Source organism: Dyadobacter sp. CY356 (genome assembly GCF_021440195.1).
Taxonomy (GTDB): Bacteria; Bacteroidota; Bacteroidia; order Cytophagales; family Spirosomataceae; genus Dyadobacter.
Map to the genome: position 1 here is coordinate 461,372 of NZ_JAJTSZ010000004.1, position 94,691 is coordinate 556,062.

Below are 94,691 nucleotides of genomic sequence, written 5' to 3' on the forward strand. Positions count from 1 at the left end.
TACAAAATCGAATATGGAAGCGGATAAAAACGAACGGAAAAATCGTGAAGACACGCCTTTTACAAGCATGGGAAATTCCGGAAAAACGCCTTCAAATTTCATTCGTTATTCGGGCATGGCCATGCAAACGCTTGGAACTATACTTGTTTTCACTTACGCCGGTTACAAGCTCGACGCGTGGCAAATGAATAAAATGCCAGTCTGGACTTTGGTTTTATCACTCACTTCCATTGCCGCATCTTTATACTTGTTGATACGCAGCATGCCAAAGTTGAAATGATTTTCGTAGCCGGTTACTGACCATTTACTTACAATTTAATTACCAGAATCCGTTCACATGTTACGAAGCATTATTGCCTCCGTTATTTTAGCAATTGCATTATTTCTAGTACAGCGTTTTGTCAATGCTGCCTGGATACATCCTTATATATGGTATATCCTTGCCTTCTTTGTGATGCTGTCATTTCTCAATCACCGGCTGATGGAATACGGTCTGAAAAACAATCGTGAAAAATTTGTGACGTTTTACCTTTCTACCATCGTTGGACGCCTTATCCTGAGCATAATCTTTATCGGCCTATTTTTATATTCAGGGTTAACTGATTCATTTACATTTGTTCTCAACTTTTTTGCACTGTATTTATTTTACACATGCTTTGAAATATATGGTTTGTATTGTAACTTGCGCCGCGATTGACAAAGCATAGTATTTCAAGCATTTATGTATACGCCTTTACGACTGTTTATAACCACTGCCCTTATTGCGGCAACCTGCTTTTTTAACCTTCCGGCGCAAGCTCAGGAATCAGGTCATGATGACAAGAATCCGATAGCTGACACGGTCAACAAAGAAGAGCACGAAATAGAACATAATCTGGAAGAGTCCGAACAGAAGTTTAACATCGGCCAGATGATCATGCACCACATTGCCGATTCTCATGAGTGGGAATTTTCACATGGCGTTGCTATTCCTCTTCCTGTAATTCTTTATTCTGCCGACCGTGGAATTGAAGTTTTTTCTTCTTCGAATTTCCATAATGAACACCACGAGTATAATGGCTATCATTTGGTTCACGGAGATTCTGAAACGATTGAACCGGTTGACCACGAGCGTAAGATCTACGATTTTTCAATTACGAAAAACGTGGCTTCCATGATGCTTAGCGCAATCATTTTAGTTCTTATCTTCACAAGCATTGGTAAAGCTTACCAACGTAATGTAGGCAAAGCACCAAAAGGGTTCCAGTCCGCGATGGAAATCGTTATTCTTTTTATTCGTGACGATGTTGTTAAACCAAACGTTGGGAAAAACTACGAAAAGTACCTTCCATATCTATTGACATTGTTTTTCTTTATCCTTGTCAATAACATTTTAGGTCTTCTTCCAGGTGCAGCGAACGTAACTGGTAACATCGCGATCACGATGACACTTGCTGTGATCACTTTTATCATTGTTCACATCAATGCCAATAAACACTATTATCTTCACCTTGTGAAGCCGACCGGTGTTCCTGCTCCATTGTTGCTTATTATGATCCCTGTTGAGATTGTTGGTGTGTTCATGAAGCCTTTCTCGTTAATGGTTCGTCTTTTTGCGAACATGACTGCTGGTCACATTATTCTTTTAAGTCTTTTTGGATTGATCTTTATTTTCCAGAGCATGTTCATTGCTCCGGTGATTTCATTATTTGCCTTGTTCCTTAACTTCATCGAAATCATGGTGGCGTTTATCCAGGCATTTATTTTTACCCTGTTATCGTCTATGTATATTGGCAGCGCGATTGAAGACAATCACAGTGCTGATCACGGACATTGATTTGAATCTCTTTTTTTATTAATTATATTTTAAAACAAACACAATTATGTTGCTTCAAATTTTGCTTCAGGCTACAGAACAAGGTGGTGCAGGTCTAGCTGTTTTCGGTGCTGCTATCGGTGCTGGTCTTGCTGCTATTGGTGCTGGTCTTGGTATCGGTAAAATTGGTGGTTCTGCAATGGAAGGTATCGCTCGTCAGCCAGAAGCTGCCGGTGCTATCCAAACTGCAATGCTTATCATTGCTGCTCTTATCGAAGCGGTAGCGTTGTTCGCGGCGGTTATCTGTCTGCTTATCTCGTTCAAGCTTTAGTAACGAATTTGAGACTTAGGTCTTAGCTGTATCTTCTTTCGCATTAGGCCTGGAAGTTGGCAAAAAAATTACCGTGGAAGCAATAGGCTTCCACGGATTTTATCAAAAAAGAGAGTGCTTTGAAGGAATTGTTACTATAACCTGAACTTCGCATTTAAAGATTTTACAACTCACAAAACTCAGATATTATGTCATTGCTTACTCCAAACCCAGGTCTTATTTTCTGGATGCTGGTGGTATTTTTACTGGTAGTTTTCATTCTTGCCAAATTTGCGTGGAAACCAATCATTAAAGGCTTAAAAGATCGTGAAAACGAAATTCAGGGTGCTTTGGATCTTGCAGAAAGAACCAAATCTGAAATGGTTAAACTGAAAGCTGATAATGAGAAACTGATCATTGAAGCCAATGCAGTTCGTGACCGTATACTTCGTGATGCAAAAGAAGCTTCTGACCGTATGATTGCTGAGTCGAAAGACAGAGCAGTTGTTGAAGGACAGAAAATGATTGAAAGCGCACGTGATACAATCCGTAACGAACAACATGCTGCAATCGCTAAAATGCGTAAGGAAGTAGCTGTTCTTTCTCTTGAAATCGCAGAGCAGGTTTTACACCGCGAACTGAAAGACAAAGAATCTCAGGAAAAACTGATTTCAGATCTTGCGTCATCAGCTCGCATGAACTAATTCGTTACCGAAGCTGTAACGTCCATTTCATTCAAAATTAATTGATTCCCAATGTCAGTAGGTATAGTTGCCGCCAGATACGCTAAATCACTTATCGAACTGGCAAAAGAACAAAATGTTGTTGAAGCCGTATATGAGGATATGAAATTATTCCTGGATACTGCTCTTAAAAACCGTGGTTTGATGCTGGCACTTAAAAGTCCGGTAGTACGCCACGAAAAGAAACTGGCTATTTTAAAAGCACTTTTCTCTGATAAAGTGAATCCGGTTTCTTACTCAATCTTTGAAATTATAACAAGAAAAAACCGGGAATCAATTCTTGATTCGATCGCCGAAGAATTCATAACAGCTTATGACGGATACCGCGGTATTCAAAAAGCGACTGTGATCACAACGACTCCTTTGACGGAGGATTTGCGTAAACAGTTTAATAAAATTGTAGCTGACGCTACCGGTAAGACAGTTGAACTTGAAGAAAAAGTAGATCCTACTCTTATTGGTGGTTACTTACTTCGCGTAAACGACCGTCAGATTGATGCATCTCTTAAAAGCCGCCTGAATGAATTAAAATTACAACTGGCGAATTAAAAAATTTTTATCTGTATAATTAGAAAGACCCGGTTGCTATGCGGCCGGGTCTTCTTTTGTTACTTTATTTAATTTTAAAAAACTAAACCTTCATTTTGGCAAGATTGCCATAACTGATAGCAATTGCTTCCAAAGGTGGTCTCTTGCAAACATCCTGCTCTACAAAGAAATGAGTCATTCCCGCAGTTTTTCTTGCTGCAAAAATTTTCGCAAAATCAATCGATCCTGTTCCCACTTCTGCAAAAGCCTTATCCGGCCCCTTTTCCATGTCCTTTACATGCCATAACGGGAAGCGGCCAGGATGCTGTTTGAACAACTCCACAGGATCTAATCCGGCTCTTACTGCCCAATACAAATCAAGTTCCAGTTTCACCAAAGAAGCGTCTGTATCTTTGGTGATAATGTCGTAAGGCAGTTGACCGTCCAATTTTTGAAATTCAAAATCATGGTTATGATAACCAAACTGAATTCCGGCAGCCTTGCAGGTTTCACCACACTTATTGAAAAGCACCGCATACTTTTTGTAATCCTCAATTGATTTACGCTCATCCGGAGTCAGATAAGCACACATCATGTATTTTTGACCCAGTTCAGCTGAATCATCAACAGCACGTTTCCAGTCGTTGGATAAGGTACCTTTTTTGTCAGGAGCTGCAATACCTGCACCGTAGTGGCCACTTACGGCACTCAGTCCAAGACCACTCAACAAAGATTTAAATTCTTTCGGTGTTTTGCCAAAGAATTTTCCATCCGAGTAGCCAAAGGTCTCAACTTCTTTATAGCCTATCTCAGAAACTTTTTTTAATGTTCCTTCCAGATCTTTGCTCAGTGCATCTCTTAATGTATAAAGCTGTAAGCCAATTTTAGACGATGCCTTTGCCATCGAAGGCAGCTGCGAAATCAACGGAAGTGAAAGTGCCAGTGCACCAGTCCGCAGAAATGATTTCCGGGAAATTTTTTGGTTAAAATCCATGGTAGTGGAATACAAAAGATAAATTAAAACTAAGTACTATTTTGAAACTGTTATAACGCCGGATTTAGTTAAAGGTGTAAGAACAGCATCCGGCAATTTCCATTCTTGTGTGAAATATCCCTCCGTTATTATATTTTTTGATGAATCCTTAAAGAATAGTATATCCTTAAATTCCGATAAATTTCTATGCGTAGCCGGAACAAAAGGAAACCCCTGATCCACTACACCGGTCCACCAGGGTAACCCGGAACTTATGGCAACATAATGTTTGTCAACAGGAAATACGTATAACAATCCATAATCTTTGGTAGCCGCATTTAGATGTACAGGCAATTTATCAGCATATTTATTTATGACCACATTTGTTTCCTTTGTGCCAAAGAGGATAAGATTGCAGGTTTCAAAATCACTTGCCCTTACCTCTTTATCTGAAAGTACCCTTGGAAAAAACATCATTCTTCCCAAAAAAGGGCCACGGTAAACTGACCAGTTTGCAGCTTCATTAGCTACATCCATACGTTTTTTCAGTTCCTCCTCCGATGGATTGTCAGCAGTACCATAAACATAAACGTGTCGGCTTGAAAAAGCATCAAAAACAGGTCCTTCACTGCCTTTTTTCTTTTCAACAACGTTCGTTATCATCTCTTTATTAATAGCCCAGGCTGCCCCATTTTTCACAAATGAAATGGTACTGTCAACCTTTGCGGAAAGCGCTGTACCGTCAATCGAAAATGTCACAGGCTGATTACTGATAAATTTTGCATGACCAAGCAGATTTAAGGTAAAGCCATCAAGTTCCTTTGTTTTAATTTCCAATGTATTCGAGCGCTTGAAATTTGCTGTGATATCGGACAAAACACCACTTCTCATTTTATCAAACTGAACCCAGTAAGCTTTATTGTATTTATAAAATTTACTTGAAAACTTTACTTCATTCGGAAACGGGTTTCTTACCTGATTGAACCAGCTGAAGATAAATTCATCATCATAAGCATTCACCCAGCTATCGTGTTTAACATCAACAAATTCTTTGTAAGTAACTTCAACACCCAAATCCTGCATTTTTGACACCCAGTTCCTGGTACTTTCCACTGGAACAACAGGATCTTTGTCTCCATGGAAAAAATGGACGGGAAAGTTACTGGCATTTCTTGCCAGATCAATGGTACCTGCCGGTGGTGCTGCACAAACCGGTGCGATGGCTGCCCAAATGTCCGGTCTTGTTAAACCAATCCATAAGGTTCCGCCTCCACCCATGGACAGTCCTGTAAGATAAGTACGGTTCTCATCAATGTTAAAACGTTTTTTGACATCGGCCAAAACATCATAAACATCGAGCTCCGGGATACCCTGATATCCTGCCGTTCCTCTTGCCAGCGGCGATGCTACAATAAAATCTACATCTTCCCATTCCGGAAAATACCGGCTGGCTTCTACATCCGTTTCATCGGCTGCATTACTCTTTCCAAAGACCCGCCTTAATTCTAATCTGTGGTTTGAACCCGCCCCATGTAACATCATGACAAGGGGATATTTTTTTGCAGGATCATAATTTTTTGGAATGTACAAGCCGTACGGCTGTTCTGTATCGTCTGCTGATGAAAAGAATGTAAGTACCTGAGGTCCCGAAGCCAGTTTTTGAGCGGCAGAAATATGCCAGCTCATTAATATAAGTATAACTAAACTATATATAGAAAGTCTGCTGTTAATTTTCATGAACTAAAATTTAATCTTACAAAGCTTAAATATAAACTAAATCATAATCTTCCTTTCTTCTTTTTAAGATTGATTTTGATAATCAATTAAAATCTCAAAAAAGGGCATAAAGAAAGGGTCAAATTAAAAATTAATCTGACCCTTTCTTTAAAATGGTTTTTATTATTTTCTTGTCAAATTTATTGCAATTCTTCGATTTTGGGCTCTTCCCTCTTCTGTATTATTATCGGCAACCGGATGTTCAATGCCATAACCTTCCGAGGAAATACGGGTGGCTTTAATCCCTTTATTTACAATCCCGCGTTTAACCGCATCCGCTCTGCTCTGCGACAAGCTCAGATTGGTCGCTGCGTCTCCGGTATTGTCAGTATATCCTCCAATCTTCACATTGACATTCGGGAAGGCTCTCATGATCTTCGCAATATTATCAATTTGTTCTAATGATTGATTGCTGAGACTTGCAGCGTTTGGCTCAAAGGTGATTCTGTCAAAATCAAACCAGATATTTTTATCAACTACTTGTGAACTGTCTGCTATGAAATTAATTATTTTAGATTCAACCCCATTTTCAGGAACGTTAAGTGTTATGTCTTTCGGAAGCTCTTTTGGAACAAATTTGCCCAGACCACTTTTCTGAGTACCTTTTGAATGATTAACACTGTCAACACCCATCGGTACATCTTCTACCACAACCGTCTCCTCTTCTTTTGTTAATTTTTTATAACCCCAATAAGCACCACCCAGAATTGACAGCGCCAGTATCCATAAAAAAATCTTTACTCCTGTTGAAGTAGGTTTACCTTCCAGCTCTTTTTCGCTCAAAGGATTTCGAATCAGGCTTTTATTAAGATCTTCAAGTTCTTTAAAATTCCAGAGTGTATTCAGGTCCTTTGGTAAGTATTTTACCATAAATTCTTTTTGATCAACCAAAAGGCTTGTAAGTCTCACCGGTTCAACCGATTTCGTACCACTAACTTTTGCATATTTTGCAACTACGCTCAATACGATCGGCGCGCAAATACTTAATATTGTGGAGACAGAATAACTTTTTATTCCGCTTGAAGAAGAAATAGAATCGGTAACTGTTTTAAGATCTAAATCCAGCAGGATTGGGAGAAGTGAAAGACCATTGGAAATAAATTCCTTTGACCTGGATTCATCCCCAAGGATTGTTCCAAGTCCGTTTAAAACGTAGTCTTCATTATTGAGATTGATAAGTCCTATTAAATCCTGAACGCCGCCGAGTGTTGAAGCTTTATTCATAATTCCTCCGATAAGTCCTGGCAGGGCGCCTAACATTGCGACTTGAACATCACTTGTACTTTCTTGGGTCAAATCGGCAATTTTAAGACCAACTTCTTTTGTAATATATGCCTTGGTTAACTCCAGTAAATTGACAGCCATAATGTATTATTATTCTTTGTCTTGTTTAGTTTTAGTATAATATTCATAATTTATCTGGAGGATATGCAAAGTAAAGATTTTCTAATCATTTACAACTAATTCGAGTACCCCAAAATTAAGAATAAACAATATAAACAATGAATAGAAATTGTAAATTAAACAGGAGCGATATGCAATTTCGTCCTGCTTCATTTAACACCAACGTCGTAACAAATTAGTACACAACGCCGTAACAAAAAAGAGAGGCAAATCTGAAAGACCTGCCTCTCTTTATATGTTTAATTAATTATCTAAAATTCCAGTTAATTAATTAGCAACTTCTTCTTCTTTTTTTCTAACCGATATGGTAAGCTCTTCACTGTTTTCAACATGATTCGCTACCAATACATCACCTTCTCTCAAATCACCTTTAAGAATTTCTTCTGCAACCGGATCTTCAAGATATTTCTGGATCGCTCTGTTCAATGGACGGGCACCGTATTGAGGATCATAACCTTTTTCAGACAAGAAGTCTTTCGCAGGGACAGTCAACTCAATTTCGTAACCCAGGCCTTTCACACGGCTGAACAATTTACCAAGCGAAATGTCAATGATACGGTGCAGATCTTCACGTTGAAGTGAATTAAACACGATCACATCATCCAGACGGTTAAGGAATTCCGGAGAGAATGCTTTACGAAGAGCACTTTGAATTGTGCCTTTCATAATTTCATCCTGGTTGTCGTTTTTGGCTTTGGTTGAAAAACCGATTCCAGAACCGAAATCTTTCAGGTCACGCGCTCCAATGTTCGAAGTCATGATGATGATCGTATTCCGGAAATCAACACGACGGCCAAGACCATCTGTTAATATACCATCGTCAAGCACCTGTAACAGAATATTGAAAACATCCGGGTGTGCTTTTTCGATCTCATCAAGCAAAACAACGCTGTATGGCTTACGACGAATTTTTTCAGTTAACTGACCACCTTCTTCGTAACCAACATAACCCGGAGGCGCTCCTACCAAACGAGATACACTGAATTTCTCCATGTATTCACTCATGTCGATACGCACAAGGGCATCGTCTTTATCAAATAAATAAGTGGCAAGAACTTTTGCTAATTCTGTTTTACCCACACCCGTTGGTCCAAGGAATATAAAAGAACCAATTGGTTTCTTAGGATCTTTCAAACCTACACGCGTACGTTGAATTGCCTTAACCAATTTCTCAATTGGCGGGTTCTGGCCAATTACTTTTGCTTTAAGCTCGTCGGCCATGTTAAGCAATTTCTTTCCTTCATCCATCGAGACATTCGTCACAGGGATTCCGGTCATCATTGCAACTACTTCGGCAACATTATGCTCAGTAACTGTATATCTTTTTTGCTTGGTTTCTTCTTCCCAGGCAAGTTTCGCGCGGTCAAGCTGATCGATCAATTTCTTTTCACGATCACGTAACTGAGCTGCTTCTTCGTATTTCTGACTTTTAACAACCCTGTTTTTTTCCTGTTTAATATTCTCAATCTGTTCTTCAAGGTGGAGAATATCCTCAGGTACAGTAATGTTGCTGATATGAACACGTGCACCAACTTCATCCAAAACATCGATCGCTTTGTCTGGAAGGAAACGGTCTGTAATGTAACGCTCAGACAGTTTAACCGCAGTGCTGATCGACTCAGGCGTGTAACTTACATGGTGGTGATCTTCATATTTATCCTTAATATTTTCAAGGATTTGAATAGTTTCTTCAATTGAAGTCGCATCCACCATTACCATTTGGAAACGGCGGGCAAGTGCCCCATCTTTCTCTATGTACTGACGATACTCATCCAGCGTGGTTGCACCGATACACTGAATTTCACCGCGAGAAAGAGCCGGTTTGAACATATTCGAAGCATCCAGAGAACCGGAAGCGCCACCAGCACCAACGATCGTATGAAGCTCATCAATGAAAAGGATCACATCCGGAGATTTTTCCAGTTCATTCATTACCGCTTTCATCCTTTCTTCAAACTGGCCACGGTATTTAGTGCCTGCCACAAGAGATGCAAGATCAAGAGTAACTACTCTTTTACCAAACAGAACACGGGATACTTTTTTCTGAACAATTCTTAAAGCAAGACCTTCCGCAATGGCTGTTTTACCAACCCCAGGCTCACCAATAAGAATTGGGTTATTCTTTTTACGACGGCTAAGAATCTGGGCAACACGCTCAATTTCTTTTTCCCGTCCAACGATTGGATCAAGTTTTCCAACCTCAGCCATTTTCGTCAAATCACGTCCAAAATTGTCAAGTACCGGAGTACGAGATTTTTCAGCACCTTTTGACTCTTTTCCGGAAGCTGCGCCTCCTCCTCCACCGCCAAACATGCCGCCTCTTGCCTCATCGTCTCCGTCTTCGGTTTCCGGGCCCATGTGGGGTTTTGTTCCTGATGATTGATATTCTAACATTTCTTTAATGACTTCGTAGTTAACATTAAATTTATGCAGGATCTGGGTGCCAACATTGTCTACGTCACGTAAAATTGACAGAAGCAAATGTTCAGTTCCGATCAAGGGGCTTTTGAAAATTTTAGCCTCAAGATATGTTATTTTCAACACCTTTTCAGATTGTCTTGTAAGAGGGATATTCTGCAGATTTTTAACATTATTAGTTGCCGCACCCTTCGTTGCCTGCTCGATCGTCTGTCGAACATCATCAAGGGACACGCCTAGCTTTTTCAGTAAACCAATAGCAACTCCATCGCCCTCACGAATCATTCCAAGTAACAGATGTTCGGCACCGATATAATCGTGACCAAGTCGCAAAGCTTCTTCCCGACTCAGAGAGATTACTTCTTTTACTCTATTTGAAAATTTTGCTTCCATGTGTAGCAATAAAAATGTGTCTTATTAATCTAAACGCTACTTTTTAAATCTTTGTTCAAAGTAGCAGATTTATTGTTGCTTACAAGATCTCAGCAAAATACTCCTCGCCTCGGGCCCCATATTAAATAATAAATCGATGATACTTAAATTACTTACAAAATCATTCCCAAATGTCTGGTAGTATGAAATTGGCTGATAATATTTAAAATTATTTTTATTTTTTTTATCATTAATAAACGATAAGTCGTCAATCAGGCTTGAATCGGCATTTATTGGTACTGACAAATTGTACCTAACTTCCTTTCTAATCCCCAACAATCTAAGACAAATTGTCAATAATTCATAATTTAGGTCAACAAGAAATTCAGGTTTCTTAATAAAAACGTTATGAAGCTCGTCTGAGTAAAATTCAAAATAAGGTGATTTTCCGTATGCTGATCTCAAACAGCCCCAATGCCTCCTTATCCAATCCTGGCTATAATCGATTCTTATGTCTTTTGTCGGAGCATATTGCTCATATCCCTTCACAGGGACGGTCAAAGTATCTGTTTTATTGGTTGTTAAAACGCTGCAACGGTTCCTGAAAGTCTGTTTAATATATCTTTCATTGATGTCGATCCAGGTAACGTCATTACTCAAAATACAAGTAAAATATTCGAGACAAGGAAGATATTGCAATTCAATCCTTACTATTTTTTCAGGTTGATTTCCGGTAACAATTTCAGGCACTATCAAATATGGTAAAGGGGAATGATATTATCAAAAAAATGATAACAATTATTTAACGGGATTTATTTAGTTCTATAATAACTTAATAAATTATAATTTAATTACAAAAACAGGCTTGTATCTCCTAATCCTTCCCGGATTACTTCAAAATCATCATTGGTTGCGAGTACAATTGTTGAAGCCACATTACCACCATATCCGCCATCAATTACAATATCAACCTGATGTTGAAATTTCTCGTAAATCAATTCAGGATCAGTTGAATACTCGATAATTTCGTCATCATCTTTGATGGAAGTGGTTACGATTGGATTGCCAAGTTGTTGAACAATCAGACGGGGAATCAAATTGTCGGGCACACGGATACCTACCGTTTTTTTATTTGTATTTAACAATTTAGGAACCTGATTGTTTGCGTCAAGAATGAACGTGTAAGGTCCCGGAAGAACTTTCTTCATCATTTTAAAGGCTGAGTTTCCAACTCTGGCATAATCTGCAATATGGCTCAGGTCATAACAGATGAATGAGAAGTCATTTTTCTGCGCTTTGATCCCTTTGATACGTGCTATTTTCTCTACGGCTCTTGAATTGAAAATATCGCAGCCAAGACCGTAAATGGTATCCGTAGGATAGATAACCAGACCGCCATCGCGAAGGCAATCTACTACCTGACGTATTTTTCTTTCGTCAGGATTTTCAGGGTATATACGAATTAATTCAGCTGGCATAGTATGTACTATTTTCTGAATTAACAATTCAAAACGCCAAAACCTCTCTGCTGTGGGCTTTTTTTTGCAAATTATTTAAGTAAAACCTGTACAATCCATTTACCGGAAGATGCAAACGGCACAGCATCACAATCATTTCTGTCAGGATGCCAGGGTTTTCAATGTAGTTTAAAAGTGTTCGGAAACGAAGCGCCAGTTCAAACTCCTGTGCATAAAAACACTTTCGGATAAAGGTCCTTATTCTGGCTGCCAACAGATCAAACTCTTCCTGATCACGATTTAATTCATAAGCTTTGTTGCAAACGATGTAACAGGTCCGGAGCAGACTGTTTCCTTTATTATAGATTTGCGTACTTAATGAACCTGGCACATTCCTCTTTCTGGTAAGCACCTCATCCTGATAGAAATATTTGTAGCGAACAGCCGATCTTACCCAAAAATCAAAATCTTCAAAATCAAGCGATTCATCATAACCACCCATTTCAATCAGCATTTTGGTGCGCATCATCATGGTTGGGGTACAAATAAAATATTTCTCCAAAATACTTTTATAAACATCGCCGCTAGGGATCGGTTTATCGGCTTTCAGATTAGTATCAACAGGATAATGAAAATTCAGGACATCTCCACCGGCATCTATGTATTGTGCATTGGAAAAAACAACGCCGTAATCTTCTCCCAAATCTTCCATTGCCTTTACCTGATTTGAAATCCGGCCCGGCATCATAATGTCATCAGCTGCGAGATCAATAATATATTTACCTTTTGCTAAAGCCAGTCCCTGATTGAACGCGCGGCATAGACCGCGATTCTCTACATTTTTGATCACAGTAAATTCAGGAAAGTCGGAAACAATATTCTCGATCAAGGATATGGACCCATCGGTACTGGCATTGTCAATAATGACAATTTGAAGTTTTGGGTAAGTCTGGGCGAAAATTGAACCCAACGTTTCCGCAATATATTTTCCCTGGTTAAAGGCAGTCAAAACGACTGTTACCAAAGGCTTATCCATTTCGCTCATCTATCACTTTTTTGAATCACTTGTCCGGACCGCTATTAATCTAATACGAACAAAGGCTCTAAAAGTCACAAACTTATGAGAGATAAAAAAAGAGAAAGTTAAGTACTTATTTAACGGTCAGTCAGGATTTTTTATCCTGCACATTACTTCTGGCAGAAGCGATGCCGGCATTGATCTCAAAACCAAAAATGAGAAGAAGGGCTAAAAGATAAAACCAGATCATCAGAGCAATCATTGTTCCAATGGAGCCATACAGTTTATTATAAGAACTAAATCTTGACAAATAGAACGAAAAACCGTAAGTAGCAACCAAAATCAGAACAGATGCGAAAATGGATCCGAGATTGATAAATGCATATCTTCTGCCTTGTGACGGGGCAAAACGGTAGATTATGGAAATTGCCAGCATTAGCGCCGCAAAACTGACCAAATATCTTGTTAAATTAACGGATGAGACAATCCAGGTATCCTGCACAATGTGCCAGTCGCTGACAATAACTTTTACGGCGTCGCCAAGAATTAAGAGGACGATCAGCATGAACACAACTGCTATAAGTATTATGGTCAATAGAAGTGCAACGCCTCGCTGGGCAAGAAATCCTCTTGTGTCCAAATCTTCATAGACCATATCAAAAGAACGCATCAATGACATCATACCATTGGTAGAAGCAGCCACGGCAAAAATAAATCCGAGCGACATAACACTGTTTCTGGGCCGGCTGATAATATCGGTAATGGTCTGGTGCGCATCCTGATAAATACCTCTGGGCAAGACTTCTTTTAAAATCCCCAGAATCTGATCGTCCAGATTTTCTATTGGTATGTAGGGAACGAGGGTAAACAGAAAAATAATTCCTGGAAAACAGGCGAGTGTTAAACTATACGCAACCGCAGATGCGCGCTGATCAATATCATAACGGTGATTGTTTTTTCTTATGTTGGCAAGAATGTCATACAGCGAAACGGTTCCACGAAAAAGCATCGTCGTTCGCAGCCAAACGATAAGCCGCTTGACTTGCCGGTTTTTCAACAGTCTTTCAAGCATAAAAGGCAATTTGATTTACAAAGTCTGAAAATAAGGATTCAGTTTTTCCAGGAGTTTTGCCGGAGCAATACAAAGTTTTGCATTCTCCATTTTTTGAAAAACGAGCGTAGTTTCCCCCACATTCAATAAAACATCATCCTGGTTTCTGATTTCATACTCAAACACAACTCTTGTGCCAGGCAATTTCTGCATCAGAACTTTGATCGTAAGCTCGTCGTCATAACGGGCCGGCTTAATAAATCTGGATTTATTTTCATAAACAGGCATCATGACACCCGTTTCTTCCATTTCTTTATAACTAAATCCAACGCTTCGCAAAGCTTCAACGCGTCCGATTTCATAATATCTTGCATAATTTCCGTAATACACATAACCCATCTGATCTGTGTCGGCATAACGTACTCTTATCCCTTTAACCTCGTAAGCAAACATTCTGTGTTATTTATGAGACGATTGATTTCAATCAAAACCAATCGTCCGAAACTTATTTCATAATTTTAAGCCTGTTCAATTCCGCCTGATACATGCGGGCATTGTTCAGATGATCTTCATAAGTTTTTGCAAAAGCGTGGTAACCCGAAAGATCCGCCTTTGCGCACATATAAAGAAAATCGTGTTTGCTGTAATTCAAAACCGCATCCAGTGAATTAAAATCTGCTACACGGATCGGGCCAGGTGGCAAGCCAATATTCACATAAGTATTGTATGGCGATTTCACACGCAACTGCTCATTCAAAATACGTTTGATAGCGAAGTCCTGTAATGCGTATTTAATGGTCGGATCGGCTTGCAATGGCATGGCGGCATTTAGACGATTAATATACAAACCTGCAACCATCGGCCTTTCATCCACTTTTCTTGCCTGTTCTTCTTCAACAATTGAAGCCAGAATAGAAACCTGAACCGGCGTCAGACCTATCGTTTTTGCTTTGGCGACACGTTCTGCATTCCAGTATTTTTTATATTCACTATGCATTCTGTCGAGGAATTTTTCCGTTCCTGTTGTCCAGAAAATATCATAGGTATTTGGTAAAAACATGGAAACAATTGTGGCCGTATCTAATCCGTATTTTTTACAAACTTCCTCACTGTTCATCGCCTGACGGAATTTATCTTCGCCAAATTCAAAACGGTTACCAATTCTTTTGATCAGATCTTCTTTTAATCTGATGTTATTAAAGGTAAGTTTTACAGGATCCTGAACGCCGGAAAGAAGTTTTTTAACGGCTTTATAATTGCTGGTTTCAGGTTTGATCACATAACGTCCAGGCTTTACATTTTCGGTATACTTCAAAAGTTTTGCCAAAAAACGGAAAGATATATTGTCATTGATCACCTTATGTTTGTCCAGGGAATCAAGTACAGTCTGATACGTAGCACCTTCGGGAATCAATAATGCAAAGCTTTCTTTTTTCTCAACCTGTAAATTCGGTGTTTTGAAAATCTGCCAGAAATAAAAAGTGAAAGTTGTTGTAAGAATTGCAATGACTAAGAACAATCCTACCTTAAAATTACGAGACATATAGAGAAAACGAAGTTTTAAAAAACAACCTACCAAAATGGCAGTTGAAACAAGTAACCGTATTTTATTTAATCAATTCTGTTTTCAAAGGCGATATTAAACCGTTTTGCCAGTTCTGCAAGCGATTCTACAACGGGCTGCAAGAGAGAAATTCCTTCAACACTTCTGATGGCTTCCATTTCACGTTCAGGATCTCCCGGAATGATAACCGATTTCCCTTCAACCGCTCTGGCACCTCTGAAAGCACGGATCCATTTATCCATATCCACTTTAAATTCATCAGCCGGACGAAATCCATCAACACGCATAGCGCCTAAAAAGTGTCCGGTACCAAGGCCAACTCCCTCATTTGCAGACATAAAACCCGCGGTTGCAAAAGGCGGAACCCAAGGGCCGAAATTGGCTCCGGAAAGTACACCTGAAAAAATATCAACAATGGCACCCAGTCCATATCCCTTATGGCTTCCATGTTCACGGTCAGAACCGAGGGGCAACAATCCTCCCCCACTTCTCACAGCATTTGAATCCGTTGTCGGATTCCCCTCAGAATCCTGCGCCCAGCCTAACGGAGCCGGCAAACCTTTCCTTTGCAAAATTTCAAATTTGCCATAAGCAACAGCTGTTGATGCAAAATCAGCAACAAAAGCTGGTTCCTCAAAAGCCGGAACTGCAACAGCCAACGGATTTGTACCTAACAATTTTTCCAGAGAAAAAGTAGGCGTTACCAACGGAGCCGCGTTGGTCATTGTCCAGCCAATCATATCCTTTTGCAGAGCCAGCATGGCATGGTAGCCCGCAATACCAAAATGATTTGAATTCCTGACAGAAACCCAGCCAGAGCCAACTTTCTCCGCTTTTTCCATCGCAATTTCCATTGCTTTTGGTGCCACTACCAACCCTAAACCTCTGTCACCATCCACAACGGCAGTACTCGGTGTTTCATAAACCACCTTTACATCGGGTTTTGGGTTCAATCTTCCATTGTCATACAAACGGACATAACCGGCAAGTCGCGCGATTCCATGCGAATCAACACCTCTTAAATCGGCACTAATCAACACGGTTGAGGCCAGAGCAGCTTCCTCGGCCGAACATCCTATGGCCAGAAAAACTTCCTCAGTGAAATGTTTTAAGTATTCAGCCTGATACATATTCGTTTACTAAATGGATTGTCAATTTCTTCTAAAACTCCTGCAAAATTTGAAACTTTGCGGCTTAGCGGATGCAAATATCTGCATTCATCGTCCAGCTTACAATACTTATGTATAGTGATAAGGGTTTTACTTTTCGGAACAGAATAAAAAAGCCCTTCCGGCTTATCTTAATTTGAACTTAAAACCTTCAAAAACCGTAGTTTAAACAGGTATTAGCGGAGATTTCTACATCTGCAAAAAATAATACGGAATGCTAGAATAAATTTTAATGGAAATTAAAAATACTTTCCTCAAACGCATACTGAGCTACTTTGTACGTGGCCTGGTACTTGTGGCGCCGCTTTATGTTACCATTATCATTATCGGAAGCGCGGTTGAATTTCTTGATAATATCATCCCGATCAATATCCCCATTTCAGGAAATCAGACGGTTTATCTTCCGGGCCTGGGCGTACTGATTATTGTAACCAGTATTGTCCTGCTAGGCTTTGTTTTTTCAACGATCATTCCCCAGTCGTTTTTTAACTTCACAGAAAGCATCATGCGACGGATTCCGCTGGTGAGCCTGATCTATTATTCCATTAAAGATCTGGTCATTGCTTTTGTTGGGGATAAAAAAAAATTCAATCAGCCGGTTTTGGTTACGATGTATAAAGATACAGGCATCAAAAAAATCGGTTTTATTACTCAGACCGACCTGAGTCACCTCCATATTCATGATCACGTGGCGGTTTATATGCCCATGTCATATGCGCTTTCGGGAGAACTATTTATCGTACCCACTGAGAATGTTTCTATTCTGGATGCAAAGTCAACGGATGTGATGAAGATGCTGGTATCCGGCGGGGTTTCACTGAAGGTACCTCCCCATGAAGAAGTGTCCGACGAAGCGTGATCCGGCGCCGGAACAACCAACAACAATGTAATCAGATTACCCGTTTAAAGAATGATTCCTTATCTTTGAGCCTTTCTATTTTCTTTATGAGATCAGTTCTGACATTATTAATTTTATTTATTCTGGGCAGTATCAATGTTTTCGCGCAGGATAATTACGACCCTAAAAAAGCTCTTTCAAGTGAAGAACTGTTTCTTAGACAAAGTGGCGATAACCGCGTAATTGGTGCTCCCGGGCAGAAATACCTGGTTTTGGATGCATCCCCGGTTCTTGGAGGATTTCATCGTTACCGTTTTTTTCCAGGCGATAATATTAAATTTCGTATGAAAAATGAAACGATCAAGTTCAACGAAACCATCGCCAATGTTACCGATTCGGCTTTTAGTATTGCTGTAATCAACGAAGCATTAGGACAAATGACATATCAGTCTATTCCTTTGAAGGAAGTCAAACTTGTAAAAACACACCGTCGTATTCCTTTCATTTCTCAGGCGGCAACATTGCTTCCTTTGGCCGGATTAATATATATCGGTGCAGACTTTTTCAATAAGGGCATTGATAACAAGCGATATACAACGGATGCTTCAACGCTTGTGGTTGGAGGAGCTATTATGGCTACCGGATTTATATGCTATAAAATGACTTTTTCAACCTTGAAGATTAATGGCCGGAATAAGTTGAAAATATTAGAAACTTATTAAATTTTGAAGTGAAAAACCTTCGGCCCATCACGCCTCACCCAATAATTTTGAATCTGAAATAATACTATTGTGAAATCCATTCTTGTACATCCACCGCAAAATCCAATTCGTGCCGAAATCAAACTGGCAGCATCAAAAAGTGAATGCAACCGTGCTTTGATCATTAATGCACTGACTGATTTTAAAAGCGACCTTTCCAATATCTCGGAAGCCCGTGATTCGCAGACTATGCTGAGATTGCTAAAATCTGATGATGCTGTGGCGGATGTGATTGATGCGGGTACAACCATGCGTTTTCTGACAGCATATTTTACAGTAACAAATCAGAAGAAACGGATGACAGGAACCCCGCGTATGTGTGAGCGTCCGATTGGAATTCTGGTTGATGCGTTAAAAATATTGGGAGCTGATATTTCATATGAAAATGTGCCGGGTTATCCGCCTATGCAGATTATGGGATTTAATTATTCAGGTCAGAATGAATTGAAAATCCGTGGTGATGTGAGCAGCCAGTATATCTCTGCTTTGCTTTTGATCGCTCCTTCTTTGCCGGATGGTTTGACAATAATCCTTGAAGGAGAAATTGGATCACGTCCTTATATTGAAATGACATTGAAACAAATGGAATATTTCGGTATCATTTATGAAGCTGACTGGGAAGCGAATACTATCAAAGTTAAACCGTCACAATATCAGCCAAAAGCATACGCTATCGAATCAGACTGGTCGGGTGCAAGTTACTGGTATAGCATTGTGGCATTGGCTGAAGATGCGGAAGTTGAGCTTCTTGGACTAAAAGAAAATTCGCTGCAAGGTGATAGTGATATTGTAAACATCATGGCACAGCTTGGGGTTAAAAGTACTTTCACGGAACGTGGTGTTATTTTGACAAAAATCCCTGCTTCTGATTCTATTGCTTGGGATTTCACAAACTGCCCTGACCTTGCGCAAACGGTAGCGGTTTGCTGTGCGATGAAAAATATTCATCTGACACTTACAGGTATTGAAAGTCTAAAAATAAAAGAAACGGATCGTGTTTTCGCTCTTCAGGAAGAACTCAAAAAGCTGGGTGCTGAACTGAATGAAATTGAAACGAATCTGAAATATGAAGTTGTAAAAAAATCTGACTGGACTGCTACTTCGGTTCCTTCAATATTTACATATGATGATCACCGTATGGCACTTGCATTTGCTCCTGTCGGGATGATTCATGACATTATTATTGAAGAGCCCGGGGTAGTAGTGAAATCATATCCGGGATATTGGAATGATCTGGCAAAAGTGACAACCTGGGAAGAATTGCAGTTGTCTTAAAATAAGTGAGGCCGTTATGTTTTTTTGAAAATTGTAATTAGCTTAACGGCCTCGCACACCATATTTATAAGTTTATGACTGCTTTTTTTGAGTTTTTTAACACAGTGCCACTCTGGGCATACATTCTTCTTATCCTGGTAATTTTTGCTCTTCGGGATATTCTTCAAAAAAAACATACGATTCAGCATAACTTCCCGATTCTGGGCCATTTCCGGTATATGATTGAACAGATCGGTCCGGAGTTGCGCCAGTATATTGTTGCCAATAACAGGGAAGAATTGCCATTTAACCGGCGGCAGCGGTCCTGGATTTATGCATCCTCCAAAAAGGAAAATAATTACCAAGGTTTCGGTTCGGATCAGGATATGAATGAGGCCGGTTTTGTGTTTATCAAACCAGCGATGCTGCCTTATAAATTGCCTTTGAATCATCCGCATCATGCTGCCAATGGAAAAGATCCGAATCATTATACGATTCCTTCGGCAAAAATAATCGGTGCATATCATAAACGCAGACGCCCTTACCGGCCGCATTCGGTTGTTAACGTCAGTGCGATGAGTTATGGCTCTTTGTCGGCCAGAGCGATTGAATCATTGAATAAAGGTTCGTTGCAATTCGGGAATTATCATAATACAGGCGAAGGCGGACTTTCTCCTTATCACCGTTTTGGTGCGGATGTTGTCTTCAATATGGGTACGTCTTATTTTGGCGTCCGGGATCATGAAGGGAATTTCATGATGGAAAAGCTGGTCAAAATGACACAGAATAATCCATTTGTCAGGATGATCGAATTAAAACTTTCACAAGGTGCAAAACCTGGAAAAGGTGGCGTATTACCTGGAAGTAAAATTACGGCTGAAATTGCAGAGATCCGTCAGGTTCCGATGGGAAAAGATGTTGTTTCGCCACCTTACCACAGCACGTTTTCAGATGTGCAAGGTATGATTGATTTTATTGAACAAATGGCTGAGGAAACCGGCCTGCCTGTTGGAATAAAAGCTGCCATTGGAAAAATTGACATGTGGGAACAACTGGCCGATCTGATGGTAGAAACCGGTAAAGGCCCTGATTTTATTACTATTGATGGCGGTGAAGGCGGAACCGGTGCGGCTCCTCCTTCTTTTGCAGATCATGTGGCGTTACCGTTTGTTTATGGTTTCAGTACAGTTTACAAAATTTTTCAGGCCAGAAATCTTACAGATAAAATTACGTTTATAGCTTCCGGAAAGCTGGGTTTGCCGGCACAGGCGATTATGGCATTTTGCATGGGTGCTGATATTGTGAACGTTGCGAGAGAAGCCATGATGTCAATTGGCTGTATTCAGGCACAAGCCTGTCACACCAACAATTGTCCGACAGGCATCACCACCAATAATAAATGGCTGGAAGCAGGTCTTGATCCGACGCTGAAAAGTGAACGCTTTCATAATTATATGAAAACTCTGGCAAAGGAAATTATTGAAATTACCAATGCCGCCGGTTACGAACATCCTTGTCAGCTGGGTATGGACGATATTGATATTTCGATGGGCGATAATAATGTCATCCGTTCTTTGGCGCAAAATTATGGCTATTTAAAAACCCCTGTGCCTTATAAAAACATTCAGGAATTACTTGATTGCTCAAATTTAGGAGGAAAAAATGCACCGGTTGAAAGTATTGCTTAAATTGGGCAACACTTCCGGGTATTCAGGCGTAAGATTTGATTAAAAGAAGTGGTTATCAACAAACGTTATAAACATGAAAATCAAACTTTTACTCCTTACTTCTTTCATCGTATTTTTTCTATCAGATTTTACGCTGGCGCAAACCAATCCGAGATATCTGATTTTATTTAAGGATAAAGCCAATTCGCCATATTCAATTAGCCGGCCAACCGAGTTTTTATCGGCAAGAGCTGTTGCGCGGAGAACCAACCAAAACATCGCCATTACTGAGCATGATTTCCCTGTCAATCCTGCTTATGTAACAGCCATTAAGCAGACTGGCGCAATGGTCATTTATTCTTCCCGCTGGTTCAATGCATCGCTCGTTGAGGCTTCTGCATCACAATTGGCAGCTATAAAAAATCTTGCTTTTTACAAAGGAATTGAACAAAATCACCCGCTTGCAAATCTTACTTCGCCTTCCGCCGGATTGTCCAGAACCGCAAAATTTTCAGAAGTTAAAACGACAACGGAAGATCTTAATTATGGCCTTATGCAGCAGCAGCTGGCATTAATTGGTGTTGACAAATTACATCAGGAAGGGTTTCACGGAGAGAATATGCTGATTGCGGTTTTAGATGCAGGTTTCAATCGCGCTGATGAACTGAATTATATGAAACCAGTTTTTGATGAAAACCGAATCATAGATACACACGATTTTGTGAGCAGGGAAAGTAATGTGTATGATGATGATTCGCACGGTATAAATGCATTGTCGACCATTGCTGCATATCAGCCGGGCTCTATGATCGGTGCCGCGTTTAAAGCATCATTTGCGTTATACCGTACTGAAAATGTCTTTATTGAATCGCCTTATGAAGAAGTTACCTGGCTTTTGGGAGCAGAACGCGCAGACAGCGTGGGTGTGGATGTGCTTAGTTCATCTTTGGGATATACTACGTTTGATGATGAATTTAACTCCCCGGAATACAATTATACCTACGAGGATATGGATGGTAAAACAACCATAATCTCCCGTGCTGCGAGGTATGCTACACGTAAGGGAATTCTGGTTGTAAACTCCGCTGGAAATGAAGGAAATAAAGCCTGGCACTATATAGGCGCACCTGCCGATGTGGATTCCGTCGTCAGCGTTGGTGCCACTACATTGGACAGAAGTTATGCTGCATTCAGTTCGGTGGGGCCAAATGCTATCGGGCAATTAAAACCGGATGTTTCTGCTGTCGGTTCCGGCGCAGTGGTTGGTAACAGCACAGGAACGGGTTCTGCCACAACAAGCAGCGGGACCTCATTCTCAGCGCCTCAGATAGCTGGGCTTGCTACTATACTCTGGCAGGCTTTTCCCAAACTGACTGCTCAACAAATTATTGCAGCTTTGAAAAAATCGGGACATCAGACAGCAAATCCTGATAATCTGCTGGGATATGGTGTTCCAAATGGTGCTTTGGCGGAAGCCATTATCAAAAATGATTTTGTCCTTCTGGGTACTGAACCGGATATATTGAATGAGATTATTCTGTCACCAAATCCAGTTCAGCAAGATTTGACTTTAACTTTTCCCGTTTCACTGATTGGTAAAAAATCTACACTAAGTCTGATTTCCCAAAGCGGACAAACGATTTGGTATAATCAACAGGTTTTGAATTCTACAATATCTCTTCCGACAAATTCTCTTAGCGCCGGTTTGTATTTAATAAAAGTCGATGTATCAAACCGAAGTCGTACTTTGAAATTTGTGAAGCAGTAGATACTGTTAATCCTTTTCTTTTTCAGGAAAACACACACTATGAAAAATGCCTTTGTTGTAATTCTGCTTTTTATCACCGTCAAATCTCAGGGCCAAATCTACAAACCTGAAAATTTCCGGCCTGAAATTTATCTGGATTCTATTAAATACGGATCAATTCCATATATCGAGCCTAGCAAGATAGATTCTATTCATGTTGTTAAAGAAACTAATAAAGTAGCGGGGGGGCAAATATTTATTAAATCCAAGAATCCCAAAAGTCTGCACATTTTATCAGTTTACGATATTAGCGCCAGGTATACTAAAAATGCTCTCGCTCCGACAATTTACATGTTGGATAATCAGATTTTGAAAGAAGTTTCAACTTTCAGAATTGATTCTGCCTTAATACTGAAAGTTGAAATATTGAAAGGTTCAGAAACCGACTATCTGAACGTTCAATTTCCTGATTTAACTATTTTGAAAATAATTACCCGGACAAAAGAAAATATTGCCAAACAAAATGAGATAAAAATTCGGGGAGTGGAAACGAGACCAGTATCGCAACCTAACACGGATGCAAAAGGGAATACAATATTAAGGATTCGTGGCGTTTCCACTACTTCTATGTAAACGGCACTTTTAAATCAACGCCGTTTTCCTGACCATCCTCATCAAAGATTCTGAATTGTTATACAAATGAATGTTTTCAACAGCTATCCATTGAACATCTTTTGATTCAATATTGACTACAAGTTCATTTTCCGGATTAGCTTCAAATACAAAACGAATGTCGTAATGATAATGGGCCGGATCTTTGCTATTGGCTGGGATCAAATGTACGTCCACATCAAATATGCCTTCTTTTGCCAATCTAAGATTTGACGCACCGGTTTCCTCCTCAACTTCTTTTTCTGCCACATGACGCACATCCGGATCTCCGTCAGCATGGCCGCCGGGTTGAAACCAGCGATCCAGTTTCCGATGATGCATCAATAAAACTTTATCCCGTTCTGGCGAAACGACCCAGCCGGAAGCTGTTATATGCCCAATTAGCAACGTCCTTTCAAAACACTCAGGATTGTCATTTACAAATTGTTTTGTTTCGAGGTACATTTCAGTTTCAAGGCCCTCGGCGGGAATGTAGGAATCAAGTAAAGAAAGTAAGCTGCTTCTATTCATTTAATAGGCTATGTAATTATTTCATTCTAATTTCGCTGCAAGTTTAACAGATCAAAAAACAAACATCATTACCCAAATGAAAAAGTATTTATTATCCCTCACTTTTGCTATTGCTGTTGCATCAGCCTCAATTGCTCAGCGCACACCTCAGGCAAGTCCGGGAGCTACAATAATCCAGACCGTAGGAATTACTGATTTCACCGTAAAATATTCTCGTCCCGGCATTAAAGGTCGCGCGGTTTTTGGCGATAAATCTCCGATTGCTCCGTTAGGACAACTTTGGCGTACGGGTGCAAACCAGCCAACTATTTTTGAGTCGACAACTGATTTTACTTTTGGTGATAAAAAGGTACCTGCCGGAAAATATGCATTATTCTCAATTCCTGAAAAAGCCAAATGGACGGTTATTCTGAATAAAAACTTAAATGCAAGTACTGATGTTTATAAAGATACAGAGGATGCTGCCAGAATCGAGGTTACACCTGTTTCAGGAGAATCCACAGAATCTTTTCAAATCAGTTTTTCTGATGTTACAGATTCAACCGCATCTATGAACATTGCGTGGGGAAGTGTAAAAGTGCCTGTTAAACTTTCATTGGCAACTCAGGAATTGACCATTGCTTCACTGGACAGAGCCGTTCAGGACAAACCGGAAGATGTTGCAACTTTACAAAGCGCTGCCGGATATTACCTGGCTAAAAATATCGATTTAAGAAAAGCATTATCGCTTGCGGACAAAGCAATCGGTTTGAAAGAAGGCTGGTCGAATCTTTGGATTAAAGCACAAATTCTTGACAAACTTGGTAAGACATCTGAAGCTTTACCAATTGCTCAAAAAGCTTTGGCTCTTGGTGCAGCAGCTCCTGATGGTGCTTATAATTTTTACAAAACACAAATAGAAAAAGCGATTTCTGATATGCAGGCGAAAGTTCCGGCTAAGGAAGCTTCTTCAAAAGGTAAAAAGAAAAAGAAGTAATAATTCTTTTTTAAAACATTACAAAAAACGACCGGCTCAAACACTGAACCGGTCGTTTTTTTATTTTTACCGATAGCCTATTATCTGAAAAATCTCGGGACACTCCATTCATAGCGGACCGCCAGAATCCTGATAGCGATAATTACCAATGAAGCAGTTATAAAAGCAACATGGCGCTCTGCTCCTGCCCTTTCTAAAACCAGATAACATACAGCCCCTGCTAAACAGGCGGTTGCATAAACTTCCTTCCTGTATATAATTGGAATTTCATTATTCATCATATCACGGACCACACCGCCCATAATCGCTGTAAATACACCCATAATAGCCGCAATTTCAGGCCTGACACCTAAATGAAGTGCCTTTTCCGTTCCAACAATGGTGAAAAGCGCGATACCAAATGTGTCAAACAAAAACAATGTTGTTCTTAAACCAATCAGATATTTGTAAAAAATAAAGGTTGTAATAATGCCGGCTAAAATGGCGTAGAGAATTGTGATATCACTAATCCAGACCAAAGGATAACTTCCTAACAATACGTCACGCATCGTTCCGCCTCCAATAGAACAAAGAAAAGCAGTAAAACTTGCACCGAACCAATCCTGATGTTTTTGATCTTTTACGGAAAGAGCGCCGGAAATCGCAAAAGCAAAAGTCCCGATGATCTCTAAAATATATTGAATGCTCATTTTGATTCTTAAATTCGAAGCGCCACTTCCAAAACAAAATTTATGACAAAAAAATTGGATAAAAGACTATATGTTAATCACTTAACAACATCAGTCTTTTATCCGTTCTATATTATTACCAAGAAAATTATACGGCCACCGGTGCCTTAATCCCTGGCCATGGATTATAATTTTCCAGAGTAAAATCTTCAAATTCGAAATCAAAAACACTTTTCACTTCGGGATTTAATATCATCTGCGGCAATGGACGAAATTCACGGCTCAACTGCAATTCCACTTGTTCAAGATGATTACTATAAATATGAGTATCGCCACCCGTCCATACAAAATCTCCAAGATCAAGGTCACATTCCTGCGCGATCATCATCGTCAGCAAAGCATAACTGGCAATGTTAAACGGCACGCCCAGAAAAACATCGGCACTTCTCTGATATAGCTGACAGGACAATTTTCCTCTCGTTTCACCTTTATCCGTATCCGGCGGTGCTACATAAAATTGAAATAAAGCATGACAGGGTTGCAGCTTCATTTGTGAAAGTTCCGAAGGATTCCAGGCAGATACCAAAATCCTTCTTGAATCCGGACTGTTTTTTAACAAATTCAGGATTTCCTGCAACTGATCAAACGACTTTCCATTAGCACCTTCCCAGCTTCTCCACTGTTTACCATAAACCGGACCAAGATCGCCCCGTTCATCCGCCCATTCATCCCAGATGGAAACACCATTATCTTTCAGGTATTTGATGTTGGTATCACCTTTCAAAAACCACAGAAGTTCGTAAATAATGGATTTGGTATGAACCTTCTTAGTCGTAACCAACGGAAATCCTTCTTTTAAATTAAAGCGCATCTGGTAACCAAAAACACTAATGGTTCCCGTCCCAGTGCGATCAGTTTTACGAACTCCGTTATCCAGGATATGGCGAAGTAAATCGTGGTATTGCTGCATTATGATTTATTTTGTCGAGGAGTAATTCTCCCCGATAATTAACTTTTTAATACTTCGGACTCAATTTCAACGCTATGCGTAATGGTTGCAAGCGCTTCCAGCTGTGCAGTTGCAGAGCAATATTTTTCCATCGAAAGTGCAATCGCACGATCAATCTTCTTTTCGTCCAGATCGTTTCCTTTGAATTTATAAGTCAGATGGATATTACGAAAAGGGCTACGTTTTGTACCTTCCTCTTCTACGCGGTCTCCGTCTGCTGATACCCGGAAATCTGTAATATCCTGTTTTTGTTTTTTCAAAATAAGTACAACGTCAATGGCACTGCAACTTGCCAGACCCATTAATAACAACTCCATTGGTCTGACACCAGCACCAACGCCACCGATTTCAGGAGATCCGTCTGTATGTACTTTTACTTCTGATGATCCTGTACCTTCAAAATGAAACGCGTCATTAACGCGCACTAGCTCTACTTTCATATTATTACCTGATTTCTCCGGCATGCCGGAATTTGACAATCTGACGGATCAAACCTCATTAAAATGCAAATATACTCCTTCCTTAGGGAATCGCTATTTACTGTAAAAATTTAAAATGAGCTTTTATCCTAGTATATTCGGTCAAATAATGTTTTTTATTCGTCCTGATAGTAGAACATATTTCAATATACAATTCGTTTACAATTAAGGATTAAAATGAAAAGTTCCGGGTTGTGTTTTATTCTGAAACTTTCAAAATACTGATTAATAACATATTAATTATCTCTAAGACGCTTTTTCATCAGTTAAAACAAATATCCAGGCATGTGGAAAGAAGAAGATGACAAACTGAAACGGACATTCATTTTCAAAGACTTCAAAAGTGCTTTTGCATTTATGACAAAAGTAGCAGCACTTGCAGACGAAATGGATCATCATCCATGGTGGTCAAACGCATACAATAAAGTTAATATTGAATTAAACACCCATGACGCCGGAGATAAAGTAACCGAAAAAGACCAAATTCTGGCGGAAAGAATTGATATGATTTTTGGATCGTAGGGGCAATCCCTTGTGGTTGCCCGGAAATCACGACCAAAACCTAGAAAATGCGAATTAAATTAACCAAATGAAGCTTTACATAGTACCAACGCCGATCGGCAACCTTGAAGATATTACCTTGCGTGCCATCAACGTATTAAAAAGTGTGGACGTCGTTTTGGCAGAAGATACAAGAACTTCCGGTCAGTTGCTGAAACATCTGGGTATCAGTAAACCCATGCACAGCTACCACATCCATAATGAACATCAAAGCATCACCCGAATTATAGAGCGCATTTTAAAAGGCGAAACCATGGCACTGGTTTCAGACGCCGGCACACCTGCCGTTTCAGATCCGGGATTTCTACTTGTAAGAGAATGCATAAAATACGGCATAACGATCGAATGTCTTCCCGGCCCGACAGCCTTTGTACCAGCCCTGGTCAATTCCGGATTACCCAGCGACCGGTTTACATTTGAAGGATTCTTACCGCATAAAAAAGGCCGACAAACCAGAATGCAAAATCTGGTAAACGAAGACAGAACGATGATTTTTTATGAATCACCGCATCGTTTGATCAAAGCTTTACAACAGTTTTCAGAATATTTCGGAGCCGACAGACAAGCCTGTGTTTCACGCGAGCTAACTAAAATCTATGAAGAAAATGTTAGAGGAACGATTCAGGAAATCATAACCTATTTTTCAGAAAAAACCATAAAAGGCGAAATCGTAATAATTGTTGCGGGAAAAGCAGATGAAAAGAAGAAATCCTCCGATTACAATGACGACCAGAATTAACATGATAAAATATTTGAAACTCAACAGCCATCATCCAATCCAAAGGATTTTAACCAGTACTTTCTTTGCATTACTTTTCCTGATTATCACACAGACAGCCAATGCACAATTTGGAACATTAAGTCCACAGGCAAAAGTAAGTTTGGTTACCGTCGGGCCGGGACAGGAATTATATTCCGGATTTGGACATAGTGTTTTATGGATTTATGATCCGATTGCCGGATTGGATAATGCTTACAGTTACGGCTCATTCAGCTTTCAGACAGGCAATTTTTATGTTAAATTCCTGCGGGGTACATTACCCTATACCATTTCAGTGGCACCGTTAACTTTGGAAGCACCCTACTGGCAGGCTGAAAACCGGTTCATAAAAGAACAGGTTTTGAATCTTTCTCCATCCCAAAAACAAAAACTTTACAATTATCTTGAAACTAATCATTTGCCGCAAAACAGGGAATATCAATATAAATTTTTCTATGATAACTGTTCCACGCGTCTTTCTGATGCATTAAAAGCGGCAGCAGGCGATAGTTTGACATTTCCCGGTTATACAAAAGATACATTAAGCTTCCGTCAGTGGATTGACAAATATGCATACAAACAAAAACCATGGTCGGATTTTGGGATGGATCTGGCTATCGGAGCGCCTTCTGATGAAATTGCGACACCAGCTCAGGCTACATTTTTACCAGATAATTTGAGCAGTGCTTTTGCCGATTCCAGGATCAAGATTAATGGTCAGACTTTGCCCTTAGTAGCAGAGACGAGAGATCTGTTCGTGGCTACCCCGGCAGAAAAAGGGTTTGAAGTTACACCAATGATCTTCTTCTGGGCTCTTGCTGCGTTGGTTTTGGCATATACTTTTTATCAATCCAAAAAAGAAACTGTCAATTTCACATTTGACAAAATTCTTTTTACTATTGTTGGATTAGTTGGCTGGTTAATTTTGCTTTTATGGTTTGGAACCAATCATGGCGTAACCACCTGGAATTATGATATTCTTTGGGCATTTCCATTTTGGCTTCCGCTGATCTGGTTTATTTCAAAAGATAAAAAACCGGCCTGGTTTCAATTTGTGCTGATTTTTTATGCAATACTTTTAATGGCATCAACTGCAAACCTTGTAAAACATAATTTTGTAGTGATCCCGATTTTGTTAATTCTGATCACAAGAGTTTATTACATTAATAATTCACTTTCTAAAATCCCGCAAAAAGGATAATTACGCATGGATCTGGAATTGCTGACAAAACAAACCATAGAAATAGTAAAACAGGCTTCTGCATTTATTCAGCAGGAAGCCAAATCATTTTCAAGAGATAAAATTGAATACAAAGAGCTCAACAATCTGGTTTCTTATGTAGATAAAGAAGCTGAGAAAATGATTGTTGCCGGTTTGAGCAAAATTCTTCCGGAAGCCAGTTATATAACAGAAGAAGGCACAACAGGACAGGAACCGGATCCGGAGGCATTGAACTGGATCATCGATCCGTTGGACGGCACAACCAATTTTATACACGGGATTCCCGTTTATTGCGTCAGTGTAGGTTTGGCAAAAGGCAAAGATCTTTTACTTGGTGTCATCCATGAACCAAGCCTGGATGAAGTTTTCTTTGGCTGGAAAAACGGCGGAGCGTGGTGTAATGAAAAGAAAATGTCTGTGTCAAGGGTTAAAACGTTACAGGAAAGCTTGATTGCAACCGGATTCCCGTATTACAAATTTGAAAAACAAAAACGTTATATGTACATTCTTGAACTGCTTATGCAAAAAACGCATGGCATCAGGAGAATGGGCGCGGCAGCGGTTGATTTGGCTTATGTAGCCGCCGGACGGTTTGACGGTTTTTATGAGTACAATCTGAATTCATGGGATATGGCTGCCGGTGTACTTTTAATTAAAGAAGCCGGCGGAACGGTGACTGATTTTAACGGAGGTGATAATTATCTTTTTGGGGGCGATATCATCGCAGGTTCGGGTGGACATGCAGAACTGGTTGCCGCTATCAAGGATAATTTCAATTAAATATTTTAACAAAACAAACCGATATTACTTAACTTAGATATCACCATGGAATTGGAACAGCTTCGTTTTCCTATTGGAAAATTTGTTCCGCAGGACAATTACACACCTGCTGAAATAAAAACAAATATTCAGATTATCAGCGCATTGCCTTCTAAATTTATCAATTTATTAGGAGGTTGGGATAATGAAAAACTTAATACGCCTTATCGTCCTGATGGCTGGACGGTCAGACAATTGGTGCATCATGTGGCAGATAGTCATATGAACGCATACATTCGTTTTCGCCTTGCGTTGACGGAAGATAATCCAACCATTAAACCATACGAAGAGCAACTCTGGGCGGAATTGCCGGATGCGAAAGAAGCACAGATTGAGTTGTCGCTGCAACTTATGCGATACGTTCATCTGCGTTGGGTCCTACTTTTAAATTCGATGGGAGAAACAGAACTGGCGCGTACTTATGTGCATCCGGCCAACAATAGTACCAATCGTTTGGACATGGTAATAGCAAATTATGCATGGCATAGCGAGCACCATTATCAGCACGCATTTCAGTTGGCAGCCAGGAACAATTGGGCCTAGAAATCTGTTGGACAAACATGATACAGCAAATAATAATATTCGCTCTTTTTATAGGCGCTGCGGGTTATATAAGTTGGAAGATCTACAAATCCTTTGACAGCAACAGTGGATGTGGAAAAGGCTGCGGATGCAGTTCTGATAAAAAATTAGCTTAAAAAGTGTGGCAGATTGAAATTTTCAATCTGCCATTTATATTTTATTACAATGCTCCTGCTTTAATATCATCTACAACGGCCGGATCCAGCAAAGTTGAAATATCACCCAGACTATCCATTTCTCCTTCAGCCACCTTACGCAGAATACGCCGCATAATTTTTCCTGAACGGGTTTTTGGTAATCCTGATACAAACTGTATTTTATCCGGTTTTGCAATCGGACCGATCAATCTTGAAACCGTCGCTGCGATATCCTTACGCATCATTTCAGGATCATCAGGTCTGTTTTCTGTAATAATATAAGCATAAATGCCTTGCCCTTTGATCTCATGCGGATAACCGACAACAGCCGATTCCACAACGCCAAGGTGCATATTGATTGCATTTTCAACTTCCGCCGTTCCAATTCTGTGCCCTGAAACATTCATTACATCATCAACCCGGCCGGTAATTCTGTAATTTCCATCCTCATCACGAAGACATCCGTCACCTGTGAAATACATTCCCGGATAGGTTGAGAAATAGGTTTGTTTGCAGCGTTCATGATCTCCATAAGTTGTACGGATGATACCCGGCCATGGAAATTTGATACAAAGATTTCCGCTTACACCATTTCCTTCAATAATTTCACCTTTTTCATCAACCAGAACTGGCTGAATTCCTGGCAAAGGCAAAGTTGCATATGTCGGTTTTTCCGGCGTGATACCCGCAAGGGAGGAAATCATAATACCACCGGTTTCAGTCTGCCACCAGGTATCCACGAGCGGACAGTTTCCTTTACCGATATTTTGTTTAAACCAATGCCAGGCTTCCTCATTGATCGGCTCCCCTACTGAACCCAGTTTTTTCAATGACGACAAATCATTGTCTTTTACAAATGACAATCCGAAACTCATCAGCGAGCGAATTGCCGTAGGAGCAGTGTAAAGAATATTTACTTTATGTTTCGCCACAATCTGCCAGAAACGGCCGGCATCAGGATAGGTTGGCACACCTTCAAAAATCAAGGAAGTAGCACCATAACAAAGCGGACCGTAAACGATATAACTGTGGCCTGTAATCCAGCCGATATCGGCAGTACAAAAATGTATTTCACCCGGTTCATATTGGAAAACATTGGCAAAAGTATATGTTGCAAAAACCATGTAACCTGCTACCGTGTGTACAACGCCTTTTGGTTTTCCGGTTGAGCCGGAAGTATACAGGATAAAAAGTGTATCCTCAGCGTCCATAGGTTCGGCTGGACAAACAGAATCCACTGTTTTCTCTTCTTCTTCCCACCACAAATCTCTTCCTTTTAACATGGAAACAGGTGTGCGGGTACGTGTCATTACGATTACATTTTTAACCGTTTTGCACAAATCCAGCGCATTATCAACCGTTTCTTTCATTGGTATTACTTTTTGACCACGGAAAGAGCCGTCTGAAGTAATAACCATTGTACATTCTGCATCATTGATCCTATCTGCAATTGATTTGGCAGAAAAACCGCCAAAAACCACTGAATGAACCGCGCCTATTCTGGCACATGCTAAAACTGCAATTGTAAGTTCAGGAACCATAGGCAGATAGATACAAATTCTATCTCCTTTTTTAACGCCATGTTTTTTCAAAACATTGGCAAAACGACACACGCGATCGTATAAAACATGATAAGTAATCGTCACCGACTTATCATCCGGATCATTGGGTTCCCAAATAATTGCAGGCTGCTCACCTTTATCGGCCAGATGCCTGTCCAGGGCATTTTCAGTAATGTTTAAAACCCCGCCTTCGTACCATTTTATGGTTGCTTCTGCGAAGTCACCGCTTAAAACTTTTTTCCATGGTTTGCGCCATTGGAATTGTTGGCCAACTTCGGCCCAATAACCTTCGGGATCGTCCACACTTTGCTGGTAGGCAACCTGATACTCTTCAAAGGTTTTAATTCTCATGATTAAAAAAGGTTAACTTAGGAAATTACTATAATAACCGACAATTTATAATTTTCATTTGGTTCGTCCAACTTAAACCAAAACAGTTTATAGAAGCTTAATGAAAGTAGATTACCTGGCATTCGGTTATATCACTCTGATTCAAAGGAATCTAGCTGGGGATGTTGTTAACAGGAATTTTTATAAATAAAAAAACTGTAATTTCGGACTTAAAAACAGGAATAAAATCTTGTTTAAACATGAGAAAATGAGTGAAGTTTTGACAAATAAGAATCTGACGGAAACTGGCTTTACGAAGGCTGAACTTGCTTTTATACAAAAACATAGTGATGACGATGTAACTAAACTGATATTAAAATCCGGTCAGTTTAAAGATCTGGATGTCAAAAAACTTGCCGCACAGATTCTTTCAAGACAAAAAGCTTCAAGAAAATTACCTGAATGGGCAGCTATTGAAAAACTGATTTTCCCGCCGTCATTATCCGTTGAACAAAGCTCATCCGAAGCAACCGCTAAATACAAAGCTTCATTAATCAACGGAAAATTGCTAATTGATATAACCGGCGGTATGGGTGTTGATTCCTATTATCTCAGCAAAAATTTCGCTACAAGTCACTACTTTGAACTGCAAAAGGAAGTAGCTGAAACAGCGGCATATAATTTCTCTTTACTTTCCGCCAAGAACATTAAAGTACATCATTCGGACTCAATTGAAGGCATACAGAAAAATGACATACATGCGGACTGGATTTATGCCGATCCGGCCCGAAGAGATGCCAATAAGCAAAAGGTCGTGCTGCTCTCAGACTGTGCCCCTGATGTAAAATTTCATCTGCCTCAACTTTTCAAACATGCGCCGAATTTACTTCTAAAAACCTCCCCTTTGCTTGATATTGATCTTGCCGCGCAGGAGTTAAAATCGGTCAGAGAAGTGCATGTTGTGGGTTATGAGCAGGAATGCAAAGAATTGCTTTTTAATATAAGTGAGACTTTCAGCGACGATTTTTTGATTATGGCCCGGGTAATTAATTCGTCCGGAGAAATTATTTATAAACTCGATTTCACCCGGAATCAGGAACGTGATGCCATAGTGGAATTCAATGAGCCGCTTTCCTATCTATATGAACCTCATCCTGCAATACTCAAAGCAGGGGCATTTAAATATCTATGTGTTGCGTATGACGTAAAAAAACTGGCTGCTCACAGCCACTTATATACATCTCAAAATCTGGTCCCGGATTTCCCCGGACGCACATTTGAGATTACCGCCGTTTGCAAACCTGATGCAAAAGAAATGGGGCAGTTTGTACCCGAAAACAAAGCGAATCTGACAATAAGAAATTTTCCTGCAAAAATTGATGACCTGCGAAAAAAATGGCGTCTTAAAGAAGGTGGTGATATATACCTTTTTGCTACGACACTTTTTAACCAGAAAAAAGCAGTGGTTGTAACAAAAAAATTATAACTGTCTAATCAATTTTTGAAAAAATTAAGAAAATGAAACGTCTGATTCATACAATCGTTCTTGCTGTTACTGTATTATTAACGGCTAATGTACAAGCACAAACAATTTCTCCCGGAAAAGCAACCATTGACAAACAGGAATTTTTAGGTCTGAGCCTGAACCAGAATATCTCCGAAAAATACCTGAGCAAATACTGGGAAACGTATCTCGAAAAATTCGGGAAAGTCAAAAGCAAACGCAGTGTATACACAATAGAGAAGGCTGCAATAACTTCTATTTCTATGAGTCCCATTTTGGTTACCAGCCAGATCACATCCGGAAAAGATCTTTCACAGGTGTTCATTGCACTGAATGTCAATGGTCAGTATATCACAGCTTCCACTGACGAAGGCTATAAAAGTGCAGAGGCTCTTTTAAAAGATTTTGCTGATTATGCACTGGTACGTGAGGATGCACGGGTTGCTGATGAGGTTTTCACGACATCAACAAAAAACTACCAGAAGTTGCAGAAGGATAATGAAAATACGGCCAAAGACATTGAAAAAACAGAAAAGAAACTTACTGAACTGAAAGCGGAACTGGAAAAGAAAAAACTGGAAGCTGATAACTCTCTTGTTGATTTACAAAACAAACAGAAAACACTGGAAGCTGCGAAAAGTAAGATCAGATAAGTATAATGGACAAAACGAGTCCGGACCGACCGGGCTCGTTTTTGTTTAAATTAAATCAAAAGCTCTGGCGTACTGGGCAAAGTCATAGTACGAACTTATAGACAATTTCTTCTTGATGTTTTTGCGATGGGCGTCCACAGTTGCCGATGCAATTCCTAACTCCTCTCCTATTTCCGGTGAGCTTTTGCCAAAGGAAACCCATTTCATAATTTCTTTTTCCCGCTTACCAAGAGTTGAAAATTTCTGATAATTCTCCCGGAGAAATGTATTTTCTTCCAATAATCGCTCAGCTTTTGCAGGCATATGTTTCATTTCATCAAGCGCAGTTGCCGTGGTGATACACAGAAAAGCATTTCCATCTTCATCCTGCATGAAAAGTTTGGTTGCGCTGATATACCAGGCCCAATTTTCACTGTTTGCCAGTTTTACCTGCTGAAAGTAAGACACGCTGCTATGCATATCATTTTTGAAGAGCATTGTTTTAAACTTTGGCCAATACTCATCCGAATCTTCAATATTAAAAAAACGATGCTGGTATTCCGCCTTCATTTCTTTTAGTTCTTCAAGACTGACCCCCAATAAAGAAAGTCCCTTTGGCGACATATACACGACTGAAAAATCTTCTATCCTGTGTATGATGACAATGGCCGGAAGTTGGTCAGCAATTATTTCAATCGCCTTAACCTTTTCATTGATAAGACTTTCAGTGTGTTCGTTGAATAACATTTTTGTCAGGATGAGTAGTAAGAGGTTGTTATTATTTCAAAATGACGGCGAGGTAAAGAAGTGGTAAATTAAAGTGTAAGGATAAAAAAAAGAGAGCAATAAATTATTGCTCCCTGATATAATATTTAAAAAAATTTATTACAAAAATGTTTTTTCATATTCAGATTCTGAAAAACCAATTGCAACTGCTTTTCCTGATGAATCCTCTATCAGTGGTCTTTTTATAACTGAGTTTTTCGTAACCATCAATGCTGTGGCTGACTTTTCATCTGCAACAGCTGCCTTTTCTTCATCAGATAATTGCTTCCAGGTCGTTCCGGCTTTGTTAACCAGTTTTTCCCATGGAAAATACTGAAACCAGCCCGTTATTATTTCTGAGGTAATACCATTTTTCTTATAGTCATGAAAGGTGTATTCGATACCATTTTCGTCAAGCCAGGTTCTGGCCTTTTTTACTGTGTTGCAATTGGGAATTCCGTAAACTGTAAACATTCCTTGGCTATTGGCAGTTAGCGTTTAGCTTCTGCTGTTAATAATATTTTAAACTGAAACAACTTCCTGTTCCAAAACCTGATCGGACAAACGCATTTTTTCATCATCCAGTTCTCCTTCCCAGCGTGCAATTACTGCCGTAGCAAGGCAATTTCCTGTCACATTGACAGAGGTACGCGCCATGTCCATAAGCTCATCAATTCCCATCAATAATAATACAGGCCATTCAGGCATGTTGAAATTGGCGATGGCGCCTAATAAAATCACCAACGTTGCTCTCGGAATTCCGGCAACGCCTTTACTGGTTAACATCAATAAAAACACCATGGAAAGCTGCTGCCCAAGCGACATTTCTGTTCCGGTGGCCTGCGCTACAAAAACGGTTGCAAGTGCCAGATAAAGTGTTGATCCGTCAAGGTTGAAACTATAACCGGTTGGCATAACGAAAGAAACAATCTGACGTGGAACACCGAATTTCTCCATTTTTTCCATCGCTTTCGGTAAAGCAGACTCGGAACTTGTCGTGGCAAAAGCAATAGAAACCGGTTCGAAAATATTCTTCACAAACTTGATAATCGGGATTCGGGCGATCAGCATAATCGGTACAAAAACCAGTAAAATGAACGCAGCGAGTGCACAATATAATGTTGCGAGCATTAAAGCAAGGTTTTTCAAAACATCGATACCCATATGGCCAACGGTTTCAGCGATAGCCGCACCCACACCAATCGGAGCGAAAAGCATGATGATTTTTGTGAATTTGAACATCACCTCAGCCAACGTTTCAATTCCTGCTACAAACTTTTCTTTTTTAGCAGCGGGTATCAGTGCAAGACTCACGCCAAACAAAACGCTGAACACCACAATTTGGAGCACTTCTCCATGATAAATTGATTTGGCAATATTTTCAGGAAATGAATGAAGGATAATTTCCTGCCAGGTCTGCTCCACAACTTTTGGCAGTGCAGCATTAAAATTTGCCGGGATAGCGATGCCGTCGCCAGGACGGATCCAGTTGGCGAAAAACAAACCGATTACCAAAGCGAAAGTTGTTACTACTTCAAAATAAAGCAGCGATTTCCAACCCATGCGCCCAACCTGTTTCAGGTCTGAATGTCCGGCAATACCTGTTACCAAAGTTGCAAAAAGCAATGGCGCGATTACCGTTTTTATCATTTGCAGGAAAATCTGCCGTAAAAAGTGAAGTCCGGTTCCAAGCTCCGGGAAATCATATCCAATTTCTGTACCGACCAGCATCGAAATCAAAATGGATGTAGTCAGGTTTTTCTTAATTATCGCAAAAATGATTAATCCGGCCAACGCAGTCCAGCGCAAACCGACCAAAACATCGGTTGAAAATGTAACAATATTGTATGCGTTGAGTACTGTGGCAAGCGCAGCAATTGTAATAAGAGCCAGATTAACAATAGTAATTTTCTTCTTCATAAAAGAATTTTGGAGATGAGATACCAGTTTGGATTGGTAAACATAGCTAAAATCAAGTAAAGCTGTGCATAATTGGGTTATCCTTATTTATCAAACTGCAAAATAAATACTATACATTGGACGATTTTATTGAATATTAGTACTATTTTTCCTAGCTTTCTAAAAATAATCAATTGTTTATCAACTTTTCCAAACTTCCTCCCGAATGAAATCCGGACTCATCCTTGAAAACGAATTGGAACCAATCTTTTTAGGCAAATTTCCTCCTTTCCCGGAAGAAGTAAAAGAATTCCTGGTCAAATACGGCCCTTACGTCATGCTTGTGGGCGCAATTTTTACACTCTTCGGATTGCTTGCAGCATTCGGATTCGGAACTGCTGCCCTTGGTATCGGCATGATGGCTTATGGCAGTGGCTTTAATATGTATGTTGGGTTGCTTATCGCCACAGTCATCATGGTTATGTATCTGATGGCATTTTCACCCCTGCGGGCACGGAAAAGAGCCGGTTGGAATTTGCTTTACTATGCCCTGATATTAAGTCTGATCAGTAATTTGCTTCAATTGGCTCTGTTTGCATTTATTGTAGGAGGAGTTATTGGTTTTTGGGTGCTTTTTCAGATACGCGAAAAATATATATTTTAACTGAAAGTCAAATTACGAATTAGTAAAAGAGTCGACAGAAATCTGCCGGCTTTTTGTTTTTTACCACTAATCCGACTATTTGAGCATTTATCAGTTTTCGTCTTTGTAAAGCATCTTATACTTTGCATCTTTGGAATACGGATATTAGAAATCAGAAGTTCCTGCATAAATAAGTCGTCAAAAGACAAACGGAAAATTACCTAACACAAAATGAATATTATAGAAGTTCAAAACATTACGAAGGACTATTCCAATCATCGTGCATTGGATGATGTCAGTCTCAATATTCCAAAAGGTTGTATTTTTGGACTTTTAGGCCCAAACGGTGCAGGTAAAACTTCATTAATCCGCATCATCAACCAGATTACAGGTCCCGATTCCGGGCATGTGCTGTTTGACGGACAGCCACTTGGCCAGCAGCATATCTCAAAAATCGGTTATTTGCCGGAAGAACGCGGCTTATACAAAAAAATGAAAGTGGGTGAGCAGCTGCTATATCTTGCCCAGTTGAAAGGTTTATCACAAAAAGAAGCTATGGAAAAGCTTAAAACCTGGTTTGTCAAATTCGATATAAAAACCTGGTGGGATAAAAGTGTTTCTGATCTATCAAAAGGTATGCAGCAAAAAGTACAGTTTGTTTCTACCGTTTTGCATGAACCGGAATTAATTATTCTCGATGAACCATTTTCCGGTTTTGATCCGATCAATGCCAATCTTATCCGTGACGAAATTCTGGAATTGAAACAAAAAGGCAGCACAATCATTTTTTCAACCCACCGGATGGAAACGGTTGAGGAACTTTGTGATAATATTGCGCTGATTCATCGTGCCAAAAAAGTACTGGACGGCCCAAAATCTGTGATCAAAGAGCAATTCAAAACAAATACTTTTTATGTTGAATATCGTGGGAACCTGAACGGGCTGGAACAAAAATACAAGTTGGAAAATACAACATATAGCGAAAACCAATTTTTGCGGACCAATATCCATTTACCGGCTCATATTACTTCCAACCAACTTTTGACTGATCTGCTTCCGCAGGTTGAGATTCGTGCTTTCGGAGAAAATATTCCTACCATGAGCGATATTTTTATGCGGGCGGTAAATGAGGTTCCCGAAGCCTGACATCAATCTTCATCGATACAAACAACTACTCTCTAACTAATTTAAGATAATGCGAAATATATTTCTGGTTATAAAAAGGGAATACATGGTCAGGGTTAAGAAAAAGTCATTTTTAATTATGACAATTCTGGCGCCCGTACTTTTTGTAGGAGGATATGCCCTGGTAATCTGGATGGCGATAAGCTCGGTGGACAGCAAAACGGTTCAGGTTGTGGATGAAAGCGGTCTTTTTACAAATGAATTCAAAGATTCAGAATCGATAAAATTCTCTTATCTGAAATCATCTATCGATTCTGCAAAAAGTCATTTTACTGGAAGTGAAGCCAACGCGCTTGTTTATATTCCAAAAAACGTCATCACATCGCCAAAAAGTGTCAGGATATATGCGCCTAAAAACGTGAGTATGGACCTGAAATCTGAAATTGAAGATGTAATCGAAAAACAAATTGAAAATATCAAACTTTCTGAGGCTGGCATAACACACAAAATTCTTGAAGACTCGCGTGTCAATGTGCATTCCGAAACCATAAGTTTGAGTGAAGAAGGTGAAAAAACGAGCAGTTCAGGGGCAGCAACCATTATTGGAGGCATTTGTGCATTTCTGATTTACATGTCCGTTTTCATTTATGGCACGCAGGTCATGCGCGGTATTACGGAAGAAAAAACCAGTCGGATTGTAGAAGTTATCATTTCTTCGGTTAAACCTTATCAATTAATGATGGGGAAAATTATCGGTGTAGCGTTGGTTGGTTTAACACAATTTGTATTATGGATTTTCCTGACCATTTCGCTCACCACCGTTGCATCCAGCGTTTTAAGTTCTAAGATGCCGAAAGATTCCAGGCAAATTCAGCAGGAAATGCAAAAGATGCAAAAAGGAATGCCCGCTTCGCAAATGGCAGCTTCAGGGGTTGACAATCCCGTTGCAGAGGTTTTAGGTGCGGTTAATAGTTTAAATATTCCATTGATCGTTTCCTGCTTTTTGTTTTATTATCTGGGTGGGTATTTATTTTACAGTGCTCTTTTTGGAGCCGTCGGTGCGGCCGTTGATAATGATGCAGATACGCAGCAATTTATGCTTCCAATCACTTTGCCCATCATTTTTTCTTTTGTGTTTGCTCAGGTTGTACTCCGGGATCCCGACGGGACTCTGGCCTTCTGGACTTCTATGATTCCATTTACCTCACCCATCATTATGATGGTAAGGATACCTTTTGGAGTTCCTGCCTGGCAAATTGCGCTTTCCATGATTTTCCTGATTTTAGGTTTTATGGGCACTATCTGGATTGCTTCGAGAATTTACCGTGTCGGCATATTGATGTATGGTAAAAAAGTGACTTACAAAGAGCTCGCCAAATGGATTTTTTATAAAGTTTAATAAAAATCTAATGGATGATCCAGTGGTCTTAGACTACCCTAAGCACTGAATTTTGTTCTTCAAAATTGGCAACAACAAATCCTTTAACACTTTTTAAGATCTCTGAACCCTTGCCGTTGAGGTTATTTTGCTAATTTTGAGGCACCGAATAAATATGCAGTTATTTTTTGGAGAAATCTGGCTGGATAAAACCGCCATAAAAATTCCTTAATTACCTGTAAACTCATAACCATAAACTATTATAATGACCCGTTTCAACCGTTCCAACAACCTTACGGGTTGGATTGTTTTCGCCATTGCCTTTCTAACTTATGCACTTACCGTTGAGCGAACGGCAAGTTTTTGGGATTGCGGCGAATTTATTGCCTGTGCATTTAAGTTACAGGTTCCTCACCCTCCGGGAGCACCGTTTTTCCTTTTGATCGGAAGAATTTTTTCTATGTTTGCTTTCGGTGATCTTTCCAATGTTGCGTACTGGATCAATATGGTTTCCGTGCTCAGCAGTGCTTTTACTATCCTTTTCCTTTTCTGGACTATCACGCTTTTAGCGCGTAAAATCATTGGAAAAACAGACGAAGAATTAACCCAGGGAGACATATTGCTTCTGATTGGTTCAGGAATCGTCGGTTCTCTGGCTTATACCTGGTCCGATTCATTCTGGTTTTCAGCTGTTGAAGCGGAAGTTTACGGGATGTCATCCTTCTTTACAGCGATCGTAATCTGGGCTGTTTTCAAATGGGAACGCATTGAAGATCCTGCTGCTGAAAACCGCTGGTTAATTTTCACAGCTTATCTGGTTGGTCTTTCTATCGGAGTCCATTTGCTTAACCTTGTAACAATTCCGGCACTTGCGTTGGTGTATTATTTCAAAAAATATCCTAAACCAGGTCTTTTTGGTGGCATTATAGCTTTTGTTGGTGGTTTAGTTATTCTTGCTATCATCAATTCCGGAATTATCCCGGGCCTGCCAAGTATTGCCGGGAAATTTGAAATTTTCTTTGTCAATTCATTAGGCTTGCCATTCAAATCCGGTGTAATATTCTTCATCATTATATTCCTTGGCTCATTGGTTTGGGGTATTATCTATTCCCAGAAAAAAGCGAAGGTTTTATTAAATACCGGTTTGTTATCACTGGCATTTATTCTGGTTGGCTATGCGTGTTACCTGATGGTTCTGGTACGTGCAGAATATAACCCGCCGATCAATGAAAATAATCCTAATGACGTTCTTAGTTTCGTTTCTTATTTGAAAAGAGAGCAATACGGCAGCCGTCCATTATTATATGGCCCGTCTTTTGTTTCCCGCCCGACAAACCAGAAACGCGGTGCACCTATGTATCGTAAAGAAGCCGGGAAATATACAATTTATGACTACCGTCCGGAATACGAATACGAGCCGGGCAGCAGTATGCTTTTGCCTCGTATGTACAGCACGCAGGCTGGCCACCCACAGCTTTATCAGCAGATGACCGGATTGGCCGAAGGACAAAAACCAAACATGTCGCATAATCTTTCGTTCATGTTTTCTTATCAGATCGGGCACATGTACTGGCGTTATTTCCTTTGGAATTTCGTTGGCCGTGAAAGTGATGAGGAAGGTGCAGGAAATCTTTTGCCCTGGGATGCATTCAAAAAATTCCCATCTATTATTGAGAATAATAAAGCACATGACAATTTCTTCATGCTGCCGTTTATCCTTGGGCTTTTTGGTGTGGTGATCATGTATTTCCGCCGTCAGCGCGATTTACTGGTTCTTGGTCTATTATTTTTATTGACCGGTGTAGCCCTGGTAATTTACCTGAACTCTCCTCCAACGGAGCCTCGTGAACGGGATTACATTTATGTTGGTTCGTTCTACATTTTCTGTATGTGGATCGGTATTGGCGTCATTGCTTTTGCAGACGGATTGAATAAAATTGTCAAAAATTCAGTGACCCGTGCCGGTGTTGCAACCGGATTCAGCTTGATCGTTCCTATTATTATGGGAGCAAAAGGATGGGACAACCACAACCGTGATCACCGTTATCATTCAGTTGATTTTGCAAAAAACCTTTTGAATTCCTGTGCGCCTAATGCCATTTTATTTACGGGCGGTGATAACGATACTTTCCCGCTCTGGTATGTTCAGGAAGTGGAAGGATTCAGGACGGACGTTCGGGTTTGTAACCTGAGTTTGTTAGGCACAGACTGGTATATTGACCAAATGAAGCGTAAAACATATTTATCCGAAGCACTTCCGATTTCACTGGATAAAAACAACTACGCTTTTGGTAAAAATGATATTGTTCCTTTTTATGAAATACCAAGCGTAAAAAATGGTATCAATCTGAAGGAATATATGGGATTGGTAAAACAGGAAAACAAGGCCATTCAGGTACCACTAACAAGTGGAGATATGACTTCTATTTTGCCTTCTTCAATCCTTTTTCTACCAGTTGATGTTGAGGCTGTTAAGAAGATGAATATCATCAAAAGCGACCTTTTACCTTATCTGAGCGATTCTATCAGCTGGACTGTCGGGAAAGGTGATTTGTATAAATCAGATCTGATGATGCTTGATATGATTGCAACCAATGACTGGAAACGACCAATCTATTTCTCTTCAACACTGGGAGGATCAAGTTATCTGAATCTGAAAGAATACATGCAGCTTGAAGGTTACGCTTACCGTTTGTTGCCTGTAAAAGTACCAGGTGCTTCTGACGGTTACGTTAATTCAGATATCATGTACAAGAATCTGATGACCAAAATGTTCTGGAGAGATCTTGACAATCCGAAAACGTATTATGACAACACCTATCTTGGATCGCCGATCTTTACGGCTCGTATTGCATTCCTTCGTCTTTCCGGTCAGCTTATTGCTGATGGTAAAATCGGAGAAGCGAAAAAGGCTATGGACAAAGCACTGACAGTGATGCCAGACAAAAGTATACCATACGATCAGATTTCTTCAAATTTCATCGGTACGCTTTTCGACCTGGGAGAAACTAAAAAAGCACTTGAAATTGCGGATGTAATGGCAAATCGTTCGGATGAAAATCTGACCTGGTCAAGAGAAAATCCTACTACCAAACGTCGTGATAGTCAGGTGGATTTGTATATTCTGCAAACCATTGTTCACGAATGCAAGGAAGCAAAACAGGATGCGGCCGCTAAAAAATATGAGACTATCTTCCAGAAACATCTGGCGGCTTTTAACATGTATGGAAGTCCTGCTCAGTAAGACAATCTGACTAGAAAAACGGGAGCTATCGGTATAGCTCCCGTTTTTTTTAGAGACCGGAGAAGAAATGCTATTTCTTTTCTGTAAAAATGAGTAATTTTAAAATCAACGGTATGAAAATCAGCAGCTGGTATTTCGGAAAAGTTATATTTTTCATGCCAACGTATGCACAAAATTTTCGCGTTACTCTGTAACTACAACATTATTAGTGAGAGAACTTACAATGCAGTTCTCCAAAAACTTATTATATCTGAATTTAAACAGGGTACAATTTTAATTTCTCCTGACCGCCCGCAGGAAATGGTTTACTTCATTGCAGAAGGTATCACCCGGAATTTTTACAGTCATCATGACCAGGAATGGACGCATGGTTTTGATATTGCAGGTGACTGTATTATGACTTCGGCAAACTTTATTGATGATGAACTATCAATGGATTATGTAGAAACCTGCACAGATGTTAAACTGTATGGCATCAGCAAAAAAGATTTCCAGGTACTTATGCTTCTAAATCCTGACCTGCAAAAAGTTTCAGGCAAGATTCTGGAAAGACGGTTAACCCGTTTTGAGAAAAGAATGCAGGATCTGTATACCCTGACGGAAGAAGATCTGTTTTTGAAATTTAGCAAGGATTTCCCAACCATATTTTCTCAGGTTGAAGACAGACATGTAGCAAGTTATCTACGTATGAGCACAAGTATGTTTTCAAGATTTAAGAAGAAAACGGTAGCTGAAAAAAAATCAGGAATTACCATGTGAAATATTATTCGAATAGCGCTTAAATGTTAGGCGTTATTCGAATAAATATTGGATATTGTATCAACAATTGAACGCCTCCTCTTTTTAATTTATCAATATAAATAATTCCGGATACATTTTAAATGTTTCCTGATCATCTGAGAATTATTTAAAAAAGGAGTATGCGTACCTTATTATTTTCTGCTTTTACTTTTCTCTGTATGTATGGCTTGTCGTCATGCAGTGATTCTGCTCCCGCAACGGCTATGGTCCAATTCCTGGTGACCAACAAATCCACTACGAAAATTAACCGACTAACAGTCTTTTTGGAAGAAAGGGACTCAACTAAGACACGGGTTATTGATTCTGTTTTTATTACCAATATCCCGGACAATCTTCCGATCAGACTTACCTACGACATCAATAAAAATTCCTCCACCGGGAATTACAGGATCGTCGCCTTGGGAAGTTTAAAAAAATGGAGTTCGGTTTTTGGTAAGTTTTCAGGTAAAACAGATTCTGATAGCGATCATCTTTACAATATCAATATCCTGGAAGATTCGGTAGCGGTTATAAAATAAAAAAGGAGCCGAAGCTCCTTTTTCTAGTCAAGTTTCACTTTTACCCAAACCAGTCTGTGGTCTGAGCTGGATTCTCTTTTTTCTACGAGATCAAACATGGGTTCTCCTTTTGCCGGCCAGAAAACGCCACTGTCTGTAATTTTAAATCCTGCTTTGGAAGGTAAAACATAATCAGCACGCATGCGCCAGAATGCCGTATGATTTTTGGCGAAGGGATTGTTTGGCGAATGCTCTGCTCCTCCTTTGCTGGATGGTGCATTTTCACTATTTACTTTTGGATTTGCCAAAAGTGCTTTTATTCCTTCTGCAACCGCATTTCCTTCAACAGGCGAGGCATTTTGATCACCAAGAATTACAAAAGAAGCGTTGGCCGGAAGACCGCCTTTTTTCCCTTTGTCGTCATAAATGTATTCATTGCCTGTGTCGCTGATGTAGTCTTTCCAAAATCTGATTTCGTCATGGTTACGCTTCCCGTTTCTATCTTCTGCTCCATCAAACGATGGAGGCGTCGGGTGACTGGCAAGAAAGTGAATCGTTTTATTTCCAATTGTAACCGGCACATCCCAATGTGATTTTGAAGACAATGGGAAATTCGCCCATGCTTCCGGCACATACCAATCACTGCCATCCGCTTTTACGGTTTTCAAAGCTCCCGGCATATCTTTCCATTTGAAATTCTGAAAAGTGCGCACACCTGCAAGATCAATCGGATATCTTGAAATCAACATCATCGCATACTGACCAGGATACAAACCAAAACCCCAGGCATCAGCGCCAAACCTTCCGGCAACACCGTTATTATCCAGATCATATGGTGAAGGCTGGCCGGTATTTACCGTACCATAGTAGTAATACGGATAATCAATCGCTTTCGAACCATCCTGATCTTTTCTCAGATAACCTTTGATAAACTGTAAAACCCCCTGATTCGGATCTTTGATATAATCAAACTCATTCAGCAGGATCACATCCGGACGAACGGTCTGGATAATTTTCGCAATGTTCCTGATCTGTTGATTATTCCCGGAAGCCAGTTCGTTGATAAGAATCTTCTCTGAAAGATCAGGCGTACCTTTTTTAACATAATTTTCCGACTCCATACTTACGTTGTAGGTCGCAAAAGTTAATTCCTTCGGAGTCGTTTGCGCTTCAAGCTGCATTCCTGAACAAAACATAGTGAGGCCAAGCACGGATGCTTTTAAGATATTATAATTCATAAATTTTCTGTTATTGCTGTCGGCAAAGTTACTTGTCCTTTTTGACTATAAATATTTATTGCCATTACATTTACATTAAACAATCAGTGAAAACAAAACGAGCCAACTCATCCCTGAATCGGCTCGTTTACTATATTTCATCAAAATTGATCAATGAAAGAAATCTTTCATTTTATCAAAAAATCCTTTTTCGTTTTTACCTGGTTTTGGCTGGAAGTTTGGAGAGTTTCTTAATGATTCCAAAGTTTCGCGTTCATCAGAAGATAACTGCTGTGGCGTCCAGACGCTCACATGAACCAGCTGATCTCCCTTTCCATAACCGTTCAAATCTTTAATTCCTTTACCTTTCAGACGAAGAATTTTACCAGCCTGCGTTCCCGGTTCGATTGTGATACGCGCTTTTCCATCAATCGTAGGAATTTCAGTTGAAGTTCCCAAAGCTGCATCGACGAAACTCATATGCATATCAAAAACGATATTATTTCCGTCACGTTTCAGATTCGGATCTTCCTCCTCTTCTATAACGATCAGCAGATCTCCCGCAACACCACCTCTGGACGGAACGTTTCCTTTTCCGGACATGGAAAGCTGCATACCTTCGGCAACACCACCAGGAATATTCAGCGTGATCAGATCATCCTGTAATAATCTTCCTTCTCCTGCACAAGTATCACAACGTTCGCTGATGATTTTCCCGTCGCCGTTACATTGAGGACAGGTACTTGTTGAAACCATCTGGCCCAACATTGTACTGACCACTTTACGAACCTGGCCTGTACCATTACAGCCTGTACAGGTAGTAAGAGAAGTTCCGTTTTTCGCACCGTTTCCACCACAGGTATTACAGCTGACGTGGCGTTTTACTTTAATTTTTTTCTCAACACCGTTGGCAACCTCTTCAAGATTAAGCTTCAACTTAATTCTTAAATCAGAACCTCGACGAACTCTGCGTCCACCGCCCCCGCCGCCACGACCGAAAATGTCACCGAACGGACTTTCGCCTCCACCGAAGATATCACCGAACTGCGAAAATATATCGTCCATGGAAAAACCACCGCCTCCAAATCCGCCTGCACCCGCACCAGCTCCTCCACCAACACCTGCATGTCCGTATTGATCGTAACGCGCACGTTTGTTGTCATCGCTCAGGATACTGTAAGCTTCGGCAGCTTCTTTAAATTTATCTTCCGCTGTGGGATCATCCGGGTTTTTATCCGGGTGAAATTTAATTGCCAGCTTGCGATAAGCCTTCTTGATCTCATCCGCAGCCGCGCCACGATCCACTCCAAGAACTTCGTAATAATCTCTTTTCTTTGCCATTTTATGTTTTCAATGAGTAATGTATGGAGTCTTTCACCATCGCAAAAAATTCAATAATGAATGATTGAAATCATACATTACCATTATTTATTTATCATTATTTCACGCACCAACGATAACCTTGGCGTAGCGAATTACTTTTTCATTCAAAAGATATCCTTTTTCAATTTCGTCAATAACCTTTCCTTTCAAATCATCCGAAGGAGCAGGGAATTGTGCGATTGATTCATGAAGTTCAGCATCAAAAACTTCACCTTTTGAAAGCATCGGTTTCAAACCTTTTGCTTCAAGTGCTTTGTAAAGTTTGGTATAGATAAGATCAACGCCTTCTTTTAAAGCTTCGATTTCGGTTGAAGAATCAAAAGAAACTTTCGCACGTTCAAAATCATCAACAATTGGAAGTACAGACTTAATGACATCAGCACTAGCCGTCGAAAGCATTTCAAGTTTCTCTTTTGCCGTACGTCTGCGGAAGTTTTCAAAATCAGCATAAAGACGCAAATACTTATCTTTCAGTTCTGCAACTTCTGTTTTGTGCGCTTCTGCCGGGTCTGTTACTTCAATTTCACCGATTACTTCACCAGCATTGTCCATTGGCAAGCCGTTTTCAGCGAAATTTTCATCATTATTTACCACATTGTCAGTATTCATCTGTCCGGCTTCGTCGTTTATTTGGTTTTCCATATCCTTAACTTTGTTGTATTCTGTATTTTTCGGCATAGTTTACCTACGCTTTCCTGATAAATCATTACCGGAAGTATACTAAATTACTTTGCCAGTCATAAAAAACTGACAAGATGACATTCTCACGGCATTTCGTAACTTTGCATCATGACCACAGAAGATCTCGTACGCCAGGAACGCAGTCAGTTTATTAAATCGAAAGCAGCCGAAATTGGTTTCGATTTTTGTGGTATTTCGAAAGCTGAGTTTCTGGAAGCAGAAGCGCCAAGACTTGAAAACTGGTTAAATCGTCAGCAAAATGGAGCCATGGGATATATGGCAAATCATTTTGACAAAAGGCTTGATCCAAGAAAACTGGTTGATGGAGCGGAATGTGTTATCTCTGTCCTGCTAAATTACTACCCGTCCGAAAGACTGCCTGAAGGCCCGGAAGATCTTAAAATTTCCAAATATGCTTATGGAGAAGATTATCATTTTATTCTAAAAGATAAACTGAAACTTCTGCTTGAAGCAATCCAGGAAGAAATTGGTGAAGTAAGCGGCCGGATTTTTGTTGATTCAGCTCCGGTTATGGACAAAGCCTGGGCGGCTAAAAGTGGCTTGGGCTGGGTTGGCCGGCATTCCAATTTACTGAACCGGGATATGGGAAGTTTCTTTTTTATCGGAGAAATTATTTGCGATCTGAAACTTGCGTACGACGGAGCTGTAAAAGATTATTGCGGAACATGCACCCGCTGTGTGGACGCGTGCCCGACGGATGCGATTACGGAGCCATATGTTGTGGATGGCAGTAAATGCATCAGCTATTTTACAATCGAATTGAAAGATGCGATACCGGATGATGTAAAAGGAAAATTTAATAACTGGATTTTCGGTTGTGATATTTGTCAGGATGTATGCCCCTGGAACCGTTTTTCAAAGGTTTCCAAAACACCGGAGTTCTCTCTTCCTCAGGAGTTAAGCGGCTTTTCAAAGAATGACTGGGTAGAAATTACAGAAGATGTTTTCAAAGAACTTTTCAGACGCTCGCCCCTGAAGCGCACAAAGTATGATGGTTTAAAAAGAAATATTGACTTTCTAAAACCGTTAACATAACAAGACCACGAACTCTCCCGCCAGATTTTTAAGAAAGATTTCCTTTTGATGACCGAAAAATACTCTGTTTATGAGAAAACAATCCGTCAATCTTTGGGCCGTGCTTGTATGTGTGGTGATCGGACAAATTATTCCTGCTATATGGTACTACCTTTTCGCAGAACAGTGGACAGCGCTGAATGGTTTTGAGAAACCGGCTATGGATTCGGCAAACAGTTCGGTCCCCTATCTGGCAAGCATTGTGTCATCTGCTTTTATGGCCTATACGCTCGGTTGGGTTTTCACCAAAATACCTGTAAAATCCGGCTATATTGGTTTTTTAATCGGCCTTCTTTTTGGAGTCGTTTTTGTCCTTTTTGAAATAATTGTCAAAGATCTGTTTTCTAAAAGAGCACTGGAACTTTCACTGATCGATGGAGGCGTTTGTGTAATTGTCTACTGCATTACCGGTTTTATTCTTGGAATCTGGCGCAAATACGAATAATCATGAGCAAAGTCATAGTCGCTTGGCACCATTCTTTACACTTAGTTCATACGTTATAAGAACTATTGCGTTAACTTGGAGTCTAACTAAATTTCTGTAAACCGCTGCTATTATGAACAAGATTTTGATTCCCATCGACTTTTCTGAAAATGCTGACCGTGCATTGAGCGCAGCTAAACTCATGGCAGATAAAGAAAGTACTGAGTTGATTATTTTACATGCATATCAACCTTACATTCCGGATGTGAGCGTAATGCCAGGAAGTGTTTTACCAGGAATCGGCTCACCTGATTATTCTTATGTTGGGGTTGATCTTGAAAATAATTTCCGTCATCAGCTTGATGAATATGTGGCCAAAGTTGAAGCAGAAGGTTATAAAACGAAAGGAATCTGGGCTGTTAGCGGCATCCAGTCTGCGGTGGAAGATGCAGTTGCTGAAAACAAACCTGACCTGATCGTTACCGGAAGAACCGGTACCGGTGGTTTTCTTGATAAATTAATTGGCAGCTCCGCAACGCATATCGCGCTTCATTCACCTTGTCCGGTACTGATCATTCCGCCTCAGACTGAACCGAAAAGGTTTTCCAAAGTTGTTTACGCTACGCAGCTTGAATACTCCGAAAATGACATTCTGAGAGAAGTGTATGTTTTAATGAATCATTTGGGAAGCAATCTGACTTTACTAAAAGTAAATGCTGATCATCAACCCAATATTCAGTCCGACAATCAATATCTGGATGAAATAAAAGCAGAATTTCCACAAAGTATTGATGCTATTGTTTATCGTGACGACAAAAGCGTACTGGATGGCATTGAGGCATATTGCGATGAAGTAAAGGCTGATTTACTGGTTATGTCAACACGCGAACGTTCATTTATTGAAGAGTTTCTGATCAATCCGAGTGTTACCAGAAAACTGGTAGTTGACACGCATGTGCCTTTGCTGATTTATCATCTTGCAGAATAAAAACAGATTATTTTATATTTACAATCCACTCAGGTAATATCGTCAGTTCAGAATAGAATGTCTAAGAGAAAGCATCGGCAGAAACGGGAAAATTTGTTAACATCTCCTGGTACACTTACGTACATTGGACCTGAAATTGAATTAAAGACCAAAGTCCGGAAACTTCAATATAATGCAGATTTCTATAAAGATGATGCCGTTACGAGCCTTGCAGAATGTGCTGTAAGTCAGAATCTGGACCCACATATTACCTGGCTGGATGTAGATGGAATTCATGAGACCTCATTGGTTGGAAAAATTGGCAGTTTGTATCACCTCCATCCGCTGATCCTTGAAGACATCGTTAATACCGAACATAAACCCAAACTTGAAGTTTATGATACAGGATATATATTTCTGACTTTAAAAATGCTCCATGTAGAATCGGAAGAACCACTCGAAATTTCTTCGGAGCATGTCAGCTTTGTGGCCGGAACTGATTATCTGATTTCTTTTCAGGAAGAGCGAAAGGAGGATATTTTCTCACCCGTTATTGACCGTCTTAAAGCATCGGTTGGAAAAACCAGAAAAAATGGTACCGATTATCTGGTTTTTGCTTTAATGGATGTGATCGTTGACAATTACTTTTTTGTTTTAGAAAAATTTGGAGAAAAGCTGGATTCGGTTGAGGAAAGCATAATAAGCGGTTCTAAAAATCAATCACTAAACGATCTTTATTCACTAAAACGGGAATTGACATTTGTACGTCGGGCAATCTGGCCTTTGCGGGATATGATCAACCAACTGATCCGGGAAGAAAATCCATTAATCAGCAAAGATGTAGTTCCTTACTACCGCGACCTTTATGACCACGTTATGCAGGCAGTAGATACCATCGATTCGTATCGTGAATTATTAGCGAGTTTGGCGGATGTGCATCTTTCCACAATCAGCAACCGCATGAATGCGGTGATGAAAACGCTGACTATATTCTCGGCGATCTTCATGCCATTGACATTTATCGTTGGCGTATATGGTATGAATTTTGAGAATATGCCTGAGCTGAAAAATCCAAACGGATATTATTACACATGGGCTGTGATGGTTGTAGTAACCATTGGTATGTTGATTTATTTCCGAATCAAAAAATGGATTTGATCTGATTTTGACACATTGTCAACCCAACTTTACAAAATTCAATACAAAAACATCATTCTTTGATACCTTTGCACTTTGCAAATACGATTGGAATGATTCTGACTGAAAATACTACTGCATCGATACAAACCCAGGCAAGTTATCTTTTGACCGATAGCCGCCAATTATCTTTCCCCGGAAAAAGCATCTTTTTTGCGATAAAAGGCGAACGCCACGACGGCCATCAATTTGTTTCAGAACTTTATGAAAAAGGGGTTCGTGAATTTGTTGTTGAAGAAGCTTCACTGACCGAGGCACTTATAACTGAAATTAATTCTTGGAAAGATGCGAAAGTCTGGACGGTATTTTCCAGCATTCGCGCTTTACAAAAAATAGTTACTGAACATCGCAATCAATTTAATATTCCTGTGCTTGGTATTGCCGGAAGTAATGGAAAAACCATTATAAAAGAATGGCTTTTGCAACTTACCGCACCCGGACAGCGCGTTATTGCCAGTCCGAAAAGTTATAATTCACAAATCGGCGTTCCGCTTTCCGTCTGGAATTTAAAAAAGGAACATACTTTGGCCATTTTTGAAGCCGGCGTTTCAAGGGCTCATGAAATGGAATATCTTCAACCGGTTATCAAACCAACGATTGGTATTTTCACCAATATCGGTTCAGCCCATGATGACGGTTTCCGCAGCAGAAAACAAAAAATCACAGAAAAACTCCGGCTTTTTACAAAGGTTAAAAAACTGATTTACTGTAAAGATTATACAGAAGTTGATGAAGAAATCAAGCTGATTCTGAAACCGGTAAATCCGTTTCTAAAAACGATCAGCTGGGGAACTGGAACTGGTGCGGATGTGACAGTATCTTATGATTTACAAAAAGATAAAACACTTATCAGTTTAAACGGTCTGTTTGGAAACATCCGTTTTGAAACCGGTTTCCGCGACGACGCTTCTCTGGAAAACCTCACGCACTGTATAATTTTCCTTCTGGATTTTGGGTTACCTGTTTCGGTAATTCAGGAAAGGATTTTGATGCTTCGACCGGTTTCAATGCGATTAGAATTGAAAGAAGGTATCAACAATTGTTATATCATCGACGATACGTATAACAATGATCTTCAAGGCCTTACGATGGCATTGAATTTCATGTCCCAGCAGGAACAACGGAGCCACAGAACTGTAATTTTGTCTGATGTTTTGCAATCGGGGCAAACACCGGCTGAGCTTTACGGCATTATTGCACAATTATTAAGAGAGAAAAAGATTGATAAGCTTGTAGGGATCGGGCCGGAAATGAGCCGCCAGATCATTCAGTTTGATACCGAAGAAAAAGATTTTTATCCAGATACTGAGGCTTTCTTAAAACGCTTTCCTTTCAATGCGTTGAGTAATAGTCTGGTTTTGGTGAAAGGTGCCAGAACATTTTCATTCGAAAAAATTGTCCACCGCCTTCAGCAAAAAGTCCATGGCACTGTTCTGGAAATTAACCTGGATGCGCTTACGCATAACCTTAATTTTTACAGGACAAAAGCAGGTTCTGAAACCAAAATTATGGTGATGGTTAAAGCTTTTGCCTATGGAAGCGGAAGTTCAGAAGTTGCAAGTCTGCTGCAATATCACCGGGTTGATTATCTTGGTGTTGCCTATGCCGATGAGGGAGTTTCCTTGCGTCAAAGCGGAATTACACTGCCCATTATGGTCATGAACCCGACCTCACCAACATTTGATACCCTATGGCAATATCATCTTGAACCTGAGATATACAGCCGCAGAATATTAGGTGACTGGATTTTATATGTCAAAAATAAAAATATGCCAGCTGAGATGCCGTCAATACACTTAAAACTGGACACTGGTATGCACCGGTTAGGTTTTGTTGAAGATGATTACGAATGGCTTTCTCAGCAGCTTAGTGAAAATTCAGATATACATGTTTCCACAATTTTTAGTCATCTGGTCGGCGCTGATGAAGGCGTACATAATAATTTCTCTCATCAGCAATATGAGCGTTTTGTCAAAGGTTCAGCATTGATAGAAAAGACATTGGGATATGATGTCACCAAACACATTTTAAATTCTGCCGGTATTGTCCGTTTTCCGGAGTTTAAACTGGATATGGTACGTTTGGGAATTGGCCTGTATGGCGTTGAAGCCACAGGACAACAGCAGCATTTCCTTCAATCTGCGGGAACTTTAAAAACAGTTATTTCTCAAATTAAATATTTGTCCGCAGGTGAAACGGTTGGATACAGCCGGCGCGGTTTAATTGATCATGATTCCGCTATTGCTACCCTGGCCATTGGTTATGCAGACGGATATGATCGTGGACTTGGAAATGGTATTGGTGTAGTCTGGGTGAACGGAACGCTTTGTCCGACCATTGGAAATGTTTGCATGGATATGACAATGATCGATGTCACAAACGCTCAGGCAGAAGAAGGAGATGAAGTGATTATTTTTGGAAAAGAAATTCCGATTACTGATTTAGCAAAACGAATCAATACAATTCCTTATGAGTTATTAACGGGAATTGGAGAACGGGTAAAACGCGTTTTTTACAAAGAGTAACAACAAAACGCCGATTGGATATCCCGATCGGCGTTTTTGTTGTTTATATTTTATTCCGTCTTTTCCTCTGCTTCCGGTTCAACAAACTGTTTTCTTGCAACATCTTCTTCTATGGTATCCGCCGGTTTTTGATCCGGCACGAAGAGCTTCACTTTCAAAACATCTTCCAAAGTGACATCGAAAAACGCTTTGTGAATATTCAAAGGTTCCTCATTCGGCTCCATACATTTGATGTAAGTTCCGTCTTCCTGCATTTCGTATGCATTGACATTATCCAGCAAGCTAAAATACAGAATATGAATCGCTTCCTGTTTTACCCGGATATCAACCAGTTTGAATAACGATTCTATTCGACGGTCAAAACTACGCACCATGGCATCGGCACTACCGCCATATACCAGAGGATCGCCATTTTGATGGAAGTAAAAGATTCTTGAATGTTCAAGAAAATCTCCGACCAGGGAGCGTACCGAAATATTTTCACTAAGTCCAACCCGTCCTGGACGCAAACAGCACATACCACGTACAATCAAACGAATAGGAACGCCAGCCTGCGAAGCAGCATATAATTCTTCAATCGTCTCTTTATCTTCCAGTGAATTTATTTTGATACAAATCCCGCAAGGCAAGCCCGCTTTTGCATTTTCTGCCTCTTTTTGAATCAGTTCAATCAGCTTTTTACGCATATAACGCGGTGCCGTGATCAGATTCTGATATTCAGTCGGACTTGAATGGCCGGTTATTACGTTGAAAAACTCGGAGATATCCTGTGTATATTCCTCATTTGTAGTCAACAAGCCAGTATCGGTATATAATCTGGACGTATCTTCATTATAATTACCACTTGACAAATGTGCATAACGAAGCACTTTGTTTCCCTCGTTCCGCACAATCAATAAAAGTTTTGTATGCGTTTTAAGCTGACCAATACCATAAATCACAAAGCAACCGGCTTTTTGCAGACGCTGGGCTTCTTTGATGTTATTTTCCTCATCAAACCGGGCTTTTACTTCAAACAAAACAGCTACGTGTTTGCCATTTTCTGCTGCATGGAGTAAAGCCTGTGTTACTCTGGAATTCTTTGCCAGACGATAGATTGTCAGCTTAATTGAAAGTACTTTCGGATCTTCCGCAGCCTGTTCCAACAATTGAAGAACGGGTTCAAAGTTGTTATACGGATGATGTAAGAGAATATCCTTCTCCCGCATAGCCTCAAAAACATCAACAATCCTTTCTCTTTCAAGCCCCAAAGGTGGCACTGGCGGATGTGTTGGCGGAATCTGATCTTTAAATTCAGGATGTTTAATGATGCTCCAAAGAGAAGTATAATCTATAATTCCTTCGACTTTGAAAACATTGTAGTCATCAATTTCCCAACGTTTTTTGATCAGATTTAGCAAATCAGGATTAGCGTCAGGTTCGATTGCAACACTAACAACGCGTCCGAGACGACGGTTTTTAATTTTCTGCTTGATCTCATCAATAAAATCCGACTCCATATCATCACTTTCTTCCAGTGAGAAATCCCCGTTACGGATCAGTCTGAAAAGATTGGTGGATACGATGTCGACGTTACGATACAATTTGTATATATGCGCTCTTACGATTTTTTCAATTGGCAAAAACAAAGTTTCTTCGTCACGTTCAATTACGTAGAACCTTGGCAGATTAAGCGGAAGCTGAACGAAAGAAAGCTTTTTATCCTCCTCCGAAGTTGAGCCTTTCACCTGCGTGATAACACCCAGAATTAAAACTTTTGCCAGCAAAACCGGAAAAGCATGGGTGTAATCGAACAACATGGGCGTAAGCATAGGATAAACCGTACGCTCGAAATATTGTTCAATTTCCGAAGTTTCCTCTGTTGCCAGATCTTCCATCCCAATAATTCGGAAACCATGTTTGGCAAAATGTGGCTGAAGACTTCTGTAACACTCGCTTTGCAGACTTACAAATTCCTGCAATTCTTTCATCAGCATTTTCCTGAACGGAATTTCACGCAAACCGGAATAATCCACGCGTTCTTTTCCAAAGTCAAGATAATTATATAAACTTCCGAGACGGATTGTAAAAAATTCATCCAGATTTGAAGAGGTGATCGCCAGAAATTTCATTCTGTCAAAAAGACTCCTTTCCTCATCTTTCACCTGATCCAATACGCGATCGTTAAATTTCAGCCAGCTCAAATCTCTGCTGATGAAGTCACTTTGCTGAACCAAAGTATTCACCTTTTCTGCGGGACTTACCAGTTTTGTATCGTCCATGGCTGTGTCTTTTGGGTTTTTGAAGTAGGAAAATAAACTTGAAAGTCTCCCCTTTCTCTCCTGGTTGGTTATGGAATCGGTATGGTCAGGCATAATATTTAAAAATTAAAGACGATCCGTACAATCGTGAACCACAAAATGCAACGAATCTGATTAGGTATTGTTTTTTGCTTGATGAAGTTTTTGTTAATTCTTTAACCAAAAACGGACGACTGAACATAAGTCAGCCATCCGTTTTAATAATCTGCGACGAGTGCTAACCGTTACACGTCTACACGGGCATATTTTGCATTTTTCTCGATGAAATCGCGGCGTGGCCCAACTTCATCTCCCATCAGCATCGAAAACAAATGATCTGCTTCCGCTGCTGATTCGATAGAAACCTGTTTTAGACTTCTGCCATCAGGATTCATGGTTGTGCTCCATAATTGTTCGGCATTCATTTCACCCAAACCTTTATAGCGCTGAATATTTACCAGATCCTCACGACCGTTACCGACCGCTTTCACCGCTTCTTCACGTTGCTGCTCAGTCCAGCAATATCTTTCCTCTTTTCCCTTTTTCACAAGGTACAAAGGCGGCTGGGCAATGTAGATATATCCGTTGTCAATCAAAATCTTCATATAACGGAAAAAGAATGTAAGGATCAGCGTACGAATGTGACTACCGTCAATATCCGCATCCGTCATGATTACAATCTTGTGGTAACGCAGTTTGTCAATATTCAAAGCCCTTTCGTCACCATCTTTTCCGATCTGTACACCCATGGCGGTGAACATATTCTTGATCTCTTCATTTTCGTAGATCCGGTATTCCTGTGCTTTTTCAACATTAAGAATCTTACCTCTCAATGGAAGAATTGCCTGGAATGCACGGTTACGGCCTTGTTTCGCTGTTCCACCAGCAGAATCCCCTTCGACAAGATATAATTCGCATACCGCAGGATCCGTTTCTGAACAGTCTGAAAGTTTCCCCGGCAAACCTGTTCCTGTCAAAATATTCTTACGCTGCACCATTTCACGCGCCTTTTTGGCAGCGATACGTGCTTTTGCAGCAAGGATAACTTTGTCAATTATGGTTCTGGCTTCCTTTGGATGCTCGGCAAGATAAGTATCAAGCATTTCTGCCACCACCTGACTTACCACACTAACAACTTCAGAGTTACCAAGTTTTGTTTTAGTCTGACCTTCAAACTGAGGTTCTGCTACTTTTACAGAAATTACGGCCGTCAAACCTTCACGAAAATCATCACCGCTGATTTCGATCTTTTCTTTCGCAAGCACACCCGACTTGTCCGCGTAGTTTTTCAGCGTTCTTGTCAAAGCAGCCCTGAAACCTTGCACGTGTGTACCACCTTCAACCGTGTTGATGTTGTTCACATAAGAAAAAACATTTTCTCCGTATGAAGTATTATACATCATCGCAATTTCAACCGGCACAGAACCTTTTGTATTTTCCATGTAGATCGGCTCAGGTATTAATGCCTGACGTGTTCCTTCAAGGTAAAGTACAAATTCGTTCAGACCAATTTCTGAGTGAAATTCTTCACCACGGTTCACACCGTTTTCGTCCTGCTCGCGCTTATCTTCCAGCGTAATGCGGATTCCTTTGTTCAAAAAGGAAAGTTCTCGAAGTCTGGTTGCAACCGTTTCATATTTGTATTCAGTAACAGTAAAAATCGTTGCATCCGGTTTGAAATGGATAAACGTCCCTGTTTTTTCTGAATCACCAATTACACGTACAGGATACAAAGGTTTTCCTTCACTGTATTCCTGTTCAAATATTTTTCCTTCACGGTGGATTTCCACACGCAAATGAATTGAAAGTGCATTTACGCAGGATACACCCACACCATGCAAACCTCCGGAAACTTTATAAGTGTCTTTATCAAATTTACCACCCGCGTGAAGTACTGTCAAAACTACTTCCAAAGCTGATTTCTTTTCCTTGGCCATAAGCCCGGTTGGAATCCCGCGGCCATTATCCTGAACGGTAATGGAATTATCTTCTTCAATCGTAACGTTGATCGTGTCACAGTAGCCGGCCATTGCTTCGTCAATGGAGTTGTCAACTACTTCCCAAATCAAATGGTGAACGCCTTTAAAACCAGTATCACCAATGTACATGGCCGGACGTTTACGTACGGCCTCTAAACCTTCAAGAACCTGGATGTTATCGGCTGAATAATTATTTACTTCACTCGCTATTTCGTTTGCCATATAGTTTGTTTTACTCTACGAAAAAAAGAGCCTTATCAGGGGCTTTTTAAACATACAAAGATACGAATTTTTTGCGCCTTTACCTAACCGGTTTAAGATATAAACCTGACAAGTTTTTACAATTTAGACAAATCGAAAAGTACCCGATTATCGACCGTTGATAGCAGGAAACAGGGAATGCGCGACTAAAAAATATAATGTGATCTGCACATTATATTCAAAAATACGGTCGTCATCCGCAGTTTTAGTTTTAGGAAAAATAACAAGAAAATCCAGGAAAAGGCAAAATATTTAAACCGAAAACCATATTTTACAATTGGTGTAAATTTTGAGAAAAACCGACTTGTTTACTTTGAATAATTTACGGTTCTACCCTTAACTTTTCGTTCTGAACTATAAGCGATTCAGTAAACAAAACAAATTTCTTTTCCCCTTTGGAATTGATATCCAGCAATCCGATTTCATACTGACCGGTAGGAAAATTTCTGTTTTGAACAAAACACTGGAAGCCATCTTTGTGATATTGTGCCTTTGTCAGCCATGCCTTTCTGCCTTCCTTTTCAGGATTGGCACAGAGCAGATAGTTGATATTTGAAGTGCGGGATCTTAAAACCACGAACCTGTCGTTAAAAAATGAATTTGCTCCTGGCATTTTTTCATTGACCAGATAGTAAGTAGTATCCGGAATGAGATCATTTTTATCCGGACGCAGGCCAGGATGTTTTCTTAGCTGAACCGTTGCACTGATACGGGAATTTTTATTGTAAGAAATCAGCGAATCCAATTCATTTTTACTGATTATGGATTCCGGCAATCTGAAAATACCTTTTTTGTATGCAGGGAAAAGGTAAAATGCGGCGTTATCCAGTAAACTTTGCTCCACTGTCAGAAAAACTTTATCATATCGCCAGTTGTAGATATCAGCCAGGTATTTTGTTCTCTTATCGGCAACTATATCGGTATATCTGTAATAGGTGTGTGCCCAATAGCCGATACTTAAAAATGTGATAACAAGAAAAACATTTTTACTCCTGAAAATCCGGGAATAGTTCAAAAGTAAAAGGTAGAAAATACAGGAGCTCAGCGCTGCATAAAGTTGAAATCTGCTTGTCAGTGTGACACCCTGCCATGACCTGAAAACAGCGATAACAGAGCTCGTAATAAAGATAAAACCAAGCAAAGTCAACAATTCCACGTTCACCTGTGGTTTGTAATTTACCTTTTGTTCAAAGCCCGAACGGATCATTCTGAATATCAGGAAAGCTGCAAAAAAGACGATCAGCCCGCCCCAAAGTACAGCATAAAGCAAATAATTATCCCATTCGGACATGCTGGCGCCAATAAATCCGAGCAGGGAGAAAACAAAAACGCTGATTGTCGGCGGCAAACCGGCAGCCTGCCCTGTTTCATACCCCGCCAGGTAGATACCCAAAGCCAGAAACATAAAACCGGCAAAACCAGCCGCTTTCTTAAACTCTTTGTAACAAAGCAGATAAAAGATAATTGCAGGAAATGAAAGTATCCCGTTGCCATGCGTAAATGTGGCCAAAAAACAGAAAACGACAGCTCCATAAAAGCCTTGCTTTGTATTTTTAGAGATTAAATAAATGGCTGATACGAGGAATGCTGTTAAGAAAGAATGCTGCATCCCATTAATTGCCCATAACGAGACATCGTGATACTGCGGATGTAAAAACAACAACGGAACAGGTAAGAAATAGAAAAGCGGAAGCTTGATTTTTTTAAATTGATTGTATAAAAAATAAAGAATATAAAGCAGATTTATTGAAATCAGCCCAATGTAAGTTTTGAAATTCAGATAGCCATTGATCTTAAAATCAACAAGACTGATCAGGCGTGGAATTACAACTTTATGATCGTTATATGTTTTGAATAACTCCTTAAAAAAAGTAGCAAAACCTAAATTTCCTGAGTCTACCTTTTCTATGAAATCGATAAGCAGCAGATCATCCTGAAATGGAAAATCAACAGAAAAATAATAAATGTAGCTTAGGAAAATAAGGACGATAAGAAAAATCAAAAAAGCGGAAAATTGTTTCACCATGATGTAGAAATGTATAGTATTCAGCAACAGGAAATGATCCCGGATTATTTCGATCTGAACCGCGTTGGTCCTAATCTGCTGAATTTTTTTAAGCTGTTTTAAACGTATCGATTTCTGGATTAATACAAGGCCGGAAAATCAAACTGATTTCTGAAATATATGTAAAATTGAGACGAAGTTTCAATTTCTGCTACAAGGTATAAAAAAGCGGGACACCTAAAAAAATTCAGGTGTCCCGCTTTCTAAAAACTTTACAGATTACTTATCCATCGGATACTCTTTTAACAATTGATCGGGGGCATAAAAGTCGATTTTCTTTTCAGAAGCTGCTCTTACCTTCTTCACCTTATCGGGAAGAATTGCCGGCCCTTTATTTCCAAAAGAGTTTCTGACATAGGTTAGCACAGCCGCTACCTCATTATCGTTCAACAGACCGCCAAAAGGCGTCATAGGAACCTGTCCCGGATATTTTTTACCATTTACATCTATTGGTCCAAGCAGTCCTTTAAGTACGATTTTGATCAAACGCTCATCACTTCCCATTACCCATTTATTGCCAGTTAACGGAGGAAAACCGGAAGCTTCAAGTCCTTTTCCGTCAGGCTGGTGGCAGGTAGTGCAGTAACCATCTTTTGCATAAATTATTTTTCCCTGATTGAAAAGTGTAAGCTCATTTCCCTTCAAGCCGGAATTTGTAATTTCCTCTTTTTCCTTTTTGACATTTTCACCTTTCAAATGGGCAACTGCGGCATCATATGCGTGGATACTCCATTCGTCCAATGGTTTTTTCTTAGCTTCTGCAAGAATAGGCAAACCTTTTTCCTTACCAATCCAGGAAGCGGCAACAACCGCTGCAAGACGAACCCGGCTGTTGTCATCCTGAGCAGCCTGCATCAATAAATTCGCCTGGTCAGGAACCTGATGCCCGGTATAACGCACGACATTCACAGCGGCGGCTCTCGCATGGTAATCTTTTGCTTTCAAAACCTGTTTCAGAAGTTTTTGATCAACTTTATCCATACCCCAGCTCACCCAAAGTCCTTCCAAAAGATGGTGCTCATATTTAGGATCATTTTTATCCAGTCCATTTACCCAAACCGTAAGTTTTGACAAAACCTGCGTAACGTCTCTTCCTCTCAGCTCACGACGTGTTCTATACCGGGTACGGTATTCCGGAAGTTTAAGATTTTCAAAAAGTTCTTCGATACTGGCTCCGTCAATTTTGGCCGGTTTAACCAATGGTCGCGACGGATAAGTTATGCGGTAAACCCGTCCATGAGAATGATCACGTAAAGGATCACGTGCATTATGCTGCATATGACCAATCAGAATATTGTGCCAGTCAATTACATAAAGCGAACCATCCGGAGCAAATTCCATATCCACCGGGCGGAAATTTTTATCTTCACTAACAAGCAGATCGGCTCTGTGGTGACTGGCATAACCTGTTCCATCATCTGTCAATGTATGTTCTTTTGTACCTAAAAATCCGATCGTATTATTGATCAGGAAATCTCCCTGAATATTGTCAGGAAAATGACGGCTCGAAACAAATTCCAGACCGGACGTCGGACGCACTTTATGCGCTTCTTCAATCAGTGTCGGGCCTTTATGCGTGAATTCGCCATATCTTGGTAAAACAGATCCTGGCATCATCCAGCGCACATCCGGACCGGAAGTTTCTGCAAAAAACGGTTGGCCCCAATCATCAAAAGCAATTCCCCATGGATTAGGGATTGAAAGCTGCGCCGTCCGTTCCAGCTTATGGAGTTGTGGCGCATAACGATAAAACCCGCCATTAGTCGCACGCACCGGACCGTAAGAAGTTTCAACATTGGTATGCAAAAACACACCTTCACCAGAATAAATTGCTCCCGAAGGATCGACCGTGAATGCGTGACTGTTATGGTGCGTATCATGGTCATCAAAACCACTTAATAAAATTTCACTTTTATCAGCCTTTCCATCACCATCTGTATCCATCAGGATTTTCAGATTTGTTCCCTGCGAAACATATACACCTTCTTTCGCAATTTCAAAACCAAGCGGAAGATGTAAGCCGTCAGCAAAAACGGTTTGCTTGTCAGCCTTTCCGTCATTGTTAGTATCTTCCAGAATGATGATTTTGTCGTTCGGTTTAGAATCACCAGGTTTGTAATGCGGATAACTTGGCATGGTTGCAATCCAAAGTCTGCCCTTATTATCAAAAGACATCTGCATAGGTTTTGCCAGATCCGGAAATTCCTCTTCCGAAGCAAAAAGCTCAATTTTATATCCTTCCGGCACTTTCAGTTTTGCCAAGGCATCGGCACCATACAAATAAGTCAAACTTCCGTTTTTCTCAGGATTAAAATTGGTTTTTACCGGAGGCAACGGCGAAGTATTTTTATCTGCAACCGCCAGATCCAGTTTCTCACCTTTCGATGCAGCAAGCCAGACAGCCTGGTCACGGATGTCGGTTAACTCACGTATTTTCTGAATTTCTGCAGGGTAATTATCCTGACCAAAAGGATTGTAGCGGCGACCGTAAACATGCACGCCATTCGGGATTTTGATATCATTATGCCACATCCAGTTCTTTTCCAAAACGGCTGCATCCACCAATTTCCGGTTTGCCTCAGCCTTTGGTTTTACCTTTCCAAAAAGCTGGTCGGATAACAATAATCCAAATTTTTCGTAACCTGCGACAGTAAGTTGAGAACCGTCAATGGTCAATGGTTCTGCTGTTGTATCATACCATTTCTGAGAAGGCGTAAAGGCGTCCACATAGAGCACTTTATTCTGGTCCGCCACTTCTTTCATTGCTTTGGCATATAGCGCAATGTTGATATTTTCCTTCTTCCCGTTTGGCAGATCCATTTTGGAAGACAAATCTTCAAAAGCAATTGGTGATACCAACGCCAGTTGCGGCGCTGAAACGCCATTGTATTTCTGGCTCAAAGTATACTTCACAAAAGCATCCAGTTCAGCCTTGTAATTGGCAACACCCTGCGGACCGTTAAAAGATTCATTATAACCGAAAAAGGCTATGATAATATCTGTTTTCAAACGGGTCAGCCATTGATCCGGGGTTTCAAAATGTCCTTCACTTTGAGAATTATTGGCCAGTTCTGTCTGAAATTTTTCAGCTCCCGGAAATGCCCATGGCAAATTACGGCTGGCGTGGGGACGGAATCCGGGTGTATCACCGCCATCGCACATGTTGCGGATGTAAAGAGAACTATCCGGATATCTGACCTGCATTTCGGTTTCAAATGAACCGTAATTCATCATACGTGATCCCAGGTTATTGCCGATCAGAATGATGTGAGATCCTTTTTTTATTTTCAGCGTATTCGGTTCACTGAACTGAAAAGCGCTGAACGCAATGATAGCCAGGGAGAAAAGGATGACTGATACATTGAAGCTTATTTTATGGGGTTTAGACATTTTGATTTTTGATAATGATTCAAAAATTTAAGAAAGGCTTGGCTATGCCAAAGAGTACGCGCTATATATCAGATTAAACTATTTTGCTTCTCTGTAAGGCACATTAATATCAATTTTACCTTTCCAGGTTTTCGGTACTTTCTGACCCAGTTCCCAGTGAATGGCATTGATTATCAGATGTTGAAACGGTTCAAGTTTGAAGTCGTCCGGATGACCCAGCGTAGTCATGAAAACCTTTCCACCAAAAGAGTTGGTACCCGTCCAGGCCACAGGATTTTCAATTGCTTCTTTATCCGGGTTAACCGATTTGCCCATTAAAAGCCAGGTTGAACCTTTGGTTGGATAATCCGGCAAAACACGGTATAACCATGAGCGGGCGTGAAAATTCGGAGAAACTCCGGTCAGTATCGGGTTATTTGCCTGCGCCGCAATCACCGAAACATCTGTGCTGCTATTGTGTCCATAATGCGTATGAGCAGCTTTTCCACCCCAGCCGGGAGGCGCATTCAGGGCAAATTCGCCAAATGCATTCCATTTCTCATTTTCATCACCTTTAGGGTAGTTGAAAGCGTGCGTAGTAGTCCGGAAACCCATCACCGGTTTTCCTGTTTTAAGATAAGCTTCAATGTGGGCAAGCTGTTCTTTGGGTAATTGCCGCCAGCGAAGGTAGAAAACAACCAGATCAGCATCTTTTAAAACCTCCAGACCAGGAATATCCTTTTCAGCATTATGGTCAGGATATGCCTTCAAAACGATCGTTCGCATACCGTAGTTTTTTTCAAGTTCGGCAGCGATTAAAGGCAAAGTTGCTTCGCCACTATACTCGTGATCACCTGTCACAAAGACTACAAGTGGCTTTTTATCTTTACCCGGCTTCGGAGAAGAAGCGAATGAGGGAAAGGAGATGCAGCAAAGTATTGCGCAAAGAATTAACAATAAACGCGGTTTTAACATCATGCTTCGATTTGTATCCAGCGGTTTAGAAACTGGAAATCTTATGAAAGAAAAGATTGAAAATGCTTAACTGGTTAAGTCTAAAATTACGGTAATCTACCGTTTGAATAAATAATTTTAAGCTAACCGGCAAAGGATTCGGAAGTAAGACTTTTTTGTCCAACTTTTCCCTTACTTAATCATAAAATAATAGGAAGCATTATTGCAGAAATTTTATTCCCAGCGTTATTTCAATGCGTGACAAATCTTCAAAATTTTCTCTTGATAGCTTGATTGTCTCGGTTTGCCCTGCCATTTCTTTTCTGAATTTGTAGGATGTGCCAAGGTAACAGGCACCTGAAAGATTAATGGCCAGATGGTTACTCAATTTTTGTTCAAGCCCAAGGCTGACGGCCCAGCCGGTTGCATTTCCCTTTAAAGTAAAATCCTTCCCGTATGCTCTTGCATTATTTTTATAGGACTGATATCCCATTGCAAATCCGGCTAAAACAGATGTTTTCCCATTTTCAAAAGGAGATTGATACACAACAGACGGGCCTATAAACTGAATGGAAACATCATCACTGAAATCTGCATTATACTCACCTTTGCTTTTGTAAAAATTATATTTCAAACCCAATCCAATATGCGGCCAAAGAAATTTATGAGCATCTGCACCTATCGAAAAGCCGGTTTTTAACTCTCTAAAATATTTTGAATAAGGTGTATCCGAACGTGTTCCGGCATTAGGTAACCTATAACTATAACCGCCGTTTAATCCAAAGCTCCAATCAGATTCTGTTGATTTTCCAGGGCCGGTAACTGAGTCTGCCTGAGCATCTGATATATACATCGAAGAATTCCAAGCTGTCCTCAAAGAATCGCTTTCTCCCATATTAGCTGCATAAGTTTTTAAAGCTAAAATCGTCGAACAGAATAAAAAGAAGAAAACAGCGGAATATTTATTCATTAATTTTTCAGGACAATTGTTTTTGAATTCACAGAGCTGCCTATGTTAAAGTCTGGCAGGAAGTGAATTCAAAGATACAATTAATACTTTACGGCAGTAAGATCAAATGTGATGAATTGGCATATTGATTTCGCTTACAAAGGTTTTACCCCTTTTTCTTTAATTTTACCAATGATGAAAGTACCAACTCTCCTGCCCTGATCCTGTCCGTTGACAATGGCATCCCGGAAGTGAATTCCACCGTAAAGTCTTGATATGGATGCTTCATCAGCAGCCTGGCGGAAGGAAGTAAAATCGCGGGTTGGCAATTCGAAGATCACTTCTGTATTGTCAGTAAAAGCAAATTTATCACCTAAAAAATAGGTCAGTACTTCCGCCACAGCAGAGGAGATCACACTGTGTCCACTGGTATATTCCGGAAAAGGGGGCGTTTGTAAAAGCGGCTGCCAACGGGGATCGATATACCGGTTAATGACCGTTTCCGGACGGACACGGCTTCCTTTATATTTTTCGTCCCAACAACTGATAAAGGCATCCATCAAAGTACCGGCAACAATAGCGTGAATCATGATACCGTGATCAAGATCTACTTTTGCTTTTGTAGTAGCAATACTGGTAATATTCATCCAATGCCCACCCGGACTTATTTTTTTGAACCCGATCATCATGTGTCCGGATGTGTTGATGGCAAAAGGATTGCAATCCCAGTAGGATGCAATTGCACGGTTTTTCTCATTCAGATTTTTTCCTTCGGAATAAACTTCATAAGCCAGTTTATAGAAAGCGCTGGAAGTATCCTTGCTGAATGGCACTTCTGGTTTTGGTTTAAATTGACTGCTGGAATCAATCATAACAGGACGGATTGTCCGCCAGTGTGGTTCGACACCTTCAATGTAACCCGGAGGAGTCGGATACCAGTAACCCTCACCTTTAACCGGGCGATATCTTAACCTTGTACTTAGTCTGGAATAATTATCCTGGGAAGAAATAACGATAATTTTTTTTGCAACTTCCTGAGCCACCAGAATGGATTGTTCGATAATAGACTCAGAATAACCCTGCTTTTTTAAAGTGCTGACAAATTTCGTTTCGTCCTCTTCCAGCATATACCCTGATGGCAGAATGATTTTTCCTGTTTCAAGTATACAGTATAATGCAGCAATTTTGTAATCATATTTACCTTTGGTTTCTATTTCGATTTTGTTTAAATCATTAATGTAGGCCGTTGGAGATACGATTGATTTGTTGTTTTGAGAAACAATCTCCTGAGCCCCTAAAAGACAATAAGTATAAAAACGGCTCGCGGCTGGTGGATTGGCAACATCGTGGATCATTACCATTGTTATCGCGAAAATAGCTGGCTGCAAATGTGCGTCCAGTTCTCTTCCAGGATTTTGAGCATGGGTCAACCGACAAAAAAACAAACTTATTAGTAAAAATCTCTTCATTACTTTTTCTCAGATTGGTAAAACTGCAAGGGTTTATTGAAGGCTCCGATGACCAGGAATGGCTGTTTTTTAACTTTTATTTCAAAAGCCGATTTAACATCGCCGGCCACCGAAAGGCCTGATTGCGTCTGGTTTACATAATCGAATTTCCCTTTTCCGTCACCGCGCAGCAGGCATCCATAGTTTGCATCCATACTTCCCAGTTTAAGCCGGTTGTCCGATTTGTTTCCAAGCAGTAGTAAATCATTATTGCCATCATGGTCAAAATCCTGATACAAAATTGAAGTGACGGGCGCAAACTGAGCCTGTAAGGGCAAAATTTGTTTTTCAAAACGACTATTTTTATTCATAAAACAAACAGAACGTGCTTCATTAAATACCAGCTTACCGGCTTTCGCCAATACTTCCGGCGCGAAAATATCGGTAATGCCGGCATTGGCGTAATCTCTATAAAAGGCGAATTTTTTGCGCATCGGATAAATCTGGTCGTTAAGCTCATCTCGACTTACAAACGGATATGATTTTCCCTGAACATAAAAATTGAAAAAAGGATCAATGGAGCCATTTTTGTCAAAATCAGCAAAATATAATTCTCCCGGCTCTTTGTGAGAAACTTTGATCTGAGAATTTACACCAAAATTTCCGGCCACAATATCCTTCATTCCATCTCCATCCAGATCTTCAATTATCATGGAAGACCAGGAACCGGATTCTTCCTCTGCGAAATACTGAAGCGTTTTATCAACAAAACCTTCTTTGGTATTGGCGTAAACCTTAATCGGCATAAACTCTCCGCAGATGATCAGATCCTTTCTTCCATCATCGTCAAGATCGGCCCACTGTGCGTCAGTAACCATGCCTACTTTTGAAAATGGAATTGTTGTAACAGTGAATTCTCCTTTTCCGTTATTGGTCAGAAGAAATGAAGTTGGCGTTTCGGGATAACGGCCAGGAATAATCCGTCCACCTACAAACAGATCCTGGTCACCATCACCATCATAATCACAAGCCCTGACACAGGATTTACTGCTTGCCTTCATATTCGGCATGGACAATACGGCCAGATTCAGTTTTCCTTTTCCATCACTTAAATAAATCTCATCCTGAAGAGAAAATGTATTTGGCTCAAAAAGTGAATAACCGCCTTTGGCAATATACAGATCATCATAACCATCACCATTCGCATCAAAAAAAAGTGCTGCCGAATTGCCGGATAAATTTTCATCCCCGATGGCGAAACCAGGCATTTCCTTAAAATCACCCTTGGTATCCTGCAAGTAAATTTTCGCCTGTTTATTCTGATCCCCGCTGATATAAATATCTTCCAGACCATCTTTATTCACATCACCTTTGGCAATAACCGGACCGGTCTGCGAATACATCGACAACATTAATGGCTGTCTTTTGAAATCATTTTCATTGAAACCCTCATGTTGATACGTAATCAGATTTTCTGCTTTTGTAAAAACAGTCTGTTCTTTTTTAGGCTCTGTTTTCGCCTTTTTCAATTTGCCCGCTTGTTTTTCAACGACCAGTAACTGATTTGCAGCCACGTTCACAAGATACTGCTCCTTCTGGTCCGGCCAGATTATTCTTACAGAATCAACCTGGGTATCATTTCCTAATCCAAAATGAAGTTTTACGGGTAGTGAAGATAAGTATCCACGGTTTGGATTTACCTCCTGGTATTGTGTTTTCCCTTTTGTAAGTAAATAAACCTTTGCTCCTATGGCATTTATATTACCTTCCGGCTGTTTCAGTCTTATCTGCAAATATGATGATTTCAATTGCTCCCGACCCATATTCTGGTATACAAAAGCAGGCTCATTGATATTGTTTACCACAAGGTCCAGATCTCCGTCATTATCAAGATCAGCATAAACTGCGCCACTTGAAATGGACGGATTGTTTAAGCCCCAGGTATCCTGCATTTTACTAAAAGTCAGGTCTTTATTATTTTTAAATATATAATTCGCAAGTTTTGTTGACGGCATTGCTTTGACAAGATCCATAAGCAAAAATGGCTCTTTATTCATCGCCTGCCGAATTTTGTAATCACCCCAATACCTGAGAAAATCTTTATGGGTGTAATCTCTCAGATAACCGTTACTTACAAACAAATCCTTATATCCATCATTATCAAAGTCAGCAAAAAGTGGACACCAACTCCAGTCCGTATTTGAAACACCCGAGATTTGCCCGATCTCACTAAATGTTCCATCACCATTATTCAATTGAAGCATATTCCGCATATACTGCTTATACAAATTTTGCTTCATCATCAATTCAAATGATTCGTAATTTTCCTGAAGCTGCAAAAGCTTCTGGCGCTGATTATCTTCGGGAAGCATGTCCAGTGACATGATATCCGGAAAGCCGTCGTTGTTAAAATCAGCTATATCCAGCCCCATGGAAAACTGGGCTAAATGGCGGAAACAATTCTGGGAGTCTTCACGAAAAGTGCCATTTCCATTATTGATATATAAATAATCCGGCTCATTATAATCATTCGTGACATAGATATCCTGCCAGCCATCGAGGTTAATATCAGCAATGGCTACCCCCAAACCGAAGGTTAACGGATATTGATAAATGCCTGCTTTTTTTGTTACTTCAACAAATTTGTTATTCTTGTTTTCAAATAGTTTATTACCCGCCAGTTCATCCGTTTCTTTACGAAAATTGGCCAGTTCCATGTTGTCAATTTTTTTGACGCTGTGGTTCAAAAGGAACATGTCCAGATCGCCATCGTTGTCAAAATCAAAAAAATTGGCTTGTGTGCTGTAACTGATATTATCCAGTCCATATTCCTTTGCCTGTTCTACAAAACTTACCGAACCATTTTTAACGCCCTGGTTTATAAACAGCTGATTTTTTCTTGTATCATCATCAACTTTGCCTGAGTAACAAATGTGAATATCCAGCAATCCGTCACCATTTACATCGGCCATCGTGACGCCGGTTTTCCAGCCGCCTTTTCTTCCTTCCAGGCCTTTTCCTGCCGAACCTGTTATGTCTTTGAACTTTATACCTGTCCCGTTTGCCGCTCCAAGATTTAGATAAAGCTTATTTGACTTCATATTTGATGTAAAAAACACATCATCAAAACCATCATTATTCACGTCACCAACGGCAACGCCACCGCCATTGTAAAAATATTCATAGGCCATTACATTCAGACTTTCGTCTTCATTAATGTCATTACGAAATTCGATGTTAGTCTGTTTAGGTGTCAATAACTGAAAAAGCGGCTGCTGCGCTTTCACAACGGAAATGAAAAAGCTTGATAAGAGGATCGGTAATAGGTAACGTGGCAACTTCCTGTTCGTCGACATGAAAAAAATATGAATAATGTAACGAAAGATATTATATAAAAACTAAAAAAACTTCAACAAAGTGTTGAAGTTTTCATTTAATATTTCTTTGAATAAAACGGGAGAAAATCTCTCCCGTTTTACATTAATTATTGTTTGTCCCACCAGGTTCTGGCAGTGAAACTGTCTGTGCCACCTAAACGGCTCAGTGCTTCTGCATATCCTTTTGGATTTTGAACCGGCTCGTTAGCACCATAAGGAATTCTTCTTGGAATGGTTCCGTTTGAGAATCCACCCGGATAAACTACCGGAGTCAAAACAGGATATCCTGATCTTTTCCAGTTGTTCCATGTTTCGATAAAATTGAACAAGGTACCAGTAGTTACCCAATATTGTTCGTTAATCTGTTTCAATGCACCTTCTGTTGAAGAAGCCAAAGGATTAGCTGACAAAAACGCAGCAGTTCCTGAGATAGCAGAAGTGATGGCTGCATCTGAAACCGTTATTTTATTAAACTGAGCCAGGGAAGCGATGGATGCCGTTACGCCATTGCTGTAATGTTCCGCAGCAGTTCCGGTTACGTTCCATCCTCTTACTTTTGCTTCGGCCAGCATCAATTCCGTTTCTCCATAAGTAAGGATAAAATTGGTACCGCTTCTATCCAGGTAAACAGATGTACGTGGTCTTGAATATTTTCCAACACGAGCCACTTTATCATCTTTGATACTTGGATCTGCCGGAGAGTCACCTGGAAAAGTTGCGCTTGTTGAAATATCAGTCGCTCCACCATTCAAGTCATATCCGTTTGGCAGACCAATCTGAAGTGCTTCTGTATTATCACCAGCCAAATCCTGGTTTGAATTGTTGGTATATCCTTGTTTCGATACTTCCGCAACCGCAGAGATTCTTGGATCTTTTGTTGCTTTCAGGTAATCAATAAACGTTTTGCTCCAACGAACTTCACGGTAATCATCCGCAACTCTCAACGCATTTGTTGTAGCATTAGAATTTCCTGTTCCGTTATCAGTAACAACTTTGGCATTATCCGTTATGCTTGTAAACACACCACCGGCTACTGCTTTTTCAGCCCATGTTTTGGCCATTGCCGCGTCAACTTTTGTCATACGCATAGCCAAACGAAGCATCAAAGAATAACCAAATTTTTTCCATTGCGCGATATTACCGGCATAGAATAAATCAGCAGTTGGACCCGATTTTGCAGCGTCAAGATTTTTTACAGCTGTCTCCAATTCCGTCAGCATTGAAGAATAAATCTCCTGCTGCGTATCGTATTTAGGTGCATAAATTTCTGATTTCGCCTGAAGTGCTTCTGAATAAGGTGCATCACCATAACTATCCGTTACACGTGCAATACACAATACCTTCATGATGGCACCGATGTTATACAAATTCGACATTTCCGGTTTGTCTGCAACCAGATTCTGCATTTCAACTGCACGGGAAGCTGCATTGTAGCTATCCGTAAAAATGCTGCTCTGGTAAGAAACAAAACTTCCTGACGCACGATATTTGTCACCATTTCCATAGTAAGAAAACGTTGAAGCAAGCACCTGAGTCCACATGCTTTGGAACAAAAGCTGTGAGTAACCTGTGTTTGAATAAGAGTACTGTGTTTGCGACAAAAGATAATTCGCATTAAAAACAGCAGCGCTCGTTTTATTCGGATCTGTGTTAATTTCCTCAAACTTGTCGGTACATGCAGATGATACCAGCAGGAGAGAAAATACTATTAGCTTTGATATTTTTTTCATAATTCTTATTTTTTGAATTTAACGCTAACATTCAAACCATATGATCTTGTCGCTGGCAAGCTTCCTCCTTCAATACCTGCATAATTAATGGCAGCAGAGAAGCCAGCTTCCGGATCGATGTTGTCCGTATGTCTTACCAATGTCAGTAAGTTACGCGCTACAAAAGAAAGACCGATTGATTCGAAAGGTAATTTACCCAGCATTTTAGATGTTAACGTGTATCCGAATGTCACCTGACGAAGTTTTACAAAACTGCCATTCAAGACGTTCATCGATGAAATTCTTCTGGCAAGTTCCTGATAGTAATCCTGAGCATCTACGCCCTTTGTATTTTGCTCGCCCGTTTCCAAAACGCCTTGCGCTACAACCGAATTGTTTTCACGACCTTCCAAAGTGTTTTTGTTAAGTCCGCGGAATGTTGTGTAATAATTTGTTGCAGACAACACTTTGTTACCAAACTTGTAGTCGATCAGGAATGCAAGGTTGAAACCGCTGTATGAGAATTCGTTATTCCATCCGCCGTAAACTTTTGGCAATACAGAACCCATTGCTTTTTGTTTCGGGTCTCTGATCGGCACACCCGTTGCATCGATCACGTGATTACCATTCGCATCAAGCAAATAGTCATAAGCATAAATCTGAGGACCTGCCATACCCTTAATTAAAGCTGTATTAGCATTTAAAGGACGATAAGTTCCCAATACTTTCACTTCTTCTGCATTACCAGTACCATCGATTTCTTTGATACGGTTTTTGATTGCAGTAAAGTTAATCGATGAAGACCAGCGGAATTTGTCTGTCTGAACAGGAACAATATTCAACATTGCTTCCAAACCAGAGTTTTTAGTCTGACCTGTTGCGATGAACTGACTTGTGTAACCAGTTGCCTGAGAAAGAGAACCGTCGATGATCTCGTTTTTAGTTTTACGCGTGAAATAAGCCACGTCAAGACCTAAGCGGTTTTGGTAGAATTTCAATTCTGTACCAATTTCAATCTCGGTCAAAACGTAAGGTTTCAGTCTCAGGTTAGGAAGCTTATTATCAAATGATCCCGTTGTGATACCACCGATTGTACTACCGATTGTATAATATTGAGAAGTTTGATAAGGATCAGCCTCACCACTTACCTGCGCATAAGAAGCTCTCAACTTACCATAATTGAAGTTCGACAGTTTAAGCAAATCAGCAAAATTATAGCTGGCTGAAACAGAAGGTGTAAATACGCCATAATCGCCTTTTGGCAAAGTTGAAAATGCATCGTAACGACCAGATGTATTTAATGTGAAGTTTTTGTAAGACAAGTCAACTGTATAGAAACCTGAATGTGTTTCTTTTTTGTTGAAGTTGTAATCTCTATTGAAAGAAACTACGTTAGACCAGCTGTAAAAGAATGGAATTACAAACGGACCACCACCAATTTTCATGGATTCGTAGCTGTTTTTTCTGATAGAACCTCCCACCAATACGTCAAGACTTAGATCTTCTGTGAAGTTTTTTGTCGATCCAAGGAAAGCATCCATGTTCAGCTCATTGATCTCACTGTTGCGCTGATCGTCCAGAGATCCCATTTGATTTGACGAAAACGCTGTTCCTGTTGGCGTAATTTTAAACAAACCGTCATTGATACGGTCATAACCAACTCTACCCATTGCATACAACCAGCTTGTGATGTCATAACGCGCAGTTAATGCTGTGATAAAACGTTTTCTTTTCAAGTCATTGTCATATCTGTTAACCACAAACCATGGGTTTGTAACATAGATATCGTCATTATACTGAATTTCAGCTCCAACCGGTGAATTTATATCATATCCTGGCTGTAAAGCAGTCTGATTAACCGTTGTTGCAAGGAAGTTGATGTTGTTAGCATTCATCGGGCCATCGCTCAACTGAGGTTTGTTATTGAATTTTTCATCCACATAATTCACCATCAGATCAATTTTAAGCTTGTTACCAAATTTCTGAGAACCAGTGAAGTTGAAAGTTTTACGATCCAGACCACTATTTCTAAGAATTGATTTGTTAGCAAGATTTGCGAAAGACAATCTGAAAGTACCGTTGTCATTACCGTTTGAAACCGATACAGAATTGGTAAATGTAGAACCGGCTCTGTAAAATTTACTCATGTTATCTTTAACAGGAGAATAGGCATATTGCTTACCGTCAAACTGAGTAAATGGCTGTCCATCCATTTTAGCACCCCAGCTATACATACCGCTGTTTAGCGCACTTGTAATGTTAGTTGGTTTAATATTATGCTGGCCTTGTCCATACTCGTACTGATAATCGGTGTAGTTAATGGCTTTATCCGCAACCGCATTCGCGTTGTATTCAACAGCCATTGCACCTTTTTTACCACCTTTTGTCGTGATAATAATTACTCCGTTTGCAGCACGTGTACCATAAAGCGCAGAAGCTGCTGCTCCTTTTAGTACTGTCATGTTGTCGATATCATCCGGGTTGATGTTTGAAATACCATCTCCCTGATCTGCTCCACCCCATTCACCTGAATTACCATCTCTTCTCTGGCTGTTGTCCATTGGCACACCATTGATTACAAACAATGGAGAACCAGCAGAGAAACTGGCCATACCTCTTAACAAAATACGGGCAGATGAACCCGGACCACCGCTTGTTCCACTCACATTCAAACCGGCAACACGACCTGCCAATGAGTAAGCTACGTTAGTTTCACGAGCTTTTGTCATTACGTCGCCACCAATTTTCGAAACCGAATAACCGATTTTTCTTTCCTCTTTCGCGATACCAAGGGCTGTTACAACAACCTCGTTCAGGTTCGCTACATCTACATCCATTTTAACGTTTACAACCGATTGATTTCCAACAACAATTTCTTGTTTGGCATAACCAATTGAAGAAAAAACAATCGTAGAAGTATTTGTAGCACCAGTGATACTAAAATTTCCGGATGCATCCGAGTTTGTACCAGCAGTCGTTCCTTTAATAGTTACAGAAGCACCTGGCAGCCCTGCACCATTTTCATCCGTCACTTTACCTGTCACAGTCCGCTCCTGAGCTGACGCAGTTAAGGCAAAGCACAAAAATATCCCGAATGGCACAAAACCTTTCAGGAAAATTTTTAGTAGTTTTTCTTTCATAAACAGTTTACTTTTTAAAAATAAAACATAGGTTGCTTTCCGGAATTACAAAATATTGGTCTGAACTTCCGGATTATGAACAAATATCTTAATATAATTCCTAATTAAATAATTTTAATTATTCTCCTTAATGCTTATTATATTTTTTTAATAATTGTAAAAATTACATTTCTTCTTTAAAGGATAATAATGATAAGATGTAACTGAATAAATTCTACAATAATTTTGTATAAAAATAAAAAGCTGCTACACAAAACAGTGAGTAGCAGCTTCTGAAAAAATATTTTTTAATAGAAAAAATTTAATTGTCTTCCGGATAAGGGACAAAAATAAACCCTGAAAAATCTCCGATCAAAGCAAAAAGACAGCAGTATTCATCGGCATTTTTATAGTTTTCTTTAAACAGATCAACCGATTCCTCACCGATCAGTTTCCTGTCAATAAACTCCTGCATGTAAGACGCCCTGTAATTGTATCTGTTTGTCATTTCCGTGGACCCTATCAGTAAAACACCCAGGTCCACCTCTTCATTGGTAATGACAAAAATAGGGTTTTCCGAAAATCCTCTTTTGCGTATCTGATAAGACGCATCTTTCAGCTGATCCGAAACCCGGACAAAATCCTGTGACACATATCCCATTAATTTCCGGTTCAACTCAGGTGAGTTGGCATCGTCCATCATGGCATTTTCATTGCTGTTGTTAATCATAATTTTTTAGCTGTTGGCTATTAGCTTTTAGCCGTTAGCTTTTTCGCTCGTTAGCCGGTTTTATTGATCTTAATTTTTTAATGTCAAGTTTCTTCACGCCTGGTGAAGCTAAAAGCTATCCGCTAATAGCTAAAACCTACGTCACATTCTTGCAGCAAGTAACAGCGTCAAATCCTTATAACGCATGTTGAAGCTTCTTGCAATGTGCGAATTGGTTAATGTTCCTTTATGACAATACACTCCTTTCATAAACCAACGATTGGCATAAATCATTTCTTCAATGCCCCCAATTGTTCCGGTTTGGAGTAAAAAAGGTAAAAAAACATTGCTTAAAGCCGTGCTCGCCGTATTGGCAACGCGCGACGGAATGTTGGGCACACAATAATGTATGACATCTTTATATTTGAAAATCGGATGTTTATGCGTTGTCATTTTTGACGTTTCAAAAGATCCTCCCTGGTCGATGCTCACATCAATAATCACAGAACCCTGTTTCATACCTGCAACCATTTCTTTCGTCACAACCATCGGACTCAATCCATTTTCAGCCCGCATGGTCCCAATAACAACATCTGCACGGCTGATTGCTTCTGCCAGCGTATCTGAATCTATAATGGATGTGTAAAGATTTTGCCCGATAGAATATTTCAGTCTTTGTAAACGATAAATATGTTTGTCAAAAATTTTGATATCCGCCCCAAAACCCAGTGCCGCGCGGGTAGCATATTCCGCTACCGTACCTGCACCAAGAATCACAATTTTGGTTGGAGGCACACCCGTAATACCGCCCAGAATGATTCCGCGTCCGCCATTCGGGTTTGATAAATATTCTGCCGCGATAAGCAAAACTGTACTTCCGGCAATTTCACCCATAGCCCGGATAATGGGCTTTCCACCTACCTGGTCTTCAATTAATTCATAACCTATACCCGTGATTTTAGCTTCATTAAGCCGGTCAAAATATTTCTTTTCCAGTGTTGGCAAATTCAGTGCGGAAATAAGTGTGGTACCAGCTTTGATAAAACTGAATTCTTCCTCAACCAGCGGTTCCACTTTCAAAATCAGATTAGCCTGATACACTTCCTTTGGCCCCGGAACTATGCTCGCGCCAGCCTCGCTATAATCATGATCTGAGAAATTGGCACTTTTCCCGGCATTTTTTTCAACCCAAACTTCATGTCCGTTTCTTACCAGAATACTAACTGCATCAGGCGTAAGTGCAATGCGGTTTTCCTGTAACGAAACTTCTCTTGGCAAACCAATAAGTAAGGAATTCTGATTTTTCCGGGTTGCCAATAATGACTCCTGCGGATAAAGTGCCGACTGTTTTGCCAATTCTTCAAAACCCTTTATTTGCGGTTGTGCCATGGAATAGGTAAAAAATTAAATTTATACTGGGTGAGTAATATGACAAATCTTTATATCAGTTTTTAACTTCACTGATTTCCAAAACACGTTCGCCGGTTTCATCGGAATTCAGTTTTATCAATAAATGAGGATACGGCCAGAGTGACTCAATTTTCTCCGGCCACTCTACAAAGCAAAATCCGCCCGAATCAAAGTATTCTTCAATGCCTATATCGAGTGCTTCCACCTCACTTCTGATCCTGTAAAAATCAAAATGATAAATCACTTTTTTGTCTTTTGTAATATATTCGTTGACAATAGAAAAAGTAGGGCTTTGCACCATGGATTTAACGCCGAGAAGCTCGCAAAGTTTTTTTATCAACGTGGTTTTACCAACGCCCATGGGACCGTCGAATAGCCAAACCGGAACATTTTCTCCCAATTTTAACAAAGAAGCCGCAACAGTATCCAACTCGGATAAATCTTGAAAACGGATTGTAACAGGCCATGTATTCATGATACAAAAATACCACATTTTAAATACAGTAAACACATTTTGTATGTGACAAATGTTTTTGAAGCTCTCTGGCTGATGGAAAATTCTATCGACAAACCCGTCCTGTCGCGAAAGGATCAGCATTGAAGCATTCATTTTTGATATAGTCGTCAATACAATTTATCACTTCTGGCGGACTGTTAATACGGGTAGTAAGATTCAATGTTCGTCTCCTTAATAGTATCAATGATTCCGCATTTTTCTTTTATCAAAGCAGTCAATCAAAATACCGAATTATGCCAAACGCATTGTCCCGAAGAAACTTTCTGATCAATACTGCTCTTGCCGGAAGCCTGGTTCCCCTGCTAACACCCGAGGTATTTTCCAAAAATATTACGGCGGCACCTAACATTCCAAAAATCAATATTTTTTCAAAACATTTGCAGTTTTTGAACTATAATGATATGGCCGATGCAGCCAGAGAAATTGGTTTTGATGGAATAGATCTGACAGTCCGGCCAAAAGGACATGTATTGCCTGAACGTGTTGAAAATGATCTTCCACTCGCAGTTGAAGCGATGAAAAAGGCAGGCTTTTCGCCGTTACTGATGGCTACGGCTGTTGAAGATGTGAATAATCCCCTGGATAAAAAAGTACTGGAAGTTGCTGCTGCGCAAGGGATTAAGTATTACCGCATGAACTGGTATAAATACAACGACCAAAAAACAATACCACAATCGCTTGATGAGTACCAGAATAAGGTGATGGCTTTGAGCCAGTTAAATACAAAACTTGGTATTACTGGATGTTATCAAAATCATGCGGGAAGGATGGTTGGCGCATCGTTGTTTGAAATCTGGGAATTACTTAAAAACGCAGATTTGAGCCATATGGGAGCCCAATATGATATCAGACACGCCACGCTGGAAGGCGGACTCTCCTGGCAAACCGGGTATGAATTGATAAAACCAAGCATCAAGACAATTGTTTTGAAAGATTTTATGTGGGAAAAAACCAATGGCAAATGGGGACCAAAAAACGTACCGCTTGGAGAAGGTATGATTGACTTTAAAACGTATTTCAAATTACTGAAAGACAATAATATTCAGGCTCCGGTTTGCCTTCACCTTGAATATCCCCTGGGCGGAGCAGATCAGGGAGCGGATAAAATTACGGTCGCACCAAAAGTTGTTTTTGATGCGATGAAAAGAGATTTATTAAAGGTGAAAGAATTGTGGGAGCAGGCATAATATCATCAATATCATTCTGAAAATCCTGTTCCATTTTGACCTCTACCCGTTAACTTTGCACCAAGAATTATTAAATGGAATTAGCCCGGCCAATTCCTTCATTTATCATTTATCTATTCCATTTATTATGTCTTCTAAAATTCTTAAAGTTGGTCTTATCGGCTTTGGGCTTTCCGGCCGGTATTTCCACGCGCCTTTTCTTTCAGTCAATCCCCGTTTTAAATTAAAAACCGCTGTTGAAAGAAGCAAAAATGAAGCACAGGAATTTGACGCTTCCATAGAAAACGCCCGCTCTATTGACGAGCTTTTGAGTGACCCGGAAATCGATCTTGTTTTTATATGTACACCCAATGATACGCACTTTCAGTACGCAATGGACGCGCTGGAAAACGGCAAACATGTAGTCATTGAAAAGCCTTTTGCCGCAACAGAACACGAAGCAAAACAGTTGGTGGAACTTGCAAAGGAAAAAGGTTTAATCCTGACAGCCTATCAAAATCGTCGCTGGGATTCTGATTTTTTAACGATCAAAAAATTACTTGCCGAAGGAAAACTTGGTGATGTTATCGAATATGAATGCCGTTATGATCGTTTCCGGCCCGTTGTACCGACAGAATCATGGAAGGAGAAAAAGGTCAATGTCGGCGGAAATTTATATAATCTGGGGCCGCACCTGCTTGATCAGGCGCTTACCTTATTTGGTACACCGGAAACAGTAACGGCCGAGGTGCGCAGTGTTCGTCCAAATAGTGAAATTGACGATTATTTTGATGTCAGATTAGGTTATGCCGATAAAATGGTTGTTTTAAAATCGAGCCTGATGGTTTATGAAAACTTCCTTCGTTATACCATTCACGGCACCAAAGGTTCCTTTATTAAGGGTGGTCTTGATCCTCAGGAAGAAACATTGCGTAAAAATATTTTACCAGACGAAAAGCCCTGGGGTGTGGAGCCAGAAAATCGTTGGGGAACCTTATCTTCTGCCGATCAGACTGGAATTATTGAAAGTGAGGCGGGAGATTACATGCCTTTTTACGATAATGTTTATGATGCTATTGTAGAAGGTGCGGAACTCGCGGTTAAACCGGAAGAAATTCTCAGAACTTGCCGGGTAATTGATCTTTCTTTCAAAAGCAGTGAAGATAAACAGGTGATGAAGTATTAGTACAAGTAGGCAATCAACAATAAAACCGTCGCAGAATTTACTTCTGCGGCGGTTTTCTCTTTTATGGGTCTAAGGGTCTCATTCAGGTGTATCGGATACAGATTAGAAAAAGATTAAAAATGTTAATATTTCCTGTTATTGCTCCAAAACAAAGATTCCCGGTTACATAAATAAATACAATCTTTCTAAATTTGACGTATAGTTCAATTACATCGTATAGTGATGAACTTAATTTTGAAAAATATCATTTAAACATTAATAAATAATACAGTTACACAGATTCCGTTCGGTGTATTTGTTTTAGTAAATATCTCTCTATCAGTATTTTATGAAAAAATTATCCCTGATCAGCATATTTATTATGCAGGCATTTTTCGCGTATTCTCAAACCTATGACTTTGCAAAGGCTCATAATCAAAAAGGTAAAATATTTATTTCATGGGGCTGGAATCAAAGTGCTTACACAAAATCCGATATTCATTTTAAAGGAAACAATTATAACTTTACCTTGAAAGATGTTGTGGCAAAAGATCGCCAGACCGGATTTTCTTTACGTTATTTCAATCCTTCAAAAATTACAATTCCCCAGTACAATTTTAGAATTGGATATTATTTCAATTCCAAGTACAGCCTTTCCTTCGGCTTCGACCATATGAAATATGTAATGAAGCAGGATCAGGTTGTTAAAATCAACGGAGACATTGCCGGCACCGGAACGGAATATGACAAAAATTATAACAATGTCCCTATACAGCTTACGCCGAATTTCCTGAGATTTGAACACACCAATGGATTAAATTATCTGAATCTTGAATTAAGGAGAATGGATAATCTTTTCGATCAAAGATCATTGAAAATTAAAAATATTGATATTAATGTAATTGAAGGAATTGGTGCCGGTGTTCTTTATCCAAAGTCAGACGTTGCCTTGCTTAAGTATGAAGAAAATGATCAATGGCATGTCGCAGGTTATGGAATCGATTTGGTGACAGGACTTAACGTTACTTTTTTCAAGCATCTTTTTATCCAGGCCGAGGCAAAAGGCGGATATATCAACATGCCGAATATCTTAACCACACATTTTACTGATGACAGAGCTGCGCAGCATTTCTTCTTTGTGCAAGGAAATGTCAATTTCGGAGTGATATTTAAATTATAATAATTTTGGTTTAATTTAATAGCCGTTGTTATGTTTATCATGACAACGGCTTTATTTTGATGTTTTTATCATGCTATCATTGTCACAGGATTACACCCAGCCCATGTCAATCTTACCAACAGGATTGTAAAATTGAATTTGGATTGTTAATGGCGTTATCAGATTTCTTAATCACAAATATTCCGAACTAAGCCAAAGGCATGAACGATTATATTTATCAACATCTCCTCGAATGCATACTGATAATGTAGCGCATGGCTTTAATTCAAGGAATCACAGCTAATTCATTAGCAACTACCTAACAAAGAAAAAGGAGAACAACGCGAACGTTATTCTCCTTTTTCTTTACTAAAACTTGTATTCCTTATTTAACCGCTGTTACCAAACGTTTAGTTTCAGTAGCGATAACGAAAGGTTTTTCAGTGATTTCTGAACCGTTGTTCACGATGAAAGTATAGCTGCCATCCATCAAATTAGAAAGGTCAAATACTTTCGAGTAGTTTTCAGACTTAGGAATTGCAGAGCTATAAAGTACAGTTCCGAAATCGTCTTTGATAATTACAGAAGATTTTTCTTTTACGCTGTCAAGTTTCAAACGGAAAGTTACGTTGTCACCAGAAACCAGTTCAATTGCAGCTGCTGAATTGTTATTGTTTTTTTCGTTTGCGTAAGAAAAACTTGCAGTTGATACTCCCACCAAAACTGCGATTGCTAAGATTGTTTTTTTCATGATCTCTTTAATTTTATGTTGTTTAATCTTTCTGTTAAGAATTGTACTTTACAGATATAGTTAAATTAATATTCAATTTCTACTCCAATAATCTAAAAGCGGCTATTCGTTTGCTTTTGATATGTCAAAGGTAGGTAACAATCTTAATATAAGTCAATAGCAAGGTTTTCATATTAGAAAATTCCAATTTTGATTCTATGTTAATATTGAAATAATTATATGTTTATACAAAAAGTGCAACAAGTAGTTTAAAATTTGACAATAGTATTTTATCGGAAAATTAAACACTCGTTGTATTATTCCAATAAATATTAATCTTATAGACTTTAAAAGAAAATTTGGCAGGAAATGATCTTTACATCCTGATTTTGATTAGTGCAAGTATATCTGGAGAATGATCTATTTTTCATGAAATCCTAAGCTAACGATTCAATACTATTCCGATGTTGGTACAAAAAAAGAGCAATCACCCTGAGGCAATTGCTCTTTTGCATTCAAAATCAATCTTAATTATCTGATTTTCCTCTTCACTCCTTTGGAATTTATCACTTCTGCACTCAAAATATAATCCGGCAAGAGCAACTTATGTGTTGATTGTGATAAAAAGGATGAGCCGTAGTTCAATTCCTCCCGTCTGGATTTACCATTTCTTAGTTTCAAAAGGGCTGTATTTTCCAATGTAGAAACCGGATAAGCTTTTGTTATGCGCTGCATTTCATGAAATCTAAGAGAATCCCTGTTTTGCGATGTGATTGAAAGAACTTTATCATTCATCCCGGATAACCTAACCATTGCTTTTGCATTTCCTGTGACAGCATAACCACCATTTGCAAAATTCAGCGATTTAAATCCACCTTTGCCGGTTCCCTTCAATATCAGCCCATTAAGCGCATCGTATCTTCCGTTCGAAACATCTGAACCAAAATCATTTCCACATAAAATCACATCCAGATTTCCATCCCCATCTACATCTTCCGTCACCATACCAAAAATGGGTGCAAACTGGGCCTCAACAGGTAATTCATGCATTTTGAACTTGCCGCCCCCAAGGTTTTCAACATAACTGCTTTTAAGCCAGTTCGCCTTTAATACCAGCGCGTCTTTTAATTCTTCCGGTTTGAAAATGTCTTTAATACCTACATCAGAGAATTTCCCATATTCCTGAAAACGCTGCCTGACCTGGATAATCTGTTTCCCCATTTCATCGCGCGTATTGTATGGGAATTCCTTATAAGTATTATCTTTGCCCTTATAGAAAACGGTTGGTATGGCGTCATAGAATCCATCTTTGTTAAAATCTTTTGCATATATCCCAATTGGTTGCTGATCATTGGCTCTGTTTAAAGAATTTAATCCAAGATTTCCGGCCAGGTAATCCATATCACCGTCGTTGTCAAAATCTCCGGTAGTCAGTGTGCTCCATAACCCTTTCTGATTTTCAAGGCCAGAGGTATGCTTTTTAAATTTACCTTTCTCATTTTTGAAAAAAGTCAGCGGCATCCATTCGCCGGCCGCCATCAGATCAACCCAGCCGTCGTTATCAAAATCCGTCCAGAGCACGTCACAAACAAGACCGATATTCACCAGATCCGGCGCGATTTCGGAAGTAACATCTTTAAATTTTGCCTGTCCATTTGAGGAATCATTTCGCAAAATATAACTGGAAACCGATTTCGGATAAGCACCAGGCTCAACCCTTCCCCCAACAAAAAGGTCAAGATCTCCGTCCCGGTCATAATCAGCAGCTTTTACACACGAACCACTTTTCAAGAACTTTGGAAGTGCTGTTGTATTTTGAGAAAATTTCCCCTTTCCATCATTAATATAGAGCCGGTCCTGCAAAGCTTCCGAATTGGCCTGCATCTCATAACTGCCACTGACAATATACAGATCCAGATCTCCGTCCAGGTCTACGTCAAATAACAGAACGCCCATATCTTCTGAATTTTTAGGCGGGCCATCTGCACCAGGAAGCAAATCCGCGGTCTTAAACTGTCCGTTTACCTGCTGTATAAGAAATCTGCCTTTATGAAACATCGCACCTCCAATAAAAACGTCATCCAGTTTGTCGCCATTGACATCACCAACAGCAAGTGCCGGACCGTATTGTGACAGTTTGTGCGGAAGTAATTTTTGAACATTGAAATCAATATTATCCTGCTCTTCATGTTTATAATTCAGATGAAGTGATGAGGTAATATCTTTCAGGTATCCGCTTTCCGCAGGTTTCTGATCAACTGGCGACACATTTTCTTTTGCATCCTTTTCATAAACTGTAATTACCTGATTGGCTTTGACGTTTTTTAATATCTGGCTTTTGCCGCCAGGCCATGTAATTACCAGTTTTTCTACTGCTTTATTTTTACCCAATCCAAAATGCGTAACCGGCTCTATCGTTGATAAGTAACCACGATAGGGCGAGTTTTCCGAATACTGTTTTTGATTTTCTCCGTATGATATTTCAGCAATGGCTCCTATCCCTTTTCCATTATATCTTTCTCCTTTGAACTGGATACGCAAATAATTACTTTCTTCCGGTTTTAGCTGAATGGAGTTGTTGCGATACACAAAAGCGGAATCATTGATGTTATTGATCACATAATCAAGATCCCCGTCATTGTCCAAATCAGCGTAAGCAGCTCCATTAGAAAAGCTGGGAAGCTCAATTCCCCATGACTCCGTAACATCTTCAAAATGGAGATTGCCTTTATTTTTATAAGCAAAGTTCTTGATCTTCACCGAAGGAATATAATCGAGCATCATCATTTTACTCATCACATTTCCAACCTCATTACGATAAGCGATGAAATCCATATCAGTAATATCTCTCGGAAAACCATTTGTAATGATCATATCCCTGAAACCATCATTATCAAAATCGGTAACCATGGGCGTCCAGCTCCAATCCGTCTCAGCAACTCCGCTAAGCAGCCCGATCTCACTAAAAACAGAATACTTGTCTGTTTTCTTTGCTTTACCCAGATTCAGCTGCAAAGTATTGCGGGCAACCTGATATTGATATTTGTATAATTCGTAATTCTGATAGGTAATATAACTGCTGGCAGGCGTCATCATCTTCTTTCTGAAATTAGTCGCCGGCATCATATCGAGTGCTACAATATCAGGAAGTCCATCGTTGTTAATATCGGCAATGTCATTACCCATTGCTGAATGAGACGTGTGTTTGAAAGAGACATCAGCCATATCTGTAAATCCTAAATGCTTCCCGCTGGCGTCTTTTCCGTTATTGATGTATAGAAGATCATTTGTTAGATAATCATTTGTAACGTAAATATCTTTCCAGCCATCCTGGTTAACATCTGTGACATTTACACCCAGACCATAACCTTCTATCAGTATCCCTGATTCTTTGGAAACATTTGTAAAAAACGGATGGCCCTTTGCCGCGTCCCAGTCATTGCGGTAAAGTCTGTCTGTTCTTTTTGAAGATCCATCCCTAATCTTTTCATGAAATTTGTTTGGAAAATTATTGTCATCCATTTCATTAACAACAAGAAAAAGATCCAGATCACCATCATTATCATAGTCTAAAAATGCAGCGTTGGTGGTATGCGTTGTATCGGCAATACCATATTCTTTACCCATTTCTTTAAAAACAGGTATTTTATCTTTTCCAAAACCCTGATTTACATAAAGCAGGTTTTCTCTTTCCCTGGCCACTTTTCTTACCGTGGAGCAAACATAAATATCAAGCAATCCGTCATTATTAATGTCGATCAAAGCCACTCCGGACGACCACTTGTTTTCGGCTGCAACACCTGCTTTTTTTGTAACATCTTCAAAACGGAGGTTTCCATCGTCTGTACCTTTATTCAGATATAGTTTATTATCAACTGAATTGCCTGTAAAATATACATCCGGAAGACTGTCATTATTAAAATCACCCAGCGCGACTCCACCACCGTTGTAGACGTACTCAAAGGATAAAATGTTCATCGTATCATTCTCAGCAATCCGGTTTGAAAACGTGATACCGGTTTCGTCGCTGTTTAAAAGAGTAAATGTTTTTAGTTCTTTTTTACAGGAAGTTAACAGAAGAACGGCAATTGTAAAGAGGAGTAAATTTCTCGCAGACATCATTATTTAGCAGAAAAAAGACAGATTAGCATTTGCTGAAATTAACAAAAGGAGATGGCATTTGAATACCACCTCCTTTGTTTTATTTAAAAAAATCCCCTTCAATTAATATCCAGGATTCTGGATCAGGATATCCTTACCAATAAGGTCAACCTGATCTTGTGGCAGAGGTAAATATTCATTTTTGTTAGCGGTGAATTTCGATCCTCCCAGTGCACCGCTTAATTTTTGGCTTTCATAATTAAGGTATGCATTAAGCTCTGTCGCAGCAGTACCCCATCTTACAAGATCAAAGAAACGGTGACCTTCTCCTGACAATTCCAGTTTTCTTTCAAAACGTACGGCAGTGCGCGCAGCTTCTTTACTTGCAAAGGCTGTTTTATATATATCAATTACATAATTCGCAGCATTTTCGCCAGTTGAACGTTTTACAAAACTAGCCGGATTGGCAGCACGCGCACGAACAAGGTTCACATATTCACGCGCCTTTTCAAGAGATCCCACTTCTACCTCAGCTTCTGCCGCCATCAAAAGTACGTCAGCATAACGTATGATATTTACGTTGATCGCGGTGTATCCTGGCGTCCATGAACTGTTATCCTGCAACGAACCGATATCCGTTCTGTAATAAGCATATTTCTTGGTTGTGTAAGGACCAGCATTGGATTGATTACGAATCCAGTCATTTCCAGGGTGTTCAATCCAGTCAAGATATGGAATACCTCTGCGGCCGATCGAGTGATCAAGACGTGGGTCAACCGGACCTGCATCCGGTGTGAACGGATCAGATGATTTCAATCCCATATCTGTTTTCAGCTCTTTACCTGCTGTGTTATAAGAACCATCCAGAAGAGGAAGTCCAGTCGCGTCAGTACGGAAAGAGTTACCTAACTCAAAACTCGGCGCGAAAAAACTACAACAGTTACCAGGGCCATTAGGACCCACATTGTATGGCCAGTTAAGGTCAAATTCAGGGTTTGCGTTATTTACACTTCCTGTGTTTGCAGCAGCCTGGATAGCAAAAACAGATTCTGAGTTGTTATCGTTACTTGCTTTGAATGCATCCTGAAAACGTGGTACCAAAGCATATTTTTTACCATTTGTAGTTTGTCCGCCAGCGATGATTAAATCATACAATGCTTTTGCCTCAGTAAATTTTTTCTGATACATATATACTTTTGCAAGATATGCAGCAGCAGCCCATTTATTAACGCGGCCCGCAGCATCCTGAGTTTCAGGAAGATTATCGTAGGCATATTTAATATCAGCTTCAATCAGCGGCCAAAGATCCTTATTGTTAGAAACCTTTTCAATACCCGTTCCATAATCGACTGTTTCGTCAACATATGGTGTATTGTTAAAACCTCTTTTCAATTCGAAATAGTAATGACCTCTTAAAAACCTGGCTTCGCCTCCGATTCTTTTTTTGTCAGCATCCGTAACATCTGCTTTGGCAACACCAATCAATTTCATCACCAGATTGGCACGTGCAACTCCTTCGTATAAACCCGTCCATTTATCCGCAATTACTCCCTGATTCGTGATGTAAGCATAACGCTGAATCGGGTTAATATCACTGAAATCTCCCGGATCCGTTCCTTTGTTGGCATCACCTCCACGGATACTTCCCCAAACCCAGTTACTGGCACTGGCCATACGGTTTGCACGACCGTTAAGCTGTCCATAAACAGATACGAGCACACCTTCCAGACCCTTTTTATTAGAAAGCTGTTCTTCATCCAGCTGACCTGTTGCAGGTACTTCTAAAAAGCTTTCTTTACAGGAATAACCTATCAGCATGAGTGCAAATACAAATGCTAAAATTCCTCTTGATCTAATATTTTTCATTTTATAAATATTTTTGAGTCCAATCTTTATACCGGTTCTTTCAGAAATTTTAAGGAACTAATTTGTCTTAAAACCCAAGATTTACACCGAACGTCCAGCTTCTTGTTATCGGGTAGTTTCCTACGTCTATACCGAAGTTTGTATCTGCATTACCACCTACACCCGGATCAAGCCCTTTGTATTTGGTAGCTGTGAACAAGTTGTTTGTAGATGCGTAAACTCTTAGTTTCGACATTTTCAAACGACCCAGGATATGGCTTGGAAGCGTGTATCCCAAAGTGATGTTCTGCATACGGAAGAAAGAACCATTTTCTATATAAAAGCTGTTTGATTGCGTATTTGTACTAAAATTTGAAGCAGATTCAAAAATTGGGGTATCCGTGTTCATGTGGTTTGGCAACCAGGAATCTTTAACTCTTGAACTTACCGCAGCACCCGTAAATGACGGGTAGAAATCAGTAAACCATTTTGAAACGTTAAAAATCTTGTTACCTATTGAAGTATACATGTAAGTAGCAAGATCGAATCCTTTATACATTAATTTGATGTTGATACCACCAGTGAATTTCGGAACCGGACTTCCAAGGAAAGTTCTGTCGTCTGCATCTATTTTACCATCATTGTTAAGATCTGCATAACGGAAACGGCCAGGAGCTGCTCCGTCCTGCGTTGGTGCTGCATCAACTTCTGCTTTGTCCGCATAAAGGCCTACAACTTTATAACCATAGAAAGAAGATATGGAGTGACCTATCTGGTTTCTGATCGGGTTAATTCCACGGAAACCTGGATTTACAGATGACAGATAAGTGATACCCGGTGCCAGAGATTCGATATTATTTTTCAATACACCGGCAGTAAAGTTCAATTCATAACCCAGGTCATTCGTTACTTTTCCACGATTGATGATCTGCAAATCGATACCTTTATTTGACATTTTACCTACGTTAACCGAAGGTGCAGATGCTTTATAACCAGCTGTTGCTGTAACCGGCACCTGGAACAACAAATCTTTGGTATCTTTTTGCCATAGATCTATAATCACATCCAGTTTGCCTTTCAGGAATGTTCCATCGATACCAATGTTTTTGGTAATACTGGTTTCCCATTTCGCATTTTTATTTCCAATACGTGTACGATAATATCCTTCCAGTGCGCTGGTGTTCGTGCCGTTAAGGTCATATGCAGATTCTGCAATATTCGCTCCATACAAACTATACTGGTTATTTGGATCCACGTTATTTGAATTACCCATCAAACCGTAACCTCCACGGATTTTAAGCTCTGTAATGAAAGGGATACTTTTCATGAATTCCTCAGATGACACGCGCCATGCTGCTGAGAATGCAGGGAAAACACCATAACGATTGTTTGAACCAAATCTTGACGAACCGTCACGTCTTACAACACCTGTTAAAATATATTTATCGTTGAACGCATAATTGGCACGAGCGAAAAGTGAGTAGAAATTAACTCCTTTATAATAATCACTGTTTGTGATTTTGGAGCCGACATTGGTCATGTTAATATAATTAATATCCGTTGAGAACGGGTTCAAACCTGATGAAGACTGGTTTTTACCAGCACCTGTATTTAAGGCTTCCTGCCCAACAATCACATCAATGGTATGACGTCCAAATTGTTTTTTATAGTTTAAAGTATTAGTAAGTGTCCAGCTCAAACGGTTACCGGAACCTTCGTTGTAACCAAAAGCAGAGTTATTCTCAGAGTTTTCATACTGCAAACGGCTGTAACCTTTATTGCTGTATGTGGTATACTGCGCTCCAAGACTTGAACGTAAGGTTAAGCCATGAATGATGTCAAGTTCAGCATAGAAGTTACCAAAACCCTGACCGGAAAATCCTTTGTTATTAGCAAGTCCGTCACGGGAAGCAACAGGATTACGAGGATTGTTAAAGCCCTTTGCCGCTGTACCTGCATAACCACCGAACTCATCATAAACCGGAATGATAGAAGGCATACGGAAAGCAGAAAGAATATCATTTTCATCAGCCGAAACACCTTGTCCACCGCTGCCACCGCTTTGGCCTAGCACCTGCAGATAAGTAAACTGCGCATTCTGACCGATTCTCAGGTTTTTCAAAACGTCAAATTCTGTGTTCACACGGAACGCATAACGTTTGAAACCATTGTTGGAAAGAATACCCTGCTGATCCTGAATGCTGAATCCTGTGTAATAACGACTTGTTTCCGAACCACCTGAAAACCCTAGTGAATGGCGTTGAATAGGTGCAACACGGGTAATGGCATCGTACCAGTCAGTTCCTTGCTTATTCGCTTTTACTACCTGATAAATAGAACCGCGTGTTGGGTCAACATTGTATTTCAGTTTTTCTGCTGCAAGATCAAGAGAACCAATTACGCCTGTTTTTCCGCCAACATTGATATAATCAGGCAAAACCGGCGTATTTCCGTTTCCGTACTGACCACTTGCAATGTTTGAAAAATCCGGAGCCTTATTGGCCTGAAAACCATTGTTGCGTTCCGCCTGCCATGTCCAGTCAGCCTGTTCCTGCGGATTCAACATGCTCTGCCCTTTGCCCGGCGTTGTAAATCCTGCAAGACCGTCATAAGTCACTGTTAATTTTTTCGCTTTTTTAGTTCCTTTTTTAGTGGTGTAAACAATTACACCATTCGCTGCACGCGCTCCATATATAGAAGCTGCTGCTGCATCTTTAAGAACTGTTGTAGATTCAATATCATCCGGGTTCAGGAAATCAGTAGAACCGGTTGGTACACCATCAACAATATACAAAGGCTCATTACCACCGAATGCACCAAAACCACGTACGCGGATCTGGCTGGTTGTACCTGGCTGACCATTGGTGATAACCGTTACCCCCGCAACTCTACCCTGAAGCTGCTGCTCTACGTTTCCGGAAGGTGAAGCTGTCAAATCCTTGGATTTAACGGTTGAAACAGCACCTGTTGTCTCCCGGCGACTATCAACGGTATAACCTGTTACGATGACTTCTTCCAAAGCGGATACGTCATCTTCCATTTTAATAGTGATCATACTTTGATTTCCAACGTTGACTTCCTGGGTTTTGTAACCAACGAAGCTAATAACCAGTACATCCGTATTAGATCTTACATTGATAGTAAAATCCCCTTCACCAGTTGTATTAGTTCCAAGTTGTGTACCCTTCAATACCACCGTAGCCCCTGGTATTCCTCCTCCGGCCATATCGATGATTTTACCGCTTATTTTGCGTTCCTGGGCCATTACGAGAATGGATGAAAAGCTCAGAAATAAACAGCATACTAAGCTCCGGACGGAGCTCGCGTAGATTTTTTTCATAGGTCTTGTTAGGTTAATTAATATTGGACAACCAAATTTATAATTATTAAATCATCTTTTTTACTTATTTCAATTATTATTTTTATTTATTGAAAAAATATAAATATATCTATCAAAAAAAGATCCGTTTATTGAATCGATAAAATTTTAATAACTTAAAGTTACATTTCATATAAAAATAATTACAGTGTCAATGTTACACCATTCTTTCTTACATTTAATACCGCATAATTCTGAACTTTTAAAAATGATAATTACCAGTTTTTATAAAAATAATTACACGTTTCTCTTTCTCATTTCAATCCTTTTGGCTGGCTGTGAACGCAACGTAGGTGACAATACGCTGGCACAAAGTAAGGCACTTGCAAAACTGCGATGCGGCAGCTGTCACATGTTTCCCGAACCATCACTTCTTGATAAAAAAACATGGCGAGAAGGAATTATGCCGGCTATGGCAGAGCATTTTGGTATTGAAGTATTGCAGGGAAATTTTTATCTGCCTCAGAAGAATTCAACTTTATCTATCCGTGACTGGCAATCAATCATCAGATATTATGAGACGCTGGCTCCGGATTCACTGGAACCAGCACAAGCTTTGGAAAAAACAAATGACTGGGCCGTTTTCAAATTAAAAACGCCTGATCCTGACTCATCGCAGATCGCTGCCACAATTATGACTGGTATTGACCCTGAAAACAAAAAAATATTTAGCAGCAGCCTGAATTATTCTGCATTATACGAATGGAATAATGTCTTAAAACCGTCGCTAGTAACAGCCTTATCAACCTCTGCGGTTGATATTACTTTTCCAAAAGAAGGTTCTTTCCAGCGTATAATCACATGTATGGGTGGGATGCGTGCGCTGGATAATACGAAGGGTGATATCATTGGGTTAAGTAATCAAAAGAACGGGGATATAACTAAAACCAACATCGCAAAGGATCTGATAAGACCAATAGAAACCCGGGTGCTGGACTTTAATAAAGATGGGCTGACCGATTATCTGGTTTGCAGTTTTGGGCATAACTTTGGGGGATTGTATATTTTACAACAGCTGCCGGATAAATCTTTCAAAAAAATATCCGTCAGGGAAGTACCCGGTTCCACGCAATCTGTTATTACCGATTTTAATCACGATGGCTGGCCTGATATTATGACATTGTTTGCCCACGCAAATGAGGGTATCTGGTTATTTATTAACAATAAAAAAGGTGGCTTTATCGAAAAGAACGTTCTTCGTTTCCCTCCCGTTTTTGGATCCAGCAGTTTTCAATTAGTCGATGTAAACAAGGACGGTCGCCAGGATATAGTTTATACTGCAGGCGATAACAGTGATTATTCCAGAATTTTAAAGCCATATCACGGACTTTATGTTTTCCTGAACAAAAAAGATGGAAACAACGGGAATTTTCATTTTGAGAAATCTTATTTTTCCCCATTAAATGGTGCCACCAAAGCAATGGCAGCAGATTTTGACAAAGACGGTGACATTGATATTGCCACAATCGCTTTCTTTGCAGATTTCAAAGCCAAGCCATACGATACTTTTACCTATTTTGAAAACGAAACAACAACCGGTTTAAAATTCAAAGCTCATCACATTCCAATAGACAATAAAGGTAGATGGATTTGTATGGATGTGAATGATTATGATGGTGATGGCGACGTAGATATCGTTTTAGGAAATTATTCCAAAGGATTTATGAATCAGGAAAATTTCAAACCAGACTGGGATGTGCATCTTCCATTTGTAGTCCTACAAAACCTTATAATGGTTAAGGATTAATTGTTAAGGGTTAATGATTGTGATTGCCTAAAATAGGTTGCCTTCAGTTTAAAATTATGAATAAAGTTTAAAATTGAATTATACATTGATCTGGATTTTGGTTTTTAGACTCTGATGCAGTCCAGATTGATAATTTAGACCTATC

At 39.9% G+C, this 94,691-nt stretch carries 74 protein-coding genes (1 of these 74 cut by a window edge); 35 read left to right on the forward strand and 39 right to left on the reverse strand.

Annotation, left to right across the window (positions count from 1 at the left end):
- The 5 genes from LXL81_RS16255 to atpH all read left to right on the forward strand — a co-directional run.
- Positions 1–280, forward strand: the 3' portion of a protein-coding gene (locus LXL81_RS16255) for an AtpZ/AtpI family protein (RefSeq protein ID WP_234647852.1). It extends 41 nt beyond the left edge of the window; 280 of the gene's 321 nt are visible here — the last part of the coding sequence; its start codon lies beyond the left edge, outside the window; its stop codon occupies positions 278–280.
- A gap of 441 nt (positions 281–721) precedes the next feature.
- Positions 722–1,816 carry a F0F1 ATP synthase subunit A gene (gene atpB / locus LXL81_RS16260; RefSeq protein ID WP_234647853.1) on the forward strand — a complete coding sequence of 365 codons (1,095 nt, stop codon included), beginning with the start codon at positions 722–724 and terminating at the stop codon, positions 1,814–1,816.
- A gap of 46 nt (positions 1,817–1,862) precedes the next feature.
- The gene (atpE, locus tag LXL81_RS16265) at positions 1,863–2,126 is read left to right on the forward strand and encodes an ATP synthase F0 subunit C (protein WP_090335138.1); all 264 of its coding nucleotides are present in this window, start codon (positions 1,863–1,865) and stop codon (positions 2,124–2,126) included.
- A gap of 188 nt (positions 2,127–2,314) precedes the next feature.
- Positions 2,315–2,809 (forward strand): F0F1 ATP synthase subunit B, encoded by a 495-nt coding sequence (gene atpF / locus LXL81_RS16270; RefSeq protein ID WP_228101675.1) that lies wholly within the window; start codon positions 2,315–2,317, stop codon positions 2,807–2,809.
- 51 nt (positions 2,810–2,860) lie between these two features.
- Positions 2,861–3,397, forward strand: a complete 537-nt coding sequence (gene atpH, locus LXL81_RS16275) for an ATP synthase F1 subunit delta (RefSeq protein ID WP_234647854.1) — start codon at positions 2,861–2,863, stop codon at positions 3,395–3,397.
- 82 nt (positions 3,398–3,479) lie between these two features.
- On the opposite strand, the gene LXL81_RS16280 is transcribed toward atpH, so the two are convergent.
- From LXL81_RS16280 to LXL81_RS16330, 11 genes are all read right to left on the reverse strand, one after another.
- Entirely contained in the window at positions 3,480–4,370 is an 891-nt protein-coding gene (locus LXL81_RS16280) for a sugar phosphate isomerase/epimerase (RefSeq protein ID WP_234647855.1), read from the reverse strand.
- Positions 4,371–4,406: 36 nt separating this feature from the next.
- On the reverse strand, positions 4,407–6,086 hold the full coding sequence (locus LXL81_RS16285) for an alpha/beta hydrolase-fold protein (RefSeq protein WP_234647856.1): 1,680 nt from the start codon (positions 6,084–6,086) through the stop codon (positions 4,407–4,409).
- Positions 6,087–6,248: 162 nt separating this feature from the next.
- A complete protein-coding gene (locus LXL81_RS16290; RefSeq protein ID WP_234647857.1) occupies positions 6,249–7,490 on the reverse strand; it encodes an OmpA family protein in 1,242 nt (413 codons plus the stop codon).
- Positions 7,491–7,796: 306 nt separating this feature from the next.
- A complete protein-coding gene (locus tag LXL81_RS16295) occupies positions 7,797–10,340 on the reverse strand; it encodes an ATP-dependent Clp protease ATP-binding subunit (RefSeq protein WP_234647858.1) in 2,544 nt (847 codons plus the stop codon).
- A 69-nt stretch (positions 10,341–10,409) separates the two neighbouring features.
- Positions 10,410–11,069 (reverse strand): WbqC family protein, encoded by a 660-nt coding sequence (locus tag LXL81_RS16300; protein WP_234647859.1) that lies wholly within the window; start codon positions 11,067–11,069, stop codon positions 10,410–10,412.
- A 101-nt stretch (positions 11,070–11,170) separates the two neighbouring features.
- Positions 11,171–11,797 (reverse strand): L-threonylcarbamoyladenylate synthase, encoded by a 627-nt coding sequence (locus LXL81_RS16305; RefSeq protein ID WP_234647860.1) that lies wholly within the window; start codon positions 11,795–11,797, stop codon positions 11,171–11,173.
- A 28-nt stretch (positions 11,798–11,825) separates the two neighbouring features.
- Positions 11,826–12,821: a glycosyltransferase gene (locus tag LXL81_RS16310; RefSeq protein WP_234647861.1), complete on the reverse strand. Its 996-nt coding sequence runs from the start codon at positions 12,819–12,821 to the stop codon at positions 11,826–11,828.
- A gap of 121 nt (positions 12,822–12,942) precedes the next feature.
- Positions 12,943–13,866: a YihY/virulence factor BrkB family protein gene (locus tag LXL81_RS16315; RefSeq protein WP_234647862.1), complete on the reverse strand. Its 924-nt coding sequence runs from the start codon at positions 13,864–13,866 to the stop codon at positions 12,943–12,945.
- A gap of 15 nt (positions 13,867–13,881) precedes the next feature.
- Complete coding sequence (locus LXL81_RS16320) at positions 13,882–14,298, reverse strand: thioesterase family protein (RefSeq protein ID WP_234647863.1); 417 nt, start codon at positions 14,296–14,298, stop codon at positions 13,882–13,884.
- Between the two features lie 52 nt (positions 14,299–14,350).
- Positions 14,351–15,388 carry an endolytic transglycosylase MltG gene (gene mltG, locus LXL81_RS16325; RefSeq protein ID WP_234647864.1) on the reverse strand — a complete coding sequence of 346 codons (1,038 nt, stop codon included), beginning with the start codon at positions 15,386–15,388 and terminating at the stop codon, positions 14,351–14,353.
- A 68-nt stretch (positions 15,389–15,456) separates the two neighbouring features.
- A complete protein-coding gene (locus tag LXL81_RS16330; protein ID WP_234647865.1) occupies positions 15,457–16,539 on the reverse strand; it encodes an Ldh family oxidoreductase in 1,083 nt (360 codons plus the stop codon).
- Positions 16,540–16,810: 271 nt separating this feature from the next.
- Between LXL81_RS16330 and LXL81_RS16335 the strand changes: the two genes are divergently transcribed.
- The 6 genes from LXL81_RS16335 (at position 16,811) to LXL81_RS16360 (ending at position 23,478) form a co-directional block, all read left to right on the forward strand.
- Positions 16,811–17,437 (forward strand): DUF502 domain-containing protein, encoded by a 627-nt coding sequence (locus LXL81_RS16335; RefSeq protein ID WP_234647866.1) that lies wholly within the window; start codon positions 16,811–16,813, stop codon positions 17,435–17,437.
- A gap of 86 nt (positions 17,438–17,523) precedes the next feature.
- On the forward strand, positions 17,524–18,138 hold the full coding sequence (locus LXL81_RS16340) for a hypothetical protein (RefSeq protein ID WP_234647867.1): 615 nt from the start codon (positions 17,524–17,526) through the stop codon (positions 18,136–18,138).
- A gap of 69 nt (positions 18,139–18,207) precedes the next feature.
- Positions 18,208–19,452, forward strand: coding sequence for a 3-phosphoshikimate 1-carboxyvinyltransferase (locus tag LXL81_RS16345; protein WP_234647868.1), 1,245 nt, complete (start codon positions 18,208–18,210; stop codon positions 19,450–19,452).
- A gap of 74 nt (positions 19,453–19,526) precedes the next feature.
- On the forward strand, positions 19,527–21,119 hold the full coding sequence (locus LXL81_RS16350) for an FMN-binding glutamate synthase family protein (protein ID WP_234647869.1): 1,593 nt from the start codon (positions 19,527–19,529) through the stop codon (positions 21,117–21,119).
- 73 nt (positions 21,120–21,192) lie between these two features.
- Positions 21,193–22,866: a S8 family peptidase gene (locus LXL81_RS16355; RefSeq protein ID WP_234647870.1), complete on the forward strand. Its 1,674-nt coding sequence runs from the start codon at positions 21,193–21,195 to the stop codon at positions 22,864–22,866.
- Positions 22,867–22,905: 39 nt separating this feature from the next.
- The gene (locus tag LXL81_RS16360) at positions 22,906–23,478 is read left to right on the forward strand and encodes a hypothetical protein (protein WP_234647871.1); all 573 of its coding nucleotides are present in this window, start codon (positions 22,906–22,908) and stop codon (positions 23,476–23,478) included.
- A gap of 9 nt (positions 23,479–23,487) precedes the next feature.
- Here the strand turns inward: LXL81_RS16360 and LXL81_RS16365 are convergent, their stop codons facing one another.
- Positions 23,488–24,027 carry an NUDIX hydrolase gene (locus LXL81_RS16365; protein ID WP_234647872.1) on the reverse strand — a complete coding sequence of 180 codons (540 nt, stop codon included), beginning with the start codon at positions 24,025–24,027 and terminating at the stop codon, positions 23,488–23,490.
- A gap of 76 nt (positions 24,028–24,103) precedes the next feature.
- On the opposite strand from LXL81_RS16365, the gene LXL81_RS16370 reads away from it, so the two are divergent.
- Entirely contained in the window at positions 24,104–25,003 is a 900-nt protein-coding gene (locus LXL81_RS16370; RefSeq protein WP_234647873.1) for a DUF2911 domain-containing protein, read from the forward strand.
- Between the two features lie 80 nt (positions 25,004–25,083).
- Here the strand turns inward: LXL81_RS16370 and LXL81_RS16375 are convergent, their stop codons facing one another.
- The 3 genes from LXL81_RS16375 to LXL81_RS16385 form a co-directional block, all read right to left on the reverse strand.
- A complete protein-coding gene (locus LXL81_RS16375) occupies positions 25,084–25,692 on the reverse strand; it encodes a trimeric intracellular cation channel family protein (RefSeq protein ID WP_234647874.1) in 609 nt (202 codons plus the stop codon).
- A 127-nt stretch (positions 25,693–25,819) separates the two neighbouring features.
- Complete coding sequence (locus LXL81_RS16380; RefSeq protein WP_234647875.1) at positions 25,820–26,641, reverse strand: thymidylate synthase; 822 nt, start codon at positions 26,639–26,641, stop codon at positions 25,820–25,822.
- A 38-nt stretch (positions 26,642–26,679) separates the two neighbouring features.
- On the reverse strand, positions 26,680–27,120 hold the full coding sequence (locus tag LXL81_RS16385) for an OsmC family protein (RefSeq protein ID WP_234647876.1): 441 nt from the start codon (positions 27,118–27,120) through the stop codon (positions 26,680–26,682).
- Positions 27,121–27,444: 324 nt separating this feature from the next.
- Here LXL81_RS16385 and LXL81_RS16390 point away from each other — a divergent pair, with 324 nt between their 5' ends.
- The 6 genes from LXL81_RS16390 (at position 27,445) to LXL81_RS16415 (ending at position 31,219) form a co-directional block, all read left to right on the forward strand.
- Positions 27,445–27,681 (forward strand): 4a-hydroxytetrahydrobiopterin dehydratase, encoded by a 237-nt coding sequence (locus tag LXL81_RS16390; protein ID WP_234647877.1) that lies wholly within the window; start codon positions 27,445–27,447, stop codon positions 27,679–27,681.
- A gap of 67 nt (positions 27,682–27,748) precedes the next feature.
- Complete coding sequence (gene rsmI / locus LXL81_RS16395; protein WP_234647878.1) at positions 27,749–28,459, forward strand: 16S rRNA (cytidine(1402)-2'-O)-methyltransferase; 711 nt, start codon at positions 27,749–27,751, stop codon at positions 28,457–28,459.
- Entirely contained in the window at positions 28,443–29,681 is a 1,239-nt protein-coding gene (locus LXL81_RS16400; RefSeq protein WP_234647879.1) for a DUF4105 domain-containing protein, read from the forward strand. Before rsmI ends, LXL81_RS16400 begins: the two co-directional genes overlap by 17 nt.
- A 6-nt stretch (positions 29,682–29,687) precedes the next feature.
- Positions 29,688–30,482, forward strand: coding sequence for an inositol monophosphatase family protein (locus LXL81_RS16405; RefSeq protein ID WP_234647880.1), 795 nt, complete (start codon positions 29,688–29,690; stop codon positions 30,480–30,482).
- A 45-nt stretch (positions 30,483–30,527) separates the two neighbouring features.
- Positions 30,528–31,064 (forward strand): YfiT family bacillithiol transferase, encoded by a 537-nt coding sequence (locus LXL81_RS16410; RefSeq protein WP_234647881.1) that lies wholly within the window; start codon positions 30,528–30,530, stop codon positions 31,062–31,064.
- Between the two features lie 17 nt (positions 31,065–31,081).
- A complete protein-coding gene (locus LXL81_RS16415; protein ID WP_234647882.1) occupies positions 31,082–31,219 on the forward strand; it encodes a FeoB-associated Cys-rich membrane protein in 138 nt (45 codons plus the stop codon).
- Between the two features lie 44 nt (positions 31,220–31,263).
- Here the strand turns inward: LXL81_RS16415 and acs are convergent, their stop codons facing one another.
- Positions 31,264–33,153, reverse strand: a complete 1,890-nt coding sequence (gene acs / locus LXL81_RS16420; RefSeq protein WP_234647883.1) for an acetate--CoA ligase — start codon at positions 33,151–33,153, stop codon at positions 31,264–31,266.
- 247 nt (positions 33,154–33,400) lie between these two features.
- Here acs and LXL81_RS16425 point away from each other — a divergent pair, with 247 nt between their 5' ends.
- Both LXL81_RS16425 and LXL81_RS16430 read left to right on the forward strand, forming a co-directional pair.
- Positions 33,401–34,618, forward strand: coding sequence for a THUMP-like domain-containing protein (locus tag LXL81_RS16425; protein WP_234647884.1), 1,218 nt, complete (start codon positions 33,401–33,403; stop codon positions 34,616–34,618).
- 32 nt (positions 34,619–34,650) lie between these two features.
- Entirely contained in the window at positions 34,651–35,289 is a 639-nt protein-coding gene (locus LXL81_RS16430; RefSeq protein WP_234647885.1) for a hypothetical protein, read from the forward strand.
- A 45-nt stretch (positions 35,290–35,334) separates the two neighbouring features.
- On the opposite strand, the gene LXL81_RS16435 is transcribed toward LXL81_RS16430, so the two are convergent.
- The 3 genes from LXL81_RS16435 to LXL81_RS16445 form a co-directional block, all read right to left on the reverse strand.
- Positions 35,335–36,015 carry a helix-turn-helix transcriptional regulator gene (locus tag LXL81_RS16435; RefSeq protein WP_234647886.1) on the reverse strand — a complete coding sequence of 227 codons (681 nt, stop codon included), beginning with the start codon at positions 36,013–36,015 and terminating at the stop codon, positions 35,335–35,337.
- A 138-nt stretch (positions 36,016–36,153) separates the two neighbouring features.
- The gene (locus tag LXL81_RS16440) at positions 36,154–36,507 is read right to left on the reverse strand and encodes an ArsC family reductase (RefSeq protein ID WP_234647887.1); all 354 of its coding nucleotides are present in this window, start codon (positions 36,505–36,507) and stop codon (positions 36,154–36,156) included.
- A 48-nt stretch (positions 36,508–36,555) separates the two neighbouring features.
- On the reverse strand, positions 36,556–37,953 hold the full coding sequence (locus LXL81_RS16445; RefSeq protein ID WP_234647888.1) for a dicarboxylate/amino acid:cation symporter: 1,398 nt from the start codon (positions 37,951–37,953) through the stop codon (positions 36,556–36,558).
- 205 nt (positions 37,954–38,158) lie between these two features.
- Between LXL81_RS16445 and LXL81_RS16450 the strand changes: the two genes are divergently transcribed.
- The 6 genes from LXL81_RS16450 (at position 38,159) to LXL81_RS16475 (ending at position 45,641) form a co-directional block, all read left to right on the forward strand.
- Positions 38,159–38,596, forward strand: coding sequence for a hypothetical protein (locus LXL81_RS16450; RefSeq protein WP_234647889.1), 438 nt, complete (start codon positions 38,159–38,161; stop codon positions 38,594–38,596).
- 210 nt (positions 38,597–38,806) lie between these two features.
- Positions 38,807–39,721: an ABC transporter ATP-binding protein gene (locus LXL81_RS16455; protein ID WP_234647890.1), complete on the forward strand. Its 915-nt coding sequence runs from the start codon at positions 38,807–38,809 to the stop codon at positions 39,719–39,721.
- Positions 39,722–39,770: 49 nt separating this feature from the next.
- The gene (locus tag LXL81_RS16460) at positions 39,771–41,099 is read left to right on the forward strand and encodes an ABC transporter permease (RefSeq protein ID WP_234647891.1); all 1,329 of its coding nucleotides are present in this window, start codon (positions 39,771–39,773) and stop codon (positions 41,097–41,099) included.
- Positions 41,100–41,343: 244 nt separating this feature from the next.
- A complete protein-coding gene (locus LXL81_RS16465; RefSeq protein WP_234647892.1) occupies positions 41,344–44,322 on the forward strand; it encodes a DUF2723 domain-containing protein in 2,979 nt (992 codons plus the stop codon).
- A gap of 165 nt (positions 44,323–44,487) precedes the next feature.
- The gene (locus LXL81_RS16470) at positions 44,488–45,081 is read left to right on the forward strand and encodes a Crp/Fnr family transcriptional regulator (protein WP_234647893.1); all 594 of its coding nucleotides are present in this window, start codon (positions 44,488–44,490) and stop codon (positions 45,079–45,081) included.
- 161 nt (positions 45,082–45,242) lie between these two features.
- Positions 45,243–45,641: a hypothetical protein gene (locus LXL81_RS16475; protein ID WP_234647894.1), complete on the forward strand. Its 399-nt coding sequence runs from the start codon at positions 45,243–45,245 to the stop codon at positions 45,639–45,641.
- A 23-nt stretch (positions 45,642–45,664) separates the two neighbouring features.
- Here LXL81_RS16475 and LXL81_RS16480 read toward each other — a convergent pair whose 3' ends face one another.
- The 3 genes from LXL81_RS16480 to LXL81_RS16490 form a co-directional block, all read right to left on the reverse strand.
- Positions 45,665–46,858, reverse strand: a complete 1,194-nt coding sequence (locus LXL81_RS16480) for an endonuclease/exonuclease/phosphatase family protein (protein WP_234647895.1) — start codon at positions 46,856–46,858, stop codon at positions 45,665–45,667.
- Between the two features lie 150 nt (positions 46,859–47,008).
- A complete protein-coding gene (dnaJ, locus tag LXL81_RS16485) occupies positions 47,009–48,178 on the reverse strand; it encodes a molecular chaperone DnaJ (RefSeq protein ID WP_234647896.1) in 1,170 nt (389 codons plus the stop codon).
- A 102-nt stretch (positions 48,179–48,280) separates the two neighbouring features.
- The gene (locus LXL81_RS16490) at positions 48,281–48,898 is read right to left on the reverse strand and encodes a nucleotide exchange factor GrpE (protein WP_234647897.1); all 618 of its coding nucleotides are present in this window, start codon (positions 48,896–48,898) and stop codon (positions 48,281–48,283) included.
- Positions 48,899–49,009: 111 nt separating this feature from the next.
- On the opposite strand from LXL81_RS16490, the gene queG reads away from it, so the two are divergent.
- From queG to LXL81_RS16515, 5 genes are all read left to right on the forward strand, one after another.
- Positions 49,010–49,957: a tRNA epoxyqueuosine(34) reductase QueG gene (gene queG, locus LXL81_RS16495; protein ID WP_234647898.1), complete on the forward strand. Its 948-nt coding sequence runs from the start codon at positions 49,010–49,012 to the stop codon at positions 49,955–49,957.
- A 70-nt stretch (positions 49,958–50,027) separates the two neighbouring features.
- Complete coding sequence (locus tag LXL81_RS16500) at positions 50,028–50,441, forward strand: DUF1761 domain-containing protein (RefSeq protein WP_234647899.1); 414 nt, start codon at positions 50,028–50,030, stop codon at positions 50,439–50,441.
- Positions 50,442–50,553: 112 nt separating this feature from the next.
- Positions 50,554–51,408: a universal stress protein gene (locus tag LXL81_RS16505; protein WP_234647900.1), complete on the forward strand. Its 855-nt coding sequence runs from the start codon at positions 50,554–50,556 to the stop codon at positions 51,406–51,408.
- Positions 51,409–51,465: 57 nt separating this feature from the next.
- A complete protein-coding gene (gene corA / locus LXL81_RS16510) occupies positions 51,466–52,545 on the forward strand; it encodes a magnesium/cobalt transporter CorA (protein WP_234647901.1) in 1,080 nt (359 codons plus the stop codon).
- A 92-nt stretch (positions 52,546–52,637) separates the two neighbouring features.
- The gene (locus LXL81_RS16515) at positions 52,638–55,109 is read left to right on the forward strand and encodes a bifunctional UDP-N-acetylmuramoyl-tripeptide:D-alanyl-D-alanine ligase/alanine racemase (protein WP_234647923.1); all 2,472 of its coding nucleotides are present in this window, start codon (positions 52,638–52,640) and stop codon (positions 55,107–55,109) included.
- Between the two features lie 50 nt (positions 55,110–55,159).
- On the opposite strand, the gene ppk1 is transcribed toward LXL81_RS16515, so the two are convergent.
- The 13 genes from ppk1 to tsaE all read right to left on the reverse strand — a co-directional run bounded on the left by ppk1 (position 55,160) and on the right by tsaE (position 79,347).
- Entirely contained in the window at positions 55,160–57,463 is a 2,304-nt protein-coding gene (gene ppk1 / locus LXL81_RS16520) for a polyphosphate kinase 1 (RefSeq protein WP_234647902.1), read from the reverse strand.
- A 170-nt stretch (positions 57,464–57,633) separates the two neighbouring features.
- The gene (gene gyrB, locus LXL81_RS16525) at positions 57,634–59,589 is read right to left on the reverse strand and encodes a DNA topoisomerase (ATP-hydrolyzing) subunit B (protein ID WP_255713728.1); all 1,956 of its coding nucleotides are present in this window, start codon (positions 59,587–59,589) and stop codon (positions 57,634–57,636) included.
- Between the two features lie 361 nt (positions 59,590–59,950).
- Complete coding sequence (locus LXL81_RS16530; RefSeq protein ID WP_234647903.1) at positions 59,951–61,654, reverse strand: hypothetical protein; 1,704 nt, start codon at positions 61,652–61,654, stop codon at positions 59,951–59,953.
- A gap of 258 nt (positions 61,655–61,912) precedes the next feature.
- Positions 61,913–65,083, reverse strand: coding sequence for a PVC-type heme-binding CxxCH protein (locus LXL81_RS16535; RefSeq protein ID WP_234647904.1), 3,171 nt, complete (start codon positions 65,081–65,083; stop codon positions 61,913–61,915).
- A gap of 78 nt (positions 65,084–65,161) precedes the next feature.
- On the reverse strand, positions 65,162–66,037 hold the full coding sequence (locus LXL81_RS16540; RefSeq protein WP_234647925.1) for a ThuA domain-containing protein: 876 nt from the start codon (positions 66,035–66,037) through the stop codon (positions 65,162–65,164).
- Between the two features lie 199 nt (positions 66,038–66,236).
- The gene (locus LXL81_RS16545; RefSeq protein ID WP_234647905.1) at positions 66,237–66,986 is read right to left on the reverse strand and encodes an outer membrane beta-barrel protein; all 750 of its coding nucleotides are present in this window, start codon (positions 66,984–66,986) and stop codon (positions 66,237–66,239) included.
- Positions 66,987–67,120: 134 nt separating this feature from the next.
- Positions 67,121–68,434 carry a vanadium-dependent haloperoxidase gene (locus LXL81_RS16550; RefSeq protein ID WP_234647906.1) on the reverse strand — a complete coding sequence of 438 codons (1,314 nt, stop codon included), beginning with the start codon at positions 68,432–68,434 and terminating at the stop codon, positions 67,121–67,123.
- Positions 68,434–71,769 (reverse strand): VCBS repeat-containing protein, encoded by a 3,336-nt coding sequence (locus LXL81_RS16555; protein ID WP_234647907.1) that lies wholly within the window; start codon positions 71,767–71,769, stop codon positions 68,434–68,436. The genes LXL81_RS16550 and LXL81_RS16555 overlap by 1 nt, the downstream gene beginning before the upstream one ends.
- 128 nt (positions 71,770–71,897) lie before the next feature.
- Positions 71,898–73,520: a SusD/RagB family nutrient-binding outer membrane lipoprotein gene (locus tag LXL81_RS16560; protein ID WP_234647908.1), complete on the reverse strand. Its 1,623-nt coding sequence runs from the start codon at positions 73,518–73,520 to the stop codon at positions 71,898–71,900.
- A gap of 5 nt (positions 73,521–73,525) precedes the next feature.
- Complete coding sequence (locus LXL81_RS16565) at positions 73,526–76,639, reverse strand: SusC/RagA family TonB-linked outer membrane protein (protein ID WP_234647909.1); 3,114 nt, start codon at positions 76,637–76,639, stop codon at positions 73,526–73,528.
- A gap of 301 nt (positions 76,640–76,940) precedes the next feature.
- Positions 76,941–77,348, reverse strand: a complete 408-nt coding sequence (locus LXL81_RS16570) for a hypothetical protein (RefSeq protein WP_234647910.1) — start codon at positions 77,346–77,348, stop codon at positions 76,941–76,943.
- 141 nt (positions 77,349–77,489) lie between these two features.
- Positions 77,490–78,716, reverse strand: coding sequence for an alanine dehydrogenase (locus tag LXL81_RS16575; protein ID WP_234647911.1), 1,227 nt, complete (start codon positions 78,714–78,716; stop codon positions 77,490–77,492).
- 55 nt (positions 78,717–78,771) lie between these two features.
- Positions 78,772–79,347: a tRNA (adenosine(37)-N6)-threonylcarbamoyltransferase complex ATPase subunit type 1 TsaE gene (gene tsaE / locus LXL81_RS16580; RefSeq protein ID WP_310589591.1), complete on the reverse strand. Its 576-nt coding sequence runs from the start codon at positions 79,345–79,347 to the stop codon at positions 78,772–78,774.
- A gap of 140 nt (positions 79,348–79,487) precedes the next feature.
- Here tsaE and LXL81_RS16585 point away from each other — a divergent pair, with 140 nt between their 5' ends.
- The 3 genes from LXL81_RS16585 (at position 79,488) to LXL81_RS16595 (ending at position 82,765) form a co-directional block, all read left to right on the forward strand.
- Positions 79,488–80,441 (forward strand): sugar phosphate isomerase/epimerase, encoded by a 954-nt coding sequence (locus tag LXL81_RS16585; RefSeq protein ID WP_234647912.1) that lies wholly within the window; start codon positions 79,488–79,490, stop codon positions 80,439–80,441.
- A gap of 127 nt (positions 80,442–80,568) precedes the next feature.
- A complete protein-coding gene (locus LXL81_RS16590; protein ID WP_234647913.1) occupies positions 80,569–81,606 on the forward strand; it encodes a Gfo/Idh/MocA family oxidoreductase in 1,038 nt (345 codons plus the stop codon).
- A 328-nt stretch (positions 81,607–81,934) separates the two neighbouring features.
- The gene (locus LXL81_RS16595; RefSeq protein WP_234647914.1) at positions 81,935–82,765 is read left to right on the forward strand and encodes a hypothetical protein; all 831 of its coding nucleotides are present in this window, start codon (positions 81,935–81,937) and stop codon (positions 82,763–82,765) included.
- A gap of 364 nt (positions 82,766–83,129) precedes the next feature.
- Here the strand turns inward: LXL81_RS16595 and LXL81_RS16600 are convergent, their stop codons facing one another.
- The 4 genes from LXL81_RS16600 to LXL81_RS16615 form a co-directional block, all read right to left on the reverse strand.
- Complete coding sequence (locus LXL81_RS16600) at positions 83,130–83,495, reverse strand: hypothetical protein (RefSeq protein ID WP_234647915.1); 366 nt, start codon at positions 83,493–83,495, stop codon at positions 83,130–83,132.
- Positions 83,496–84,005: 510 nt separating this feature from the next.
- Positions 84,006–87,596, reverse strand: coding sequence for a VCBS repeat-containing protein (locus tag LXL81_RS16605; protein ID WP_310589592.1), 3,591 nt, complete (start codon positions 87,594–87,596; stop codon positions 84,006–84,008).
- Between the two features lie 102 nt (positions 87,597–87,698).
- Complete coding sequence (locus tag LXL81_RS16610; protein ID WP_234647916.1) at positions 87,699–89,441, reverse strand: RagB/SusD family nutrient uptake outer membrane protein; 1,743 nt, start codon at positions 89,439–89,441, stop codon at positions 87,699–87,701.
- A 67-nt stretch (positions 89,442–89,508) separates the two neighbouring features.
- Positions 89,509–92,760 carry a SusC/RagA family TonB-linked outer membrane protein gene (locus LXL81_RS16615; RefSeq protein WP_409013912.1) on the reverse strand — a complete coding sequence of 1,084 codons (3,252 nt, stop codon included), beginning with the start codon at positions 92,758–92,760 and terminating at the stop codon, positions 89,509–89,511.
- 247 nt (positions 92,761–93,007) lie between these two features.
- Here LXL81_RS16615 and LXL81_RS16620 point away from each other — a divergent pair, with 247 nt between their 5' ends.
- On the forward strand, positions 93,008–94,546 hold the full coding sequence (locus LXL81_RS16620) for an FG-GAP-like repeat-containing protein (RefSeq protein ID WP_234647917.1): 1,539 nt from the start codon (positions 93,008–93,010) through the stop codon (positions 94,544–94,546).
- Positions 94,547–94,691: the final 145 nt, after the last annotated feature.

Bases quoted from the DNA above. Each gene is read 5' to 3' on its own strand.
- LXL81_RS16400 (WP_234647879.1), top strand. From the start codon at position 28,443: ATGACGACCAGAATTAACATGATAAAATATTTGAAACTCAACAGCCAT.
- LXL81_RS16375 (WP_234647874.1), bottom strand. From the start codon at position 25,692: ATGAGCATTCAATATATTTTAGAGATCATCGGGACTTTTGCTTTTGCG.
- LXL81_RS16330 (WP_234647865.1), bottom strand. From the start codon at position 16,539: ATGTATCAGGCTGAATACTTAAAACATTTCACTGAGGAAGTTTTTCTG.
- LXL81_RS16295 (WP_234647858.1), bottom strand. From the start codon at position 10,340: ATGGAAGCAAAATTTTCAAATAGAGTAAAAGAAGTAATCTCTCTGAGT.
- LXL81_RS16620 (WP_234647917.1), top strand. From the start codon at position 93,008: ATGATAATTACCAGTTTTTATAAAAATAATTACACGTTTCTCTTTCTC.
- LXL81_RS16305 (WP_234647860.1), bottom strand. From the start codon at position 11,797: ATGCCAGCTGAATTAATTCGTATATACCCTGAAAATCCTGACGAAAGA.
- LXL81_RS16440 (WP_234647887.1), bottom strand. From the start codon at position 36,507: ATGTTTACAGTTTACGGAATTCCCAATTGCAACACAGTAAAAAAGGCC.
- LXL81_RS16410 (WP_234647881.1), top strand. From the start codon at position 30,528: ATGGAATTGGAACAGCTTCGTTTTCCTATTGGAAAATTTGTTCCGCAG.
- LXL81_RS16285 (WP_234647856.1), bottom strand. From the start codon at position 6,086: ATGAAAATTAACAGCAGACTTTCTATATATAGTTTAGTTATACTTATA.
- LXL81_RS16355 (WP_234647870.1), top strand. From the start codon at position 21,193: ATGAAAATCAAACTTTTACTCCTTACTTCTTTCATCGTATTTTTTCTA.
- atpB (WP_234647853.1), top strand. From the start codon at position 722: ATGTATACGCCTTTACGACTGTTTATAACCACTGCCCTTATTGCGGCA.
- LXL81_RS16385 (WP_234647876.1), bottom strand. From the start codon at position 27,120: ATGAAAGTAGAGCTAGTGCGCGTTAATGACGCGTTTCATTTTGAAGGT.
- LXL81_RS16570 (WP_234647910.1), bottom strand. From the start codon at position 77,348: ATGATTAACAACAGCAATGAAAATGCCATGATGGACGATGCCAACTCA.
- LXL81_RS16465 (WP_234647892.1), top strand. From the start codon at position 41,344: ATGACCCGTTTCAACCGTTCCAACAACCTTACGGGTTGGATTGTTTTC.
- LXL81_RS16540 (WP_234647925.1), bottom strand. From the start codon at position 66,037: ATGTTAAAACCGCGTTTATTGTTAATTCTTTGCGCAATACTTTGCTGC.
- LXL81_RS16335 (WP_234647866.1), top strand. From the start codon at position 16,811: ATGGAAATTAAAAATACTTTCCTCAAACGCATACTGAGCTACTTTGTA.
- LXL81_RS16490 (WP_234647897.1), bottom strand. From the start codon at position 48,898: ATGCCGAAAAATACAGAATACAACAAAGTTAAGGATATGGAAAACCAA.
- LXL81_RS16475 (WP_234647894.1), top strand. From the start codon at position 45,243: ATGCGTACCTTATTATTTTCTGCTTTTACTTTTCTCTGTATGTATGGC.
- LXL81_RS16550 (WP_234647906.1), bottom strand. From the start codon at position 68,434: ATGAAGAGATTTTTACTAATAAGTTTGTTTTTTTGTCGGTTGACCCAT.
- LXL81_RS16585 (WP_234647912.1), top strand. From the start codon at position 79,488: ATGCCAAACGCATTGTCCCGAAGAAACTTTCTGATCAATACTGCTCTT.
- LXL81_RS16445 (WP_234647888.1), bottom strand. From the start codon at position 37,953: ATGAAGAAGAAAATTACTATTGTTAATCTGGCTCTTATTACAATTGCT.
- LXL81_RS16560 (WP_234647908.1), bottom strand. From the start codon at position 73,520: ATGAAAAAAATATCAAAGCTAATAGTATTTTCTCTCCTGCTGGTATCA.
- LXL81_RS16415 (WP_234647882.1), top strand. From the start codon at position 31,082: ATGATACAGCAAATAATAATATTCGCTCTTTTTATAGGCGCTGCGGGT.
- LXL81_RS16535 (WP_234647904.1), bottom strand. From the start codon at position 65,083: ATGTCTAAACCCCATAAAATAAGCTTCAATGTATCAGTCATCCTTTTC.
- LXL81_RS16515 (WP_234647923.1), top strand. From the start codon at position 52,638: ATGATTCTGACTGAAAATACTACTGCATCGATACAAACCCAGGCAAGT.
- LXL81_RS16290 (WP_234647857.1), bottom strand. From the start codon at position 7,490: ATGGCTGTCAATTTACTGGAGTTAACCAAGGCATATATTACAAAAGAA.
- corA (WP_234647901.1), top strand. From the start codon at position 51,466: ATGTCTAAGAGAAAGCATCGGCAGAAACGGGAAAATTTGTTAACATCT.
- LXL81_RS16310 (WP_234647861.1), bottom strand. From the start codon at position 12,821: ATGAGCGAAATGGATAAGCCTTTGGTAACAGTCGTTTTGACTGCCTTT.
- dnaJ (WP_234647896.1), bottom strand. From the start codon at position 48,178: ATGGCAAAGAAAAGAGATTATTACGAAGTTCTTGGAGTGGATCGTGGC.
- LXL81_RS16505 (WP_234647900.1), top strand. From the start codon at position 50,554: ATGAACAAGATTTTGATTCCCATCGACTTTTCTGAAAATGCTGACCGT.
- LXL81_RS16435 (WP_234647886.1), bottom strand. From the start codon at position 36,015: ATGTTATTCAACGAACACACTGAAAGTCTTATCAATGAAAAGGTTAAG.
- LXL81_RS16365 (WP_234647872.1), bottom strand. From the start codon at position 24,027: ATGAATAGAAGCAGCTTACTTTCTTTACTTGATTCCTACATTCCCGCC.
- LXL81_RS16315 (WP_234647862.1), bottom strand. From the start codon at position 13,866: ATGCTTGAAAGACTGTTGAAAAACCGGCAAGTCAAGCGGCTTATCGTT.
- ppk1 (WP_234647902.1), bottom strand. From the start codon at position 57,463: ATGCCTGACCATACCGATTCCATAACCAACCAGGAGAGAAAGGGGAGA.
- LXL81_RS16480 (WP_234647895.1), bottom strand. From the start codon at position 46,858: ATGAATTATAATATCTTAAAAGCATCCGTGCTTGGCCTCACTATGTTT.
- atpF (WP_228101675.1), top strand. From the start codon at position 2,315: ATGTCATTGCTTACTCCAAACCCAGGTCTTATTTTCTGGATGCTGGTG.
- LXL81_RS16350 (WP_234647869.1), top strand. From the start codon at position 19,527: ATGACTGCTTTTTTTGAGTTTTTTAACACAGTGCCACTCTGGGCATAC.
- LXL81_RS16615 (WP_409013912.1), bottom strand. From the start codon at position 92,760: ATGAAAAAAATCTACGCGAGCTCCGTCCGGAGCTTAGTATGCTGTTTA.
- LXL81_RS16470 (WP_234647893.1), top strand. From the start codon at position 44,488: ATGCACAAAATTTTCGCGTTACTCTGTAACTACAACATTATTAGTGAG.
- LXL81_RS16370 (WP_234647873.1), top strand. From the start codon at position 24,104: ATGAAAAAGTATTTATTATCCCTCACTTTTGCTATTGCTGTTGCATCA.
- queG (WP_234647898.1), top strand. From the start codon at position 49,010: ATGACCACAGAAGATCTCGTACGCCAGGAACGCAGTCAGTTTATTAAA.
- LXL81_RS16430 (WP_234647885.1), top strand. From the start codon at position 34,651: ATGAAACGTCTGATTCATACAATCGTTCTTGCTGTTACTGTATTATTA.
- LXL81_RS16280 (WP_234647855.1), bottom strand. From the start codon at position 4,370: ATGGATTTTAACCAAAAAATTTCCCGGAAATCATTTCTGCGGACTGGT.
- LXL81_RS16605 (WP_310589592.1), bottom strand. From the start codon at position 87,596: ATGATGTCTGCGAGAAATTTACTCCTCTTTACAATTGCCGTTCTTCTG.
- LXL81_RS16390 (WP_234647877.1), top strand. From the start codon at position 27,445: ATGTGGAAAGAAGAAGATGACAAACTGAAACGGACATTCATTTTCAAA.
- LXL81_RS16340 (WP_234647867.1), top strand. From the start codon at position 17,524: ATGAGATCAGTTCTGACATTATTAATTTTATTTATTCTGGGCAGTATC.
- LXL81_RS16380 (WP_234647875.1), bottom strand. From the start codon at position 26,641: ATGCAGCAATACCACGATTTACTTCGCCATATCCTGGATAACGGAGTT.
- LXL81_RS16320 (WP_234647863.1), bottom strand. From the start codon at position 14,298: ATGTTTGCTTACGAGGTTAAAGGGATAAGAGTACGTTATGCCGACACA.
- LXL81_RS16595 (WP_234647914.1), top strand. From the start codon at position 81,935: ATGAAAAAATTATCCCTGATCAGCATATTTATTATGCAGGCATTTTTC.
- LXL81_RS16545 (WP_234647905.1), bottom strand. From the start codon at position 66,986: ATGAATAAATATTCCGCTGTTTTCTTCTTTTTATTCTGTTCGACGATT.
- mltG (WP_234647864.1), bottom strand. From the start codon at position 15,388: ATGTCTCGTAATTTTAAGGTAGGATTGTTCTTAGTCATTGCAATTCTT.
- atpE (WP_090335138.1), top strand. From the start codon at position 1,863: ATGTTGCTTCAAATTTTGCTTCAGGCTACAGAACAAGGTGGTGCAGGT.
- LXL81_RS16555 (WP_234647907.1), bottom strand. From the start codon at position 71,769: ATGTCGACGAACAGGAAGTTGCCACGTTACCTATTACCGATCCTCTTA.
- gyrB (WP_255713728.1), bottom strand. From the start codon at position 59,589: ATGGCAAACGAAATAGCGAGTGAAGTAAATAATTATTCAGCCGATAAC.
- LXL81_RS16565 (WP_234647909.1), bottom strand. From the start codon at position 76,639: ATGAAAGAAAAACTACTAAAAATTTTCCTGAAAGGTTTTGTGCCATTC.
- LXL81_RS16600 (WP_234647915.1), bottom strand. From the start codon at position 83,495: ATGAAAAAAACAATCTTAGCAATCGCAGTTTTGGTGGGAGTATCAACT.
- LXL81_RS16450 (WP_234647889.1), top strand. From the start codon at position 38,159: ATGAAATCCGGACTCATCCTTGAAAACGAATTGGAACCAATCTTTTTA.
- LXL81_RS16405 (WP_234647880.1), top strand. From the start codon at position 29,688: ATGGATCTGGAATTGCTGACAAAACAAACCATAGAAATAGTAAAACAG.
- LXL81_RS16500 (WP_234647899.1), top strand. From the start codon at position 50,028: ATGAGAAAACAATCCGTCAATCTTTGGGCCGTGCTTGTATGTGTGGTG.
- LXL81_RS16590 (WP_234647913.1), top strand. From the start codon at position 80,569: ATGTCTTCTAAAATTCTTAAAGTTGGTCTTATCGGCTTTGGGCTTTCC.
- LXL81_RS16530 (WP_234647903.1), bottom strand. From the start codon at position 61,654: ATGGTGAAACAATTTTCCGCTTTTTTGATTTTTCTTATCGTCCTTATT.
- LXL81_RS16425 (WP_234647884.1), top strand. From the start codon at position 33,401: ATGAGTGAAGTTTTGACAAATAAGAATCTGACGGAAACTGGCTTTACG.
- LXL81_RS16610 (WP_234647916.1), bottom strand. From the start codon at position 89,441: ATGAAAAATATTAGATCAAGAGGAATTTTAGCATTTGTATTTGCACTC.
- LXL81_RS16455 (WP_234647890.1), top strand. From the start codon at position 38,807: ATGAATATTATAGAAGTTCAAAACATTACGAAGGACTATTCCAATCAT.
- LXL81_RS16360 (WP_234647871.1), top strand. From the start codon at position 22,906: ATGAAAAATGCCTTTGTTGTAATTCTGCTTTTTATCACCGTCAAATCT.
- rsmI (WP_234647878.1), top strand. From the start codon at position 27,749: ATGAAGCTTTACATAGTACCAACGCCGATCGGCAACCTTGAAGATATT.
- tsaE (WP_310589591.1), bottom strand. From the start codon at position 79,347: ATGAATGCTTCAATGCTGATCCTTTCGCGACAGGACGGGTTTGTCGAT.
- LXL81_RS16575 (WP_234647911.1), bottom strand. From the start codon at position 78,716: ATGGCACAACCGCAAATAAAGGGTTTTGAAGAATTGGCAAAACAGTCG.
- acs (WP_234647883.1), bottom strand. From the start codon at position 33,153: ATGAGAATTAAAACCTTTGAAGAGTATCAGGTTGCCTACCAGCAAAGT.
- atpH (WP_234647854.1), top strand. From the start codon at position 2,861: ATGTCAGTAGGTATAGTTGCCGCCAGATACGCTAAATCACTTATCGAA.
- LXL81_RS16460 (WP_234647891.1), top strand. From the start codon at position 39,771: ATGCGAAATATATTTCTGGTTATAAAAAGGGAATACATGGTCAGGGTT.